Source organism: Pseudomonas sp. CJQ_9 (genome assembly GCF_043106615.1).
In the GTDB taxonomy this organism is placed as follows: domain Bacteria; phylum Pseudomonadota; class Gammaproteobacteria; order Pseudomonadales; family Pseudomonadaceae; genus Aquipseudomonas; species Aquipseudomonas juntendi.
Genome location: NZ_JBICMS010000083.1, coordinates 1 through 114,710, shown reverse-complemented (window position 1 = coordinate 114,710; position 114,710 = coordinate 1). Strand labels below are relative to the sequence as shown.

Genomic DNA, 114,710 nt, shown 5'->3' with positions numbered 1-114,710 from the left:
GACCGAGGGAAGGCATCCGCCATCAGTTTGTGGGTCAGGTCATCAGCAGGCGGCATCGGCAAGCCTCCCGTGCACCAGGGCGAAGCGATCGCGCCATTGCGGGTACAGTTCGCAGGCCAGTGCGCGCATGGTGTCCAAAGCTGCAGGCGCTTGTCGGCCAGAGGGGCGCCGGTGCTCGAGTCGGTGTACGGGCAAGGCCGCTGTGGCAGCACGGGGATAGGCCTCGATGGCCGGCACGCAGGTGTCGAGCACGCTGACGCCGGGTTCGCCGGCGAGAACTTCCCGCAGTGCCATCTGCACGGCGCGAGCATTGCTCGACACCGGATGGACACGGTTGATCAGCAAGCGCATTGGCGGTGGCTCGATACCCAGATGCCGGTAGGGGGCCAGGTCCCGGACCAATTGCAGCGTGCCCCGACGCAGCTCACGGGCTGCCAGAATTTCTGGGGTGACCGGCGACAGCAGCAGGTCGGAGGCCAGGATGGCCATCTCCAGCAGCACGCTGCGGGCGCCTTGGGTGTCGATCAACAGCAGGTCGTAGTGGGGACGGAACAGCGGCAGCAGATTACGCAGTCGCAACCGCCCATCGGGTGCATGCAGGAGCAGGGTGTTCAACTGGCCTTGCGCGTCATTCGACACCACCAGGTCCAGGCCCTTGATGGTGGTCTGGCAGATCAGCTGGGAGGGCCGGCATTCGTTGTAAGCCAGCAGCTCATAACAACCGGCCGGCGCCCGAACGGGTAGGGCGTAATAGCTGGACAAGGTAGGCTGCACATCCAGGTCCAGCATCAGAACCCGCAACCCGGCGTCGGCAGCCAGCCCCCCGAGGTTGGCGGCGGTGGTGGTCTTGCCCACCCCGCCTTTGGTCGAGACGATCGCAGTCACGTGCATGACAGCGGCCCTCAGTCGCGTGGCGAAACGCGGTCGATCAGCCAGCGCTCGACTTCCAGCGAGTCCCAGCCGACGGCACGCACGCCGAGCTTGATGGGCTTGGGGAACTTACCCTGGGCAATCAGCGCATAGATGTGCGCACGCTTGAAGCCGGTTTTGCGCTCCACGTCGGGGCGGCGAAGGATGCGGTGCTCGGTGTCGAGTACCAGTGCTTGGATGGGCTGGGTCATCATTGATGCTCCTGGACGTCCGTTGACGTCGATTGAGGATGTGCCCGCATTCAGCGCCTGCCGCAGCCACTGCGCAGCAAACAATGCGGAACACGCACTCACCGGATTGATGACCGCGCCGTGCTCACAAGACGTTAAGCAGAAATCCCCTACAACTTATCCCGTTGTCTTCTGGCAGAGGCCGTCGCAATCCAGCGACGAAGGCCTATCCAGCGCCGGGTCCGAAATCGCGGCAAGACAAAAACGGATTGGTCGATACCGTGCGCCGCGTCGGTGCGGAGATCAGACGCAATGTGTCTGAAGCAGACGCAAACCATCTGAACCGCAAAGCCCCGCATTTGAAAGGCGCACCTCAAGAATCCATGCACGGATGTCGCAAGCGGTTTCATCCTGCATGCTGTATGGGTCTGTTTCAGACCGATCCTGTCCGGCCATCGCAACAACTCAGTGCGGCGCAGCCGCTATCCGCAGCGCCCGATGGATAAAGCGCGACAGCGGAGTATCGGGTTCGTACGCCGCATAGAGCAGGTGCGTTGATAACCGAACAGGCTCTCCCGCCAGCGGGCGCAGCACGATGTCTTCGGTGTCGTGCGCTTTCAGCTGAGCCGCGCAGCTCAGGCCTACGGCGTACCCCGCAGCCACCAGGGAAATCAGCATTTCCTGGCTACTGGCCTGTGCGGCCACGGTGATAGACGACTCGGTACCTGGCAGCAACGACATGACCTGCTGATGCAACCCGGATTGCAGTTCGGGATGGAACAGCACCAGAGGGCACGCTGCCAGCTCGGTCACGGGCACATGCTTGTGAACCAGCAGCGGATGCCGGGGCGGGAGGGCAACCACCAGTTCGGTCTGCCACAGCGTTTCGCTGCACAGACCATGGGGCTTGCCAGGGACACAGGCAAAGCCGACATCGAACAGGTTGTGCTGCAGGCCTTTGAGCTGTTCGGCCAGGGGGACTTCGCACAGCTGCAGGTTGATATCGGGCTCTTCTTCGCGACAGCAGGCCAAGAGCGCCGCCAAGCGCTTGGGCAGGATGCCGTCGGAGAGGGCGATACGCAGCGTCGCACGCGAACCGGCTGCAGCGGCCAATGTGCTGCTGCGTGCTTGATTGACCAGGGTGAAAATGCGCGGGGCGAATTCCGCCAGTGCTTTACCCGCGGGCGTCAGGCGTGTGCCGATGCCGGCGCCGCGTTCGAACAACGTGACGCCCAGATCGTGCTCCAGGTCGCGGATGGTACGGGAGAGCGGGGATTGTTCGATATGCAGGCGATCAGCGGCGCGGGTGAAGTGACGTTCTTCGGCGACGGCGAGGAAGCATTGCAACTGGCGCAGGTTCATCGTGTGCCTCCAGAAAACGGTAGCCACTGGAGAGGGCGGACGCGGCTTGGTCGGGCCTTGTGGGAACGGTTTCTGAGAGGGGCCTTAATAGGCGGTCTGACTACGAACATGTTGCTCCGGCTGCGATCAGTACAGGCGGATGGCTGCCTGCGGCACAGAGCATGGCATTGCGGAGCGGATGCGCTCAACGTCTCGGAGGGGCAAGAAGGATGACGATCGGCGGACCTAGGCTCGAAAAGCGAAGGTGCTGATATCTGTGTATTCGGCAGGTAGGCGGTGGTGAAGATGGCGGATCTTGGCGGCGGCCAGTTCTAAGCTGGAAGCGCACTGTAGGACCATACTCTTCTGTTTGAAGCCCATCGCCGTACCGCCTTTCATCGGCACACGAGTACTGACGTAACGACGTACAGGCCAATCAGGCTTTGATCGTAGGTCGGAGCGGCGGCAACAGACATACTGCTGGGATGTCTGTTGTTCGCCTACTCCACTTACCGAGTTGGCTCAGCTATGGACGCTGCCGTGTGAGGCGCTGGCTATCAAGCTTGCAAAGGCAACGTGGTTTTCTGTCCTCTATGCAAGGGTGAGTTCCCCATCATAGAGGGCAGTGAAAGCTACCGCGTCAACGGTGTACCCGTCGCGCTCGACGGCATGAAAACCGCTTGCGGGGCAAGCCATTGCCCATGACCATCTTGGCTGGGTGTATTTGGCTATAGCAACGCTCAGTAAAATGGAAGTTAGGTGTTGTCTGACAAACCCTGTCTCATAAAAATAACCCTTGAAATGTATAGATTTCAGATCGGCCATTTCTCTAGAGTGGCGGGCTTCCAGGTTGTACTTAACGTTATTGTCATTGTTATTGTTATTTTTGAGTTTTGCTAAACTGAATTTTCCGGCCGTGGAATGTAATTCCGATTTCAAATGCTTTGGCAATGGCGGACTTTATACTTTCTATGATGTATTCCCTTAAGTCGTCGTACCGTAGATATTCAGGTGTGATGGTGTGTGCCTTTTTTTCATCAATAGGGAAAAAGAATCCTGAGTTTTTGGGAGGAAGCCCGTATGGTGCTTGTTCTTCGTTGGGTACGGGTATAGAGATCGAAAGTTCGAGCTCCTTGTCTGATGGATATCGCCGTGTATGCTTGAAAACTCCTATGGTATTGGTGTTTCTGATTGTGACTAGTATTAGGATATTCCAGTCATTGAGATCTTCGGTGTTGATTTTTTGAAGTTCGTGTGTGATATGGTTGTTGATGGTGTGCATAATTTCAAATAAATCAATGGCGTTTTTTGTTTTTGGTGATTCATTGTGGATGGCGCATCTGATTGAAGGGTGCATGGATTTTTCTCGTAAAGTGTATTGGGGTATTATGGGCATGACTTGTGATGATATCTTTGGTCTCGCTCTCTATTGTGTGGTAGCGCTACTCCTTGGCTTCGGAGTGTTCGGACCCGCTCGGCTTCAATTTCTTTCATCTCGCCTTTTGTAATGTTAAAATGCTCGCTGACAATTTCTGCGATTGCCCCCCTAAAGTTGGGGTCTTTCTTAACTTTCCTTGCGCTGTTATGGGCTCGTCTATTTTCCCCATTAGCCATGACGTCTTCGGCTTTGCCAATCCCTGTCTTGGCATGGCCACTCTGCGGGTCGATTACATCATAGAGTACCCAGTCTCCGATAGCATCGTTACGATTTTTATGCCATCCCCAAGGGTCGATCCAAGTAATTGGATTCGGTGAGTATGTATATAGATTGGTGCCGCCCAGCAGTCCTATTGGATCGGTCTGTGTGAACCTCCCTATATCCGGATCGTAGAACCTGAAAGTGTTGTAGTGGAGCCCCGTCTCCCGGTCAAGGTATTGCCCTTGATACCGCAGATTCTGCTCTCTCTTTTGATTTCGGCTGTGCCACTCCTCCCATGTATTTCCCCAGCCCTGATAGTGGCTGCGCCACAGCGAGTTGCCTCCGGTGTCGGTAAGCTGCTCCGGTAACTCTGCCAGGTTGGTATGAAAGTGCTGAATCTCCTCCTGCCCAGGCATCCCGTCGATTCGCGCTAGCGGCTCATAGCTGTCCGGACTGGCATAGGTGTACAGGCTGTGCAACCCACTCTGTACCTCCTGCAGCAAGCGCATCCCCTGCCAGTGGAACAGCGTGCGGCAAATCGGTTCCGGATAGTCTTTCTTGTAGACTTCCTTACTAATCCGCCGGCCTAACGGGTCATAGCCGAACACAACCCGTTCGCGTTCGCCAAATCGCTCTTGTTCAACACAAACCAATCGATGCTCAGCGTCGTACTCAAAACGCTGCACCCGACTGCTACCGATACGCTTTTCGCACAAGCGCCCAAAACGGTCATAGCGATACCGTTTGTCCTGATAGACCAGTACGCGGTTGTGCTTGATGAGGCCATTGAGCTTGGGTCCGTCAAACAGGTTGCCAGCCTTGTCGTACCTGTAATTCTCGACCGGTGTCGCCTGCCAGTCAGCGCGTGACTGCTGGACGGTCTGAAGTTGTTCGTTGGGATCGTATCCATATCGATTGCTGCCCGAATAGCTCCTGCCTGTGTGGGGCAGGTTGTGGAATCGTCCAATGATCTTTTCAAGGTCGGCATGTTCATCATTTGGAGCGTTAGACATACCTCGGCGCTGGGTTTGGGTCAGCACTTCTGCGATGAGGTTGTCGCTGGCGTCATAGCGGTAGGACTTTTCCAGTAAGGGCAGCACGTCGGCAGGCGCGTCGCGGTAATGGATGGCCTTGCTGCTCAACCGGCCGTTTTTGTCGTAGCGCGTGCGGGTAACCAGGCTGCCTTGGGTGCGCAGCACTTCGTCATGCAGGGCATCGCGCTCGAAGTCGCTGATGACGCGGCCGTCCAGGTTGATCTGGTGCAGGTGTCCGCTGCCGTAATAGAGGTAGTTGAGTTCGCGTTGGTCGGGGAGGTTGAGGGTCTGCAGATTTCCCAACTCGTCGTAGCAGTATTGCAACAACCCGGCGCTGTTGGTTTCGCTCAACAATTGCCCTGCCGGGTCGTATCTGTAGTCAAGCTGCCGCTGTTCACCCTGGTTGTCGGTGAAGGTGATGGACACCAGGTTGCCGGCGGCATCGTAGCGGTAGTCGGTGGTGCCATCCTCGGTGAGCTTGCTCAGCAGGCGGCCTATGGCATCGCGTTTGAAGTCATGGCGAATGGCTTCTGTGCGTGTCGGCGGGGCGTCTTCCGTCAGGGGCGGCTGCTCCTCTGGGGATGGCACATGGGTCAGGCCGGTGACTTCGTCCAGGGCGTCGTATTCATAAAGCCTGCCACTGCCATCCAGGTCTTTCTGGGCGATCAGCCGGTTCAGTGGGTCCCAGCCGAACTGGTAGGACTCATCGTTTTCGTTGGTTAGTCGCAGCAGCCGACCGTAGGCGTCGTAAGAGAATTTGACGCTATGGCCCATGGCATCCATCCGTTCGACCATGCGTCCGCTGCGGTCGTAGCGAAACTGCAGGGTCTTTTGTGCTGGATCGATGTAGCGCGTCAGTTGGCCGGCGAGGTCGACCTCGTAGCGGTGGATGCGGCCATCGGGGCGTTCGCTTTCCAGCAGATAGCCGCGGGCGTCATAGCGCAGGTGGTTATGTTCGCCACGGGCATTGACGATTTCCGCCAGGCGGCCATGGCGGTCGTAGTGATACAGCGTCTGCTGGTTGCTGCAGTCGCGGTGGCTGAGCAACTGGCCACGGGTGTTCCAGCTCAGGTGCCGGGTCTTTTCGAGGGCGTCAGTAACCCGGGTGACGCGACCTTCGGGGTTGTATTGATACTGGGTGCGGCGGCCCAGCGGGTCCTGTTCCCACAGCATATTGCCATGAGTATCGTAGCCGTAGCGTTGGGTGCGCCCAGCCGTGCTTGTGATCTGGACCGGCAAGGCCCAGTGACGCAGATACTGGATTTGTTCGCTGCGACCCAGGGGGTCACATGTTTCAATCAAACGGCCAATGTCGTCGTAGCTATAACGCCACTCACCGCCTTGTGGGTCAATGCTCCTGATCAGTTGGCCAGCGATGATCTCCTCCTGCCAGCACTGCCCCAGGGAGTCGACGTGTTTGTATACCTCGTAGAGCGGGCCCCAATAGTAGTGATCTTCACGTCCAAGGCCGTCTGTAACGATGGTTTCGCCGTCTTCGAGGTTGTACTCGAATCGGTACTCCTCGCCGTCGCTTCCCCAGTGGCGGACCACTCTCCATTCGTGATCGGGTTGTGGTTCCAGTAAGGGCGGCAACCTGTAAGGCGTGCCGTCAGCACGTTGAGGGATGGGGCGCTTGGTGGGGACGAGAAATTTTGTCCACTCGTATTGACGAACTGAGCCGCTGGCAAGTTGATGGCTATTCAGATAGCCCTCAGCGGTGTAGGTGAAGCGGCGTACTGGCTGGCCTGTCGCGTCCAGCACTTCGTGTAACTGTCCGCTTTCAGTGTATAGGTAGCTGACCAGTAACTCGCTGCGTTCGATGGACGGTGTTTCGCCGCCCTTCAGAAATACCTGCGAAATTTTGCAGACGCGGCGAGGGTGCCTGGCTTCATAGTGCAGCTGCACCACCGTGTTGCCATATTTGTCGTAAATTAGCTGCAGTCTGCCGCGGTCGTCGTATATCAAGTCGATGACGTTGAGATTGCGGTCACCCAAGCGGATCAGTCTTGAACGAGTAGGGTTGAGCGGGTCGACATCAAAAACTTTGTAGCGCCCCTCGTGCGTATCCTCGACAACCGTCTGGCCATCTTCTAACTGGAAGAACGCCAAGCCGTCCACGACACTGACAAACGCATCGCCGGCGCTCAGGCGGCCTAGTTCCAGCCGATTGCTTTCCTCATCGACATAGACTGACAACTCGCCGCCGTCAGGATGAGGAACACGTACAAGCTCCGCTTCATAAGGAACACTCCAACCCATTCCGAAGAGGCCATTGGGACGTATGTCGTTGCTATCGTAGCCTCTCGCCCAATCAATGCCGATCAAGCCTGGCAGATTGAAATCAACATCTTCAGGGCCAAAGAGTATTTTGCTGCCAGCGGATACAAGTACCGGATTGCCCTTGAGCGAGCACGTTTGCGATTTGGGTTTCGGTATTGCTGCGCTGGTAGGGCGCCGTCGCGGTACCTTGATCCGTCTTGACAGTAGGATGCCCGCGATGATCCCCGTAAACATCGCAATCTTGCTCTTGCCATTGCGAATATCGCGTACCGTCGCTGTGCCGCCACCAATGCGTACGTTCGGTGAGACGTTTTCATTCACATCAATCTTGGCATCGCAGGTGGTTTTGTCACCTGATCGCGCAGCGGGCTGGCTGTTGATGAATACCTTGTCCGACCCTTGCGCAATATAGTTTTTGGGCGCCGGTGGATGGCGGCTGCATGAGATCTCATCCTCGCTCTTGTCTTGCGCACCGGGGTCCTTGGGTGTGGTGATGGCTGGATTGAAGACATCGCGGATCGCCATGGCCAAGCCCACCACAGATATCAGCATGGACGTCGCCGTCATGGCCATGGAACCCACATTTTCCATGATCGACGGTTCTGCCTGCTCGGTATCGGTAGCGCCTCCGCCAGGTGGTCCGGTGATTCCAGCCGCCCGGGCCGCGGGCTTGCTGTTGATAAATACCTTATCTGATCCGCTTTCGATTTTTCCGTACGGCGTGGGCCCTTGCACGCTGTTGCCCAGGTTGTCGCAGAAGCTGGATATCGCATCGCCGATGGTCTGGTTCTCACCAACCGAGAGGGTGCTCATCGCACCGACTGCCGCCCCTGCGACAATTCCGATTACGATGCCTGCTGCGCCACCAGTCGCAACGGTACCCACAACCGCCAGGCTTATGGCGGCCGCCACTGCTACTGTGGCTGCGGCATAGATGGCAGCTTCGGCGACTGCACTGACCATTTCGGCCAAGAGTGAAGGGTGTAGTATTTCATCGCCCTTTCGGGCGGCATGAGCAATCTGGGCCATAGATGTCCAATCCATGCTGTTGAAAGAGAGTTGTTTGGGGAGTTAGAGGTGTTAAGTAAATCGAAGCTCTTGTTTGATCGCCCGCCAGTGCTTGATGTCACCGCTGTTCAAAGGTTTCGGTTTACTGTAATTGAGCACCAACAAACGTTGCTGGCCTGGAATCAGGCAGGCTGCCTGAAGTTGAAAGTTAGGCTTGTCAGCGGCGACGAACTCGATTGCCATTTCGCGGGCGTCTACCGACTGTTCACCGCTACCCAGGCGTGTAACTTCTGTGGGGGTGATCGATATCATCTCGGTCCTGTTGCGCAATATCTGGAGCTGCTCTTCGATTGCCTTGTCTAGAGACTTACCTTTAGCGACCGCGCTGCGAGCGACAACTAGCGTGGTGTCCCGAGAGCGAAAGCGAAGCATGTTCAGCGTCAGATCTTCAGGTAGTTCTTCGCCCAGGTTGAGGATCAGGTCGTGAGTCAAGTATTCAGTCATTGCGCAGGGCTCTTTCAGGAGTCAATTGGGTACGTTTTAAGCGTGGGCATTTATTCAAAATGTCCATCTACATCGGCCTTGAGTGCACCGCTGTCGCGTCCATTCGCTGCGGCGCCCGCAGCCCCACCCTCCGGGTTCAGATCGAGCTTCCCGACGGATGTGTTGATCTGCCCGCTTTGCTGGCCGGTGAGGTTGAAGGTTTCGCAGGTGATGTTGAGCGTGCCGTTGGCGTGCATCTCGATCAGGGTCTTGCCGCACTTCAGGCGCAAGGTGTTGCCGGCTTCTATCTCGTAGTCGCCGGCCACGAGGTCATTCTTGCCGCCGCCGACTTTGAGCGTGTCGTTGGCCTTCACGACTCGCAGGCGATTGCGGCCAATGGCAATGGTCTCGTCCTGGCCAACCTGTTGGGTGCGATCCACACCAACCGAGAGGGACTGATTGTTGTTGACCTTGGTGTTCTGGTCCTTCTGGGCATGGATGAACACTTCCTCTTTGCCCAGCTCATCCTCGAAGCGCAGCTCGTTGAAGCCATCTCCCTTGTGGGTCTGGCTCTTGATGGTCATGCGGGTCTTGTGGTCGGGCAGGTCGTACGGCGGCAGCTGATTGCCACAGTAAGTGCGCCCGGTGATCATCGGCTGGTCGGGATCACCATTGACGTACTGGATGATCACGTCCTGGCCGATCCGCGGAATCGCCATCGCACCCCAGCTGCCCCCGGCCCATCCCTGAGAGACGCGCACCCAGCAGGAGCTGAACTCGTTGTTCTGGCTTTCACGGTCCCACGGAAAGCTGACTTTCACCCGGCCCCATTCATCGCAATAGATCTCTTCTCCCTTCGGGCCGACAACGGTGGCCATATGCGGCCCGTCAACCTGTGGCTTTTCCAGTGGAGCAGGGCGCCACTCAGTCCGGCCGGGTACCAGCACTGCGGTCTGCTCGTAGCGGGTGCTTTGATCGACGCCAACGGCTTCTTCTTGCAGACTGGTGAGCTGGCTACCCTTATGCGTGACCGATTTCACTCGCCAATGGGTGTTGAGATCGTCACGCGGATGACCTGTCAGATTGAAACTGAGGCCCGGTTGCAGGCGCACGTCATCACCCTGAACTTCCGCCAGCCGCACATCGTGGCGCAGTGCGGTAATGCGGTTTTCGGTGAACGGTTTGCCCACGGCATCGCGCTTGTAGCGGCCGGGATAATCGAAATATTCGTACTCTTTGGACTGATGTTCCAGGAAGGGTCCGGCGGCTCTATGCTCCTGGCGGTAGGCGGGGTTGGTAAAGGTGTAGTCGCGCTGAACCTGGCGAGCGGTGCGCACCTGTTCGCTGTAGCGCAAGCGCCGAAGGCAGGGTTTGGCTTGATCGCCACCGCTGTTGGCTTGGTACAGCACGCTGTTAGGGTCTACAGGCTCGCCGTCATCGTAGAAATCCTCGTCTTCATCTTCGGCCTTGATGGCGCCATGACTGATCAACCCCAGTGATTGCAGCCGATCGGTGATGATCAGCTTGTGCAGCTTTTCACTGTGCGCAAAGCGGTAGACGAAGCCTTCTTCAGCAGCCAGGCGGGCGATGAACGCCAGGTCCGTCTCACCGGCCTGAACGCAGAACTCGCGGACCTGATGATCCATGCTGGCGCGCAGTTCGTACTGGGTGATGCCCTGACGCTGGAGCATCAGCTCGAGAATTTGCGGGACAGTCTTTTGCTGAAAGATGCGCCAGTTCGAGCGCAGGTCGGCCCGGGCCAGTTGCGGCTCGACCAGCGCGTCATAGTAGGTGCGGTGAAAGCCACTTTCAGCCTGGCTGAAACGGCTGACCAGACCGTGCACGTAGCGCACCGGGCGTTCGCCGTCCCAGAGGGTGAAGAGCACGGGCTTGTCGAGCAGGTGGCCGAAGTCGACATCGTTCTCGAAGCTGATCAATTTCAGCTCCAACTTGAAGGGCATGCTGACGCCCTCGCGGAGTTCGAACGACACCACTTCGAATTCAGCTTTGCCAACCAGTGGCTGGAAGCTGTAACGCAAATCAGATTGGCTAGGCATAAGCAATCCTTGTCCGCCGTCTGAGTTGACACAAAGTCCGGGCAGGCAAACCCGCCCGGAGCATTCGTAACTATCAGGCGGCTGGTGCGCGCCAGTCATCGGAGCCAGCGGTACCGGCTACACCGTGTTCCCACATGATTTTCCTGTAGGCCAGTGCTACCTCGATCAGTTGTGTGTAGTTCTCGTTCTCCTTGTCTTGAGCGTGGGGCAGGACGGTATTGATGCTGACGATGGTGGCGTCTTCGAGCTTGGTGGTGAAGAAGTGCTCTTGTTTGCCCTCCGTCGAGGTGCGATACCAATTGACTTCGACGGTTGGCAGCATTTCGCCGGTGGCCAGCGCTTGATACATCAGTGGCGTGGCTTTGTTGAGCGAACTAGTGAACTTGAACGGCTTGTGTACACGCTGACCGCTGGGTTGGCCGCTTTGTGGATCAGTGGGAGTAGTGACCTCATGATTGATTTCCTGAACCAGGATTTCGTCTTCATGGCCTTGCTGGTAAACATTGCCGACGGAGTCAGCGGTGAATGCACCAGCAGTGATATTGCCTTGGGTTTGGCCTGTGATCTTGATGTAAGCGGGTGTTGGCATGGCAGTCTCTCCTGCGTCCATGTGGATAAAGCACGCGCACTCAGGGTGGCGTGGCCATCGGGAACGATGGGCTTTTCAACGAAGCAATCGCCTCGTCAATTCGTTGAAGTCAGTTGCGTCGGTTTCTGCCTTTCTACTGCTGCAAAATGCCGTTGAGTGACTCCAGCACTTCAGTGGTTATCAGGTGAAGGCGGTAGCTGTAGATGCCGTAGGCCACCGCCATGGCGAGGGCAGAAATCACCAGCGGGCTCCACCACGGCCACTGCCGGTTCATGCGGAAGTTGCGAGGGGCCACGTTGGTATAGGGATCGCCGACCGATTCCGGCACTGGGCCGCGCAGTTCACGGATGATCCCGTGAAGCTGGTGAATAAGCCCATTCAGTGACTCTTCGCCTTTCGGCGCGATGGCGTACTTGCCCTTCAGGCCCAGGCACAGCGCGAAGTACATGAACTCCAGCACGTCCTGGTAGCGCTCGGGTTCCTGCATAAGGCGCGAGAGCACAGTGAAGATCTTCTCTCCCCCCCAGGTTTCGTCGTGGAAGATGCTCAGCAGGGGTTCTTGGCTCCAGCAACTGGCCTTGCCCCAAGGTCGCTCCATGACCGCTTCATCGATGTACAGGCACAGACCGTATGAGTAGGCCAATAACTGCGTGGACTCGTAGCCGTGCTGGCGCATCTCCTCCCTGATGTTCTCGACCTGATTGCGCACCTGCCGGTGCACGTCTTGGATGTTGGGCAGTTCATCCAAGGTACGCAGGCGCATGACCAGGCCGAACAAGGGGGCTGCAGCATCCAGCATCAGGTTTTCGTAACCACCGCGCAGCTGGAAGTCCGGGTCAGCTGCATAGCCTTCATAAACAGGCTCTGGCTTGGGCTTTTGTTCGGAACCTTCAGCTTCTGTGGGTGAGTCGCCGGACAAAGACTCGTCAATCATCGTCTGCAGTCTTTTACTTTCAACCGGTGCAGCATCAGTGGGGGATGTGTTGTTTTCTTCCACGTCATTCACTCCTGATCGCCCAGAACTGCAGTTCAAGCCCCGGGAACTCCCCCGCGACATGGATACCGAAGCCACTGGATGCCTCCATGCCCGCCCAAGCCGGGGAACAACGGTCCAGCTCGAAGTAGGTGAAGCCTGCATGGAAGGGCAGATCCCGAGGTGCCACGGGCAGCGGCACCAGTGGAATACCTGGAAGCTGCAGCGGCACCACCTCGTTCAACGACTCCAGCGAGACGACCTTTGCCTTCTGCACGAACATCCGACGCAATGTCTGAGGCGGCATGTGGGCTTGCACCGCCAGAACGAAATCGGCCTCGTCGATCAGGCGGCGATCCTCCATCGTGGTTTTCAGCAAGCCGTATTTCAGGGTCTCCAGCGGCAGCGAAACGGCGCGCGGTTGCAGGACGGTGCTCAGTGCCCGGCGCAACGTTTCCTCCAACGGCTTGAAGGAGGTGCGCAGCGCGGTATGGTGATAGGCGGGGTATTCCTGCGGCAGGCGGGTCTCGTCGGTGAAGGTGACAAACTCACCACAGGCCTGGCTCATGCACAGGTACAGCTGCTCGGGGTGGGTCTGGCCTTGCCTGGCCAGGTGCTGGAAGCACGGCCACCAGCGGTTCATGGCCTGGAGCAGGTTGAAGTCGCGGATGTCAGCGATACCGGACTGACCCGAGGTGCCGATGCGCGCGGCAAGGTTGCGCGCCCGCTCGCGCAGGGAGTTGGTGATCTCCTCTAGAAAACGTTGCAGCGCCGGCACGGCACGCACCGACACGCTGGTGGGATAAAATCCTTCGTCCAGCTGCAGGCTGCCATCGGGGCGGCGCTCCAATATGCGTGCCAAGGCCAGGCGGGTGTAGGCGCTGCTATCGTCGGCCTTGCGTTTGAGCTGCAGATTGGGCACCGCCAGGTCGACTTGAACCAGGTCACCGTCGGCGCTATGGGTGTCCTTGATTTCCTCGGCCTGGGCGCTGTAACGGAAGTTGGCAGCATTGTCGGGCCAGCTCACCTCTCGGCCACCTTCGGTGCGCAGCGGTAGGCACAGGTAGATCTCGCTGTCTTTCGCGCCGTCGTCTTCGATTTCCAGCGGTGGAGGTGGCGGCAGGTCAGCCGGAATATCGAACACCGTACCGTCCGGCATGATGCCTCGTGCGCGGGTGATGGCGATTTTGCCCAGGCTCAGGTACTCGTCGTTCAACTGCAGTTCGCTGAAACCATAAAAGGCTGCATTTAGGCTACCGAGGCGTTGGTGCAGGGCTGCTTCGCTGGCTCTGGCTGCTTGTTGGAAATGCTGCGGTTTGACGAACAGGCCTTCAGGCCACAAAACGGGATTACGTGAACTCATGAGCGCTCCGTGTCAGCGTGAGTAAGTGAGAAGGACTGGGTTGCCATCAGTCTTCTTCCTTGAGCAGGACCTGCGTGTCATTGAGCAACACCGACAGGATGATCTGGTGGCCGCGAGGCGGTATGCGCAGCACCTGGCTCCAGGTGGCGTTTTCCTGGTTGCGGTAGTCGGCGATCACCGCGACGAAGCGCGTTTCGGGCTCGATGGGCGCAAAGGGGATGAACTTGAACTGGCCGGGCCGTAGCAGGTAGTCGTCATCACGGATGTAGGTGCTGCGCAGCGCCTTCGCCGGGTCCTGGTCCAGCAGTTCATAGACGCTGTTGCGAAGCAGGGAGTCGTCGCGCAGCTGCAGGATCTTGATGGCCATGGGTGTCGCGACAGGCTCAGCGGCTACGGTGGCGGTACGGGGTAGGGTCAACACCACGGTCGGGTCTTCGTAGCGGCCGGGCGTGCTTTCCTCCATGGGAGAACGCGCCAGATCAGTGTCCTCGTCCACTGGCATCGGGACGGGCGACATTGCCGGGAACTGATCCTGGAGGTATTCGAGCAGCGTCCCGACTTTCTCGGTCAAAGCGTAAGGGTCGCCAGCGCTCAAGCTGACGGCGTAGGGACTGGGTTCCAGAACGCCAGGCTGCTCAACTGGCACTTCGACGCTGTGAGGGTTGCCGTTGAGCGTCGGGCTGGCGTTGATGCTGAACGCGACTTGGGTGGGATGCTCTTTGGTCGCCCCGACGGGCACCGAGGGATCCCTGATCACTTGGCCGATTTTACTAAGAGCAGTGCAGCCCGAAAGTCCGATCAGTGCCGTCAGTAGAACGACCTCGAATGAATGACGCATCATGGGCGTTCTCCTGCAATCAGCTGTTCCAGCGGATCTTCCTGGGCAGGTCCTGTCATTGTGTTCAGTGCCGCCAAGGGATCGTTGCCGATACCTGGCGCGAAGGCCGAGCAGATGTCTGCGACAACCTGCGTGGCGCCTGAAGTCGGTTGCCGGGCGTTGGCTGGAACCTCTACTAGCCAGTGATCAAGGGTTCGCTGTTCAGGACTGAACAGGTCCTCCAGAGAGCGTGCATCGGCCTGCGCAAGTTGAACCTGTAGTCGATAGGCGCCAACGCGCAGTTGGTCACCCTCCAGCAGACGCCTGGGGGCGAGCGCTCCCAAGCTGTCGTGGCTGTCGTTCAGGTAGGTCCGCTGACAGCGGTCAATGACGCAGAAGCTGCCCTCGATCCAGCGAATCTCGCAGTGAATCGGTGCAACGGTCTGCTCCCGATCGATGATCCGCCAAGTGGCGCTGGCGCTGCCGATGGTGCCGCCTGTGCAATCGAACCGGTGTCGGCCAGTGACGTTGTGTTGCAACTGATCAAGGTTGGTGATGCTCAAGGTCAATGTGCTCATGAGCGCCCCCGGAATCGCACGACAGGGCTGATCTGGCCGTGGCGATCATCGACAAAGCTGGTCCAGCCCAAGTAGGCGCCTTTGGTAGGGTGCAGGCAGAAGGGCGACAATGCGTTCTGCTTCAGGCGCAGTTCCAGGTCGTAGGCCAGGCCATCACGCAACAGAAAGTCGATCAGTGCACGCAAGCGATTGAAGTTGATGCCGCTGGGCAACAGGTCACGCAACTGTTCCTGATCAAGCTCGCTGATCACGATGGTGAACTTGCTGCTACGGGTTCGCGTGCGGCTGCCGACCATGAAGGAGCTGCCCAGCTGGCCATTGCTGCGGCCAAGGCTCACCAGTTGCTTGGCCGTGGTGGGAACCGAGCGGGTCTCGAACTCGCGGATCTGCACCTGCTTCAAGTCGAAGCAGTGGGCAATGATGCCGGCGACCGTTCCCGGCGCACGGCTGCGGCTGGCAATCACTCCGGCGAAGCTGAGCAGGCGGCTCCAAGGCAGTGGGGTGTCGCCGCGCAGCTGTTTGTCATTCAGTCCGAGCAGGGCAAAGATGTACTGCGAGAAGCCGTCGGTCGCACCCGGCTGGAAGCGGATGTAATAGCGGTACTTGCGCCAGATGCGGTGCAACAGGCTCAGCAGGTAGTGATTGAAGAAGTCGAAGAAGGCCGGCCGCACACCGATGCCATGGGCATGCTCGTACGACACTTCCTCCAGGTAGTAGGTTGGCAAGGGCGAATCGGTGCCGTGCAGCCCCATGAACGTGGTGCACACGCGATAGCGGTCTTCTGTTTCAGGCATGCGTTCGGCCTTGTACACGTCTGAAACGGGAAAGGTCAGGCGCGGGTCGCTGGCAAGCCGCACGCGCAGCCGTGTGGCCGGGGCAGGCCAGCGTGGTTCCAGGTCATCCCCGTGCAAGCCGTGCAGGCGCTCCAGCAACTGGAAAAAGTTGTACTGGTGTGCCTCGGCGAGCAGCTTGTCGGCTAGATCAGCGGTTGTTTGCCGGTCTGGATGGGCCATGTGTAGTGCTCGTTGTTGGTGGTGTTGATCACTTCCAGTTGGTGGAAGGAATTGATGCTGGCGTACAGGGCAAAGAAGTGCGCGAGCACGCAACCGAACAGGTACAGGTCGCCTTCGCAGAGAAAAGCGCTTTGATCCAGCTTCAGCCGCGTGCGCAAGCCGCGTATGGGCTGGCCCTTGATCAGCCAATCCAGGGGCTCGGTTTGAACATCCCGTATGCCGTCTAGGCGCTTGCGGGTGGTGCGGGTTTGCTGGATGTCATGCAGGGCGGCGAAGTCATAGGCATTGATGACCGCTTTCAGCGGCTCCGCCGAGAGCAGCGACAGGTAATTGAGCGACATGTTGGAGATCAGGGCCCACTGCAACTGGCCGTCCAGTACCGGCCGGTAGGGGCGGGTGGGAGGACAGAGGTTGGTGTAGGTGGCCAAGGGTGGCGTGACCTCGGAAGTCACATTGATATCATCGACGGTTAACGCCAGCGGCAGGTCGCGGTTAGTACAGGTCAGGTCGATCGATGCTGTTTCCAGTTCGCCGATGTAGGCATTGGCGTCGGCACGGACAAATGCGATGCGGTGCGTGACGCCATCGCCCCGCAATGAGTCTTCGATGCTGTAGCGGTAGTACAGCGCGGTGCGACCTTGCACATGCTCGATTTCATGGGCGAACGACTCGAAGGGGCGGAAGGTTCGCAGGTGCTCGCCGGTGCTGCCGTCGGTCGTGGTGCGGGTACTGATGACCTGATCGACGCTGAAGATTTCATAGGCGTGCGGCTGCTCGCCTCGGGGCGTAAGCTCGGCCTGGGCGGGCCGGTCGGACAGGTCGATAGGCTCGGCGCTGTGGCTGAACAGGTTCACCGCCGGGGTGCAGAACAGGCTGAAGTCGGCCCTGCCGACACGCAGCGAATCCGGCAACTGGCGCGTGAAGTGAAATTCGAGGCCGACCTGCTGAGTCGCCTGGTCGGGCCAGACTTTCTCCAGCCCGGTGACATTGAAGAAGTGGAAACGCTCGGGAAATATGAAGTACTCCTGCAGAATCCGGTAGCCGTCGAAGACGTTCTGTGGGTAGGGCAACAGCGCTTCGTCCGGGCTGAAGCCTGGGAACACCACACTGCTGGCTGGCAGGCGGCGGACTTCACCATTGATCGTCACTGCGACATGCTTGAGGTACTGAGCGAGCCACAGGTACAGCGTGCGGGCCGTCTGGGTATCACCGCTCAGATGCACATCGAGGCTCGCGCAGCCCAGCGTGTTCAATGGCCGCTCGACCAAGGTTCGCAAGTCGAGCCGAACCACCGAACTGTCAAGTGTCTGGGTGGCGCTCACCGCGTCGATCTCGAACGGATGTATGTCCACCGCCGTGCAGGTGCGAAATTCGCAAGGCACTCCGTCTACGGGTTTGGAAAAGAGCCGTGATCCCCTGGGGATACGGTGCGACTGGCTGAGCGCCTGCTTGCGCGGCGTAAACTGAATGATCGTGGCGCTTGGCAGGGGCCGCAGGTAGTTGGGCCACAACAGCTGCAGCATCGGATGCGTCAGCTCCGGCAGGTCGTCTTCCAGCTTGAGCCGCAGCTTGGCCGTGAGGAAGGCAAAGGCTTCCATCAGGCGTTCGACATCCGGGTCGCTGCCACCCTTGCCAAGCAGCCGGGCAAGTTGTGGGTTGTCTTGGGCGAAGTCGTTCCCCAGTTCATGCAGGTAGCGCAACTCTTCGCTGAATCGGTCCTTGAGTGACATGGGTCACCTCACGCGGGTGTGGCGGTTATGGCCGTTGACCAGCAGCTCCAGTTGCAGCTGCTCCGTGTGGTTGTTGACCTGCACGAGGCAGTCCAGCCTGAAATGCAGCTCCAGGGGGGCATGACAATCGGGCATGGCTTTGAGTGTTCGCACGTGTACACGCGGCTCAAAGCGCTGAAGGGTGCGGCGGATGTCCGCGCCCACTTGCTTCAGGAGGTCGCCACTGCTGACGTCGTGCCCGTTGAAGTCACGCAGGCCCAGCTCAGGGCTGCTTTTTGAGCAACCCTGGCGAGCGTTGAGCAACGTTTCGAGGTGGCACTTGATGGCGGTGAACTTCTGGGAAGCGTTCTCCTGCAGGGAGGGTTCGCGGCTAGCTGACTGATCCACCTTCAAACGACTGAAAAGACCACTCATTGCGTGTCGAGCCGTCCGACCAGGGAGATCTCGAAGTTCGCGCCCATGTATTTGAAGTGCGGGCGCACGGCGAGCGAAACCTGGTACCAGCCTGGATCACCGGCAACGTCCGACACCTCGACCTTTGCAGCACGCAGCGGGCGGCGGCTACGCACATCGGCTGAGGGATTTTCCTGGTCGGCGACGTACTGCTTGATCCATTTGTTCAGTTCGGACTCAAGGTCCTTGCGCTCCTTCCAGCTACCGATCTGCTCACGCTGCAGCACCTTGATGTAGTGGGCCAGCCGGTTGACGATGAACAGGTAGGGCAGCTGTGTGCCGAGCTTGTAGTTGGTTTGCGCTTGCAGGCCTTCCGGGGTCTTGGGGAAGTTCTTCGGCTTCTGTACCGAGTTGGCCGAGAAGAACGCGGCGTTGTCGCTGTCCTTGCGCATGGTCAGGGCGATGAAGCCCTCTTCGGCCAGCTCGAACTCCTTGCGGTCGGAGATCAGGACTTCGGTCGGAATCTTGGCCTGCAACTGACCCAGGGACTCGTACAGGTGCACCGGCAGGTCCTCGACGGCACCACCCGACTGCGGGCCAATGATGTTCGGGCACCAGCGGTAGCGGGCGAAGCTTTCATTGATGCAGCTGGCCAGCAGGAAGGCGGAGTTGCCCCACAGGTAGTTTTCGTGCCGTCCGGCAATGTCCTCGGCGTAGTGATAGCTCTGAACGGGATTTTCTTGCGGATGATAGGCAGAGCGGAGCATGAAGCGCGGCCCGGTAAGCGCAGCGTGGCGCGAATCCTCACTTTCGCGGAACGCACGCCACTTGGCGTGCCGTGGGCCGGCGAAGATGTCCTTGATCTCCTTCAGGTTGGGCAGCTCCTCGAAGCTGCTCAAGTTGAAGAACTCCGGGGACGGAGCCGAGAGGAAGGGGGCATGTGACATGGCACCGACGGAAGCCATGTAACTCAGCAGTTTGATATCGGGGGATGAGGGACCGAAGTTGTAGTTGCCAACCATGGCCGCAACCGGCTCGCCGCCAAACTGACCGTAACCTGCGGTGTAAACGTGTTTGTACATGCCACTGCACGTGATGTCGGCCGCATTCTCAAAATCATCAAGCAAGTCCTCCTTGCTGACATGCAGGACCTCAAGCTTGATGTTCTCGCGGAAGTCCGTACGGTCGACAAGCAGTTTGAGGCTGCGCCAGGCTGACTCAAGTTGCTGGAACTCGGGTTGATGCAGGATGGCATCCATCTGCTTGCTGAGTACTCGATCCAGCTCCGCAATCATTTGATCGACGCGGTGTTTGTTGATTAATTGATCTGGGTCATGACTTTTAAGGATTTCGGCAATAAAGGCAGATACACCCTGGCGGGCGACTTGATAGCCCTCTTGAGTGGGCACCAGCCTGGTTTCTGCCATGATCTGATCGAGCAGGGTGGCGTTGCTCAGTGTCTCGGTTGTTGTTTCAACCGCGACGGTCGTGCTGTTTTGCTTTGGCATGGGACGCTCCGTTGTCTCAGTCTTCTTTTGGCGCTTCAAGCACGAGGTCGAGTTCTTCGGCGAGTTGTTTGCGTGCTTGCTCGTTATTGAGCAGGTGCTGCAACTGCTTGCGGAACGTGGGCACGTTGCCCAGCGGGCCTTTGAGGGCGACCAGCGCTTCGCGAAGCTCCAGTAGCTTGTTCAGCTCCGGGACCTGACGGGCGATGCTGTCTGGCCCGAAATCGTTGATGGACTTGAACTGCAGGTTGACTGCGAGCTCTGCGTCGGGGGCAGTGCTGAGCACGGAGGGCACGGACATGGCCAGGTTGACATTGGCATCGTTCAACACATTGTTGAAGGTGTGTTTATCGATGCGCATGACTGAGCGATCTTCCAAAGCGCGGGTATCATCAAGGCCAAAATCACCCAGTACCAACATCTTATGCGGCAGCTCTATTTCGGCTTGTTCATCGCCTGTGGCGGGTACGTACTTGATGTTTATACGCTCTTTAGGCGCAACGGAGCCGGATGATTTGCTCATGGTTATATATCCTCGCTTATGCGTGGCTTATATGTAGGACGCATCCTACAGCTAGGCATCTGTTATTAAACACGGAATAAACACGAGTTCGAATTTTGAATGTCGTGTCGCTAAAAAACCATGCGCTCAAAATTTGCCCTCAGTCGAGCTTGAATGTGTAACAAAATAAATTCTTGTATATTTCTGTCTCTGTGTACTAGCCTCTTTTCGCTGTTTGGGGAGTGGCCGGGTGGTTGCTAGTGCATGTGTGCTATTGAGTAAAAGAGTTGAGATGGGATGATTGCTCGCTATCCAAATGGAGTTTGGCTCCTATTGCTGTTTTGTTGGACGCCTGCCCTGGCAGTCGAGTCGCGGGACTGTCCGCGAATCGTGTCTAACATCGAGCGTTTGGCATGTTTTGATCAGGCAGCGGGCACGCCGGCGCACACGATAAGTCGACAGTGGTCAGCGCAAGAGCAAGATGCACCTACCTTGCGTCGCGTGTTGGCTCAAGAGGTGGGGCGTGCGCCACAGGACCTGATGTTTCGTCTCAGTTCCGGGGGCGACGGAATCGTGATTTCGGCGCCTGCAATCGCCTCGGTCGCACCGCAGCCCTACTTGGTGATCAGTTGTGTGCAGAACATCTCCAGGCTGCAGCTGATCACCGCGCACCCCATCGATAGCAGCCGCGTGAAGGTACGCCTGCGCGGGGAGCGCGGCGCCACCACTACCAGGCCATGGCAGGTGATGGAGAACGGCCAAGTGCTCGATGCCGGGCGAGGCCTGCCGGGCATCGAGCAGATCAAGCAACTGATCGGGGCTCATCGCATTCACGTAGGAAGTGACAACCCAGCCGTTCACGGCCTGGTTTTTGACGCTCAGGGGCTGGACCCACTCATCGATGAGGCGCGCAAAGCATGTCGCTGGTAGCAGAGGTCACCGCACAGGAAATTGCCCGGTTGCTTGCCCCCATCGACGCGCAGACCCCTGCTGGATTGTTCGACGTGGAGGACGAAACCTACCAGGCCATTGACCAGGAGATGGTCAAGCTGGGTGGGCTGCAGGAGGCTTCCATCGACTGGGCCTACATCGAAGAAGCGTCTCGTCAGTACCTGAGCGAGCAGTGCAAACATCTACGCATCGCCGCGCATCTGAGTGCCGCCTGGCTGCGCAGCCGATGCTGGGGACAATGGGGTTTTACCCTGTCAATGCTCGCCGGACTGATCGATCAGTATTGGGAAGGCTCGTATCCGAAACCTGGCCCTAAAGGCTTCCTGGGTAAACGCAAGTTGGTTGCCCTGATACTCAATCGTCTTATCGAAGCGCTACCACGGTTGGACCGCTTCACGTACAACCCCGCGCATGCGGCGGCAGCACAGGACGCGTTGCAACGTCTGCTACAGCAGCAAGCTGCTGCGCAGTTGGATGAAGCCGTTCTGGGCGAACTGAAGCGCCTGCTTGGCAAACACACAGAGCTTGCCAATGGCGCGGCTGAGTCGGCCACGGCAAAGGCCACTGCAAACGGTATCAAATCTGCGCCATTGGCCGAGGTCATCGCCACACCAATGCCCCGTGGGTCGTTGGGCAGCGAGCGTGAATCCCGAAGGGCCATGCTCACCATGGCCGAGCTGATCAACCAGCAGGATCCCTACGATCCGACCGGCTACCAGTTGCGTCGGTTCGGCTTGTGGGCGCATATCCAGACGGCGCCTCAAACCAAGCAAGGCAACCGCACCGAGCTGATGGCCGTGCCTCAGGATATTGCCGGTGATTATGAAGAGGCCATTGCGGGGACCGCGATTGACGCGGCCTTGCTCCTGCGGATCGAAAAGAGCGTGACGGCTTGTCCCTACTGGATACGCGGCAGTTTCCTCGCGGCCACCGCCGCCACGCGGCTGGCCATGGGCGAGGTGGCTGAAGCCATTCGTGCTGCGACCGCGCGGTTCGTGCAGCGCATGCCGGCACTGCAGCAGTTGTGCTTCAGCGACGGCCGGGTATTTGTCGATGACCAATGCCTGGCGTGGCTCAAGGGTACACAAGGTGCATCCGATCAGGGGGCGGCCACCCATGAGTTTGTCAGCCTGCGTGAGGAATTGGTCAACCAGTTGGAAGTGGGCGGTGTGGAGCCGGTTTTGCTCAGGCTACAGGGGATGCAGGCGGAGCTCCACGCCCCCCGTGAGCGTTGCCATACCACCGTCATCGCCGCTGACCTGTTGGCCGCTCGGGGCGTGTCCTGGCTGGCCCAGGACCTATGTGCAGGTGTAGCCAGAACGATGCAGGAAACCACCGCCAGCGCCTGGGAGCCGGAGGTCTTTCAACGCCTTCAGCAGTATGCGGCACCGCAAATGCAGACTGATCGGAACAAGGAACTGGAGTCACGATGAACCCACTATGGAAGCACCTCAAACGCTGGGGCTTGCCCTGGGTGACCCGTATCGGTTTGGCCATGCCGCTGCTGCTGGTACTGGGCGCTGTACTGATGCTGGTTGCCATCTGGTGGCTCGGTCCGCAATGGACGTGGCGCGAGCAGCAGCCGTTGGCCAGCATGGCCCATCGAGGGCTGGCAAGTCTGGTGCTCGTGCTGGTGCCCCTGCTGTGCTGGCTGGTTGTGTTGCGCAGGCGTAATCACCGCCTGCAGGCAGAACGCAATCAGGCGGTGGCCGCCGAGGTGGACCGCACGTTGCCGTTCGTTCAAGCGCAAGAGAAGGCATTGGACCAAGGGCTTTCGCGATTTCTGCACAATGCGGGTGGGCGACGCGCCTTGTACCGATTGCCCTGGTACCTGGTGTTGGGCGACCAGCACGCCGGCAAGACCAGCTTCATCGACCGTACCGAACAGAATTTCTCGCTGACCCGCATCGACAAGGCACAAGCACGGGGCCGACAAGCGCGAGGGCTGGCCTACCCGATCGGTTGGTGGGTCAGCAACGAAGCGGTGATCATCGATCCACCGGGCGCCTTCATCAGTCAAGCATCGCGGCCAGTTTCGCCAGCCGAGGAAACCGATGCCAATGAAGTTCCTCCCGACACTGCGGCCAGGTTGTGGCAACACTTGCTGGGTTGGTTGGTGCGCAACCGCAGCCAAAGAGCGCTCAACGGCGTGCTGCTGGCTGTCGACCTCCCTGCGCTGCTGCACGGCACACCTGAGCAGCGCGTTGCGCTGGCACATGTCTTGCGCACGCGACTGTACGAGCTGAGCAGTCAGTTGGGCTCTCGCCTGCCGCTGTATGTAGTGCTGACCAAGTTCGATCTGCTGGATGGTTTTGACCAGTTTTACGCCGGGCTTCCTGCTGGCTCGCGGGAAAAGATGCTGGGCTTCACGTTCAAGCTGGATGCGGTGGGGACGTTCGACGCCTGGCTGGAAGAGTATGGCGATCACTACGACCGATTGATTAGGCAGACGTTTGAGCAGGTGGTGGACCGTCTCGATACGTTGGGTGGTGCGCCACTGCGAGCGCGTCTTTTCTCATTGCATGCCCAGTTGGTCGGGTTGCGCCCGATACTGCTGGGCTTTCTGAAAGAAACGCTGGCAAGCGACCGTTTCACCACGCCTGCCTTGGTGCGTGGCGTGTACTGGTCTTCGGTCATGCAGCAGGGTGACATGCTCAATGCGTTCGTGCGTGAGGCGGCACAGCCTTACAAGACGAAGCTTCCGTTGCTTGAGGGCAAGGCGCAAGGCAAGGCGCTGGCCTATTTCATCCAGCACGCATTCAGACGGGTCATCTACCAGGAAGCCGGCCTTGCCGGGGACAACATCAAGGTGGCACGCAGCAAGCGCCAGTTGCTCTGGGTAGGCTCCGGTGTGGGCGCCTTGGCGGTCTGTGTCGCCATTGCCAGCTGGCAGCGCTACTTTGATATCAATAGTGCCAAAGCCGCCAACGTGCTCGCCAAGAGCAGGGAGTACAGCCATCACGAAGTGGATCAGCGGTTGGATCCGAGCGGACGCAATCTGCTGGAGCCGCTGGACCAGATCCGTGATGCCGTGTCGGTGTTTGGCGACTATCGCGCCGCGTGGCCGGGTGTTGCAGATCTAGGTCTGTATCAGGGGCGAGCCATCGGACCTACGGTCGATGAGGCCTACCTGAGCTTGCTCTCCAAACGATTCCTGCCAGCCTTGGCCAGCGGTGTGATCGATGCCATGAACGCGGCGTCCCCAGGCAGTGAGCAGCAAATGGCTGCACTCAGGGTTTACCGCATGCTGGAGGACCGCCAGAACCGCCGCCCCGAATGGGTCGAGGACTGGATGGCACGTCAGTGGCAACGGCAGTTTCCCGGACAGGGCCAACTGCAACGCGACCTGATGCGGCACCTGAAGTACGCCTTGGCCTATGCTGATACCGATCTTCCGCAGTACAGCCAGCGTATCGCCGAGGTACAGCAGGCATTGCGCAGGGTACCGCTGCCAGAGCGAGTGTATGCGAGCTTGAAACAGCAGGCTGGGGAGCAGTTGCACACCGGCTTGGACCTGCGTCATCAGGTGGGGCCAGCCTTTGATGTGGTGTATCAGTCATCTGGCAGTTCCAGGAAGGGCGATGATGTCCTTCTGGCACCGATGCTCACCGCCAAAGGCTTCAAGGAGTACTTCGAGCCGCGCAGTCAGCGGTTTGCCGACATGGCGATGATCGACCAGTGGGCGCTGGGTGAGCGCGGCCAGCTTGATTATTCGGACGCAGATCGTGAGGCGCTGAGTGAGCGGCTGCGCAACTTGTACAGCGCGGACTACATCGACAGTTGGCGGCGCGCCTTGAACGCCATTTCGGTGGCTGACTTCCGTGATCTGGATCATGGGGTTGCGATCCTGCAGCAGTTCACCGGGCCCGCGGCCCCCATGCATCGGTTGTTGGATACGGTGAGAGATAACACTTCACTGTCTTCACCTGTGGGCGTCGAGTCACCCGGAGAGACCGAAGCACTGCAACCGAAAAGCAGCAACCCCGAGCAACAGCAGGCGTGGGCTATTCAGCGGGCTTTTGCCGGGCTGAGCGGCATGCTGCGGGCGACGGGCGAGAAGCCCAGCTACTACGATGAAACCCTTGGTGCCATTGCGGCTGTTCATGATTACGCCAAGGCGGTGCAGGACAGTCCGGACAGAGGCAAAGCTGCACTCCAGGCCGTGCATCAACGTTTCTCGATGACGGGGCAGGATCCAATTGGCACCTTGCAGCGAGTCGCCACCGGCTTGCCAGAGCCAATCAACCACCAAGTCAGGAAAGTGGCGGATCAAACGGCACAAGTGCTGAATGTCGAAGCCCTGCGCGAGCTGGAGCGGCGCTGGGATGCCGAGGTGTACAGCTTCTTCCAGCAGCGCCTGGCAGGGCGCTACCCCTTCATGGTACGGGCGCCCGATGCCTCCCTGGACGACTTTGAAGCGTTCTTCGGGCCGAAGGGACGGTTGCAGCAGTTCCATGATCAATACCTGAAAGTCTTCCTGAAGGATAACCTCGAAGCCCTGCAGGCCGGCCAGCAGGGGCAATCACTGATCCGCAGCGATGTGATCGAACAGCTGGAGCGGGCAGACCGTATCCGTGAGACCTTTTTTGATCAGCGTGGCAACCTGAGTGTGCAGTTCAGCATCGAGCCGTTGGGGTTGAGCGCCAACCAGCGCACAAGCTTGTTGGACCTGGACGGCCAACTGATTTCCTATACCCATGGCCCGAGTCAGATCACCGGTATCGTCTGGCCTAATACCTTGGGGCAGCAGGTGCGCAGCAACCTGACCTTGCTCAGGCAGAACGGCAATAGCAGCAGCCTTGAATACCGTGGCCCCTGGTCGATGTTCCGCTTGCTCAGCCGTGGCGCGCTCAACGGGCGTACGGCGACCAGCGTAGACCTGAGCTTCAGGACCGGCGATGGCGTGATGCGTTACAGGCTCAACGCGGAGAAGGCCTTCAACCCTATCACGCAAGAACCTTTCAAAGGCTTCAAGTTACCGCGTGGGTTGTTGCAGCAATTGCCCAGACTGACGCCAACCACGCAGGCCGGGTTATAAGCGATTCAAGGAGTAGCGCATGCAAACGGAAGAGCGAGTGAAACCGCTGAATTACTGTACACAGGCCATCGAACAACTGGAGTCAGGCATGCGTACCGTGCGTAAGGACATGCCCGGCATCCTGCATGCCCATCATGTCTTGGTGCGGCTGTTGCGTGAAAGCGTGAAGTTTATCTTACCCAACTGCGCTGAGTTGGTGGATATGGGCGAAATCCGCCAGGCACATCTGGACTTGGCAAGACTGCCCTTTCCTGTGGTTGCGCTGGAATCACCTTGGGTGTTCGTCGGCAACGAAGGCGAGGACAAGCCCGGATGTCACCGGTCAACCAAGCGAATCGCCCTGTGCATCACCATGGGGCCTGAGCTGGCTGAAATGCTACCTGATACAGAGCGATTCCTTACAGAGGAACAGGGGGGCGTGGTGGTGTACTCGCTGTACTGGAATGACGCCACGAGTCGCTGGACGCTGCCTATAGGCGGGGTGTTCATTCCACATCAGAATGAGGTGGCGGACTATGTTCCCGAGGAAGCGACATTGGTGGAGCGGTTAGCGGGTGACTGGATGCTGGAGGTCGATCCAACGTATTCCAAACCACGTAAATTCAACATCGCGCCTACGATTCTGATGCCCGAGAAGTTCGACCATTACTGCGAAGAACTTGGCTATGAGCGAACCTTAGCCTGCATCATTAATGAAACTCGCGATGAAACCGGAGCCTTCCTGCAAGCCAGTGTGATGCTGAATTGCGCCAATGTGCGGGTGGGCGACGTTGCTGCTCCCAGTCTGTTGAACAAGAAGCGCAAGACTAAAGGCAAGCCACCGTTCTTCAACTACCACGTGCTGCAAGTTGAGGCGCCTCGAAGTGGTTCGGACGGTGTGGGAGGTCATCACGCCTCTCCCAGGGGGCATCTGCGGCGCGGGCACATTCGGCGCTTGCAGGATCGGATGGTGTGGGTGAGGCCTGCTTTTGTGAACCCAAGCGCTACAGGGGAGATGATCCACAAGGACTATTCGCTCAGCCGGCCTCGGGAGGTCAAGCGATGACGAATGGCGACTTGAGGAATGTGATAGATCGGCTGGCAGAAAATCTGCACCAGCGCGGCTGCCGAGTGACTGAAATGCTCAGCAGGGAAGCCACCTTGGTCTCCGAAATTGCCTCCATGCGGGCACAAGTCAAGTTGGCTCGACAGGAGGCTTATGCCGGGCGTAAGGAGCTGGACACCCAGTGGCTGAGAAGAATCAACTACGCGATCATCATGACCAAGAAGGAACTGGCTGGCGTTCGGGTTGATCGCGGCGTGGCTCAACACGAGCAGAAAGAGGAGCGGCGCAAGTTGATGTTGATGACCCAGCTCTCCGAGCAGGCGCAATTCATGCGCCATGCCAAGCGTCTGCTTTCCAAGAAGGTCTACGAGGAAGTTCGCACGGCGGCTCGAAGTGAGGTGTCGGTGGTGATTCCGCTGATGCCTGAGCTTGTGCTCGATAATTGCACGTAAGGAGGCCTCGGGGGCTTCAGCCTACACGCCCGACAGTGCTCAACCCAGGAGGCGAGGCTGCGGCGCCAAAATTCTATGCCGTCAGCCCTGCGCCTCAGCATGGATGATGCTGGCTGAGGCGCTGACCAGCTGCCCGTGGACGCTGATGGAGCACAGTGGAAAATTTAGGCTTGCCATGCTCAGACAACTAGTCCATAATCTCGTCCACTGCAGCGGGGTAGGGCTGAAAAAGCCTAGCCTTTTCAAAGGGATAGATGCTTAGTTGGCGTCTCGTTTCCCGCTCCAAATATAGATCTACAGAATTTCATGGAAGTCTGTAGGTTGTTGAAAAAAGGGCCTCAGGGCCCTTTTTTCGTTCCGGCGATCACCACCGAAAACCGGCAGCCACCGTCCATTTCAAGTCCAAAATTGAAATGCCCCATGCGCCTTTCCGGTAGGGCTAGGCGGAGCACGAGATGAGCATTTATCCATCGCGCTCACTCTTTATACATTGAGTCCGTCCGCTACTATCCGGTCTGTGTCGTAAATAACACAATGCAACAGGCGCCGCCGCTCAGTCTCGCCGGCGAGCACAAGCCTCAACGCCACATGCTTGGCGATACCCATCACTGATCAGGTGCAGAGAAACATGCTTTCTGATGCTGTGCTTGTCTCGCCGTTAGTTACCGCTTACGCCCTATGCTGTGTCTTCGTGGCTGCGGTAGCACGGGGTTTCTCGGGCTTCGGCTTTACCCTGCTGGCCATCATGTCACTTTCGTTCGTGTTGCCGTTATCGACGATCGTTCCTGCCATGTTTGTTCTGGAAATTGCTGCCGGCCTGAGACTCTTGCCGTCTTTATGGGGGCATGTGCATTGGCGATCTATTCGTGTGCTGGTCATCAGCTCGATCATGGCGACGCCGGTGGGCGCTTATCTGCTTGTCAACATACCCGCTGAGTATGTCAAGTTTGTGCTCGCGATCCTGATAATCGCTTGCTGTCTGGTCATGATTACGGGCTACAAGCTACAGCACATGCCTACGACCATGCAGACCGCTGCAACAGGGGCGGGGGCAGGGGTGCTCAATGGTTCGCTGGGCTTGGGTGGTCCACCCGTCATTGTCTTTTTCCTGGGGTCTCCGCTGGCCTTGGAAGCGGGGCGTGCGTCGATCGTTGCAGCGTTTCTGGCAATGGATGTGGCAGCGCTTCCCGCTTTCTGGGCGCTTGGTCTGTTCGGGCGTGAGTCGTTACACCTCGGACTGATGAGCTTGCCGGTGCTGGTGTCAGGCGTCTGGCTGGGCGCGCGGCTTGCCCAGCGTGTAAAGGAAGCGGTAGCGCGAAATGTCATTCTCGTGCTGCTGATACTGCTTGCCTTGGGTAGCTTTGTCTAACGGGCCAGTACCCTTGGCCAGCAAGCTGCTGGTGTTCGCTTCGTCTGATGTGCTTGTTGTAAAAAGGCCAGCCCTGATTAACCAAGGCTGGCCTTTTTGTAGCTGCGCCGATTCAAAAGTGGCGTTTGTACGGTATCACCATGAGTCATTCCACTGCGGGAGCGACTCATATGCGCCATGTTCAGCTAAGCGCAGCAGCCTGCTGCAGGCTCATGGAGCGTGTTTCCGGGGCCATTATCCAGCTGACCCCCAGGCCGACGAAGGTGATGGCTGCTGCCGCGTACATAGTCAATTCAATTCCGTAACCTTGAAGAGAGATCGGCACGAGATAAGTGCCCAAGGCTGCCCCGATTCTTGAGAGCGAAGTACCAAGGCCGACCGCCTGCGTACGAATTTCAGTAGGAAAGATTTCATTGGGATATACGAGCGCGAGCACTTGCGCGCCGCCTATGGATACTGCATAGAGGCCGAAAAGCAGCAGGATTCCCACAGGGCCGCTCGCGTGCATGATTCCCAGGCCAAGCAGGGATACGCCGGAAAGGAAAAGGCTGAGCAATAACAGGTTCCGCCGGCCCAATGTATTGATCAGCTTGGCCGCCACGGCGCATCCGCCGATGAAGAGTAAGGTGATGCCGAACGAGGCGCTGGAAGCGAGGTCACCTTCCAGATTCAATGACGACATGACTTTGGGGGCGAATGCGTAAACGCCAAACAACGGGATGATCGAGCATGTCCAGAATGCGCTCACGAAAAACATTCGCCTCCCGTAACCCGCGCGGAGCAACGACCAGGTGGAGAGCGATTGCGTTTGCGGCTCTTCCGGAAGGTTTTCCAGTGAAAATGCGGGGCCATAGACGGCTTTGATGATTTGCTCGGCTTCTTTCGGGCGGCCTTTGCTCAAAAGCCAGCGCGGCGATTCGGGTGAGCCTACGCGAACCCATATCAACGCCAGGCCGAACACAGCGCCACTTGCCAATACCAGGCGCCAGGCATCAGCACCCCCTATGCGCAAAATCAGCTCACCCAGCCCATAGGCCACGGCGGCGCCCGCAAACCAGATGATCATGAACCAGGCAAGGCGCGGGCCTCGATATTTTTTTGGCATGAATTCGACAAGCATTGCGGTGGCGACCGGATACTCGATGCCTACCGCTATCCCCAATATCAGCCTAAGAACAAACAAGGTGAGGGGGTCGCTGACCCAATATTGAGCCAGTGACGCGACGACAAATATGATTGGGCCAATAAAGTAGACCCGTTTACGGCCCAGGCGCTGGGTCAGGGAGCCGCCGAGAAAACCGCCAAAGAAAATGCCTATCAGGGCGGATGCCGCGATCATCCCCTCCCAGAAGCTGCTCAGATTGAGTGCGGCAGAGGTGGGCATCAATGCGATGCCAATAATGCTGAGTATGTAACCGTCGACGAAGGAGCCGCCAGCGGAGCGCAAGGTGAGTAGCCGATGAAATCGGGTGAGTGCAACATCTTCGATCGAACGAGTTGGACGAGTCATGGGGTCTCCAAGTACGGCTGATCTTTTATTTTTTGTTGGCGGCATGACACTGTTAAGAAACATGCGACACATGATCAGCTTACGAATTAGCCATGGCGCGGCTTGTCAGGCCACAGGCGTTAGAAGGACGGTTGATTTGAACCTTTGATGAAGGGTTTCCAAAAAACGGGCGCTAAGCGCCCGCGTCCCAAGAAGGACTAGTTACCACAAGAGTTCAGGTGACTGGATGGATCGTCTCTCCTCACACAGCCGCGCTACGCTCGCGCAGGTTTATATTCAGGATGCGATCGTTTTCGCTGTAGTCCACCGGGCAGTCGATCACGTGCACACCGGGGTTGGAAACACAGTGGTCCAGCAGGGGCAGTAAGGCATCCGCGCTTTCGACCCGATAACCATTGGCACCGTACGCTTCGGCGTACTTCACGAAATCCGGGTTACCGTAGTCCAGGCCGAAATCAGTGAAGCCCATGTTGGCCTGCTTCCAGCGGATCATGCCGTAACCGTCGTCACGCAGGATCACCACGGTGATGTGCATGCCCAGACGCACTGCGGTTTCCAGCTCCTGACTGTTCATCATGAAGCCGCCGTCACCGCACACCGAGATCACCGGGCGGTCCGGGTGCACCAGGTGCGCCGCCATGGCCGACGGCAGGCCGGCGCCCATGGTTGCCAGGGCGTTGTCCAGCAGCACGGTGTTCGGCTTGTGCGCCTTGTAGTTGCGGGCGAACCAGATCTTGTAGATACCGTTGTCCAGGGCGACGATGCCTTCGGACGGAAGTACGCGACGGATGTCAGCGACCAGGCGCTGCGGATACACCGGGAAACGGTCATCGTCGCCACCTTCTACGATTTGCGCTTCGTTCGCCTCACGAATGGTCATCAGGCGGGTGAAGTCCCAGTGTGCGGTCTTGTTCAGTGCTTCGCTGATCTGCCACACGGCGTTGGCGATGTCACCGATCACCTCCACCTGCGGGAAGTACACAGCATCGACTTCGGCAGAGCGGAAGCTGATGTGGATGACTTCGGTGCCGCCACGGACCATGAAGAACGGCGGCTTCTCAATCACGTCGTGGCCGATGTTGATGATCAGGTCGGCCGCTTCGATGGCGCGGTGGACGAAGTCACCGGACGATAGCGCAGCGTCACCCAGGAAGCGCGGGTGACGCTCGTCGACCACACCTTTACCCATCTGCGTGGTGATGAACGGGATACCGGTCTTGTCGATCAGCTGCTTGAGGACCTTGGCAGTCATCTTGCGGTTGGCGCCGGCGCCGATCACCAGGATTGGGCTGCGGGCGGCCTGCAGTTTCGCCACGGCAGCTTCGATGGCCTTGTGCTCTGCCAGTGGACGGCGGTGCAGGCTTGGCGGAATTGGCAGCGAGTCGGTTTGCTCGGCAGCGATGTCTTCTGGCAGCTCCAAGTGCACGGCACCCGGCTTCTCTTCTTCAGCCAGGCGGAAGGCTTCGCGCATGCGGGCCGGGATGTTGTCGGCCGAGGCGAACTGGTGGGTGTACTTGGTGATGGGGTCCATCATGCCGCATACGTCGATGATCTGGAAGCGGCCCTGCTTGGACTTCTTGATCGGCTTCTGGCCGGTGATCATCAGCATCGGCATGCCGCCCAGGTACGCGTAGGCACTGGCGGTGACCAGGTTAGTGGCACCCGGGCCGAGGGTCGACAGGCTGACGCCGGTCTTGCCGGTCAGGCGACCGTAGGTGGCAGCCATGAAACCTGCAGACTGCTCGTGACGGGTCAGTACCAGCTTGATTTTCGACTTGCGCAGGGACTCCAGCAGGTCGAGGTTCTCCTCACCAGGAATGCCGAATACATATTCGACACCTTCGTTCTCCAGGCATTGCACTACGACATCGGCGGCCTTGGCCATCTTGCTCATTACCTCAAATTTATAATTGTTCGTACACCAGGTTTCACGAGACCGACTCCAGCGTCGATCTCGCGATGAACAGCTTGCGTTTGGATAGGCGACGTCAGGCCAGCTGGTAGGTCGTCTTGACGCGAGTGAAGAATTGACGGGCGTGGGTGCCTTGCTCGCGAGAGCCCAGGCTTGATGCACCGTTACCACCGAACGGCACGTGATAATCCACACCAGCGGTTGGCAGGTTGACCATTACCATGCCCGCCGTGCTGTAGCGCTTGAAATGTTCGGCGTGGCGCAGCGAGGTGGTGACAATACCCGCCGAAAGACCGAAAGCGGTGTCCTCTGCCGCCGCGAAGGCTTCTTCGTAATCCCGTACCTTCAACACGCTCAGCACCGGCCCAAAGATCTCTTCGCGATAGATGCGCATGTCCGGCGTCACCTCGGTGAACAGCGCTGGCGTGAAGAGATGGGCGCCAGCCTGGTTTTCAATGCGTTCACCGCCACAAACCAGCCTGGCACCCTGTTCACAGCCGCTGGCCACATAGGATAGGTTCTGCTCCAGCTGCCGACCATCCACCACTGGGCCGATATCGGTAGAGGCTTGCAATGCATCGCCCACTGTCAGTGCTTGCGTACGCTCGGCCAGGCGCGCTACGAACTTGTCGTGAATACCCTCGGTGACGATAACGCGAGAGCTGGCCGTGCAACGCTGGCCGGTGCTGAAGAACGAGCCATTGAGCGCCACATCCACCGCCTGTTCCAGGTCGGCATCATCCAACACAATCAGCGGGTTCTTGCCGCCCATCTCCAGCTGCACTTTCTTCATGCCTTCAGCAGCCAGCCTGGCGATCTGGCGACCGGTGTTTTCCGAGCCGGTGAAGCTGATGCCGTCCACCTCTGGCGAGCGAATAATGGTATCGCCCACGCTGCGACCTGGGCCGATGAGCATGTTGAACACGCCGGCAGGCAGACCCGAGCGGCTGATGATTTCAGCCAAGGCCCAAGCTGAAGAGGGGACCAGTTCGGCAGGTTTGAATACTACGCAGTTGCCGAAGCACAGTGCTGGCGCGATCTTCCAGGCGGGGATGGCAATCGGGAAGTTCCACGGCGCAATGATGCCAATCACTCCCAGTGGTTGTGTGAATACGTCAATTCCGACGTCCTGGCGCACCGATTGGTATTTCTCGCCCTCGGCGCGCAGCGCCTCCTGGGCATAGAACTTGAACGAGCGCCCGGCGCGGTCAACTTCACCCAGCGCTTCGCGAACGATCTTGCCTTCCTCACGGGCGAGCAGGGTGGCCAGCTCTTCACGGCGTGCAAGAATCTCGGTGCCGATAAAATCCAGCGCATCGGCACGCTGCTGTGGGTTGCTGCGCGCCCATGCCGGCTGGGCGCGGCGTGCGGCGGCGATTGCCTGCTCGGTCAGCAGCTGGTCAGCACGCACGAAGCGCTCTACCACTTCACCTGGGTTGGAAGGGTTGCGGTTTTCGAGGATATCGGTGCTGCTGTCCAGGGCTACGAAAGCGCCATCGACGAAGCTGCTTTTGGTGGCAATGGTCATGCGGTGCAAGTCCTTTCTTGAATATTGTGGCGGGCTACGAAATCAGTGATGTTATCGACGGCGCGATCCATCAACTGCTGCATGGCATCCTCGCTGCTCCAGGCGATGTGCGGGTTGAGGATGAAATCGTCGCGATCGATGAGCTGGAACAGCGGGTTGCTCGGGTGCAGCGGTTCAACTTCGACTACGTCGAGTGCAACGCCACCCAGGCGACCATTTTGCAGAGCGTCGATCAGCGCTGCCTCGTTGACGATGCCGCCGCGACCGGTGTTGATGACCAAAGCATCGCTTTTCATAAGCGCAAGCTTCTGGGCATCGATCATGTTGTAGGTTTCAGGCGTCAAGGGCGCGTTGATCGACAGCACATCGCAACTCTTGAGCAGGCTGTCCAGCGGGCGGTTGTCTGGCCCCGGGCGTTTTCCGCCCCGGTCTTCGAACAACACTTCCATACCGAAGGCGCGAGCGAGCGCGGCCAGGCGGATGGCGATCGGGCCGCTGCCGATGATCGCCATCTGCTTGCCCCGCACATCACGGATACGGTGGTCGAAGTAAATGTTCTTGTACTCAGCCTGGCCGGCATGCACCTTGCGCATCAGGCGGCTGAAAGCGGCCGGGCGACGGAACAGCTCGAGCATCATCGCCATGCTGTGTTCGGCGACAGTGTTCGCGGCATAGCCCGGTACGCTGGAAACTTCGATGCCGTGAGCATCGCAGTAGTCGACGTCAACAATGTCGCGACCGGTCAAGGCCAGGGAAATCATCTTCAGTTTTGGCAACTGACGCAGGTGCTCTTCACGCAGCGGCACGCTGCACGTCAGTGCCACGGTGGCGTCCTTCAGGTGCTCAAGCACCTGGTCGGGATGGGTGTAGGCAAACTGCTGCCAGCTGTGCTCGCAGTCAGGGCGCTTGAGGCGCGTCGATGCGGCAAGGCCGTCATCGTCGAGGAAAACAATATGCTCACTCATGATCCTGATCCTGATACTTATTTCTTCTGGGCAGGGACATAGCCGGCTGGCGCCATGGAAACCAGCTGTCGGGTGATGAAGCCTGCGTCCTGGTCGTGGTCTTCAAGGGACTCTTTACGCACCAGTGCATCGCGCACCATGTGCGCGCCGAAGAAACGGAAGGGCTCTGGCGGCAGCAGTTTCATTTTCTGATTGACCAGGCCGCAGTTGGCCCACTCATCGTTGGCATGGGTCGCCAGCGACTTGATGATGCGGCTGGCAAAGACGGTGGTGGCCACACCGTTACCCGAGAAGCCAATGCCGTAGCTGACGGTCCCATGATGGTCGAGATAGCCGAAGTTCGGCAGGCCTTTCATGGCACGGTCGATCGGGCCGGTCCAGCTGCTCACTACTGGCACGTCTTGCAACTGTGGATACAGACGACGCAGTTCGGCAGCGACCTTGTCAGCAGCCGGCGATGGTTTTTCGTAAAGATTGCCGATGCGTCCGGCATAGGCGAACTGGCCCAGCGGCTTGCCGAACACGACGCGGCCATCCGGGGTGTTGCGCCAGTAGTTGAGCACGGTGCGCGAGTCGGTCATGCACTCGCCGCCACTGAAGCCGATGGCATCGAGCTTGGCTTTGACCGGCGCGGTGGCCACCATATCGCTGGACATGATGGCAATCATGCGACGCAGCTCGGGGAACTGTGCACCCCAGGCGTTGAGTGCAAGCACAACATGATGGGCCTTCACACGCCCCATCGCCGTGTGCACCACGGGATTCTTGCCGCGCTCAAGGTGGGTGAATGGCGATTTTTCGAATATCTTCACCCCGAGCTTCAGGGCGACGCGGCGCAGGCCACGCGCCAGCATGGCAGGCTGCACGGTGGCGGCGTTAGGGTCGTAGATACCGCCCAGAACCAGCGGCGAGCCCACGCGGCCGCGAATGGTCTCACGGTCCAGCTCCTGGAACGGATTGACATCGAGCTTCTGCAAGCCGTCGGTCAGTACCTTCCAGGAACCCATCTGCCGCTGGTTGGTGGCAGTCCACAACCAACCGTCTTTACGGTACTGGGCATCGATACCGTGCTCCTGGCAGAAGCTGCCAATTTCGTCGATGGCCGATTCAGCGGCTTCACAGATGCGTCGGGCTTCGACGTCACCGCAGATGGTACGCACCGACAGGTACTTGCCCCACCAGTTCGTGGCGACCCCACCGTTACGCCCGCTGGCACCAGAACCGCAACGATCGCGCTCGACGATAACGATGGTTTTTTCCGGGTGCGCCTGCTTCAGGCGGATGGCCGACCAAAGGCCAAGGAAGCCGCCGCCGACAATGCAGACATCCGCTTGAATTGCATCCTGCAGAGCAGGGGCCAGATCGCTGTCCAGGTCGAGTGCCTGGGCATACCAGAATCCACGGTACATAGTGAGTGCCTTTGAGCATGTTGGTTTTTGTCAACATGATGCTCAGTAAACGGCCGCCTAGATATTACGCGCATGACAATTGATCGTACGCTTGTGCCTATTCGCAATGAATGTCCTAAACTTCCCATTAGCTGAGATTGATATGATATGTAGGACCGCGGGGGTGCTTTAGAATTGAGCAGTCCAACACGCCGAGGTGATTCGCAGTGGTCCGGGAATCCGAAGAACAAAGCAGCGTTCCTGCCTCCATCAAGCCAGAGTTGAGGGTCGGCTTTGTCTTGATGAATCACTTCACCTTGGTGCCCGTTGCTGGGCTGGTGGATTCCTTGCGTTTCGCGGCGGACAAGTCCTTCCGCAGCCAGCAGGTGTTTTGTCAGTGGGACTGGATGACGCTGAATGACCAGCCCATTGTGGCCAGTTGCGGCATGCCTGTCTCACCGACCAAGCCCCTGAACCTCTGGGCCCAGTATGACTACATCGTGATTGCCGGCGGACTGCTCGGAGAGACGCGCAACCCGCCTGACTGGCTGCTCGACGCGCTACGGGATGTGCATGCTGCCAATATTCCGATCATCGCTCTGTGCTCCGGTTCTTTCGTGCTGGGCAAGGCGGGGCTGCTGGATGGCAGGCGCTGTGCGCTGCATTTCACCCTGCGGGAAGAATTCAAGGAGCGCTTCCCGCTTTCCACTGCGGTAATCGACAAGAACTATGTTGATGATCGGGGGATCATCACCTGTCCCGGTGGCACCGCTATTGACCTGGCAGCCAGCCTGATACGCCGCCACTGCGGAGCCGTCCGGGCACAAAAAGGCCTGGAATACCTGTTGGTCGAGGAGCGAAACGAAGAGGCGGCGACCCAACCGCAAGAGGGCGTGTATCAAAACGACCGGGTGCAACGAGCCATCGCTTTCATGCGCGAGAATCTGGGGTCGTCCCTTACCATCCAGGCGGTTGCCAGTGCGGTCGGTACCCATCCTCGACAGTTGCACCGCGAGTTCGTAGCCAATACGCAAGAACCTCCAGCCAACTATTGGCGCAAGCTGCGTCTCGATCACGCCAGGCGTTTGCTGGTCAATACCAGTCAGAACATCACGACCATTGCGCTGGCCTGCGGTTTCTCGGACGCGTCCCATTTCATACTCTGGTTCCGCAAGCAGTACGGCGAAACGCCCTACAGCTTTCGCAAGCGCCGACACGAGGTTGAACGCTTTGAATGGAGCAACGAACGGGTCGGGCTGGATCCTGAGCTATAAGTTCAGCGCAAAAAAACGCCGCAGTTTGTGGCTGCGGCGATTGGCGAGCGAACAGGCCAACGTTACGGCATCTCGCCGAAAGCCTGAATCTCGATGAGGTACTCAGGCGCGGCCAGTTGCGCGCCTACGCACGCACGTACCGGTGGCTCATCGCCTACCCACGCATCGTAGACTGCGTTCATGGCGCCGAAGTCGTCCATGTTGGCCAGCCAGATCTGAATACGTGAGATGTTTTTCTTGCTCGCGCCTACTTCTGAAAGCCAACGCTCGAGCTGGGCCAGCACGCATTGGGTCTGCTCGCTGATGCTACCCTGGGGTGCTTCGGCCACGATGCCAGAGGTTTCAATGCGGCCATTGATGAGCACCATCTGGCTGGCGCGGGCGCCAGGCTTGATCCTTTCGATCATGACCCCTCCTTAGAACAACACGTAGGTTTTGCGCAGTGGCTCGCGTATGTCCCAGACGCCTTCACAGTTCTCGGGGAACAGCACGGCATCACCCGCGCGCAGCTCTACAGGCTCGCCACCGTCTGGGGTAAACGTGCACCAGCCGCTAACGATGTGGCTGAATTCGCGGTTCTTCAGATGGCGACGGAAAACGCCAACGCTGCTTTCCCAGACGCCGATGCTGGCGCCGACCGCTTCATCGGTCTGTGCCTGGCCGGTGGCCGCCACGGCGACGATGTCGCCGATTGGCAGTTTGGCTGGGGAGGTTTCACCCAGTGCCGACTCGGCAGCGTTTCGTACAACGGTAAGAACTTGGGTCATCAGGTACTCCTTGGTGTCTCGGTCGTTCAGGTTGGTTAGTAACTGCCTGCTTTGGCGTGAGTTAGTGAAGAAGCCTGCTGCAGGTCAAGCTTGCTCGTCTCTGGGGCCAGCCACCAGGAGATGAGTGCGCCAAAAAGCGAAATCGCAGCCGCTGCGAACATGGTGTTGGCAATGCCCAACGACGCGAGTGAAATAGGCACCAGATAAGTGCCGACCGCTGCGCCAATGCGCGAGAGCGATGTTGCAAGCCCCACCGCGGACGCGCGGATCTCGGTCGGGAAGAGTTCATTGGGGTATACATATTCCAGTACCTGAGCGCCGCCGATCATGACCGCATACCCGCCAAAAAGGATCAATACGAGGGTAGGGGAGGCGTCCGGGAACATGCCAAGCAGCAGGAGGGACAAGCCTGACCACAGGAAGCTGTGAATCAGCATCTTGCGCCGGCCCATGCGGTTGATCAGCTTGGTCGCCAGGAGGCAGCCCAAGGTAAACAGGAACGTGATGGCGATGGAGCCGTAGCTGGCCCAGTCACCGGTCAGTTTCAATGCTTGCAGGACTTTGGGGGCAAACGCATAGATTGCGAACAGAGGAACAATGGCGCAGGTCCAGAACAGCGTGATGAATGCCATGCGCTTGCCATAGCCGGAGTGGAACAGCGACCACACGGACGTTGGCTTTTCGCTTACCGCTTCTGGCAGATCACTGATGGAATACGAGGGCCCGTATACCTTCTTGATCACCGCATCTGCTTCAGCCACGCGCCCTTTGTTCAGCAGCCAGCGTGGCGACTCCGGGGTGCCAGAGCGGGCGATCAGGAACAGTGCGCCAGGTACCACCGCACTGGCCAAGACCCAGCGCCAGCCGTCATCACCCATGGCGCGGAGCAAGAGTTCACCTACCAGGTAGGCGACTGCGGCGCCTGCGAACCACATGAGCACCATTGCAGCCAGCAAGGGGCCCCTGTGCTTGCGGGGCAAGAATTCGGCCAGCAGGGATGTGGCGATCGGGTAGTCAGCGCCGACAGCGATACCGATCAGCAAGCGCCAGGCAAACAGGGCCCACGCTGACTCCACCCAGAACTGCGCGACCGAAAAACCTACGATGGCGATCAAATCAACCAGGTACAGGATTTTTCGGCCGTACTTGTCAGTGAACCACCCGCCTAAAAATCCACCTAGAAAGACACCAATCAAGGCGGACGCTGCAATCAGGCCTTCCCAAAAAGCACTAAGGGAAAGGGCGCCTGAAATCTGAACCATGGCAACGCCGATAATGCTTAATACATAGCCGTCAAGAAACGGCCCCCCCGACGAATAGACCGCTAGTTTGCGGTGAAACGCATTGAGTGGAGCATCCTCGACGGAACGTTTTGAAACTGACATTTACTACCTCTTGTTTTTATTGCGCGCACAGTCACCGGCCCGATGGCGGGTCAACTATGCGGGTTATAACTAGCGGGGGAGGCGCCTTGTCCAATGGGTGACTTGCGCACCTTGGCATCCTGCCGTGCGTCACTATGGCATCGATTGTTAACAGGCCATATAACGCACAGGACAAGTCATAACAGTAATCGGGCTTTTCGATTCTTTACTGCGGTGGTCGAGTTCGGGTAAGAAGTGCGTCCAGTACAACTTCACAGGCAGCTCCCCAGTTGGCGCTTACCGGTTGGTGCATCAACACGGACAGCCCTTCGGCAGAGAAAGTCCCCGGAGTTGCAATTGCCCAGCCCAGTGACTGGAGACTTTTGTCGGGGTTGGATTCCGCAGAGCCTACACAGTCCTTGATATTGCCAAGCACCAAGGCGCGGGCCTGGTCAGCGGGCAATCCTTTTTCACTCAACCATTGCTCAAGATCGTGCAGCAAGAAGTAAAACCAGCTGTTCATGCACGCTGCGACGGTTGCAAGCTCGAACGAATCTTCGTCTTTCAAGGTGACCAGCTGGCCCAACGTTTCGAGCAGGTTCGCCGTCGCCGCATCAGGCGGGCAGACGACAACCGTCGAGCGGTTGAGCTTGGCTGCGCATGAGAGCATTGCCCGCACGCAGTCGGCTTGCGGGAATGCGGTGCGCAGTTGCTTCAGGCTTATGCCTGCCGCAAGCGAGATCAGCTTTTGGCCGGGCTTCAGGTGAACTTCATTTGCCACGCTTGTGATATGTTCTGGCCGGACGCCGAGCAGCACGATTTCGCTGCAATCAACGACCGCCTGATTGTCTTGCAGAACCTGGCATGCGCATTCTGCAGCCAGGGTCTGGGCGCGTTCCGCGTTTCGCGGAGACAGGATGATCACGCCGGTAAACCCGCCTCTGCGCAATCCGCGAACGATGCTTTCAGTCAGTTCACCTACACCGATAATGCCCAGGCTCTGCATGTCGTCCTCTTAGCTTTCCATTCCGGCGCGGTGCTGACCCCAGCGCAGATTCAAGTTCACGCCAACGCTCAGAAACGGTTCGGGAGGGTTGCGATTCGGCCCTTCGGCACTCAACAGGAAATCAATCAGCTCATCGCGTTCGCCGGCGAGCCAGTTGGCCAGCAAAGTGCCGGTCACGGTGCCGCGGGTGATGCCCAGGCCATTGCAACACAGCGCGCCATGTACATTGCGCGCGAGTGAGCCGAAGTGCGACATGTGGTTGCGCGACAAGCACATGGAACCGCCCCAGGTGTACTCGAACGGCAAGCCTGAAAGCATCGGAAAGCGTCGTTCGAACGAGTCCCTGTGCTGGCGCCCGGCACGATCCAGATAACGCTGGTGGGCACGACCATCGGCATTGAAGCTGAAACTGTTGCGCACGAGCAGGCGTTGATCGGGGGTACGACGTAATGTGCTACCGAACGGATCTGCGGGGATCACGCCCCAGGTTTCCTTGCCGCCGAGTCGCTGCTGTTCCTCTGCCGTCAGGGGGCGAGTCATGCTCGCGTAGGTGAAGATAGGCAGGAGACGGCCCGGCAGGAAGCCGAAGTGCGAAGCAAAGGCGTTATTGGTGAGCAGCAACTGGTCGGCGATGATCTCGCCAGCGTCGTGCCTCAGCGTGACGCGGTCGCCCTGTTCGATAGAGGTGATGACCGTGCCCTCGTAGAGGGTAACGTTGGCCGGCAGCGTCTCTGCGAGCCCTTTGGCCAGTGCCGCTGGCTGTAGCAGTTTGGTACCGGGGGTATACAACGCCTTTTTGTAGAACGATGTACCCAGATGATCTGGAAGATCTTGTGCATCGATCATTTCATAGGGTTGGTCAAGCTTTTCGAGGCCACTGCGATATGCCTCCAACACCGCAAGCCCCTTGGCTTCCACGGCAGCTTGATATTTGCCATCTGGCCTTATCTGGCAGTCGATGCCGTGCTCTTTGATCAATTGCTCAAGGATGCCCTGCGCCCGCAGATTGAGCTTCAGATTCATCCGGGCAGTCGGCAGCGGGCCAATATAGTCCGCAGCACCAATGTCATGAGGCAGGTCGATGGCGAAGCCTGAGTTGCGCCCGGATGCGCCAAACCCCACGACTTGGGCCTCGATCAGAATGATTTCATCTGCTGGAAAATGGAAGGCGAGCTGGCGTGCCGCAGCGAGGCCGGTGAAGCCTGCGCCCAATACAACCCAGCGTGCCGAGCTGCGGCCCTTGTGACCAGGTTTTGGAGTGCGGGCCGGGCTCAGGTGGAACCAGCCACAGCCGTTGTCATCCGCAGGGGTGGAAGTGCTTCTGTACATGCGAATCTACTTTTAGGTGTTGTTTGAGTCACTATCGCACCCATCGCTGCGTGAAAATATAACGGCCGGGACGACTCATGGAAGGTTCTGGCTGCGCCTTGAAAGACATACGCCGCGGTCCGATCGGAGCCGCGGCGTACGCTTTTTTCAATGGGACTGAAGGCTGGTATCAGGCCCAGATGTCGCCGATGGTGAAACCTTCGGTGAATGGATCGTCATGATCCAGCACGAACGTGTTCAAACCATAAATCCAGCTTTTGCCGGTAATGGTCGGTACCACCGCCTTATGGCTGCCGATGGTGGTTTCGTCGATCAGGCGGCCGGTATAGATGTTGCCGACGATGCCCTGGTGCCGGAAGTCTTTGTTCAGCGGCAGCTCGCCTTTGGCGTGCAGTGTCGCCATCTTCGCGCTCGTGCCGGTTCCGCATGGGCAGCGATCGAGGGCGCCTGTCCAGGTGGCAGGGTCATCCCAGGAGAAATCGCCCGAAGCCATGGTCACGACATTCTTCCAATCGGCTTTAGGGTCATCGGTAGGCCCCGACAGCTGCGAGATCGTGATGCCGACACCTGGATAGTCGGGATGCGCCACCGGCAATTGCTCGATGGCCGCTTCCCGGATCATCGAAGAAATACGCGCGATCTCGCCGCCGTGCTGGGGAATCAGCTCAAGACCCTTGAACTGACGTACATCCGCGATCACGTAGAACATGCCACCCCAGCCGACATCGACTTTGACTTTGCCCAGGTGCGGCACTTCGATGACGGCGTCCAGGTGCGCGGCGAAGGCCGGCACATTCTGGAAAGTAACGCCTTTGACCTTGCCATCCTTGCACTCTGCCTTGATACGGATCAGCCCAGCTGGGGCTTCGAGCACCAGTTCGGTCAACGGTTCTTTCATGGGCAGCAAGCCCATTTCCAGCAATACGGTAACGACAGAAATGGTGTTGCCGCCAGACATCACCGGGTACTCGATCTGCTCCATGATCACATAGCCGGCGTCGGCTTCCGGGTGGCAAGGTGGAACGATGATGTTGCAGCAGTGCGCAGGGTAGCCACGAGGCTCACGCAACATCAGTTTGCGCAGCTGGTCGTCATTTTCCTCCAGCCACTTCATCTTTGCATACACGGTGTCGCCGGGCACATGAGGTACGCCGCCGGTGATCACCCGCATCGGAGTGCCGGCGTGGGTGTCTACTGCGTGGATCGTGCGCTTGAAAGACATGATGAGTATTCCTTGTTACTGGCTAACGCGTTCCGGGGAAGGGTGACGGTGGGTCTCGACAACTGTGGGGGCGTCGATCACGTCCTTGTTCGAGAGCAGGCTGCGGCAGAGGGTATAGGCGGTCAGCAGCATGTACACAGCGATAGGCAGGCCGACCACGATGCTGGCCATTTGAATGGCCAGAAGCCCGCCCGCGATGATCAGGCTGCCCGCGATAGCACCTTCGAGTACGCACCACATGATTCGTATCCACTTGGGTGGGTGTAGCGACCCAGAGGAGTTCAGCGTCGATATCACCTGTGTCCCGGCATCGGCAGCGGTAACGAAGTGCACGGCAAGCAGCAGGCATACGACCAGGCTCAGGATGCCGCCGACGGTCGGGCCGTCCAGCCTGCCGAGGAAGGTGAACATTGCAGTGGTGGTTTCGCGACGGGTTTCCTCAAGAATCGGGCCGCCTTTGAACGCACCGGCTGCGGACTGCTCCGCCACTGGCAGGTTGGCGTAGGCATGGCGCACCTGTTGTTCATCTTTCAGGGCGGTGCCACCGAACACCGACATCCAGATCAAGGTGACGATGGTGGGCACCAGCAGCGCGCCGAAAACCAATTCCCTGACAGTGCGGCCTCGCGAAATCTTGGCGATGAACAGCCCTACGAATGGCCCCCAGGTCATCCACCATGGCCAGTAGAACGCGGTCCAGGTCTTCTGCCATTCGCTACCCGCTTGGGCGTCCGTCCAGAAGCTCATGCCCACGATGTTCTGCAGATAATCACCGGTCGTTTCGAACAACAGGTTCATGATGAAGTTGGTTGGCCCCAGCGCCAGCACCACGGCTACCAGCCCCAGAGAGATCCACATGTTCAATGTGCAGAGACGTTTCATCCCTTTGGACACACCGGCGAGCAGAGATAGGGAGGCGATAATCGTGACCACGACGATAATCGAAAGCTTGAAAGTCAGGCTGACGGGAAAGCCGAAGACGTGGTGCAGCCCCATGTTGATTTGCTCGACACCGAGGCCGAGTGCCTGGGAAACGCCGAAAGCGGTGACGACCGCGCCAACGATATCGACCGTGTGACCAATCGGGCCGTAGATCCGGTTTCCGATCAGCGGATAGAGAATCGAGCGCAGCGCCAGCGGCAGGCCTTCGCGATAGGCAAAATAGGCCAGGCCCAAGCCGATGAGGGTGAAGATTGACCACGGGTGCAGGCCCCAGTGCAGCATGGTGATGCGCATCGCCATGCTGGCGGATTCATCCGTGAACCCCGGAGTGAACGGGTTGCTTGCGTAATGCAGCACAGGTTCGGCAACCGACCAGAAGATCAGGCCCACGCCCATGCCGGCACTGAACAACATGGAGATCCATGCTGCGAAGCTATATTCGGGTTTTTCGTCCGGTCGCCCGAGGCGCAGGGTGCCATATCGGCTCATGGCCAGCACCGCCAGCACCAGCAAGACGCCGCTCACCAGGGAGATATAGAACCATTTGAAGTTGTCGAGAATGGCGTCCGAGGCGAGTTTGAAAACGCCCGTGGCTGATTCTCCATAGATGCCGCAGAAAATGACGAAGGCCATGACCAGGGCAAGTGACCAGACGGTCACGGTGGGGTTCAGGCCCTTTAGAAGGCCTTGCTTTGCACGCATCGGCTATATCCTTTTTATTCTTGAAAGCTGCAAATCAGCTCGGCATATCGATGATCGAAACGTAACGAAAAAAAGCTGGTGCGCGGCGCTAGCCGCGCACCAGCCAACCCAGGTATCCACCTGGAAGGGTGATGTTCAGATTCTCCAGAGAGGGGCCCGCTCCATGGGAGTAGCGCACCAGGTCGATGTCAGAGGTCGACAACCAGGTTGGATGTCGGTCGGCTGCAGCAGAGCAAGCGCAGGCCTTTGTCAATTTCGCGTTGGCGGATGCCGCCGTTGTGGTGCATTTCCACAGTGCCTTCCAGTACGGCGGTCTTGCACGTGCCGCATACGCCCTGACTGCATGACGACGGCACTACTGCACCCGCTTTTTTCGCAGCAGCGAGTACGGTCTGGTCGGCGGTCATGGTGAATTCCTTGCCTGACCGTGCCAGGCGCACCGTGAAAGTGTCCGCCCCGGGCGCTGTTTCGACCGACGCAGGCGTTTCGACTTCCACCACGACTTCAGCGTTGATATCGAAGCTTTCCTGATGGTAGTGGCTCATGTCGAAGCCGCCGGCCTGCAGCAGGGCTTTCACTGCGTCCATGTAGCCTTTCGGGCCGCAGGTGAAGACTTCCCGCTCGAGGAAGTCCGGGACCAGCTGCTGAAGCTGCTCGACAGACAACCGGCCGGTTGGCCCCTGCCAGTCTGGTTCGTCCCCGTTGCTCTCGCAGAAGAAGAAGGTCTTCAGGCGTGGCATGGAGCGTTCGAGGCGCGACAACTCATCGCGGAAAATGATGTCTTTCGGGGTGCGGGCGCTGTGCACGAACACGATGTCGAGGTCGGCGTGCAGATCCGCAGCGGCGCGAGTCATGGCCATCACCGGCGTTACCCCCGAGCCCGCCGAGAGGTAGAGCAACTTTTTGGCCGGTGCGGCTACGGGTGTGAAGATGCCGGCCGGGCCGGAAGCCACGAGCGCATCACCGGCACGCAGGTTGTCGTGCAGCCAGTTGGAAACGACGCCGCCCGGCACCCGCTTCACCGTGATGCTGAAGGTGAATGGGCGCGTCGGCGTCGACGACAGGGTATAGCACCGGGAGATGCTTTCGCCGTTCACCACCGGCGATACGGTGAGGAACTGCCCGGGTTCGTATGCCAGCGCGTGATAATCAGGGCAATGGAAGACGAATGTCTTGACGTCGTGCGTTTCGTTCACGACGGTCAGGCATTCGATTCGCTTGGTTTCGCCGCTCGCCCACTGCACGCCAAAAGCCGCCCAGTGGTCGGTGTCGGCGAAGCGCTGATCAGCCCGCAGGCTGGCAATAGTCTCGATCATGCCCATCACCATCAAATCCCGTGTGCTGCGAGGCGAGTGGAGTACCAGCGTGCAAACTGATCAACATACGGCTCGGTGAATTGAGAGTAAGGCCCAGGTACGAATGCTGGATCTTGAGTGCCGCTGTGCGTGATCGCGACGAGGTTTGCGTCCTGCTGGGTTGTAGCGACCCACACTTCCGTCAGGCGCTGCAGATCGTAATCGACGCCTTCGACCGCATCCTGGTGAACCAGCCATTTGGTGCGCACCAAGGTCTTGTCCGGCGACAGCGGGAAGATCCAGCTGATCATGGCGTGGTCGCTCATCACATGCGTCCAGCTGTTGTTGCCCCACATATGGGTGTCGCCCAAATCTTTGCGGGTGAGGTTGCCGAGCAGCTTGGTGCAGGCCACCTTGGTGTCGAGGGTTTGCGATTCGCCCGAACCCGCGATGATCATGCGTTGAGTGCGGAATTGGGTAGGGGCATCGTCTGCCAGATGTTCTACCGTGGTATAGAGCAGCCTGTCGCTTTCCCAACTGGCTTCGATGCCTGCTTTACGAATCTGATAGGCGTCGTAGGACGCCCGCTGCTCTTCGGTCATTTCCTCCAGGCTTACACCTAGGTCTTCCGACTGGTAGGAGACGATCAGCTCAGGGTGAGTACCTTCACAGTGATAGCATTCCCGGTTGTTCTCCATGACCAGTTTCCAGTTGCCGTTCTCGACATAGTCGAGCTCGTAGGCAATCTTGGTCTTGGTCAGGTCAAACGGTTCGAAGCGAGGGCGCATGGTGTCGGCCAGGACTTTGATGTCCTCTGGCGGTGTATCGCTCAGGCAAACGAATACGTGGGTGCCAATCACTTCGCAGTTGACCGGGATCAGGCTGCGGCATGAAGGATCGAAATCGGTGCCCATGTGCTTGGCGTGCTTGAGGCTGCCGTCCAGGTCATAGGTCCACTGGTGATAAGGGCAGACCAGCATGCCGACTGTAGATTTGCCAGCCTCTTTCAGGCGTGCGCCGCGGTGGCGGCAAACGTTGCGATATGCCCGGACCTGTTCGTCGTCATCACGCACTACAATGATCGACGCTTTGCCGATATCGACCGTGTAGACATCGCCAGGCTCAGCGATGTCAGCTGTAACGGCAACCAGAATCCAGTGCTTGTGGAAGAAGACTTCAAGATCTTTTTCGAATACGTCCTGGCGACTATAGAGTTCGCCAGGCATACCGAAACCAGGCTTGCGCGAGTCCAGCAACTCACGGTGCGTTTTGATAGGGGAAGTGCTCATTGTAATCCTCACGGGCTCTTATTTTTTAGTTCGCCATGAACGCCAGTGAATTATTTGAGCAGTCCCAAATCTCGTCAACGCACCAATTATTACGCTTGCATAACCCTAAGTTATTCAGTGACGATTTTCTTGGTGGGTGGCACCGCTTTACTCTGCAGCCACTGCACCACGGCGGTCGCGTTCGCTGTTACGGGACGACCTTTTGGCACGATGAGGTAATACGATTTTTTGGGCCTGACGACGAAAGGTTCAAGTTTTACCAGTTCACCGCTGTCGATCAGGTGATCGACCATCCTCCCCCACCCCAGTGCGATGCCGTAACCGTTGACTGCAGCTTGAATAGCATCGGTGTAAAGGCTGCAACGCAGGTTGATGGTCAGCTTTGAGTAGCTGGCGCCTAGCTCTTTGAACCAGGCCGGCCAGGTGATCCAGCCCTCCGACGTGGCTTCGGCGTCCAACAGCCCAGCGGTGGTCAGATCTTCAAGGGTTGATGGCATGGGGTTGCGAGCCAGCCAGGCCGGAGCGCACACCGGAAAGACTTCTTCTTCGAACAAAAGGATGGCTTCACCGTCATCCCAGTGACCGTTGCCGAAACGGATGTCCATGTCGAAATCCGGCGCCTTGAGGTCCCCCAGAAACATCTGGGTCGACAGCCTGAGCCTGACGTGGGGTAGGGCATCTACCAGCGTATTCAGGCGCGGCATTATCCGGAACTGGGACACGGGCGCGGTGGAGGACAGGACGATTTCCTCCTTTTCATTACCTTCCAGGATCTGATCGAACCCGCTGGCAATTTTCTGCAACGCCTCCGAAATGATAGCGAACAGCGTCTGCCCTGCTTCGGTCAGGTAGATATTGCGGTGCATGCGCTGAAACAATTGGGTACCGACATTTTCTTCCAGAAGCCTGATTTGCTTGCTCACAGCGGCTTGTGAAACGCCCAGCTCCGACCCGGCGAGCGTGAAGCTGTTAAGGCGCGCGACAGCCTCGAACTGTAGCAATGCGGTCATGGACGGAATGATGCGCCGATAGCCTTTATGATTGTTATTCGTCTCGTGGTTTTTCATACAGGTTCCGAACGAGGTGCTGAAAAGGAGCTTAGTCCAGCGGTATGACTAAGTAGGGCATAGCTTAGCGGCACAGCCCACCCGAACACGTCTAGGCTTGGTAATGTGCGCAGAACAGATTAAGGCGCCGTACAGCGCGTCGCTACAGAAAAGTTCAACCTTGGTGCCGGGTTATGGTTGGGTGATCTGAAGTTATGCATAGCGCTTTGCGCGCATGTTTAATCGCGTCTGCCTGGAAATTACATTTTTTGACTGAAGCATACAATGAGGCCCGCGCCGTCTGGCCTAAAGTGTGGTTATGTCGAGATGAAAATGGATTGCAAGCTAAGTAATTTATTCACGGAAGTCCGGTGCATCACCGCCCCCTGCTCGCCGAGCAGGGCACCTCGTCTAGTATCGCTCGCACCTGCAGAGCGACCTGCCAGTTGTGCGGCGACTCGTGTAACGAGTCGGCGAATTGGTCACAAATATAATAAAGAGGGTCGTATGAGTGAAGGCAACGAAATCCTTTCGGTAAAGAATATTTTCAAGGTATTCGGGCCGCGTCCTGAATTGGCCATGGATATGCTGAGAAAGGGCGCGCACAAAGATGAGATTTTCAAAAGCACAGGGCATGTGGTGGGTGTGTTTGACGCCAGTTTTTCCGTCAAGCGCGGTGAGATTTTCGTCATCATGGGTTTGTCCGGATCAGGCAAGTCGACCATGGTGCGGCTGTTCAATCGTCTGATTGAGCCTACCTCCGGCAGCATCCACCTCAACGGCAAGGAAATTACCGGGCTCTCCGACAAAGCCTTGCTCGATGTTCGGCGCAAGGAAATGGGCATGGTGTTCCAGTCCTTTGCGTTGATGCCGCACATGAGCGTGCTTGAAAACACCGCCTTCGGCCTGGAGATTGCCGGCGTGCCGGAAGGCGAACGCCACAGCCGCGCCCGAGAAGCCTTGGGCCAGGTTGGCCTGGCCGGCCACGAGCACAGTTACCCACACCAGCTGTCCGGCGGCATGCAGCAGCGCGTGGGCCTGGCCCGGGCGCTGGCCAACGACCCGGCCATCCTGTTGATGGACGAAGCGTTCTCGGCACTCGACCCGTTGATCCGCAGCGAGATGCAGGGCGAGTTGATCCGCCTGCAGGCCGAGCAGCAGCGCACCATCATCTTTATTTCCCACGACATCGAGGAAGCCATACGCATCGGTCATCGCATCGCCATCATGGAAGGCGGCCGCGTGGTGCAGATCGGCACCCCGCAAGAGCTTATCAACCAGCCGGCCAACGACTACGTGCGCACCTTCTTCAAGAGCTTCGACAGCTCGCGGGTGCTCAAGGCCGGCGATGTGGCCCGCTTCGACCCGGCGGTGGTGTGCAAGGTCAATGGCAAGGCGCCGAGCTTCCAGGCCGGTGTGCCATTCGGTTACCTGGTCGACGACCGCGGGCAATTGCTGGGTGTGGTCGATACCGACGCCAACGGCGCTACCGCCAGTGACCGCTATAGCCTGCACGAGCAGCGTCCGGTGTACACCGACACGCCGCTGCATGAAGTGCTGGGCATTGCGGCCAACCTGCCGTACCCGGTGCCGGTACTCGACCGCCAGGGTGCCTTCAAGGGCACCTTGTCGAAGAACGAGCTGCTACAGACCCTGAGCCGCAACTAAGCCACCAAGAGGTAAGCCCTCATGTCCGAATTCAGCCTTCTCGACCCGTTCCAGGCGGCCACCCTCCCGCTGGGCGACTGGGTCACTGCGACGCTCAACTTCCTGGTGCACAACTTCCGTGAGGTGTTTCGCGCCATTCGCTGGCCGATCGACCAGGTGCTCAATGGCATCGAGTTCACCCTGCAGAGCATCCCGCCCACCATCGGCATCATCCTCTCGTCGTTGCTGGGCTGGCAGCTGGCCGGCAAGCGCATGGCGCTGTTGTGCTTCATCACCCTGACCTTGCTCGGCCTGATCGGCGTGTGGTCGGAGTCGATGACCACCCTGGCGCTGGTGCTGACCTCGGTGTTTTTCTGCGCGGTTATTGGTATTCCGCTGGGCATCGTCTGCGCCCGCAGCAACCGCCTGGAAAGCATTATCCGGCCTCTGCTCGACGCCATGCAGACCCTGCCTGCGTTCGTCTACCTGGTACCGGTGGTGATGCTGTTCGGCATCGGCAACGTGCCCGGCGTGCTGGTGACCATCGTCTTCGCCCTGCCGCCGCTGGTGCGTCTGACCAACCTGGGCATCCGCCAGGTGCCGGAAGACAAGATCGAAGCGGCCCGCGCCTTTGGCTGCACGCCACGGCAAATGCTGACCCGCGTGCAACTGCCGCTGGCCACCTCGACCATCATGGCCGGCCTGAACCAGACCCTGATGCTGTCGCTGTCGATGGTGGTGATCGCGTCGATGATTTCGGTCGGTGGCCTGGGCCAGATGGTGCTGCGCGGCATCGGCCGCCTGGACATGGGCCTGGCCACGGTCGGTGGGGTCGGGCTGGTTCTGCTGGCGATTTTCCTCGACCGCCTGACTCAGGCCATGGGCGCCCGCACAAGTGCTGACCCGAGCCGGCGTTGGTACCACACCGGCCCTACTGGCCTTGTCCTTCGCTTGTTCAACAAAAACCCGCCACGCGTTCGGCGTGAGACCGCCTGAGCTGCTCTGTTCTATCTGCCGCAGTCCATCCAACAATCCTAAAAAGGTACGCGAAGATGTTCGAGTCCAAATTTGCCCGTCAGTTCTTTCACGGCACCTGCGCCGTGGCGTTGAGCTTGTTCTGCCTGGGGGCCAACGCTTCAGCGGATAAGCCAGGGGAGGGCGTGAAAATCACCCCAGCGTTTCCTACCGTCGATGAGGAGCGTTTCCGCGGAGAAGTTGCCCTGGCGGGTTTGCGCGAGCTTGGCTACAAAGTTCAACAGCCCAAGGAGACTGAGTACGCCACCATGGTGCTGGCGGTCGGTTATGGTGATGCCGACTTTACCGTGAATGCGTGGGACAAATTGCACGCTGCGTTCTACGAGAAAGCCGGTGGCGACGCCAATATGATCAAGGTTGGCAACATCCTGCCTGGAATTTTGCAGGGTTACTTGATCGACAAAAAAACAGCCGATCAATACAACATCAAGTACCTCACCGACCTGAAAAAACCTGAAATCGCGAAGCTCTTCGATGCGGATGGCGACGGTAAAGCGGATATGACCGGCTGCAATCCCGGTTGGGGTTGCGAGCTTGTCATCGCCCATCAGATGAAGGCCTATGATCTGGAGAAAACGGTTCATGTCAATCAGGGCTCATACTTCGCCCTGATGGCGGACACGATTTCTCGCTTCAAGGAAGGTAAGCCGGTGCTCTACTACACCTGGGTTCCGCAATGGGTTGCAGGTGTGTTGGTGGAAGGGCGAGATGTCGTCTGGCTGCAGGTGCCCAAAACTGACCTGCCCGGCGGCGATAACACGGTCAACACGGTCTATGAGGGTAAGAACCTCGGCTTCGCGCTGGACAAGGTGCAGGCGTTGGTCAATCGCGATTTCGCCGAGAAAAACCCTGCAGCAGTCAAGTTTCTTTCCGTGATGCAGATCCCGGCTGCTGACGAAAGCGCGCAGAACCTGAAAATGCAGCAGGGGGAGAAATCCGTGGCCGATATCCAGCGTCACACCAAAGAATGGATTGCCGCCCATCAACAGGAATTTGATGGCTGGTTGCAAGCGGCCCGCGCCGCTGCTGCCCAGGCAAGCAACTGACCGAACCCCTGCCCACACCGAACGGCACCAACCGCGTCGCCTGGGGACAATAATCCAGGCGGTCGCGCAGCGGGTGCCAAGGTGAAATGACAAGAACATCAGGACAACCGTGAGCTATGGGAAGTACACCATTTTCCATTTCTGCCAATAGCCGACGTATCGATCCTTCCCGGCATCGTCCGGACGGCTCTTCAGCAAACAACGACCGTACTGAAATCGGCCCAACGCCATTGGCTTTCGCTGAATGGGCAGCATTATCGCTGGCGGTGCCCCATCTCCCGACGATGCGCGAGTATCGTCTGGGACGCCTGGTCCAGCAGCTCCAGGCCCGTGACGTTGCGGGCATTCTGTTGTTCGACCCGCTTAACATTCGCTACGCCACTGATACGACGAACATGCAGCTGTGGACCACTCACAACCCGGCCAGGGCCTGCTTTGTTTCTGCCAGTGGGCATGTGGTGCTGTGGGATTTCCATGGTTGCGACCACCTCTCGGCCCATTTACCCCTGGTCAGCGAGCTGCGTAGCGGAGCCTCGTTCTTCTTCTTCGAAACGGGCGATCGCACGGATCAGCATGCCAAGCGTTTTGCTGGGCAAGTGGATGAACTCCTACGCACGCACGGGGGCGCCAATCGTAGGCTGGCTGTCGATCGCATCGAGGTAGCCGGCCTTCGAGCACTTGATGCTCTCGGCGTGGAGGTTTGCAGCGGCCAAGAGGTAACCGAGTATGCGCGGGTCATCAAAGGGCCCGATGAGATCAAGGCCATGCGCTGTGCTGTGGCCGCCTGCGAAGCATCCATTCGCGAGATGCGCGAAACGATGCATGCGGGTGCGACGGAGAACGACGTCTGGGCAGCACTTCACGCAGGCAATATCCGTCGTGGCGGCGAGTGGATCGAAACGCGCATCTTGAGTTCTGGACCGCGCACCAACCCTTGGTATCAAGAGTCGGGGCCTAGGGTCTTGAGTGACGGAGACCTGGTGTCCTTCGATACCGATCTGATCGGTGTCTATGGCATGTGTGTAGATATGTCGCGTAGCTGGATCTGCGGGGATTTGCAGCCTACTGCAGAACAGAAACGGCTTTATCAGATCGCCTTCGAACACATTCATCACAACACCGAGTTGGTTCGTCCAGGTGTTGGATTCACTGAACTGACCAAGCTCGGTCATCGTCTGCCCGAATCATGCCGCGCTCAACGTTATGGCGTGATGTTCCACGGGGTCGGCCTGTGCGATGAGTATCCGTGCATCCGTTATCCCGAGGATGTCGAATCGTACGGCTATGAAGGCGTACTGGAGCCGGGCATGGCATTGTGCGTGGAGGCTTATGTCGGTGAGGTCGGGGGGCGGGACGGCATCAAGCTTGAAAACCAGTTGTTGGTCACGGATGACGGCTGTGAGGTACTCACGCGGTATCCATTCGAAGATCGATTTTTGCAGTGAACGAGTTTTACCAAAAAGAGAGGTAGTAGATGAGTGCAAATAACAGAGGTGTGGTGTACCTGGGCGCAGGGAAGGTCGAGGTGCAGCACATTGACTACCCGAAAATGCAGGACCCGCGCGGCAAGAAGATCGAGCACGGCGTCATTCTGAAAGTGGTCTCGACCAACATTTGCGGCTCCGACCAGCACATGGTTCGCGGTCGCACCACTGCCCAGGTCGGCCTGGTGCTGGGGCACGAGATTACCGGTGAAATCGTCGAAAAGGGCAGCGATGTCGAGCGCATGCAAATCGGCGATCTGGTGTCGGTGCCGTTCAACGTAGCCTGCGGCCGTTGCCGTTCCTGCAAAGAAATGCATACCGGTGTCTGCCTTACCGTCAACCCGGATCGCCCGGGTGGGGCTTATGGCTACGTCGACATGGGCGACTGGACGGGCGGCCAGGCGGAGTATGTGCTGGTGCCGTACGCCGACTTCAACCTGCTGAAATTGCCAGAGCGCGACAAGGCCATGGAAAAGATCCGTGACCTGACCTGCCTGTCCGACATTCTGCCGACCGGCTACCACGGCGCCGTTACCGCGGGCGTGGGCCCAGGCAGCACTGTCTACGTTGCCGGAGCCGGCCCGGTCGGCTTGGCTGCCGCCGCATCGGCCCGTCTGCTGGGCGCTGCCTGTGTGATCGTTGGCGATCTGAATCCGCTGCGCCTGGCGCATGCCAAGGCTCAAGGATTCGAAGTGGTCGATCTGACCAAGGACACCCCGCTTCACGAACAGATCGCCGATATTCTGGGCGAACCAGAGGTGGACTGCGCGATCGACGCAGTAGGTTTCGAAGCTCGCGGCCACGGCCACGAAGGCGCTAAACAGGAAGCGCCAGCAACCGTGCTCAACTCGCTCATGCAGGTTACCCGTGTAGCCGGCAAGATTGGTATTCCTGGCCTATACGTGACAGAAGACCCGGGCGCGCACGATGCTGCTGCAAAAATGGGGGCGTTGAGCATCCGCTTCGGCTTGGGCTGGGCGAAATCGCACAGCTTCCACACTGGCCAGACCCCCACGATGAAGTACAACCGTCAGTTGATGCAGGCGATCATGTGGGACCGAATCAACATTGCCGAAGTAGTCGGTGTGCAGGTGATCAGCCTGGATCAAGCTCCGGAAGGATACGGTGAGTTCGATGCTGGTGTGCCCAAGAAATTTGTTATCGACCCACACAAGATGTTCAGCGCGGCTTGATCGGGCAGGTTAGCTGACCGCAGCGTGAACACTGTGTGTCGCAGCGAGCCCCGCCTTCTTATACGGCCGGTGCATTGCAACAAATGAGCGCCGGGGCCACTGGGCCGCGGCGTTTACATTTGTGCATTCGCCAAATTGGCTTATCGGATTGATGGTAAAGCCAGGGCTTCAGTAAATTTGCAGCAGCACGGCACTTCACGCTCCGCATGTTTCTAACGGCCGCCGCATTCGCGCTTGGAGCGCAGCAAGGTGCGCAAGGCCGGCCCATGCCCGCGTTCAGCCAGGCTTGCCTCCCGGGCGGCGGCCAGGTGCAGGCGCTCTCCCAGCCACATGACCCACGCGGCTTTTTCGTAATGCTCAGTGATCGACACGCTGACGTGAGGGCGCAGCAGCGTCAGGCTGCTGTGGCCGTTACCGTCGTGTAGCGGCTGGATCCAGCCGTGACGTAGGCCCAGTGCATAAGCCGTCGCCCATGAGCCTGGGGCAGACTGGAATGCGTTTTCGCTCCACATCACGGGCATGTTCGAGTATTGGCGAGTGTCTGGTCGCAAGTCCAGAGCTGCCTGGACCAATTGCATACCCTGTGGCGGGAGGTTGCCTGCGCTGAGTTGATGGGTCTGGCTGCTAAAGGTGAAGCTGTAGAAGGGGAACGCCAGTTCTGCAGCGAGGTTAGGTAGCTGTTCAAGCAGCGCCGGCAGGTCTTGCAGGCGCTGCCAGTCAGCCGCTGTTCGGTTAATCATCGCACCTCCGTTCAAGGCCGTCCCGACGTGATCTGGAGGTGTTGTATCCAGGACGAAACTAGCCGTACAACGAGTATGAGCGTTAAATCCTACTCAATTGGTCAACTGTAGCGCCACAGCCGCGATCAAGCAAAGCGCCAGAATGTTGAACAGGGGCACATAACGCTGAGGTCGCGGAGTATGCGTGGGGAGGCGGTTTTTGCCTCGAAGTGCTTTGATCGGTGCCAGGGGCTTTCTCCTGCAAGCTGATGAACTGGCTGCCCTTGTGAACGATACGGCTCACGCGCCGATGATTCTGGGCCAATTGAAACGCTGGCTGTACAACGTTGCGGAGTGTGCGATCGAGCCATTTGTCATCGGGCGCAGAGCACGGCTGTTCATCGCTGCGCCCAAGGCCGCCAAGGTCAACGGCCAGGAGCTGTATGCGGCTACACTACCTACCTGAGCGCCTGCCTTATGCGTCGTTGGTCGCTGACTATGCCCTTCTGCCTGGAACTGGATTACGTCCTGGCCGATACGCGGGATGGCCATCGCTCCCCAATTGCCACCGGCCCAACCCTGGGATACCCGCACCCAGCAAGAGCTGAGTTTGTTGTTTGTTGCTTTCCCGGTCCTAGGGGAAGCTGACCATGACCCGGCCCCATTCATCGCAATAGATCTCCTCACCAGGCGGCCCGACGACGGTCGTCATGTGCGGGCCGTCCACACGGGGCTTTTCGAGCGGAGGGGGTACCACTCGGTTTTGCCGGGAACAAGTTGGGCGGTTTACTCATAGCGCGTGCCTTAATGGACGCCAGGTCCCTGAGCACTGCAGGGTGCCCCGGCTCAGTCCGCGGGCCGCGAGGATTTCCGGCGTAACCGGCGACAGCACCAGGTCGGACGCCAGAATCGCCATCTCCCGCAGTACGCTGCGTGCGCCCTGGGTGTCGATCAACAACAGGTCGTAGTGTGGCTGGAACAATGACAACAGGTTACGCTGCCGCAGGCGGCCATCCGGTGCATGCAAAAGCAGGGTGTTCAACTGGCCTTGCGCGTCATTCGACACCAACAGGTCCAGGCCCTCGATGGCGGTACGGCAGATCAGTTGCGAGCGGCTGGATTCGTTGTAGGCCAGCAGTTCGTAACACCCAGCCGGGGCCCGATGGGGTAGGGTGTAGTAGCTGGACAGGGTAGGCTGCACATCCACGTCCAACAGCAGCACTCGCAACCCGGCATCGGCGGCCAAGCCGCCCAGGTTGGCAGCGGTGGTGGTCTTACCCACCCCGCCTTTGGTCGAGGCGATCGCGGTCACATGCATGACAGGCCCCTCAGTCGCGTGGCGAAACGCGGTCGATCAGCCAGCGCTCGACCTCCAGGGAGTTCCAGCCGACCGTACGTACGCCAAGCTTGATGGGCTTGGGGAACTTGCCCTGGGCGATCAGCGCGTAGATGTGTGCACGCTTGAAGCCGGTTTTGCGCTCCACGTCGGGTCGGCGGAGGATGCGGTGTTCAGTGTCGAGCATCAAGGCCTGGATGGGCTGGGTCATCTTTGACTCTCCTGGGCGACCGTTGACGTCGATTGAGGATGTGCCCGCATTCAGCGCTTGCCGCAGCCACTGCGCAGCAAACAATGCGGAGCACGCACTCACCGGATAGATGACCGCGCCGCGCTCACAAGACGTTAAGCAGAAATCCCCTACGACTTATCCCGTTGTCTTCTGGCATCGATGCGCCGCTATCCAGCGACGAATGCCCTATCCAGCGCCCGCAGCCATATCGCGGCAAGACAAAAGGCGTTTGCCTGATGTTTGTGGGTATGGGTAACGTTCGCCTGTAGCGAGAATAGTTAGTCGGTTGTACCGCACATTATCTATCCGGTCACCTTTTTTTCCTAATGGCAATGTAAGTGTGTAGGGAGTATCAACTTGTCGTCATCGGGCGACAAGTTGAATGAGGAGTATTTCTCTACTCTGGCTTGTTACGCAGGCTAGTGATAATTCGGTTCCAGTACCGCACAGCCTCAAAGTGCTGCTGTCTCGTTAACCAGGTTTTGTTTTCAGGGTTTATCGGATCACCACCAACGATAGCGGGTTTAATCTCGAAGAGCTCCATGCCTTTAGGTCGTGAGTGCTTATTCTTGTCAATCATTTTAGTCCGCCAATTGAGCAAATAGATCGGGAAGGTCACTCGCTACCGAGATGGCATACTGACGATCCATTCCTATAAAGGGAATCCGAACTATCGGCAGTGCTGCATTCAATGTGTCAAATCCATAACCTTCCCCTCCGCCGTTAGAGGCGAACAAAAATATACCTGGCGCATAAGTCTCGACCTCATATTCGCGATTGAAGTCGACTACTTCTTCTGCCTTCCAGAAAATTATGTAATTGTCGCCAATGAATCCTTCGCCACCATCGTGCTTTCTAAGGAATTCAATATAACTCTCGGGTAGTGTCGCTGCCAAGTTTTTTGATAGATTGTCAATGGTCGAGATTTCAGCTGGACCATTGAGTTGTCCCTCTGTTAGGTCGTATTTCATGGTTTTTCTCCTAAGTCTTTCTGCAATTGATTCCACCAAGGAGTTACCTGCTGCCGATGAACATCCCGAGGTAGGATAACTTTATTGGCCGGGTCCGCTGGACTTCCCCCAAATTTTACTGGATTTATTTCATGCACGTCCACAGGCTTACCTACGAGGCCTTGTTCTCGGCGAAGAGCTCTATTGGCCTTATTGGCAGCCTCTCTGGCGGAATTGTACTCCGCGCCCTCCAGTAATCTGAATGGCCCTTGCGGTACGGGGACGCCCGTTGGATAGCCTGTCCAATCTGAAATTGAAAAACTTCCGTCCGGTGTATCGTTAGAAAAACGAGGCGAGGCATCTTCAGCAGCACTGGTAGCAGTAGCTTTTGCACCATCCTTGCTATTGGATGCCACGCCATCTGCGCGTTTTATAGCATGCTCGGAGCCTTCCTTAGCTGTCTTTTCAGCGGCTTCCTTAGCGGATCGGTTTGCCATTTCATTGGCGGCCTTGGCCGACGCTTCCGCAGCCGCTTTCGTGCCATATCGTCCGACTTTGCCTGCCGTACCCACGTAACCCACGAACGGAATAGCTGAAAGCAATGACAAGGCTGCGCCCGCATAATCCCCCCGAGAAAGGCTGATGCCCGCGTTGGCAACATCGGCAAACTCACCTATCACTGGAATCAGGCCAACAATATCCAGCCCCAGCTGAAGGCCGTCCAGCATCTGCGCGCCCGTTATGCCTTCTTCCGGTGTCTGGATCTCCACGTCAGCATTTGAGTCATCAGCAGTTTTACCCATCGCGGGCGTTTCCCCGTTTACGCGCCCCAGCGTGTTGCCGTTGGGCGACGTGATGGCGCCACTGTTGCCTGCGAATGGGTAAAGTTCAGTGTAGGTCGGTATGTCCTGTAAGTCTGCCAGTTCTCTGTGAAACGCCTCCTGGCGCAACGCTTCGTATTCTTCCTCGTTGAGTTCTAGGGCTTTGCCCCACTCGTTGGCCCCATCGGCAAAGTCCACCAGCACTTTGCCGGCGCCATCAGTCTGCACAAACATCCTGTCTGGGCCGTTTGGCAGCTTACGTAGCGATACTTCCTGTACCTGGACATGCAGCGTGTCCAGTTGAATGGGTTGCTCACTCATGGCATCAACTTCCATTCATCCAGAACAGGTCCCCATGGCGAACCAAGTGACAGCCTTCCGCACGCACTGAACTGCTGTGCTCCAACGGGTGGCATTTGCCTTCGACGGTATCGCTCTTGACGCCTTTGGCTTGGCCAGCGGCGTCACCGATGGTCTTGGGAGTGAAACTGCGCTTGTAGACAACCACCGGATGGCCATTAGCACGCACGCTTTTCGCCACACCGGTGCTGGTATTCAGCTCTGCCGTGACCGGATAAGGCACGGGTGGAACGCTGCTGCCCATCGGTGTTTTGCAAACGTCTGGCGCGATGCTGATGACCGTCCATTTAGTCTGCTGCCGAGCCATTACGTTATCGGCCATATCAGACGTGCTCCCCGCTGCGGTGTGGGGCGCGCCGAATGATGGGAGCGTCGGGATTGGTTTCAAAACGCGCTTCGAGCACGCGAATATCAAGCGAATTGGACAGGCTGATGCGGTGCGTCATCGACAGGGTCATGGCATCGGTGTCAATGCGCAATGTGTCGGTGAGCATTGGCAGCGGCAGCATTCCGCCGTTGGTCATGCGCATGAGCACGAAGGGGCGGTGACCTGGGAGCTGGACTTCACAGTGCCCATCCTGGCTCAGGGATGGATCAATCAGGTTGAATAGGGCAACGCGTGCATCTGGTGTAGGAAAAGCAACTTGCTGGTCAGCCGGGGCTCCGTTCCAATAGCCAAAATCGAAGTCCTGTGGCAGTCCCGGCCAGTGGTTGTCTTCCCAACTTTCGTCATAAGTGCCAGCAAGTGCCAAGCGCGGTGCCCAGGCGCGACCAACGATGCCGAAGCCGGCCGGCCTGCAGCCATAAGAGGCCGCCACCTCCGCCATGGCAGTGGCATTTAGCGGGCCAGCTGGATGCTGCGAGCGCAACAGGCGCTCGATGGGGGCGTCCAAATGCTCGATCTGGGGCGCCGACAGGCTGGCGAGCTTTTCGCCGGTCTGCTCGTAATGCAGCTTTTCATGGCGATGCTCCAGCCAGCCACAGCCCAGCGGATTACTGAAGCACACTTCGTTGAGCAGGAGCTCCGAGGCGTTGGAGTTATGCCTATATTCGGGATTGGCGAACTGGCTGGTGCCTCCAAAAGCATGTTCCCAGCGCAGAGGAACGCGCGTGGCAAGTTCTGGATCGGTGAGATGCCAGCCGAAGAAGTTATGATGAAACTCTCGTGGACCGTTGAAACGCAGGGTCTTGTCCAGTAACACGATTGGCGTGAGCTGTTCTCTGTTGCGACGGCGAACTTCCAGCACTTCTGCCTGGTGCGCCTGCAATTCATCGGCGGTCAGATAAACATTCGGCGCGCGCTTCGGGGAGGGCGGATCAGGGATTACTTGTTTGGGACGGGTCGATGTAACACGGACACCGGCTTCCCACGAAGTTGCAGGTTGTCCTGCCGGTGCATGCGAATGGCCGACGACGATGACATCGCAGCGGGGCTTGAATGGCGCCAGGTCGCTCTCTTCGAATACAGAACTGCTGCCGATTTCTGCATAGTAGGTATCGGCCATGCAAAGCGGCACGGGTTCGTCATCAATGACGATGGCTCGGAGTTTGCCAGGACAGCCCTCAAACGGTTCAAGTCGATAACCGACCTTCATGGCTATGACAGGATGTTCCTGACCGTCGGGCGCGAGCGCACTGAAGCACATGACGTCAAACGGCGTCAGGTTGCGAAAATCCATCTTGGGTTATCCCTTCAGTTGAGGTCGACATCCTTGCCGTTGATTTGCACAGGCCCTGTGGCACTGAAGTCAAAGTTGCTGCCATTGATCAGCACGGTTCCGTCGGACTTCATGACCAACGAGGCCTTTCCTACCGTGATGCTGAGTTCGTCGCCTGCTGTGATGTTGAAGCGGTTGCCAACGATTACGGACTTGTGGATGCCTACCTGTTCGCTTTGGCTAAGACCAACTGTCGTGTTCATTGCCGCACCGACACTGACCTGGTAGCCCGCGCCAATGGTCAATGCCTTGGTCAATGCGATGGTCTCGGTCTTATGTGGATAAAGCCTGCTTTTCAGGAGTGAGGTCGTGCTGTTAATCGGGCGCCTACAGTGAGTAATGTTGTAATGTGGTTTGGTATTGTGAAATTATGGTGGTATTTGTACGTACTGCCAGTGCATAGTGATGCCTCTGCACTGGCTTGAAAGATAAGGTTAGTTGTTGTCAATGTGATTAATCAACTTCCAGGTGGTTCCATCGTATCTAATTAATTTTTTAGATCCTAATGCCCAAAGTGTTCCATTCTTTGTCTCTATTGAGTCGATCTCAATGATTTTCTCGGGCAGATTGACCTTTAGTATTTTGCCATAACGCATGTTGTATAACCCGTCGCTTGCGCCAATGTAATATTCATTCTCAAGATTTGCTATAGAATAAAAGTCACAGTCAAGCGTCTTTCGGTAAATTGCTTGAAAGCCATTTATGGCGTTCCCTTTTAGAATGGTGCCATTTGATCCGGCAACCCAGACCTCGCTCTCCGACTGAATAAATATGCCGTACAGGCATGCCCTGGTTACGGGGGGGAGTATTGACCAACTGATTCCGTTGTAGTGAGCAATGAAACCTTCGCTTCCAACAATGTATATATCAGATTGGTGCAGTCCGTGAATATCAATCAAGTCTAAGGGAGTAGCGATGGCAGTGAGGGAGCTGGGGCTTTTGTCTCTGATTCCGGCATCAAAGCGCTCCCACTTTTCTTTTTGCCTCTTGTATACCTGCCCGGCATACCCGCATGCGTATAGCGCATCTCCTATATGTCTAATGCGAGTCATATAGCCTCGGCTCTCCTCTATGTGACCGAGGCCGGCACCTTTGATTTTTTCTATTCTGATTCCTGCGGAGCTATAGAGTTCGACATCACCCTGCTCGCTTAGCGAACAAACGTGCCGGGGAGTTGTGGGATTCGCAGGAACTAAACAGGTAGATATCACTGCCCAACCCGGTAGGTCGTGATGGAACCATTGATTGGAGGGTGTCGCACTATCGTCATAAATAAACATTCTTGTGAAAATTATGTCGCTGGCTAGATTGTCTAGCGTGCCAGTCATGTAATATATGGTTTCGCTTATCGCGGTCCCGGCCAGCATCGTGATGCTGGAATTGTTTGTTTTTTTCATTCAAAGTGGTCCTGTGCCTGAATTGGATTTTGAGCCAACTGACTCTACAGGAATGGTTTTAGTAATATGTCCATATGGGTCGGCTCTGCCTATGAAGTCAAGCTGCAATCCTTTGGATTGGTGATAGCCTCTAAGCTGCGCTAATAGGTTGGCTTCATTGCATTTTGTTACTCTGCTGACTGCTCTGGCGCCGATTTCTTCTAATATAAGCAGTGGGGCGGTACCCCTCGGTGAGTTGAGTAGACCCACAGCCTGTTCTTCCGGATCGTAAATTCGATGAATTCTACCATGCTCACCTGTCCGATCTTTGCCCTGAACGCATATCACTAACCCATCATTTTTGGAAATCCCACCAGGAATTCGCGTCCTTGAGCCTAATCGAAAAACACGGTCTGGGACGACATGGTGGCCGGTCAGGGGCGGGGGACATGTCGGTCTTCCTTTAATTTTATATGGGCGGAGTATGCAGCGCGGGTCTATAACACGCTTGCCTTTTCCTCCATCTCGTAACCTAGCCGTTATTTTGCTGAATTTTCCGCCAGTTTTTCCAATGAGTACTCCACCTTTAATGAGTCCCCCAGCAAACGGAATCATTGCTGCGGCAGATGCCATTGCTTCAGTGTAATTCCCCCGTCCTATGCTCATGGCAGCGTTAGTGCCCCCAGCAATTGTTCCGATCCCAGGGATAATGCTTAACAAGTCAAGACTCAGTTGTATATTGTTGAGTGTGTTGTCTTCAGAGTTGAGCTCAGGATCTAATTCTTCATCGATAGGGGGGTTGTAGTCGCTGTTTTTCTTGTTGGATAAGTCGACTAAGCCTATGACTCGACCTACAGTGTTTCCATTGGGGGTTGTTCCTATATGCTCATCTTTCGTTGTTCTCGGCGGTGCGTAGTCGGGCAATCCATATTCTGGGACGTCTGCGCGAAATTTTGTATATTCTTCGTAAGACAGGTGCTCTCTGGTTGTTAGTATTTTTCCGTTCCAGAATTGAACGACTACGGCATTACCTTCTTGATAGGTGGCGATACTGTGCGTATCGCTTATGTATTGTTGGAACTTACTGATTTTAATTTCTAAAGGTTCGTCCATGACTACGACCCATTCATCCAAAATAGATCATTGTGGCGGACGACCAATTTCCCCTCGGCGCGCACTGTGCTGCTCTTTTCTTGCGGATAACATTTGCCACCAACGGTATTGCTCACGATCCCTTTCGCCGCACCTGCCTGATCCCCCTCAGTTTTAGGTACGAAGCTCATGTCATATACGACAATTGATTTGCCGTTGACACGCACGGATTTCGCTACGCCAGTTGCTATCTTCAGCTCAGCAGTGACGGGATAGGGAACAGGCGGGGTCGCGCCACCCATGGGAGTTTTACAAACATCGGGGGCGATGCTGACGACTCTCCAGTTTTCTTGTTTACGAGCAAGTATATTCTCTGCCATCAGCCTCTCACCCCTTCAGTTAGTTTTGTGGGGCGGGCGCGTTTTATGAGTGGGGCTGTGGGGTCGATCTCGAACCTGGCTTCCAGTGCACGGATAGGTTCGGTAGAGGGAAGACTGATTCGATGAGTCAACGACAAACTCATTTCGTCTGTGTCGATAACCAGGGTGTCTGTGAGTAAAGGAATGGGAATCAGCGCACCGTTGTGAAGCCGTGCCAGCAGAAATGGACGATGACCTGGTAATTCAATGACCAGACGACCGTTGTGGCCGTTTTCATGTGAGGTCAGGTTGAACAATTCGATCTGTACATCAGGCCTCAAGAAGGCTGTTTGCTGATCTTCAGGAGCACAGTTCCAATAGCCAAACTCAAAGTCGGCAGGGAGGCCAGGCCAGCGAGTGTCCCGCCATTCATCATCATAGGTGCCCGCGAGGGCAAGGCGTGGCGCCCAAGCGCGCCCGACTACTCCAAACCCTGCTGGCTGGTGAGTGAGCGCTCTGGATATCTCGGCCATCTCTTTAGCCGTGACATCACCATCGGGCTGATGGCTACTTGCAAGTTTGGTAATGGGGTCATTGATTTGTTCAATCTGAGGAGCCAGCAAGGCCTCTATCGGCTGCTCAATTGAGTTCGCGAACTCTAAGTGACGAGGGTCGACCCATCCCTGGCCCAGTGGATTGCTATAGCAAACCTGATTAATGATATGAGGCTCAGAGGCACGATCAGGAAATTGAGGGTTATGCAAAATGCTTGAACCGCCAAAAGCGTATTCCCATTGCAGTGGTACGCGCTCGGCAAGTTCTGCTTCAGTCACATGCCACCCTGTAAACAGGCCTGGCTTGAAGATCCGAGGCCCGGTGAAGCGGAGCCGCTTGTTCAACAAGATATTGCGAGTTGGGGCATTAGCGCGGCGCAGTGTTGCCTCCGCTTGTGCATCCCGCCATGCATATAACTGTTGCTCGGTCGGAGGTCCGTCAGCAGTGGACGATTTTGGTGATGCAATATTTATCTCTACTGGCGCCGCAGGTTCGCTCAAGCGAATACCAGCAGTCCACGAGCGCGCAGCTTCCATGCCTGGTGCATAGGTATGTCCATTGACAATAACATCACAGCGAGGTTTGAAAGGTGCTAAATCACTCTCTTCCTTGACGCTACTGCGCCCTTCCTCGCCATAGTATTTATCGGCTAGGCAAAGTGGAACAGGGTCATCATCGATTACTTCAGCGGAAAAGCTCCCTGGTTTCTTGGCAATGGGTTGTAGTCGATAGCCAACTTTCATCACAATCACTGGGTGCTCTATATCCAGTTTGCTGAGCGCACTGAAGCACATGACGTCAAACGGCGTCAGGTTGCGAAATTCCATCCTGGGTTACCCCTTCAGTTGAGATCGACATCCTTGCCGTTGATTTGCACAGGCCCTGTGGCACTGAAGTCAAAGTTGCTGCCGTTGATCAGCACGGTTCCGTCGGACTTCATGACCAACGACGCTTTGCCAACCGTGATGCTGAGTTCGTCGCCTGCTGTGATGTTGAAGCGATTGCCAACGATTACGGACTTGTGAATACCCACCTGTTCGCTTTGGCTAAGACCAACTGTCGTGTTCATTGCCGCACCGACACTGACCTGGTAGCCCGCGCCAATGGTCACTGCCTTGGCCAATGCGATGATCTCGGTCTTGTTGGCACCGATGGTCACGCTACGGTTGGCGCCAATGCTGATGGTTTCGTTCTTGCCAACGTCTTCGGTGCGGTGGTCGCCGATGGAGACGGTTTCGTTATGGTCCACCCGCTCGCTGCGGTCATTGCCGACGAAGGTGGTTTCGTTGTGTTTGACGACGTTGTTCTGGTCCTTCTCCGCATGGATAAATACTTCCTGCCGACCCAGCTCGTCCTCGAACCGCAGCTCGTTGAAGCCATCGCCCTTGTGGGTCTGGCTCTTGATGGTCATGCGTGTTTTGTGGTCGGGCAGGTCGTAGGGCGGCAGTTGGTTACCGCAATACGTACGCCCGGTAATCATCGGCTGGTCGGGGTCGCCGTTGACGTACTGGATGACCACGTCTTGGCCGATGCGCGGGATGGCCATCGAGCCCCAACTGCCACCTGCCCACCCTTGGGATACCCGCACCCAGCAGGAGCTGAACTCGTCGTTGTTGCTCTCCCGGTCCCAGGGGAAGCTGACCTTGACCCGGCCCCATTCGTCGCAGTAGATCTCCTCGCCCGCAGGGCCGACCACGGTTGCCATGTGCGGGCCGTCCACGCGGGGTTTTTCGAGCGGAGCAGGGCGCCATTCGGTTCTGCCGGGTACCAGCTGGGCGGTTTGCTCATAGCGCGTGCTTTGATCTACGCCGCCTGCTTCTTCCTGGAGGCTGGTGAACTGGCTGCCCTTGTGAACCACGCTGTTCACACGCCAATGCACATTTAGGTCGTCGCGAGTGTGGCCTGTGAGTGTGAAGCTCAGGCCAGGCTGCAGCCTGACGTCATCGCCCTGCACCTGCGCGATGCGCACATCATGGCGCAGGGCGGTGATACGGTTTTCGGTGAACGGCTTGCCCACGGCATCGCGCTTGTAGCGGCCGGGGTAGTCGAAGCGCTCGTAGTCGCTGGACTGGTGTTCCAGGAAAGCGCCTGAAGCACGGTGTTCCTGGCGATACGCCGGGTTGGTGAAGGTGTAGTCGCGTTGTACCTGTCGCGAGGTTCTGACGTGCTCGCTGTAGCAAAAGCGCCGCAGGCAAGGCCTGGCCTGATCGCCACCACTGTCGGGCTGATACAGCACGGTATCGGGGTCGATAACGTCTTCGCCGTCGAAGAAGCCTTCGTCACCGTTGTCGGTCTTGAGCGCCCCATGGCTGATCAGCCCCAGGGATAGCAGCTGATCCGTGATGATCAGCTTATGCAGGGTTTCACTGTGCTCGAAGCGATAGACGAAGCCTTCTTCGGCCGCCAGGCGGGCGATGAAGGCAAGGTCAGTCTCGCCCGCTTGTACACAGAACTCGCGCACTTGGTGATCCATGCCCGAGCGAAGCTCGTATTGATCGATGCCCTGACGCTTGAGCATCAGCTCAAGAATCTGCGGGACGGTCTTTTGCTGAAAGATCCGCCAGTTTGAGCGAAGCCCGGCGCGCGCCAGGATGGGCTCTACCAAGGCGTGATAGTAGGTACGGTAGAAGCCGCTTTCGCCCTGGCTGAATCGGCTGACCAAGCCGTGCACGTAACGCACCGGTCGATCTATATCCCAAATAGTGAGCAGCACCGGTTTGTCGAGCAGGTGGCCGAAGTCGATATCGTTTTCAAAGCTGATCAATGTCAGCTCCAGTTCGAAAAGCGTGCTGATCCCCTCCCTGAGTTCAAATGACACCACTTCAAATTCAGCTTTGCCAACCAGAGGTTGGAAGCTGTAACGCAAATCAGATTGGTAGGACATGGGCATTCTAATCCGCAGTTCGAAGTTCTAAAAACCGGGCAGTATTACTGCCCGGCTTTCGCCTATTCAGGTCAAGCGGCGGATTCAATGGGTTTGCGCCAGTCGTCAATAGCCGACGTCCCGGCTACTTTGTGCTCCCAACTGATCTTGCGGTAACTGATCGATACCTCGATGAGCTGCGTGTAATTAGCGTTATCCGGATTCTGTGCATGCGGCAGCACGGAGTTAATGTCTACGATGACGCCGTCAACCAACTCGGTAGTGAAAAAGTGCTCCTGCTTTCCCTCACTCGATGTGCGATACCAACGAATGGTGGTTATTGGTAAAACCTCGCCCGTTACCAGTGCTTGATACAGCAACGGGACCGCCTTGTTCAGTGCGCATGTGAATTTGAACGGTTTGTGAACGCGCTGCCCGGCAGGCTGCCCACTTTGAGGGTCTGTCGGCACGGTTACTCTGTGATTTATTTCTTGAGCTAGAATTTCGTTCTCGTGGCCCTCCACGTAGACGTTTCCGACTGAGTCTGGTGTGAACGCTTTGGCAGTGATAAGGCCTTGAGTGGTGCCTTCAATTACGATGTAAGCGGGTGTTGGCATGGCAGTTTTCTCCTGCGTCCATGTGGAAAAGCACGCGCACAAGCGGCTGCGTGGCCATCGGAATCGATGGGCTTTTTCAACGGGGCAAATGCCCCATCAATTCATTGAATTCGCGTGTGCCGCTTGTTTACTGCTGCAAGATGCCGTTGAGTGACTGCAGCACCTCATGGGTGATCAGGTGCAGGCGGTAGCTGTAGATGCCGTAGGCCGTGGCCATCGCAAGGGCTGAAAGCACCAGAGGGCCCCACCAAGGCCATTGCCGGTTCATGCGGAAGTTGCGCGGGGCAACGTTGGTGTAAGGGTCGCAGACCGTTGTCGGGGTAGGCCCACGTAGCTCCCGGATGATTGCGTGGAGTTGGTGAATGAGGGTATTCAACGTTTCGTCGCCCTTGGGGGCGAGGGCATACTTGCCTTTAAGCCCCAGGCACAGAATGAAGTACATGAACTCCAGCACGTCCTGGTACCGCTGGGGTTCTTGCATCAGGCGCGAGATCACGGTGAAGATCTTTTCGCCGCCAAAGGTTTCGCTGTGGTAGATGCTGAGCAGGGGCTCCTGGCTCCAGAGGCTTGCCTGGCCCCACGGCCTTTCCATCACGGCTTCATCGATGAACAGGCACAGGCCATAGGAATACGCCAAAAGTGGCGTGGTCTCGTAGCCATGCTGACGCAGCTCTTGCTGGATATTTTCGATCTGGTTGCGCACCTGCCGGTGCACCTGTTCGAGGTTGGGCAGTGTATCGAGCGTGCGGATGCGCATGACCAAGCCGAGCAAAGGGGCGGCGGCGTCCAGCATCACGTTGCTGTAGCCGCCTCGCAGTTGGAAATCCGGATCGGCTGGGTAGCCTTCACCCGCCGGATCGGGTTCTGCCGTGGGTGTCGAGCATCCTGCACCCTTGGTGGCTGCAGTTTTTTCAAGCATCCAGCGCAGCTGCTCAGCTTTCATAGGTGCGCGGCCATCACCTGGTTGGTCGTTCGCGTTGTTCGCGTGCATTTCACTCGCTCCTGATCGCCCAGAACTGCAATTCGAGCCCCGGGAATTCCCCGGCGATATGAATCCCGAAACCGCTGGCCGTGTTCATGCAGGCCCAGGCCGGGTCGCGGCGGTCGAGCCCGAAATAGCTGAAGCCTGCATGGAAGGGCAGCTCGCGCGGCGCGACCGGCAGCGGCTGTAGCGCAATACCGGGCAGTTGCTTGTGCACCAGGTCATTCAAGGTTTCCAGGGACGTGACCTTGGCCTTCTGCATGAACAGTTGGCGCAAGGTCGGCGGCGGCATGTCTGCACGCACGGCAAGGATGAAGTCCGCGTCATCGATCAGGCGGCGGTCTTCGAGCGTCGTCGTCATTACCCCGTAGTCCAGCGCGTTAAGGGGTAGAGAGACCGCCCGCGGTTGCAGGACCGTACCCAGGGCGCGGCGCAACGTGTCCTGCAGGGGTTTGAACGACGCACGCAATGCGCTGTGCTGGTAGGCGGGGTACTCAGCAGGCAGCCGGCTTTCGTCGGTGAAGGTCACGAACTCGCCGCAGGCCTGGCTCATGTGCAGGTACAGCTGCTCAGGGTGTGTCTGCCCCTGCCTGGCCAGGTGCTGGAAGCACGGCCACCAGCGGTTCATGGCTTGCAACAGGTTGAAGTCGCGGATATCGGCGATGCCGGATTGGCCAGCAGCACCGATTCGGCTGGCCAGGTTGCGTGAGCGCTCGCGCAGGGTGTTGGTGATTTCTTCGAGGTAACGCTGCAGTGCGGGCACAGCCCGTACCGAGACGCTGGTTGGGTAGAACCCTTCGTCGAGTTGCAGGCTGCCATCGGGTCGCCGCTCCAGAATACGTGCCAGTGCCAGGCGGGTGTAGGCGCTGCTGTCGTCAGCCTTGCGCTTGAGTTGCAGGTTGGGCACTGCCAGATCGACCTGGGCCAAATCGCCATCGGCGCTGTGGGTGTCCTTGATTTCCTGGGGCTGGGCGCTGTAGCGGAAATTGGCGGCGTTGTCGGGCCAACTCACCTCTCGACCGCCCTCGGTGCGCAGCGGCAGGCACAGGTAAACCTCGCTGTCCTTTGCGCCGTCGTCGTCGATTTCCAGCGGCGGCGGCGGCGGCAGGTCTGCCGGGATGTCGAACACCGTACCGTCCGGCATGATGCCGCGGGCGCGGGTGATCGCGACCTTGCCCAGGCTCAGGTATTCCTCGTTCAGTTGCAGCTCGCTGAAGCCATAAAAGGCCGCGTTCAGGCTGGCAAAACGTTGGTGCTGGGCTGCTTCAGCGGCGCGGGTAGCTTGCTGGAAATGCTGCGGTTTGACGAACAGGCCTTCAGGCCACAGGACGGGGTTACGTGAACTCATGAGCGCTCCGTGTCAGCGTGAGTGAGCGAGAAGGGCAGGGTTGCAGGCGCCATCAGTCTTCTTCCTTGAGCAAAACTTGCGTGTCGTTGAGCAACACCGACAGGATGATCTGGTGGCCACGCGGTGGAATGCGCAGTACCTGGCGCCAGGTGGCATCGTCCTGGTTGCGGTAATCGGCGATCACGGCAACGAAGCGGGTCTCGGGCTCGATGGCGGTAAAGGGAATGAACTTGAACTGCCCAGGGTGCAGCAGGTAATCGTCATCGCGAATGTAGGTACTGCGCAGCGCCCTGGCGGGGTCTTTGTCCAACAGCTCATAAAGGCTGTTGCGCAGCAATGAGTCGTCACGCAGTTGCAGGATCTTGATAGCCATGGGCGTAGCCACCGCTTCGGTGGCCGGCGTGGTGTTGCGCGGTAAGGTCAGCACCATGTTCGCGTCTTCGTAGCGGCCAGGTGTGCTGTGCTCGAAGGGCGAGCGAAGCGGGAGATCGGCCTCTTCCTCTGGTAACTCGACAGGCGAGGCCGCCGGGTACTGCTCCTGCAGAAACTCGAAAAGGGTGCCGACCTTCTCGGCCAAGGCGTAGGGGTCGCCCGCGCTCAAGGTGACTGCGTAGGGGCTGGGGGCCAGGCTGCTTTCTTGCTCGACCAGCACCTCCACACTGCTGGGGTTGCTGTTGAGTGTGGGGCTGGCGTTGATGCTGAAAGCAATTTCGGTAGGGTGATCCTTGGTCGGCCCTACGGGTATCGAAGGGTTCAGCGCCACCTGGCCCATTTTGCTCAGGGCGGTGCACCCCGTGAGCCCGATCAGTGTTGCCAGAAGCCCGGCCACCAGTGAATGACGCGTCATGGGCGTTCTCCTGCAACCAGGCGGTCCAGCGGGTTCTGCGCCGTGGCTTGCGTCACCGCGTCCAGTGCTGCCAAGGGATCGTTGCCTATACCTGGGGCGAATATCGAGCAAATCTCTGCGACCGGGGCCGCCGTGGGCTGGGCAAGCCAACGCTCTGCTGGGGCATCCTGGATGAATTGGTCGAGCACCCGTGAGTCGGGGTTGAATAACGTCTCCAGCGAACGGGCATCCGCTGGGGAGAGTTGGACCAACAGCCGATAAGCGCCGACCCGAAGCCGGTCGCCCTCAAGCAGCCGCCTGGCTGATCGCGTGCCCAGGCTGCCCAAGTTGTCGTTCAGGTAGGTGCGCCCGCAGCGGTCGATGACGCAGAAGCTGCCTTCCAGCCAGCGGATCTCGCAGTGGATCGGTGCCACGCTGTGTTCACCGTCATTGACCAGCCACGCGGCCCCCACGCTGCCGATGGTGCCGCCTACGCGATCGAATGTGTGCCGGGCCGTGACGTTGTGCTGCAACTGGTCGAGGTTGGTAATGTTCAAGGTCAATGTGCTCATGAGCGCCCCCGAAAGCGCACCACGGGGCTGATCTGGCCATGGCAGTCATCGGTGAAGCTGGTCCAGCCCAGGTGGGCGCCTTGGCTCGGGTGCAGGCAGAAGGGCGACAGCGCGTTCTGCTGCAGCCGCAATTCCAGGTCGTAGGCCAACCCATCGCGCAGCAGGAAGTCGATCAAGGCGCGCAAGCGATTGAAGTTGATGCCGCTGGGCAGCAAGCCACGCAGCTGGGTTTGGTCCAGCTCGCTGATCACGATGGTGAACTTGCTGCTGCGCGTTCGCGTGCGGCTGCCGACCAGAAACGAAGTGCCCAGCTCGCCGTTGCTGCAGCCAAGGCTTACCAGTTGCCGGGCTGTCGTAGGCACCGAGCGGGTCTCGAACTCCCTTATATGCACCTGTTTCAGGTCGAAGCAGTGGGCGATGATGCCCGCGACGGTGCCCGGTGCGCGGCTGCGGCTGGCGATGACACCGGCGAAGCTGAGCAGGCGGCTCCAGGGCAAAGGCGTGTCGCCGCGCAGTTGTTTGTCATTCAACCCCAGCAGGGCGAAGATGTACTGGGAGAAGCCATCGCTGGCACCTGGCTGGAAGCGAATGTAGTAGCGGTACTTGCGCCACACGCGGTGCAGCAGGCTGAGCAGGTAGTGGTTGAAGAAGTCGAAAAAGGCCGGCCGCACACCGATACCCTGCGCATGCTCGTAGGCCACCTGCTCCAGGTAGTAGGCAGGCAAGGGTGAGTCAGTGCCATGCAGGCCCATGAAGGTGGCGCACACGCGGTAGCGGTCTTCTGCCCCGGGCATGCGTTCGGCTTTATACACGTCGGAAACCGGAAAGGTCAGCCGTGGGTCACAGGCCAGCCGCACGCGCAGCCGGGTGGCCTGGTCCGGCCAGCGCGGTTCCAGGTCATCCCCGTGCAAGCCGTGCAGACGCTCCAGCAACTGGTAGAAGTTGTACTGGTGTGCCTCGGCGAGCAGCCTGTTGGCTAGATCAGCGGTTGTTTGCCGGTCTGGATGGGCCATGTGTAGTGCTCGTTGTTGGTGATGTTGATCACTTCCAGTTGATGGAAGGAATTGATGCTGGCGTACAGGGCGAAGAAGTGCGCGAGCACGCAGCCGAACAGGTACAGGTCGCCTTCACACAGGAAGGCGGCCTGGTCCAGCTTCAGCCGTGTGCGCAGCCCGCGAATGGGCTGGCCCTTGATCAGCCAATCCAAAGGCTCGGTCTGAACATCGCGAATACCTTCCAGGCGCTTGTGAGTGGTGCGCGTCTGCTGCAGGTCGTGCAAGGCCACGAAGTCATAGGCACGGATCACCGCCTTCAGCGGCTCGGCAGACAGCAGCGAGAGGTAGTTGAGCGACATGTTGGAAACCAGCGCCCACTGCAACTGGCCATCCAGCACTGGCCGGTAGGGGCGGGTGGGTTTGCAGATGTTGGTGTAGGTGGTCAGCGCTGGCGTGGCTTCGCAAACCACATCGATGTCGTCGACGCCCAACGCCAGGGGCAGATCGCGGTTGGTGCAGGTCAGATCGATGGACGCCGTTTCCAGCTCACCGGTGTAGGCGTTGGCATCGGCACGCACGAAGGCGATGCGGTGCGTGACGCCCTCACCGCGCAAGGACTCCTCGAGGGTGTAGCGGTAGTACAACGCCGTGCGCCCTTGAGCATGCTCGATTTCATGGGCGAACGATTCGAACGGGCGGAACGTGCGTAGGTGTTCGCCGTTGCTGCCGTCTGTCGTGGTGCGGGTGCTGACCACCTTGTCGACACTGAAAATCTCATACGCATGCCGCTCTTTCCCTCTGGGGGTCAGCTCGGCAGGGGCCTGCCGGTTGGAGAGGTCGATAGGTTCGGCGCTGTGGCTGAACAGGTTGACCGCCGGCGTGCAGAACAGGCGCAAATCCGCCATGCCGATACGCAACGAGGCAGGTAGCTGGCGGGTGAAGTGAAGTTCGATGCTCACCTGCCGAGTCGCTTGATCGGGCCAGACTTTCTGCAGTGCGCCAATGCGGAAGAAGTGGAAGCGCTTCGCGAACACGAAGTATTCCTGCAGGATCCGATAGCCGTCGAAGACGTTCTGCGGGTACGGCAGCAGCCCTTCATTCGCGCTGAAGCCCGGAAAAATGATGCTGCTGGCCGGCAACCGGCGCACCTGGCCATTGATCGTTACCGCCACATGCTTGAGGTATTGAGCGAGCCACAGGTAGAGCGTGCGGGCTGTTTTGTCATCACCGCTCAAGTGAAAATCCAGGCTGTCGCAGCCGAGCGTGTTCAAGGGGCGCTCGACCAAGGTGCGCAGTTCGATGCGTGCTACCGAACTGTCGAGCGTCTGGGTAGCGCTGACCGATTCGATCTCGAACGGGTGGATGTCCACGGCCGTGCACGTGCGAAATTCACAAGGCACGCCATCCACAGGCCTGGAGAACAACGGTGAGCCCTTGGGAATGCGGTGTGATTGGCTGAGCGCTTGCTTGAGTGGCGTGAACTGAATGATCGTGGCGCTCGGCAGGGGCCGCAGGTAATTGGGCCACAGCAACTGCAGCATGGGGTGCGTCAGCTCTGGCAGGTCATCCTCCAGCTTGAGGCGCAACTTGGCGGTGAGGAAGGCAAAAGCCTCCATCAGCCGTTCAACGTCCGGGTCGCTGCCACCTTTGCCCAGCAGCCGGGCAAGTTGTGGGTTGTCGGTAGCGAAGTCGTTGCCCAGTTCATGCAGGTAACGCAACTCTTCGCTGAATCGATCCTTGAGTGACATCGGTCACCTCACTCGGGTATGGCGGCTATGGCCGTTGACCAGCAGCTCCAGTTGCAGCTGCTCGTGGTGGTTGTTGACCTGCACCTGGCAGTCCAGCCTGAAATGCAGCTCCAGCGGGGCGTGACACGCGGGCATGGCCTTGAGCGCGCGCACGTGCACGCGCGGCTCGAAGCGCTGAATGGTGCGGCGTATGTCGGCACTCACTTGTTTCAACAGGTCGCCACTGCTTGTGGCATGCCCGTTGAAGTCATGCAGGCCCAGTTCAGGGCTGCTTTGTGAGCAGCCCTGACGTGCATTGAGTAGCGTTTCCAGGTGGCGCTTGATGGCGGCAATCTTTTCGGCAGCATTTTCTTGCCGGGAAGGCGTGCGGGTTGCAGACGGGTCCGTCACCAAGCGATTGAAAAACCCACTCATTCGCTATCAAGCCGGCCGACCAGCGAGATTTCGAAGTTTGCGCCCATGTATTTGAAGTGCGGGCGCACGGCGAGCGAGACCTGGTACCAGCCCGGATCCCCGGCAACGTCTGAAACCACGACCTTTGCGGCCCGCAATGGGCGACGGCTGCGCACATCGGCCGAAGGGTTCTCCTGGTCGGCGACGTACTGCCTGATCCATTTGTTCAGCTCGGCCTCAAGATCGCGGCGTTCCTTCCAGCTGCCGATCTGCTCGCGTTGCAGCACCTTGATGTAATGGGCCAGGCGATTGACGATGAACAAGTAGGGCAGTTGCGTGCCGAGCTTGTAGTTGGTTTGTGCCTGCAGGCCTTCCGGCGTCTTGGGGAACTGCTTCGGTTTCTGGACTGAATTGGCCGAGAAGAACGCGGCGTTGTCGCTGTCCTTGCGCATGGTCAAGGCGATGAAGCCTTCTTCGGCCAGCTCGAATTCCTTGCGGTCGGATATCAGCACCTCGGTTGGTATTTTCGCCTGCAACTGCCCCAGCGCCTCATACAGATGCACGGGCAGGTCCTCGACGGCGCCACCGGACTGCGGGCCAATGATGTTCGGGCACCACCGGTAGCGGGCAAAGCTGTCGTTGATGCAGCTGGCCAGCAGGAAAGCGGAGTTGCCCCACAGGTAGTTGTCGTGTCGGCCGTCGATGTTTTCTTCGTAGTTGAAGGTTTTGATCGGCTGTTCCTGCGGGTGGTAGGCCGAGCGGAGCATGAAACGCGGCCCGGTCAGTGCAACGTGCCGAGCGTCTTCGCTTTCGCGGAAGGCGCGCCACTTGGCATGCCGTGGGCCTGCGAAGATGTCTTTGATCTCTTTCAGGTTGGGCAGCTCTTCAAAGCTGCTCAAATTGAAGAAATCCGGTGAGGGGGCGGCAAGGAAGGGGGCGTGCGCCATGGCACCGACAGACGCCATGTAACTCAACAGTTTGATGTCTGCAGCAGCGGGGCCGAAAGGGTAGTTACCCAACATGGCCGCCACCGGCTCACCACCGAATTGCCCATACCCTGCGGTGTAAACGTGTTTGTACATACCGCTGCACGTTATATCGGCCGCATTCTCAAAGTCATCGAGCAGGTCTGCTTTGCTGACATGCAATACTTCAAGCTTGATGTTTTCGCGGAAGTCTGTGCGGTCGACCAGCAGTTTGAGGCTGCGCCATGAAGATTCAAGTTCCTGGAATGCCGGTTGATGGAGGATGGTATCCATCTGCTGGCTGAGCACCCGGTCCAGCTCTGCAATCATCTGGTCGACGCGGTGTTTGTTGATGAGTTGATCTGGATCATTGCTTTTGAGTATTTCGGCAATAAAGGCCGATACACCTTGGCGAGCAACTTGATAGCCCTCTTGTGCGGGCACCAGTTTGGTTTCGGCCATGATCTGGTCGAGCAACGTGGCGTTGCTCAATGTTTCGCCCGACCGTTCAGCGGCGAGGGAAGTGTTGGTTGACTTTGCCATGGGACGCTCCGTTGTCTCAGTCTTCTTTTGGCGCTTCAAGCACCAGGTTCAACTCTTCGGCCAGTTGCTTGCGGGCCTGCTCGTTGCTCAGCAGGTTTTGCAGTTGCTTGCGGAACGCGGGCACGTTGCCCAGCGGGCCTTTCAGGGCCACCAGTGCTTCGCGAAGCTCCAATAGCTTGCTCAGCTCCGGTACCTGGCGAGCGATACCGTCTGGTGCGAAGTCATTGAGCGACCTGAACTGCAGGCGGACTGCCAGCTCCGCATCGGCAGCCGTGGTGAGCATGGAGGGCACCGACATGGCCAGGCGGACGTCGGCGTCATTCAACACATTGTTGAAGGTGTGTTTATCGATGCGCATGACCGTTCGGTCTTCCAGCGCGCGGGCGTCATCCAGGCCGAAATCGCCCATCACCAGCATCTTGTGCGGCAGCTCTACTTCGGCCTGTTCATCACCTGTGGCGGGCACGTATCGGATGTTGATTCGTTCTTTGGGTGCAACCGATCCTGTGGGCTTTGCCATCGCAGAATCTCTCCTTGGTTTGTGTGGGAAGTCCCTGATAGTTGTTCATGAGTTCTGATTTAGTTTGTAGGAAATTTCCTTCAGACTTGATTACGATATAAATAAGAGCGGGGTAGTCATTGCCGCTTGCGTAAAAACCTTGCGCCTGAAATTGTTATTCGGTCGAGGGTCAAAGTGTAAAAAAATATTTGTTTGTATTCGCGATTTTTTATGAGCTAGGCTCTTGCCGTTCGCGGGTCGGAGTGCCCGTGAATGCGTTTAAGTATCAGCGGAGCTGATGCAGGGCAGATGTACTATCGAGAGGGAATTTAATTGCGATGCCTGGCGAAACATACCTCTGGCGCAGGTCTTTTTCTGATAATCAACTGCATGCCACTGCCAGTGCATGCCGATCAAAATTGCTCGCGCATCGTATCCAACGTTGAGCGCCTGGCCTGTTTCGATCAATCCGCCGGAACACCTGCGCACCGCGTGGTCGCGCAGTGGTCGGCACCGGAGCAGGACTCACCCACGGTGCGTCGTGTGCTGGCCTATGAAACAGGCCGAAAGGCCGACGACTTGACGTTCCGGCTCACGCGTGAAAACGAGGGGCTGACGATCTCTGCACCCGCAATCGCTTCGGCTGCACCGCACCCCTACCTGGTAATCAGCTGTTTGCAGAACATCTCCCGGTTGCAACTGATCGCCGCACACCCCGTGGATGCCAGCCGGCTAACGGTGCGCTTGCAGGGGGAGCACGGCGCCACCGCCGCGACGCCCTGGCAGGTAACGGAGAACGGTCAGGTGCTCGATGCCGGCCGCGGCCTGCCCGGAATCGAGCAGATCAGGCAGCTGATCGGGGCCCGGCGCATCCAGGTGCACAGCGAAAACCCTGCCGTTGGCGGGTTGGTCTTCGACGCTCAGGGGCTCGACCCGCTTATCGGCGAGGTGCGCAAGGCATGTCGCTGGTAGCCGAGGTCAATGCACAGGAAATCGCCCGGTTGCTCACAGCCATCGACGCGCAGGCACCGGCCGGCCTGTTCGATGTGGAGGATGAAACCTACCAGGCCATCGACCAGGAAATGGTCAAGCTGGGTGGTCTGCAGGAGGCCACTATCGATTGGGTCTACATCGAGGAAGCGTCGCGCCAGTACCTGGGGCAGCAGTGCAAGCATCTGCGCATCGTGGCGCACCTGGGTGCCGCATGGCTTCGCAGTGCGTGTTGGGAACGCTGGGCGCTCACGTTGACCTTGCTGGCCGGCATGGTCGAGCGCTATTGGGAGACGGCTTATCCCAAGCCAGGGCCCAAGGGTTACCTGGGTAAGCGCAAGCTGGTTGGCTTGGTGCTCAACCGTTTGAACGAGGCCCTGCCGCACCTAGACCGCTTCACCTATAGCCCTGCGCATGCGGCCGGGGCGCAACAGGCCCTGCTGCGGCTGCAACAGCTGCAAGCCGTGGCCCTGCTGGACGACGCCATGCTCGAAGATGTGGCGCGACGGCTACGCAAGCACTCGGAACTGGCGAGTGGCGCAGGCGAGCCTGTTGCGGCCAGGGCTTCGGCGCCCGTCATCAAGCCCGCGCCACTGGCCGAAGTCATCGCCACACCCATGCCCCGCGTGTCCCTGGGCAACGAGCGTGAATCACGAAGGGCGGTACTGAGCATGGCTGAGCTGATCAACCAGCAGGACCCTTACGATCCAACGGGTTATCAGTTGCGTCGGTTCGGGTTGTGGGCTCACATCCAGGCCGCGCCTCAAGCGGGGCAAGGTCACCGCACCGAGCTGATGGCGGTGCCGCTGGAGATCGCCAGCGATTATGAAGAGGCCATTGCCAGCAGCGCGTTCGACGCAGCGTTGCTGCAGCGGATCGAAAAAAGCGTGTCGGCTTGCCCCTTCTGGATACGCGGCAGCTTCCTTGCGGCCACCGCCGCCACCCGGTTGGCAATGGCTGAGGTGGCTGAAGCCATCCGCGCAGCGACTGCCCGGTTCGTACAGCGTATCCCCGCCCTGCAGCAGTTGTGCTTCAGCGACGGCACGGCGTTTCTGGACGACCAGTGCCTGGCCTGGCTCAAAGGCGCAGGCCAGCAACCGCAAGCTGAAACGGCGCAAGAATTCGTGGGCCTGCGCGAAGAACTTGTCAGCCAGCTGGAAAGCGGTGGGGTAGAGCCGGTTTTGCTCAGGCTCCAGGCCATGCAGGCAGATATTCGCGCGCCGCGTGAGCGCTGCCACACCACCGTGATCGCGGCCGATCTGCTGGCCGCGCGCGGCGTCTCGTGGCTGGCCCAGGACCTGTGCGCCAGCGTTGCCCGAACCATGCAGCAAACCATGGCCAGTGCCTGGGAACCGGAGGTGTTCAAACGCCTGCAACAGCATGCCGCGCCTGATGCGTTGGCCGACCAGAACAAGGACTAGGACCCGCCATGAATCAACGATGGACGCTATTGAAACGTTGGCTTTTGCCCCTGGCCACTCGAGTCGGCCTGGCCATGCCTGTGCTGCTCGTGCTGGGGAGCGTGCTGATGCTGGTCGCCATCTGGTGGCTTGGCCCTCAGTGGGCATGGCGCGAACAGCATCCGCTGGCCAGCATCGCGCACCGCAGTCTAGCCAGCCTGGTGCTTGTGCTGGTGCCGCTGCTGTGCTGGCTGTTGGTGCTGCGCAGGCGCTACGTGCGCCTTCAGGCAGAGCGCAACGAGGCGGCGGCCGCAGAGCTGGACAGCGTGTTGCCGTTGCTTCGGGCGCAGGAAAATGCCTTGGACCAAGGGCTGGCGCGATTGCTTGGCAGTGCCGGAGGGCGGCGTGCCCTGTACCGATTGCCCTGGTACCTGGTGATAGGCGACCAGCATGCGGGCAAGTCCAGTTTCATTGACCGTACGGAGCAAAGCTTTTCCCTGACCCGGATCGACACGGTGCAGGCGCGGGGTACACAGGCGCAGGCCCTGGCCTTCCCGATAGGCTGGTGGGTCAGCAACGAGGCGGTGATCATCGATCCGCCCGGGGCCTTTATCAGGCAGGACTCGCCGGTAGGCTCGCTCGCCGGGGCGCCAGGTGCCCCGCAAGTGCCACCGGCTACACCCGCCAGGCTCTGGCAGCACCTGCTGGGGTGGCTCGTACGCAATCGCAGCCAGCGGGCACTCAATGGCATGGTGCTGGTCGTGGACCTGCCTGCGTTATTGCAGGGTACGCCCGAGCAGCGTGTTGCCTTGGCCTACAGGCTGCGCACGCGGCTGTACGAAGTCAGCACCCAGTTGGGCTCGCGCCTGCCGTTGTATGTGGTACTGAGCAAATTCGACCTGCTGGACGGCTTTGACCAGCTCTATGCGGGCCTCCCCGTCGACCTGCGGGAAAACATGCTGGGCTTCACCTTCAAGCTCGATACGGTCGGCACCTTCGATGCCTGGCTGGAGGAGTATGGCGATCATTACCAGCAGTTGCTCAGCCGGCTGTTCGAGCAGGTGGTGGATCGACTCGATACCTTGGCCAGTGCGCCGCAGCGCGCGCGGCTGTTCTCGTTGCATGCCCAGTTGATCGGCTTGCGCCCGATACTGCTGGGTTTCCTGAAAGAAACGCTGGCGAGTGACCGCTACACCACACCCGCCCTGGTGCGGGGGGTGTACTGGTCTTCGGTCATTCAGCAAGGTGACGTGCTCAATGCCTTCGTGCGCGAGTCAGCCCAGCCCTACAACACAGCGCTTCCGTTGCTGGAGGGCAAGGCGCAAGGCAAAGCGTTTTCCTACTTCATCCAGCACGCGTTCGGGCGTGTCATCTACAAGGAGGCGGGGCTTGCCGGAGACAACATCAAGGTAGCGCGCAGCAAGCGCCAGTTGTTATGGGTCGGCTCGGGTGTAGGCGTACTGGCTTTCTGTGTTGCCATAGCCAGCTGGCAGCGCTTTTTCGACATCAATGGCGCCAAGGCCGCCAACGTGCTGGCCAAAAGCCGGGAGTACAGCCACCACCAGGTGGATCAGCGGCTGGACCCGACCGGGCGCAACCTGCTGGAGCCGCTGGACCAGATCCGCGATGCGGTTTCGGTGTTTGGCGACTACCGCGCCGCCTGGCCGGGTATCTCCGATCTAGGCCTCTACCAGGGGCGTATCATTGGCCCGCGTGTCGATGAGGCCTACCTCAGCTTGCTCTCCAGGCGATTCCTGCCGGCCTTGGCCAGTGGCGTGATCGACGCCATGGATGCCGCTACGCCAGGCAGTGAGCGGCAAATGGCTGCCCTGCGGGTTTACCGTATGCTGGAAGACCGCCAGAACCGGCGGCCTGAGTGGGTCGAGACGTGGATGGCCCGCCAGTGGCAGCAACAGTTTCCTGGCCAAGGGCAGCTGCAGCGCGACCTCATGCGCCACCTGAAGTACGCCTTGGCCTATGCCGACACCGAGTTGCCGCAGTACCGCCAGCGTATCGCCATGGTGCAGGCGGCGTTGCGCAAGGTGCCGTTACCGGAGCGGGTATATGCCGGCCTCAAGCAGCAGGCTCAGGAACACCTGCTCACGGGCCTGGATTTGCGTCAGCAGGTCGGCCCCGCGTTCGACGTGGTTTTCCAGCGCTCGGCTGGGGCCAGCGGCGAGGATGTGCGACTAGCGCCGATACACACCGCCAAGGGTTTCAAGGAGTACTTCGAGCCCCACAGCCAAGGCTTCGCCGACATGGCGATGATCGACCAGTGGGCGCTGGGTGAGCGCAGCCAGCTCGAGTACTCGGACGCTGACCGGGCGGTGTTGAACGAGCGTCTGCGCAACCTGTACAGCGCCGATTACATCAACAGCTGGCGGCGTGCATTGAATGCCGTTTCGGTGGCGGATTTTCACGACCTCGAACACGGCGTAATGGTCCTGCAGCAGCTGACCGGGCCCGCGGCGCCGTGGCATCGGCTGCTGGCTACGGTGAACGCCAACACTTCGCTGTCATCGGCTGAGGTACTCGACACGGGCAGCGCCAGCGACACGCTCATGCCCACAGGCAGCGAGCCCGAACGCCAGCAGGCCTGGGCCATCCAGCGGGCTTTTGCGGGGCTGAACGGGATGCTGCATGCAACGCAAGACAAGCCAAGCTACTACGATGAAGTGCTGGCGGCCATGGTGGCCGTGCACGATTACGCCAAGGCCGTGCAGGGCAGCCCAGACCGGGGTAAGGCCGCCCTGCAAGCGGTGCAGCAGCGTTTTGCGATGACCGGCCCGGACCCGATCGGCACCTTGCAACGGGTGGCCACCGGTTTGCCTGAACCGCTCAATCACCACGCCAGGAAAGTGGCCGATGAAACCGCCCGCGTGCTGCACATCGAAGCCCTGCGCGAGCTGGAGCGGCGCTGGGACACCGAGGTCTACAGCTTCTTCCAGCAGCGCCTTGCCGGGCGTTACCCTTTCGTGGCCAGGGCGCCGGATGCGTCGCTGGATGACTTCGAGGCGTTCTTCGGGCCGCAGGGGCGGTTGCAGCGCTTCAGTGATCAATACCTGAGGGCGTTCCTGCACGACAACCTCGAGGCGCTGCGCGCCGGCCCGCAAGGGCAGTCGCTGATTCGCAGCGATGTGATCGAGCAGCTGGCGCTGGCCAACCGCATTCGCGAAACCTTCTTCGACCAGCGTGGCAACCTAAGCGTGCAGTTCAGCATCGAGCCGCTGGGGCTCAGCGCTAACCAGCGCACCAGCCTGCTGGACCTTGACGGCCAGCTGATTGCCTACACCCATGGCCCGCGGCAGCTCACCGGCATCATCTGGCCGAACACGCTTGGCCGGCACGTGCGCAGTAACCTGACCCTGCTCAGGCAGAACGGCAGTAGCAGCCGCCTGGAGTACCGAGGCCCCTGGTCGATGTTCCGCTTGCTCAGCCGCGGTTCGCTCAATGGGCGAACCGCAACCAGCGTGGACCTGAGCTTCAGCACCGGTGATGGCGTGATGCGCTACCGGCTCAGCGCTGAAAAAGCGTTCAACCCCATTACCCAGGAACCGTTCAAGGGCTTCCAGTTACCCCGTGGGTTGCTGCAGCAGCCGCTTGAGGCCCGGCTGTAAGGCGGGGTTCGCAGGGGCGCAGGGATCGTTTGAAAAATGCCACGGCACCGGGCGGGGGCGCGACCCTGCCCGCCGAGCAGGCGGCGCGGTGCAGCACAGCGTCTGCGCCGCGGTTCCCGGGCAGGTTGAGGGTTGTCACTATCTTTCCGTTTTCTGTCCGATTGCCTGCTTACTCCACGTTACACCTAAACGGTTAAATCCCTGCCTGAACGTACACGGGATTTCACCATGAACACTTCCCTCTCCTTGGCGCCACAAGTTTCCACCGAGGCGCAGTTGCAATGGCTACAACGGGCTGACCGTACTGTTGCATTGGACATCATGAAGCTCATCAACAGCACGGTTGAGGATGGCGGGGTGCTGGGCTACGAGCAGGCGATGTCGGTCGACCAAGGTGTCGATTTCGCCGCGGCGTTGCAGGCGCGTATCGAGGGCGGGCATACCTACGCTTTGCTCGGCCGTGCACCTGCCGGCCCGGCGTGCCTGGTCATTCTGTCCCGTAGCAGCATGCCCAACTGCCGCCACATCGCTGACCTGAGCAAAGGCGTGGTACACCCAGACTACCGGGGCTCCGGGCTGGTGGCCCGGGCCTTCGCGGAAATCGTGCGGCTGTGCCAGGCGAAGGGTATCGAACTGCTGACCCTGGACGTACGCGAAGGCACCCGTGCCCACCGCCTATGGCAACGCTTCGGGTTTCAGACCTACGGCGTGCTCGACGACTACGCGCGGGTCAACGGTGAGAAGCACCGCGGCCACTACATGGCCCAGTCAGTACAAAGCCTGGCCCAGCGACTCAACCTGAGCTGAAGCGCCCTCAATCGTTCGCCTGCGGCCATCGCCGCCAAGGGCCCCCCTTTTTCATCATTCAAGGAACGCCACCATGGCCTTGTCGACTGCCGCCTTTCGCGATCAGCTGGAGCAGAAACTGCACCACCATCTGACGCTGTCTCACCCGATCTTCGAAGCACTGCTTTCACCTGAAGGCAACAAGCCGCTGCTGCGCAAGGTTGCGCTGCAAGGTTACCAACTCACCAAGTACTTCCTGACTTATGTGGAGCACCTGTTCTTCCATTGCCCGCTGCCTGCCCACAAGCGCGCGCTGATCACCAACTGCTTCGAGGAGGAGACCGGGCGGCTCTCGCGCACCGATAACCATGTGGTGCTCATGCAGAATTTCTTGCGTGCACTGGGCATCAGCGATGCCGAGCGCGATGCCGAGCAACCGCTGCCGGCCACCTGGGAGCTGATCGACTACCGCCTGCAGGCGGTACGTGACCCGGCGCGCTACCACGTGGGGGCGGCCGCGGTGATGATCGCCAGCGAAGGGCAAAACCTCGAGACCGTTGCCGGTGATGCACGTCACGTGCTGCTCGGCCGGGCGTACGGCCTGACCGAGCACGACTTGCTGTTCTTCTCCGTGCACCAGAAGGAAGACGTTGGCCACGTCAACGAAGGCCTGGATCTGGTTTCGCAGCTGTGCACCACGGCCCAGATGCAACAAGAGGCATTGCAAGCGGTCGATCACACCTGCCAGCTGTTCTACGCGATGTACGAAAACATGTACCAGGTGTATTGCCGGGCTCCCCAGGCCGAAGCGGTGTAATACCCCGCGCAGAGGATTGGCCATGAAACAGAAATTCAGCTCAACCCTGATCGTCTCGGTGCTGGTAGTCGGCTTCGTGGTGATGTTCCTGTCCAGCGCCCTGAAAGGGCTGTATCAAGTGTACTTCGTCGACCTGGCCACGCATTTCGGTGGCGGGCGTGCAGCCTTGGCCACGGCAGGTTCTTTGTTCGTGCTGACCATTGGCCTGGTGTCGCCGGTGGTGGGTTGGCTGAGCGACCGGGTTGGGCCGCTGAGCACGGTTGCCCTGGGCAGCGTAAGTGCAGGGGTGGTGCTGCTGGGGGTGACCTTGGTCGGCAGCCAGCTGATGCTGTTCACCCTGTTGTATGGCCTGCTGGGTGCCTTCGCCCTTGCCGCCATGACTTACGTACCCATGGGCATTCTGGTCGATCGCCTGGTCGCAGAGCGTTTCAAGGCCTTCGCCTTCGCTTTCGTGACCAATGGTACGTCGATCGGCTTCATCGTGCTTTCGCCGCTGTGGATCATGCTGCAGCAGCGCGTGGGCTGGCAGCCGGTGTTCTCCTGGGTCGGCCTGATCTTCCTGGTGCCGTTGAGCCTGGCGCTGTACTGGGTGGCGCGCACCGTTGCGCTCAAGCCCGACCCGCAGGCGGCGCTGGTCAAGCACTCGGTCGCGTTTCTGTTGCGTGATTCGCGGTTCTTCGTATTGGCCCTCAGCTTCGCCAGCTGTGGGGCCACCATGGCGTTCATCGACGTGCACCTGGTGTCGTTCTGGCAGGGCGAGGGGCTGCCTAGCTCGGTACAGGCCAGCGGCCTGAGCTTGCTGGGTGTGCTGGAACTGGTCAGTGGCCTGATGGCAGGGTGGCTGGCTACCCGTTACAACAAAGGGCTGCTGCTGATGATGTTCTACCTGCTGCGTACGGCGGCGGTGATCGTCCTGCTGACCACGCCCGGGCCGCTGGGTACGTACCTGTTTGCTGTGCTGTTCGGTGCCAGTTACCTGGGTACGGTGGTGCTCACGTCAGCATTCTGCTTTGCCCTGTATGGCGCCGAAATCAAAGGCAAGGTGTTTGGCCTGCTGTTCCTCGTACACCAGCTGGGTGCGTTGCTGGCCACACAGCTCGGCGCCCTGGATTTCGACCGGCATCAAAGCTACCAGTTGACCCTGGTTGGCCTGGCGACGGCCACCGTGATGGCTGCACTGGCCTCCCTGTGGCTGGTTTCGGCACGTGTAGTCGCAGAAGCCTCGGCCCCGCCAGTGGCTGAAGCGGAATAGCCCCGATCAACTGCGCATTGTTCAATGCAAACTAGGAGATGCACCATGCAATCGTCTGCGATTGGCCTGGACGGCTTTGACGCAACTTCGGCGCTGCACAGCAATCGGGTCAGCGATTTGTCCGATGTTTTCTGCGAGCCATTGGCCATGACGTCTGCTTATACCTTTGCGTCGGCGCAAGAGGCTGCAGAACGTTTCAGCGGGCAACAGCAGGGTAATGTGTACAGCCGCTTCACCAACCCCACGGTGCAAGCCTTCGAAGGCCGCGTGGCGGCGCTCGAACAAGCGGAAGACGCGGTGGCGTTCGCTTCCGGGATGGGCGCGTTCACCGCGCTGTGCCATGGGTTCCTGCAGCAGGGTGACAACATTGTCTGCAGCCGCGATGTGTTCGGTACCACCGCCAGTGCCTTCAGCGTTTACATGGCGCGGTTCGGCATCGAGGCGCGGTTCGTCGACCTTACCGACCTGGGCCAGTGGCAGCAGGCGATCGACGACAAGACCCGCCTGGCGGTGCTGGAGTCTCCCTCCAACCCGCTGCTGAAAATTGGTGACATCCGTGCCATCAGCCTTCTGGCGCACGCCAAGGATGCGCTGGTCGTGGTGGACAACACCCTGTTGACGCCGGTGCTCCAGCGCCCGCACAGCCTGGGTGCGGACTTGGTCATCCATTCGGCGGGCAAGTACATGGACGGCCAGGGGCGTGCGCTAGCCGGTGTAGTGACCGGTTCCAAAAGCCTGATGCAGGTGTTGAGGGGCGTGTTGCGCACGTTGGGTATTTCCTGCAGCCCGTTCAATGCCTGGTTGTTGCTCAAAAGCCTGGAAACCCTGGAAATCCGCATGCTGCGCGTGCAACAGGGCGCCCTGGAGCTGGCCCAGTGGCTTGGCGAACAACCCCTGGTCAGCGCTGTGCATTACACCGGCCTGGCGCAACACCCTCAGCATGCCTTGGCGTGCAGGCAACAGGACGGCCATGGCGGCTTGCTGAGTTTCGAGATCTGCGGCGGCCAGGCAGCGGCCTGGCAATGGATCGATCAACTGCAGTGCGTGGCGCGCTGCACCAATATTGGTGATACCCGCAGCATGGTCACGCACCCGGCCAGCACCACCCATGGCCGCCTGGATGCGCAAGCGCGGCGCCACGCCGGCATTTCCGACGGGTTGATCAGGCTGTGCGTCGGCCTGGAGCGGGTGAGCGATATCAAGGCCGACCTGCAACAGGCCTTCGATGCCGTGGCCTACCAACCCACGGTACAGGCAGCGCCGGGCCGCCCCCGCAGTGTGGTGGCCAATGGCTGAACTGCTCGCTTCCGGGTTCTCCATCGGGGTGTTTGCCGTGGGCATGCAATTGCTCGCCCTGGTCGCGGTGTATGGCGCGTGCACCGTCCGGCAAGTGCGCGGTTATGCCGTGGCGTTCGGCTTGGGGTGCTGTGTGCTGATCGCAATGGTGGTGCTGGACCCGATGGCGCTTGGCCGCTGGCCCGTAGAGGGTGTGGCCGCGATGACGATGTGCGGCTGAGACGGGCGTCCGTTCTTTGTGAAACAGCAGCAATAAGAGCCCGTAGGGGCATTCAGGAGTCGTGAAATGTATAAAAAATTGGCCATCAGCCTGTTGTTGGGGTGTGCGCTGCCGTTTGCAGCGGCCCAGGCTGAGGTTGCATCCAACGCTGGCGAGACTGTGGCCAGCGTCAGCAAACGGCTGGTTTCGTTCTACAGCCAGCCCCTGCCTTCTGCCGGCAAACTGAAACCGATCAGGGTGCCAGCGGTACTGTCTATGCCGGCCAACCAAGCCGGGCCAGCACCGGCTGTGGTGATATTGCACGGCTCGGCGGGGATGGACTCACGCGGGCCGTTGCACGCGGCCGACCTCAATGCCCGCGGCATCGCCACGCTGGAACTGGACATGTGGGGCGCGCGCCGGCTGGCTGGCGGCGCACAGGGGCGGCCGCCCCGGGTTCACGATACCTTGCCGGACCTGGCGGGCGCCTTGTCTTACCTGGCCAATCAGCCAGGGGTCGATAGCGAGCGGGTAGGGGTGCTTGGGTTTTCATGGGGTGGCGCCCAGGCCATGCTCGCGGCGTCTGCGTCCATCGACGATGAGCTGCAACAGGCCTCTGGGGTACGCCCCGTAGCCTTGGCAGCATTCTATCCCGTGTGCTGGGGATACAACCGTGTGCCCGGCTATGACTTGAAGCACCTGGCGCCGGCCCGCCTGCTGGTGCTGGTCGGTGAAAAGGACCAGTACGATGATGACCCTAAGGCTTGTACCAAACTGGTTGCAAGCCTGCCTGCCGAAGACCAGGCACGGGCAAAGGTGCTGGTCTACCCCGGTGCCGAGCATGGTTTCAACGGCCTGGAAGCCGCGCAGGAATACAAGGACCCGTTCCTGCACCGTGGCCAGGGCGGCTTGGGGCGTTCGGCACCGGACCCAGCAGCCCGGGAGGCGTCGCGCAAGGCTGTGGTAGCGTTTTTCACAGACAGTTTCGCCACCCCCACCGTGAGTGGTCGCTGATACTAGGTGTTGTCCTGGGTGATCACGCTGCGAAACTGCAGTGGCGGTTGCGGCATTTCCCGCCGCCAGGCCAGGCGAAAGGCATGGCTGCTGCCGTAACCGCAACGTTCGGCGATTTGTTCCACATTCAGGCGGCTCCCGCGTAAGAGGTCACGGGCCAGGTCGATGCGTTGGGCGCGCAGGTAGTCCTGCAGGGTTTGCCCCGTGTTCTCGCGAAACAGGCGTGCCAGGTGCCGGTAGCTGACATTGAACTGGCTGGCCAGTTGTTCAAAGCTGAAACTGCTGCCCAGGTGCGTATCGATATAGTCCTGGGCCGCGTGTACCAGCGGGTGGATGTGGTTGCGTGCCAGGTCTGCCGCGCGCAGTTGCACATCTTCGCCGGCACGGCGACGGTAGATCACCAGTTCCTGGGCCACCTGGTTGGCCACGGCTTTGCCGAAGTGCAGCGACACGATATGCAAGGCCAGGTCGGTGCCGCTGGACACGCCCGCCGAGGTGAACACACCGTCGTCCTCCACGAAAAGGCGATTTTCCAGCACCCTGGCTTTTGGGTAGCGTGCCTGCAGCAATCCGACATAGCGATGATGGGTGGTGCATTCACGGCCGTTCAGCAGCCCGGCTTCGCCCAGCAGGAACGCGCCGGTGCAGATGGAACACAGTTGCACGGTTGGTGTTTGCCCCATCACGTTCGCCAGCCACTGAGCGGTTGCGGCCAAGGTCGCAGCATCGCTGGGGCTGGTAGACAGCTTGTTGCCGACCACGAACAGCAAATCTTCGGGCGAAAGCTGCTCGGGCAGGGGATGCAAGCCGCTCAAGGTCACACCTTGATAGCTGCTCATCTGTTGTCTGGCTGCGATGCAACGGACGCTGACCGGCGCCAACCGGAGCTCTTCCAGGCTGGCCATGATCTGCAACGGCCCGCCGAGGTCCAGAATGTGTGTGCCCGGGAGTAACAAGAACCAAATGGTGCGCATGACGGTATTCCTTTGATGTTCAAGCGCCTGACGTAAAGCGGCACCTCAGCAAAATAGCGTCAAAAGGCCATGCAGTGAAAGCCTGCCCCGATCGGATGCAGGCAATAGGGAAACGCCGTGAATAGCTGCTATTAATTCCGCATTCGCAACAATTGCTTCGATATTTGCATTTGATTGATTTATGTGACCCTGTCACGCTCTCGCGCTGCCTCAAATATCGCCTGAGCCCGGCCCGGTCCGCTTTATCGCCTGGACGGCGCGCCCAGCTGCCCATTCGCATTCATTTCATTGCGACCGCCTACCGGGCCTCGCTGGACACTCACCGCGCGGCGTTGATCCGCATCGACACCCTGCTCAAGGACATCCAGAAGCAGGGTGATGCATTGCTGCAGACCAGCCAGGAGCTGTACGACCAGCAGATGCAGATGCGCCAGGACGATACCCGTGATGCGGCGTGGACGCTGATCAGTTGCCTGGTGCTGGCGCTGCTGCTGGGCGGGCTGGCAGCAGTGTTGATCACGCGGCAGATCGTGCCACCCCTGCGCGAAGCGTTGGCCCGGGTGCGGCGCATTGCCGAGGGCGACCTGAGCGTCTTCGCCACGGGCTCGCGCAAAGACGAAATCGGCGAGTTGCAAGATGGCTTGCAGCACATGACCGGCAGCTTGCGACAACTGGTTGGGCATATCGGTGATGGTGCGACGCAGATCGCCAGCGCCAGCGAAGAGCTGTCGGCGATTACCCGGCAGACGCAGGCAGGCGCTACCGAGCAGATGCAGGAAACCGAGCAGGTGGCTGCGGCCATGCACGAAATGACCACCTCGGTGCAGGATGTGGCCCGCAACGCGGTCGAAACCGCGCGCTCGGTCAACCAGGCGGCGCAGGATGCTGTCAGTGGCGGCGACATCGCCAAAAGCGCGATTGCGCGCTTCGAGAACCTGTCTGCCGAGGTGGAGCTGACCAGCGCAGCGGTGAGTACACTGGCTGAAGAAAGCGGGCGCATTGGCAGCATGCTCGACGTGATCAAGGCGGTGGCCGAACAAACCAACCTGCTGGCATTGAACGCGGCGATCGAGGCCGCGCGTGCAGGCGAGGCCGGGCGTGGCTTCGCTGTAGTCGCGGACGAGGTGCGTGCCTTGGCGCAGCGCACCCAGCGCTCAACCGAAGACATCGAGCAACTGATCGCAGCCCTGCGCGCGGGCACGCTGCAAGCCGTTCAGCGCATGGAAACCAGCTGCGGCCTGACCGACGAGAGCGTGCAACTGGCCCGCGATGCAGGCATTGCGCTGGACAACATCACCCACAGCATCGGCGGCATTCAGGGCATGACCCAGCAGATCGCGGCGGCTGCCGAACAGCAGGGTGCTGTCGCCGAAGAAATCAATCGCCATGTGCTGAATGTGCGCGACATCACCGAACAGGCAGACCGCCAGCGAACAGACCAGCAAGGCCAGCCTCGAGTTGGCCGGTTTGGGCAATTCACTGCAGGGGCAGCTGCGCCGGTTTCAGCTCTGACCAGGCCTGGTAAAGCTGCGGAAAACCACGGGCTCGGCGGCTGCAAGATGGCTGGGTGTCAGGCCGCAAATACCACACCGGTACGGGCAGCCGCATTGCGGATATGCTCTTGCATGGCACGCTGTGCACCGGCCTGGTTGCCACGGGCCAGCTGGCGCAGGATCTTGCGGTGTTCTTGCCAGGTTTCCATGGCCCGCTCTGGGCGAATGAAGGGCAGTTTCTGGCTTTCCAGGAAAATGTCCTGGCTGGCGGTGATCACCTGCAGCATCGCCAGGTTGCCGCTGGCTTCCAGCAGGCGCCGATGGAAGGCGTAGTCGAGGCGGGCGGCGGCGTCGAAACGGCCGGCACGCAGCTCCTGGCGCATCGCCTCGACATTCGCCTCCAGCGCATCGATATCCGCACCGGTCAGGTACAGGGCCGCCAGGCCTGCAGCGAACCCTTCCAAGGCATAGCGCAACTGGAAGGTATCGACCGCCGATACCTGTTCGGCGTATGGCCAGGAAAACGTGGCCGCCGGGGGTGCCGAGGGCGCCTGGACGAAAACGCCCTTGCCCGGTTGCACGCTCACCACCCCCAGCGCACTCAATGACGACAGCGCTTCGCGCAGCGACGCACGGCTGATACCCAACTGCTCGGCCAGGTCGCGTTGCGAGGGTAGGGCATCGCCGGGTTGATAGTCGCCTGCCTCGATCAGCTTGCGAATGGCCTGCAAGGCTATTTCCGGAACGGCGCGGGGGAGCGTGTCGAGCATCTGTTCAGACCAGTTGGTAAGCGGTCTGCGCTTTGTAAAGGCTTTACCGGGTGTCTGGCAAGCCTCGCTCCGTGCTGGCGCAAGGGCAGGGCAGGCTGCACGAAAGCGGGGCACGGCCAGGGCTGATGGGCTGACTGTTCAGACCAGTAAGACCGCGAGCAGCCGCATGCCCAGGGCTTTTCCGGGGCCAGGCGCCAATGCTGGCACGGGCTGTGCAATTTCAGCGCTAACGACCTTCTGCATCCCCCGAGGCTTTCCCATGAAAAACATCCGCTCCCTGTTGCTGGCGACGCTGCTGTGTGGTGGCGCGCTGGGCGCTGCCCAGGCCCAGGCCGACGCCCTGGCCGACATCACCGCCCGTGGCGTGCTCAAAGTGGCCGTGCCCCAGGACTTTCCACCGTTCGGCTCGGTTGGCCCCGACCTCAAGCCCCGCGGCCTGGACATCGACACGGCGCAGTTGTTGGCGGACAAGCTGGGCGTCAAGCTGGCCCTCACGCCCGTCAACAGCACCAACCGCATTCCGTTCCTCACCACGGGCAAGGTCGACCTGGTGATCTCCAGCCTGGGCAAGAATGCCGAGCGCGAAGCCGTGATCGATTTCTCCCGCCCTTATGCGCCGTTCTACCTGGCCGTGTTCGGCCCGGAGCAGACCTCGATCAGCGACATCGGTGCCATTGCCGGCAAGACCATCAGTGTGACCCGCGGCTCGATCGAGGACATGGAACTGACAGCGGTTGCCCCCAAAGGCGCGGTCATCAAGCGGTTCGAGGACAATAACTCCACCATCGCAGCGTACCTGTCTGGCCAGGTCGAACTGATTGCCAGCGGCAGCGTGGTGATGGCTGTCATCGCCGAGAAGAACCCGGCCAAGGTGCCGGTGATGAAGGTCAAGCTCAAGGACTCGCCCGTGTACGTCGGGCTGGCCAAGCAGGAGCCTGCCTTGCTGGCCAAGGTCAATGCCACCCTCGATGCCGCCAAGGCAGACGGCAGCCTCAACCGCAATGCTGAAAAATGGTTGAAGCAACCATTGCCGGCCGACCTCTGAACTGCCTCTGGATTCGCTGACTGATGGCCTACCAATTCGATTTCGCGCCCGTGTTGGCCCAAGGCGACCTGCTGCTCAAGGGGGCGTTGTTCACCCTCCAGCTGACCGCAGTGGGCACCCTGTTCGGGGTGGCCCTGGGCGTACTTGGCGCTGTGGCGCGTGCCTGGCGGCTCAAACCGTTCGATGTGCTGTTCGGCGTGTACGTGGAGCTGATCCGTAACACGCCCTTCATCGTGCAACTGTTTTTCATCTTCTTTGGCTTGCCCGCGCTGGGGGTGCGCCTGACAGAATGGCAAGCCGCGGTGCTGGCCATGGTGATCAACCTGGGGGCTTATTCCACCGAGATCATCCGCGCCGGTATCCAGGCCATTCCCAAAGGGCAACTGGAGGCGGCGGCGGCACTGGCCATGAGACGCGCCGAGGCGTTTCGCCATGTGGTCCTGCAACCGGCGCTGGCCAAAGTCTGGCCGGCCCTGTCGAGCCAGATCGTGATCGTCATGCTGGGCTCGGCGGTTTGTTCGCAGATCGCCACCGAAGAGTTGTCGTTTGCAGCCAACTTCATTCAGTCGCGCAATTTCCGGGCGTTCGAGACTTACCTGCTGACCACGGGCCTGTACCTGATCATGGCCATGGCGGTACGCCAGGTGCTGCTGTGGTTCGGGCAGCGCTTTCTGATGGGGAGGCGATGAATGGAGTTCACCTTATGGGACATCGTCCGCAACTTGCTGGTCGGCATGCAGTGGACCCTGCTGCTGTCGCTGGTGGCGTTCATCTGCGGTGGCGTCGCCGGCCTGCTCGTGCTGCTGGCGCGCCTCTCTGACAACTTCGTGCTGCGCGGGGCCGCCAAGGGCTATATCGAGCTGTTTCAGGGCACGCCACTGCTGATGCAGTTGTTCATGGTGTTTTTCGGCATTGCCCTGTTCGGCGTCGATATTTCGGCCTGGATGGCGGCGGCCATCGCCTTGACGTTGTTCACCAGTGCCTTTCTCGCCGAAACCTGGCGCGGCTGCGTCGAGGCCATTCCACGTGGCCAATGGGAAGCCTCCGGCAGCCTGGCCATGACCCGGCTGGAGCAGATGCGTTACGTGATCCTGCCCCAGGCGCTGCGGATTGCCGTGGCACCCACCGTTGGCTTCTCGGTGCAGGTGGTCAAAGGCACGGCGGTCACTTCGATCATCGGCTTTACCGAGCTGACCAAGACCGGCGGCATGCTCGCCAACGCCACCTTCGAGCCCTTCCTGATCTACGGCTTGGTAGCCGTGGGTTATTTCATGCTCTGCTACCCGCTCTCGCTGAGCGCCCGTTACCTGGAAAGGAGGCTGCATGCCCCTGCTTAGAGTGTCTGCGTTGCACAAGTACTATGGCGACAACCACGTGCTCAAGGGCGTAGACCTGAGCATCGAAGAGGGTGAAGTGGTCGCCCTCATTGGCCGTAGCGGTTCCGGCAAAAGTACCTTTCTGCGTACGCTCAACGGCCTGGAGTCGATCAGTGACGGCGTGATCGAAGTGGATGGCGAGTACCTGGATGCCGCGCGCGCCGACCTGCGCACACTGCGGCAGAAAGTCGGCATGGTGTTCCAGCAGTTCAACCTGTTCCCGCACCTGACGGTAGGCGAGAACGTCATGCTCGCGCCGCAGGTGGTGAAGAAGACCAGCAAGGCCCAGGCCCGCCAACTGGCTGAGCAAATGCTGGCCAGGGTTGGCCTGGGCGACAAGTTCGACGCCTACCCGGACCGCCTTTCTGGCGGGCAGCAGCAACGGGTGGCTATCGCCCGCGCCCTGGCGATGTCGCCCAAGGTTTTGCTGTGCGACGAGATCACCTCGGCGCTCGACCCGGAACTGGTCAACGAAGTGCTCGGCGTTGTGCGGCAATTGGCCAAGGAAGGCATGACCTTGATCATGGTGACCCATGAAATGCGCTTTGCCCGGGAAGTGGGTGACAAGCTGGTGTTCATGCACCACGGCAAGGTTCACGAAACCGGTCACCCACGTGATGTATTCGCCGCGCCGCGTACGGCGGAGCTGGCGAATTTCATTGGCAGCGTAATGGGCTGAGGGGGCAGGCTTCAGAGGGGCTGCAGTTGGCGGGCCTGAAGTGAACCGGCAGCGGGCATCAGCTGCACCATGCCCACACCAGTAACGCCGCCAGCCCAGCCCCGACCGCCACCGAGCAGCCGCCTAGCGACAGCGCCGCCCGGCCTTGCCGGTACCAACCCTCCTGGCCAAGCTGGCGTGCCGGCCCCAGCAGGCTGCGCCAGCGTAATTCCGTTTGGTGAAACGCCTGCAAGTTCGCGGCATCTGCGTCCAGCCAGCGGCGGAAGTCGATGCGCTCGCATGCGGTCACCTGGGGGCTCTGCAAGCGCACGTACCATTGGCTGGCCACGCTTGCCAGCACATCCCGGCGCGGGCGCCCGGCCATCAGGGCCTGGTCCATGTTGCGTTCGACAGTGGCCAGTGGCATGTCTAGGCGGGTGGCAATGCTGGCGAAGTCCAGCTGGTCGAGGCGGCTCAGCAGCATCACTTGCTGCACCCGGCGTGGCAGCCGCTTCAGCGCGTGCAGCAGGGCATTGTCGGCACCAGGGCCATTGACCGCGGTGGGATGTTCGAGGGGCAGCAGCAGACGGGTCATGACCGGCTCCTTGCGCTACAAAGGGGAAGGGGGGCATCTTCCGTGATGCGTGAGCAGCGTAGGCGAAACGAGATTGATTCTCAAGTGCTGATTGCGCAAAGTTTTGTAATGAGCGTTCACGCCCTGAAACACATTTGCTACCATGCGCGCCATCACGATCTTCATTAGCCTGAAGAGCCAAAAAAAAGACCCGGCAAAAAGCCGGGTCAAAAACCGTGATTAGCCTGATGAGGAGATAATCTGAAAGCGACCTAAGCTTTCAGGTTATCCAGCAGATCTCGCGATCAGCTGAGTGCAATAATAATCGTTATCATTTGCCAGTCAAATGAATTTTCATCATCCCGGTAAAAAAGTTTTACCGGTGCGCTTCCTTGTCCCGGCAATCGGGGCCTTTGCCGTTACGCGGCCATCACGTGCTCTCCCTTCCGTTTACCTACAAACCCCGGTCTTCACGTTGCTTGTGCTCCAGCAGCGCACGTGCCATGTCCATCATGTGCATCAGCGCGAAGGTCAGCTCGCGCTGGCTGCCGTGCTGGTGCGTGGCGGTTTCCTGTGCGGTGGCCGCAGCGCAGCGCAGCAGGGCGATGGCGTGTTCCTCGGCCTGCTCGCTGGTCACGCCTTCGTGCAGGGTCCAGATCTTGTTGTCCAGCGTAGGGCGCGGCGGGTTGGGGTTGAGGTAGTAGTCGAGGGCGCGGCGGGCTGCTTCGCTGTCGAGATCTGTTTCGTCGTTTTTCGGTAGTTTCATTGCGACACCTTCTGATTTCCCTTCAAGCACACTGGAATCACAGGATAGGTCAATCTGTACTATTCTTTGTCGAATAAATAATTCAATTTGTGTATTGCTGCGGCTAATACAGTCCGTATTGTTGCCGCTCATGGAAAACTGGAACGCATTTCTCAAGCGCTATAAGCGCGAACACAACCTCAGCCAACTGAAGCTGGCCGAACGTCTGGGCATGACTCAGGGCGGCGTGGGTCATTGGTTGCGGGGCACGCGGCGGCCAACGTTGGAGACGATAAACGAGAAACTCGAGAAACTTGGGCTGGTGTTTCTGGAAGCACAAGTCATGGTTGTTGAGCGTGACATCGTTCGTGAAGCGCCTGGTCGCTATGCGGCCCAGCAGCCAGTGTCGGCCGAAGCGCTGCGCTATGCGAGCTTTCGCTTCCCGGTGCTGAGTTGGTCCGACTTGCACGGGCCTTTGCCTGAAACCAGCGAGATGCACGAGCAGACGGACTACATGCCCTCAGGTAATGCGTTCTGGCTAGTGGTTGAAAATGACTCGATGAATGCAACCAGCGGCAAGAGCGTGCCTGAAGGGATGCGTGTGCTGGTGGATACTGGCTTGCCGGCAGAGCCTGGCCGGCTGGTGATTGCGCGTCAGCCCGGGCGGCCAGCAGTGTTACGGCAGTTGGTCGAGGAGGGCGGAGACAAGATGCTCAAGCCGCTGAATACTCGATACCCAACGGTTCTGTGTGAAGACGGTTGTGAATTTCTGGGGGTGGTTGTGCGGGCGCACGGCTCCTTCTAGCTGTTTTTAGGTTGTTGTGAGGCTGGTGGGTGTAGGGCTTGGGTAGTGGGGCGCCTGTGAGATCGAGCGCCGCCCGCGCGGCGCTTCGCGGGTAAACCCGCTCCTACGTTTGTTTCGGGCCAGTATTGCCTGTGACAGGCGCGCGCGACCGCCTTGTTCGTACGACGCGATATCGTGGTGGGCGCCAAGGCGTTCGCGCGCAAATCCCACAGGCGTAACTGGCCCGAAACAGATGTGGGAGCCGGCTTGCCGGCGATGCGCCGCGCGGGCGGCGCTCGATCTCACAGGCGCTGCAAAGGGTATGGCGAACACCTGGCAGCCCCACCCCGGCGCCCCATCAACCAGCCAACCCCCGCTAGACAACTCACTCCGCCAATTCGACCAGCACCGTCCCTTCGCTGACCATATCCCCTTCCTGGCAGAACAACGCGTTCACCGTACCGCCATGAGGCGCGCGAATGCTGTGCTCCATTTTCATGGCCTCCAGCACCACCAGCGCGGTACCGGCCTCCACCGCCTGCCCCGGCGCCACCAGCACCCGCACGATACTGCCGTTCATGGGGGCACCCAAGCCGCCCTGGTGACCGTGGCTGGCCTCGGCCTCGGCGATCGGGTCGAAGGCTTCGATGGCATGCATCTCGCCGCCCCACTGCAAGTACAACGTAGCCCCGCGGCGCACCGCCAGGTGCTGGCGACGCACGCCGTCGTGGTCATGCACCAACTGCTCGCCCAGTAACTGCCAGGTGGGCGCCGCACTGTGCTCCAGGCCCACAGCCTGGTCCTGGCCAGCACTGACCAAGTGCAGGCTACAGCGCGCTGGCAGGCCCAGGCGCAGGCCGTTACGCTCGGCCCATGGCGAACCGGGGTCATCTTCGCGCTGCTGCCCGGCCTGGCCCTGCCGCCAGGCTTCGGCTGCGGCCTCCCAGAAGTTGACCGGCAGCGGCTGTGGTGCCGGCAGCAAAGCGGCCTGGTGCCGCGCAATAAAGCCGGTATCCAGCTCCGCCGCGGCGAACGCCGGGTGCGCCAGAATGCGGCGCAGGAACGCGAGGTTGGTTTTCACGCCACCAATGGCGAATTCATCGAGCATCGCCAGCAAGCGCAGGCGTGCCTGCTCGCGGTTTTCGCCCCAGGCAATCAGCTTGCCCAGCATCGGGTCGTAGAACGGCGACACCGCATCGCCTTCGCTCACGCCACTGTCCACCCGCCGGCCTTCGCCCGCTGCCGATTCACGGTACAGCGCCAGCATGCCGGTCGCCGGCAGAAACTCGTTGGCCGGGTCCTCGGCGTACAGGCGAACTTCAATGGCATGGCCGATCAGCGGCACCTGCTCCTGGGTGATCGGCAGGGCCTCGCCGCACGCCACACGAATTTGCCAGGCCACCAGATCCAGGCCGGTAATGGCCTCGGTGACCGGGTGCTCCACTTGCAGGCGGGTATTCATTTCCATGAAGAAGAACGCGCCACGGGCGTCGAGCAGGAATTCCACCGTACCGGCACCGACATAGCCAATCGCTTGCGCCGCCCGTACCGCCGCCTCGCCCATGGCTTGGCGCAGTTCGGCCGACAGGCCGGGGGCGGGGGCTTCTTCGACCACTTTCTGGTGGCGGCGCTGGATCGAGCAATCGCGCTCGTTGAGGTACAGGCAATGGCCGTGCTGGTCGGCGAACACCTGGATTTCCACATGGCGCGGCTTGAGCACGTACTTCTCCACCAGCATGCGCGCATCGCCGAACGACGCCTGCGCCTCACGCTGGGCCGACGCCAGGGCATCGGCCAGCTGGCTTTCCTCTTCAACGACCTTCATGCCCTTGCCCCCACCGCCAGCGCTGGCCTTCAGCAGCACCGGGTAGCCGATGCGCCTGGCCGCGTCGCGGAAGGTGTCGAGGTCCTGGGCTTCGCCGTGGTAACCGGGCACCAGGGGGACCCCGGCGGCCTCCATCAACGCCTTGGCCGCCGACTTGCTGCCCATGGCGTCGATGGCGCTGGCCGGTGGGCCGAGGAAAACCAGCCCCGCCTGCTCGATGGCGCGGGCGAAGCCTGCGTTCTCGGAGAGGAAACCGTAACCTGGGTGAATGGCCTGGGCCCCGCTGGCCTTGGCAGCAGCCAGCAGCTTGTCGACCAGCAGGTAGCTGTCGGCGGCCTTGGTGCCGCCCAGGTCCACGCGGATATCCGCTTCGCGGCTATGCCGCGCGTCACGGTCGATGGCGCTGTGCACGGCGACGGTGGTCAGGCCCATGGCCTTGGCGGTGCGCATCACCCGGCAGGCGATTTCGCCGCGGTTGGCGACCAGCAGGGTGGTCAAAGCGGGGCGGCTCATGGGCGCGGCTCCTTGGTCTCAGCGGTTTGCCAGGCGGGTGGGCGTTTCTCCAGAAAGGCGCGCAGGCCCTCCTGGCCTTCGGCGCTGACGCGGATACGGGCGATGGTGTTCTCGCAGTAGCGGCGCAGCGCCGGGCTGAGTTCGCCGTCGTCCACTTCACGCAGCAGCTCTTTGGTGGCACGCAGGGCCAGCGGAGCGTTCTGCAGCAAGTTGTTCACCCATAGCGCCACCTGTGCGTCCAGCTCAGTGGCGGGGTATACCTCGGCCAGCAGGCCCAGTTCGCGGGCCCGTGTACCGCTGAAGCGCTCGGCAGTCAGGGCATAGCGGCGCGCGGCACGCTCGCCGATGGCCTTGACCACGAACGGGCTGATCACCGCCGGGGCCAGGCCGATGCGCACTTCCGACAGGCACAACTGGGCGTCTTCTGCGCCAATGGCCATGTCACAGCAACTGATCAGGCCCAGTGCCCCGCCAAACGCCGCACCTTGGACCACGGCCAGGGTCGGTACCTTCAGCCGGTGCAAGGCGTACATCAGTTCGCCCAGTTCATGGGCGTCATCCAGGTTGGTGTTGAAATCCAGCTGCGCCGACTGCTGCATCCAGGCCAGGTCGGCACCGGCGCTGAAGTGCCGGCCACGCCCGCGCAGCAGTACAAAGCGCAAGCCGGTATCGTCGGCCAGCCGATCGATGGCGACGATCAGCTCGCGGATCATCTGCGCGTTGAACGCGTTGTTCTTGTCCTCGCGGCTAAGCCACAGGGTGGCGAAGCCGCGCGGGTCGCGAATCACTTCGAGGGTGCTGAAATCGCTCATAGGTCACATCCGGAAAATGCCGAAGCGGCTCGCTTCGATCGGCGCGTTCAGCGCAGCGGACAGTGCCAGGCCCAGTATGTCGCGGGTTTGCGCCGGGTCGATGACGCCGTCGTCCCACAGCCGGGCACTGGAGTAGTAGGGGTGGCCCTGCTGTTCGTACTGGTCGAGAATCGGCTGCTTGAGCCTGGCTTCGTCTTCGGCACTGAACGGCTGGCCACTGCGCTCGCTTTGCTCGCGCTTGACCTGGGCCAGCACACCGGCGGCCTGCTCGGCGCCCATCACACCGATCCGCGCGTTCGGCCACATCCACAAAAAGCGTGGGTCGTAGGCACGGCCGCACATGCCATAGTTGCCGGCACCGAAGCTGCCGCCGATGATCACCGTGAATTTCGGCACCTGGGCGCAGGCCACCGCGGTCACCAGCTTGGCGCCATGCTTGGCGATACCGCCTTCCTCATACTTCTTGCCCACCATGAACCCGGTGATGTTCTGCAGGAACAACAGTGGGATGCCCCGCTGGCAGGCCAGCTCGATGAAGTGCGCGCCTTTTTGCGCCGCTTCGGCGAACAGGATGCCGTTGTTGGCCAGGATCGCCATCGGGTAGCCATGCAGGTGGGCAAAGCCGCAGACCAGGGTGGTACCGAACAACGCCTTGAATTCGTCGAACAGCGAGCCGTCGACCAGCCGGGCGATCACTTCGCGCACATCGAACGGCTGCTTGGCATCGGCGGGCACCACGCCATACAGCTCGTCGGCGGCGTACAGCGGTGCCACCGGGGCCAGGCGTTGCAGCTTGCCCAGCTTGTGCCAGTTGAGGTTGGCCACGCAGCGCCGGGCAATGGCCAGGGCGTGTTCGTCGTTGTCGGCGTAATGGTCGGCCACGCCGCTGGTGCGGCAGTGCACATCGGCCCCGCCCAGGTCCTCGGCACTGACCACTTCGCCCGTGGCGGCTTTGACCAGCGGCGGCCCTGCGAGGAAAATGGTCGCCTGCTGGCGCACCATGATCGCTTCGTCGGCCATCGCCGGCACGTAGGCACCACCGGCAGTGCACGAGCCCATCACCACGGCGATCTGCGGGATGCCCTGGGCGCTCATGTTGGCCTGGTTGAAGAAGATCCGACCGAAGTGCTCGCGGTCAGGGAACACCTCGTCCTGGCGGGGCAGGTTGGCACCCCCCGAGTCCACCAGGTAGATGCACGGCAAGCGGTTTTGCTGGGCGATGACCTGCGCACGCAGGTGCTTTTTCACCGTCAGCGGGTAGTACGAGCCACCTTTGACCGTGGCGTCGTTGGCCACGATCATGCATTCCACGCCTTCTACGCGGCCGATGCCGGCGATCACCCCGGCAGCCGGCACGTCCTCGCCGTACACCTCGTGGGCCGCCAGCTGGCCGATCTCGAGGAACGGCGAGCCCGGGTCCAGCAGGCGGTCGATGCGCTCGCGTGGCAGCAGTTTGCCGCGGGAGGTGTGTCGTTCCTGAGCCTTGGGCCCGCCGCCCTGGGCGACCTGGGCCAGCAGGCCGCGCAGGGCCTGGACCTGGGCGGCCATGGCGGCATGGCTATGGGCATAATCCGCCGCCTTGGTATTGAGCTGTGACTTGAGAATCATCATGACCTCTGGCGCAGATCAGCGCGTCTCGTTGAACAGTTCGCGGCCGATCAGCATCCGACGGATTTCGCTGGTGCCGGCACCGATCTCGTAGAGCTTGGCATCGCGCAGCAGGCGGCCAGCCGGGAATTCATTGATATAGCCGTTGCCGCCAAGGATCTGGATGGCTTCCAGGGCCATTTGCGTAGCACGCTCGGCGGTGTACAGGATGACCCCGGCAGCGTCCTTGCGGGTGGTCTCGCCACGGTCACAGGCCTGGGCCACGGCATACAGGTAGGCGCGGCTGGCATTGAGCTGGGTGTACATGTCGGCGATCTTGCCCTGAATCAGCTGGAACTCGCCGATGCTCTGGCCGAACTGCTTGCGGTCGTGAATGTACGGCACCACCAGGTCCATGCAGCTTTGCATGATGCCGGTCGGCCCGCCCGACAACACCACGCGCTCGTAGTCCAGGCCGCTCATCAACACGCGTACGCCGCCGTTCAGCTGGCCGAGAATGTTTTCTTCCGGTACCTCGACGTTGTCGAAGAACAGCTCGCAGGTGTTGGAACCGCGCATGCCCAGCTTGTCGAACTTGTTGCTGCGGCTGAAGCCTGGCCAGTCGCGCTCGACGATGAACGCGGTGATGCCGTGGGCACCCTTGTCCAGGTCGGTCTTGGCATAGATCACATAGGTATTGGCGTCCGGGCCGTTGGTGATCCAGGTCTTGCTGCCGTTGAGTACGTAGCGGTCGCCGCGCTTTTCTGCGCGCAGCTTCATCGACACCACGTCGGAGCCGGCATTGGGCTCGCTCATGGCCAGTGCGCCGATGTGCTCGCCGCTGATCAGCTTGGGTAGGTACTTGAGTTTCTGTGCGTGGCTGCCGTTGCGGTTGATCTGGTTGACGCACAGGTTGGAGTGGGCACCGTACGACAGTGCCACCGACGCCGAGGCCCGGCTGATTTCCTCCATGGACACCACGTGGGCCAAATAGCCGAGGCCGGCGCCGCCATATTCTTCCGAAACGGTGATGCCCAACAGGCCCATGTCGCCGAACTTGCGCCACATATCGGCAGGGAACAGGTTGTCGTGGTCGATTTGCGCGGCACGCGGGGCCAGCTCGGCGGCGACGAAGGTGCGCACCTGGTCACGGAGCATGTCGATGGTTTCGCCCAGGGCGAAGTTCAGGGTGGGGTAATGCATGCTGGGGCACCTTGTTGTTCTTGAAATGGGTTACACCGTAGCTCATGGAGCTGTCGGACCCTGTGGGAGCGGGCGCGACCGCGAATGCATCAGCAGGGCCGCCGTCATTTCCTGAATGATCGCATTCGCGGGCGCGCCCGCTCCCACGGGGTTCGGCTTCATGCGTGAGATCGGTATTGTTCATTACCTTTACGTTAACGTAAACCTGAGTGCAGTGGCTGTCAATCCAATCGTCACCTTTACGTAAACGTAAATCTACGCCAGAGTATCTCCGCTTGCTTCAGCCGTGCCCAGAACAACCACAAGAAGGGACACCCATGAGTCAACCAAGCTATACCCGCGGCCGCCAGGACCAACCGTTGCTGACCCAGACTATCGGCCAGGCCTTTGACGCCACCGTGGCGCGTTGCGCCGGTGGCGAAGCCCTGGTTTCGCGCCACCAGGGCGTGCGCTACAGCTGGCGGCAACTGGCCGAACAGGTCGACGCGTGTGCCCGCGCCTTGATGGCGCTGGGCCTGAACCGCGGCGACCGGTTGGGCATTTGGTCACCCAACTGCGCCGAATGGTGCGTGTTGCAACTGGCCAGCGCCAAGGTCGGGGCGATTCTGGTCAACATCAACCCGGCCTACCGGGTGGGTGAGTTGGAATACGTGTTGCGCCAGGCCGGGTGCGGCTGGCTGGTCTGCGCCGATGCTTTCAAGAGCTCCGATTATCACGCCATGGTTCAGGCGCTGGTGCCAGAGCTGGCGAGCGCCCCCGCGGGCGCACTGGCCAGCCAGCGCCTACCCGAGCTGCGCGGGGTCATCAGCCTGGCAGCCCGCCCCCCGGCCGGTTTCCTGGCATGGCAAGCCCTGGCCGGGCTGGCCGGGCAAACCTCGAGCGAAGCCTACCTGGCCCGCCAAAGCGGGCTGCAGTTCGACCAACCGGTGAATATCCAGTACACCTCCGGCACTACCGGTGCACCCAAGGGCGCCACGCTGAGCCACTACAACATCCTCAACAACGGCTTCATGGTCGGCGAAAGCTTGGGCCTGGGCGAGCGCGACCGCATGGTGATCCCGGTGCCCCTGTACCACTGCTTTGGCATGGTCATGGCCAACCTGGGTTGCATCACCCACGGCAGCACCATGATCTACCCCAATGATGCCTTCGATGCCGAACTCACCCTGCGTGCGGTGGCCGAGGAGCGTGCCAGCATTCTCTATGGCGTGCCTACCATGTTCATCGCCATGCTCGACCACCCGCTACGCGCCCAGGTGGACCTTTCCAGCCTGCGCAGCGGCATCATGGCGGGGGCGACTTGCCCGATCGAGGTGATGCGCCGGGTGATCGACCAGTTGCACATGGCCGAGGTGCAAATCGCCTATGGCATGACCGAAACCAGCCCGGTTTCGCTGCAAACCGGGCCGGAGGATGAGCTGGAGCTGCGTGTTACCACCGTTGGCCGTACGCAGCCACAGCTGGAAAACAAGCTGGTAGACGCTGACGGCTGTATCGTTTCGCGCGGCGAGATCGGCGAACTATGTACCCGCGGCTACAGCGTGATGCTCGGCTATTGGGACAACCCCGAAGGTACCGCGGCAGCCATCGACCCAGCCGGCTGGATGCACTCGGGTGACCTGGCGGTGATGGACGAGCACGGCTACGTGCGGATCGTGGGGCGCAACAAGGACATGATCATTCGCGGTGGCGAGAACATCTACCCGCGCGAGCTGGAAGAATTCTTCTATACCCACCCGGCAGTGGCGGACGCCCAGGTGATCGGTATCCCGTGCAGCCGTTATGGCGAGCAGATTGTCGCATGGGTCAAGTTGCACCCTGGCCACACGGCCACCGCCGAAGAGCTGCAATGCTGGTGCAAGGCCCGCATAGCCCACTACAAGGTGCCGCGGCATATCCGTTTTGTAGACGAATACCCGATGACAGTAACCGGTAAGGTGCAGAAGTTTCGCATGCGCGAGATCAGCATCGCCGAACTCTGCGCCGATGGCGCGAGTTGACTGACCGGGCTGTCCGGTTCGCCCGCACCCGCGGCTGCGCGCCCGTACCGACCTTGCAGGCGGCAAGGTCGGTAAGCTGGTCTACCCTTAGGCTTTCACCGGTGGTTCCTGGTTCGGCGGGTCGCCCACCGTCGGCGGTTCGGTTGGCTTGAGCGGCAGCTCGTCCGGTTCTTGTTCCGGCACGGGCGGCGGCAAGCTCGGGTCGTCGATGTTCGGATCGGGGGTTTCCGGTGGCGTTGGAATGTTCATGGCCTGACCTCGCGTGGGTGGTTTGAAGAGGTACTGCAGGCTTGGACTTCGGCCAGCTGCGATTCGCTCAGTTTTTTTGAACCCTCACGCCCGCGCCCGGCTCTGAACCCTTACCGCCACCAGCCTGAGGGAGCAAGGTCGATGTCACGAAACGAGCTTTTTGAAAGCGTGCCAATGGCCAACGATCATCCTGACCAGGCCATCAGCCTGGCCCAGGCGCTGCTGGCCCCACGCATCGTGATCGAGGACACCCAGCCGGTGCTCGACGCCGGCACCTTCGCCGCCAAGGCGATCAGTGGTCAACCGGTTGCCGTCAGCAGTAAGGTCTACAGCGATGGCCACGACCGCCTGGCCGTGGTGCTCAACTGGCGCCTGGCGCACAGCCAGCGCTGGCACTCGGTGCCGATGCAGTCGGCGGGCAACGACCTGTGGCTGGCCGAGTTCACCCCCACCGAGCTGGGGCCGCACCTGTTCGGCATCCAGGCCTGGATCGACCCGTTCGCCACGTACTGCCACGACCTGGAAAAAAAGTACCATGCCGGCGTCGAGGTCAGGCTGGAGCTGGAAGAGGGGCGGCTGATGCTCGGCCAGGGCATTGCCCTGTGCGATGGCGCCGTGCGCAACGAGCTTGAGGCCGTGCTGCAGCGCCTGGCGCAGGTGGGCAGTGACGATCAGGTGGCGCTGCTGCTGGACCCGCGCACCGCCCGGCTGATGGCCGAGGCCGAGCACCGCAGCTACCTGGCCCGCAGTTGCGAATTCCCGCTCGATGTGGACCGCCCGGCAGCGCAGTTCGCCAGTTGGTACGAACTGTTCCCGCGCTCGATCACCGACGACCCGCAGCGCCATGGCACCTTCAACGATGTGCACCAGCGGTTGCCGATGATCCGTGACATGGGCTTCGACGTGCTGTACTTCCCGCCCATTCACCCTATTGGCCTGCAGCACCGCAAGGGGCGCAACAATGCGCTCACGGCCGAACCGGGTGACCCGGGTAGCCCGTATGCCATCGGCAGTGCAGAGGGTGGCCACGAAGCGATTCACCCGCAGTTGGGCAGCCGCGAAGACTTCCGCCGCCTGGTGGCGGCCGCTGCCGAGCACGGCCTGGAAATCGCCCTCGACTTCGCCATCCAGTGCTCCCAGGACCACCCCTGGCTGAAACAGCACCCGGGCTGGTTCAGTTGGCGCCCGGACGGCACCATCCGCTATGCCGAGAACCCGCCAAAAAAATACCAGGACATCGTCAACGTCGACTTCTATGCCCCCGACGCAGTACCCAGCCTTTGGTTGGCGCTGCGCGATGTGGTGGTGGGCTGGGTCGAGGAGGGCGTGAAGACGTTCCGCGTCGACAACCCGCACACCAAGCCGCTGCCGTTCTGGCAATGGCTGATCGCCAATGTGCGCAGCCAGTACCCGGAGGTCATCTTCCTCGCTGAGGCGTTCACCAAGCCCGCCATGATGGCGCGCCTGGGCAAGGTCGGCTATGCGCAAAGCTACACCTACTTCACCTGGCGCAACACCAAGCAAGAGCTGCGCGAATTTTTCGAGCAACTCAACCAGCCGCCATGGAGCCAGTGCTACCGCCCCAATTTCTTCGTCAATACCCCCGACATCAACCCGTTCTTCCTGCACACCTCCGGGCGTGCCGGTTTCCTCATTCGTGCAGCATTGGCGACCATGGGCTCAGGGTTGTGGGGCATGTATTCCGGTTTCGAACTGTGCGAAAGCGCCGCGTTGCCAGGCAAGGAGGAATACCTGGACTCGGAGAAATACCAGCTGCGCCCGCGCGACTTCAGCCAGCCCGGCAACATCATTGCCGAGATCGCCCAGCTCAATCGCATCCGCCGGCAGAACCCGGCCTTGCAAACCCACCTCGGCGTCGCGTTCTTCAACTGCTGGAACGACAACATCCTGTACTTCGCCAAGCGTACGCCCGAGCGCGACAACTACATCCTCGTGGCAATCAGCCTAGACCCGCACAACGCTCAGGAGGCGCACTTCGAGCTGCCGCTGTGGGAGCTGGGGCTCGATGACAACGCCCAAACCCATGGTGAAGACCTGATGAATGGTCACCGCTGGTCGTGGTACGGCAAGACCCAGTTCATGCGCATTGAACCTTGGCACCAACCATTCGGCATCTGGCGTATCGAAAAGGCCGGTTAGGGCATATGTACCGGGCCGCCTTGCGGCCTATCGCGGCAAATAGGCTGCACGGCAGCCGCAACGCCAGCCAACACGGTCCACAGACATGCAAGGAGTCACTCATGGCCAAGCGTTCCCGCCCGGCAGCCTTCATCGACGACCCGCTGTGGTACAAGGACGCTGTCATCTATCAGTTGCACATCAAGTCGTTCTTCGACTCGAACAACGATGGCATCGGTGATTTCGCCGGCCTGATCAGCAAGCTGGACTACATTGCCGAGCTGGGCGTCAACACCCTGTGGTTGCTGCCGTTCTATCCTTCGCCGCGGCGCGACGACGGCTATGACATCGCCGAGTACAAGGCCGTGCACCCGGACTACGGCAGCATGGCCGATGCCCGTCGCTTCATCGCCGAGGCGCACAAGCGTGGTTTGCGGGTCATCACCGAACTGGTCATCAACCACACCAGCGACCAGCACCCTTGGTTCCAGCGCGCCCGCCACGCTAAACGCGGCAGCAAGGCGCGCGACTTTTACGTATGGTCCGATGACGACCAGAAGTACGATGGCACCCGCATCATTTTCCTCGACACCGAAAAGTCCAACTGGACCTGGGACCCGGTGGCAGGCCAGTATTTCTGGCACCGCTTCTACTCGCACCAGCCAGACCTCAACTTCGACAACCCGCAGGTGCTCAAGGCGGTGATCGCGGTGATGCGCTTCTGGCTCGACCTGGGCGTGGACGGGCTGCGCCTGGACGCCATTCCTTACCTGATCGAGCGCGACGGCACCAACAACGAGAACCTCACCGAAACCCACGGGGTGCTCAAGGCCATTCGCGCCGAGATCGATGCCAACTACCCAGACCGCATGCTGCTTGCCGAAGCCAACCAGTGGCCGGAAGACACCCGCCCGTACTTCGGCGAAGGCGACGGCGACGAATGCCACATGGCCTTTCATTTCCCGCTGATGCCGCGCATGTACATGGCCCTGGCCATGGAGGACCGTTTCCCGATCACCGACATCCTGCGCCAGACTCCGGAGATCCCGGCCAACTGCCAATGGGCGATCTTTCTGCGCAACCACGATGAGCTGACCCTGGAAATGGTCACCGACCGCGAGCGCGACTACCTGTGGAACTACTACGCAGAAGACCGCCGCGCGCGCATCAACCTGGGCATTCGTAGGCGCCTGGCGCCCTTGCTGCAGCGTGACCGCCGGCGCATCGAACTGCTCACCAGCCTGCTGCTGTCGATGCCCGGCACGCCCACGCTGTACTACGGTGACGAACTGGGCATGGGCGACAACATCTACCTGGGCGACCGCGATGGCGTGCGCACCCCCATGCAATGGTCGCCGGACCGCAATGGCGGTTTTTCCCGCGCCGACCCACAGCGCCTGGTGCTGCCCCCGGTGATGGACCCGTTGTACGGCTACCAGACGGTCAACGTCGAGGCACAAAGCCATGACCCGCACTCGCTGCTCAACTGGACCCGGCGCATGCTGGCGGTGCGCAAGCAGCAGAAAGCCTTCGGCCGTGGCACGCTGCGCACGCTGAGCCCCAGTAACCGGCGCATCCTGGCCTACATTCGCGAATACACCGATGCCGATGGCAACACCGAGGTCATCCTGTGCGTGGCCAACGTTTCCCGCGCCGCCCAGGCGGCAGAACTGGAATTGTCACAGTACGCCGACAAAGTACCGGTGGAGATGCTCGGCGGCAGTGCCTTTCCGCCGATCGGTCAGCTGCCGTTCCTGCTGACTTTGCCACCTTATGGCTTTTACTGGTTCCTGCTGGCATCGCACGACCGTATGCCCAGCTGGCACGCCCAGCCCACCGAGGGGTTACCCGAATTGATTACGCTGGTATTGCGCAAACGCATGGAAGAACTGCTGGCGGCGCCTGCCAGCGACACTCTGCAAACCAACATCCTGCCCCAGTACCTGCCGAAACGGCGCTGGTTCGCGGGCAAGGAAGGGCCCATAGACCAGGTACGGCTGTGTTATGGCGTGCGTTTCGGCACCGCCCCTACACCGGTATTGCTCAGTGAGCTCGAAGTGCTCAGCGACGGCGTGGCCACCCGTTATCAATTGCCGTTCGGGCTGCTGCCCGAGGAGCAGATCAACAGTGCGCTGCCGCAGCAACTGGCGTTGTCCCGGGTGCGCCGGGCCCATCAGGTGGGTCTGATTACCGATGCGTTCGTGCTCGAGCCGTTCATCCGCGCCGTCTTGCGTGCGTGCCAGGAACGCACGCGGCTGGCGTGCGGCGACGCTGATGGCGAGCTGCGTTTCGACTGCACCGAGCAACTGGCCGGCCTGGGGCTGAATGAAGAAAGCGAGGTGCGCTACCTCAGCGCCGAACAGTCCAACAGCTCGGTAGTCATCGGCGACCGCGTGGTGCTCAAGTTGATCCGCCGGGTCAATCCGGGCATTCACCCGGAGCTGGAAATGAGCGCCTACCTGACCGCCGCCGGCTTTACCAATATCTCGCCACTGCTGGCCTGGGTCAGCCGCGTGGATGCGCAGGCAGCCCCGCACCTGCTGATGATCGCCCAAGGCTACCTGAGCAACCAGGGCGATGCCTGGGCCTGGACCCAGAACACCCTGGAGCGCGCCATCCGTGACCAGATGGAGCCCACCCGGTCGGATGCCGAAGTACATACCGACGCCCTGGCCGAACTCACAGCCTTCGCCGCCTTGTTCGGCCAGCGCCTGGGCGAGATGCACGTGTTGCTGGCAGCACCCACCGATGACCCGGCCTTCCAGCCGCGGCCCAGCGATGCCCAGGACCGCGAACGCTGGGTGACCCAGATCAGTGCCGAGTTGACCCATGCCCTTGACCTGCTGGCGCAGCACCGCGATCACCTGGACCGCGACAGCCAGGCGCTGGTCGATGATCTGCAGCAACAGCGTGATGGCCTGGTCGAGCATGTTCGCCAGCTGGCCGAGCAGGCCGAGGGCGGCTTGCTGATGCGTGTGCACGGTGACTTGCACCTGGGCCAGGTGCTGGTGGTGCAGGGTGATGCCTACCTGATCGACTTCGAGGGTGAGCCGGCCCGGCCCCTGGAAGAACGCAGGGCCAAACACAGCCCCTACAAAGATGTCAGCGGCGTACTGCGGTCGTTCGACTATGCTGCTGCGATGATCTTGCGCAGCGCGTCTACGGTGGACCTTTCCGAGGCGGCACGGCAGGCCCGGCAACGGGTGGCCCGGCAGTACCTGCACCAGTCGCGGCATGCCTTTATCGAGGCGTACGGCCTGGCCACCGCTGCCATGCCCCACGCCTGGCAGCAGGCGGAAGGCGAGCGCGCTGCGCTGGAGCTTTTCTGCCTGGAAAAGGCGGCCTACGAAATTACTTATGAAGCCGAGAACCGGCCGAGTTGGCTGGCCGTGCCTTTGCATGGCTTGCATGGACTGATCAGTACCTGGGGAGAGTCAGAATGAACGTAACAACGCGTGAAAACGGTGGCCTTCGGCAACGGGACCTCGACGCCCTGGCCCGCGCCGAACACGCCGATCCATTTGCGGTACTCGGCCCCCATGACGACGGCGCTGGCGGGCAGGTGGTCAACGCCTTCCTGCCCAGCGCCCTGAATGTGCGCATTCTTGCCCGCGAAGACGGGCGCATCCTCACCGAAATGGCGCAAGGCAGCCTGCCGGGCTTGTTCACCGCGCACCTCGATACAGCACAGCCTTACCTGCTGCAGATCGGCTGGGCCGGTGGCGAGCAGGTGACCGAGGACCCGTACAGCTTCGGTCCGCAATTGGGCGAAATGGATCTGCACCTGTTTGCTGAGGGCAACCACCGCGACCTGTCCGGGCGTTTCGGCGCGCAGCCGGTGCAGGTCGAGGGGGTCGACGGGGTGTGCTTTTCGGTGTGGGCCCCCAACGCCCGGCGGGTATCGGTGGTGGGGGACTTCAACAACTGGGATGGGCGCCGCCACCTGATGCGTTTGCGTCATGGTGCCGGGGTGTGGGAGCTGTTCATCCCACGGCTGGGCGTGGGGGAAACCTACAAGTTCGAAGTGCTCGGCAAGGACGGCATCCTGCCGTTGAAGGCCGACCCCCTGGCCCGCGCCACCGAATTGCCGCCCAGCACGGCGTCCAAGGTAGCGGGTGAGCTGGGCCATGCTTGGCAAGACCACGACTGGATGGCGCAACGGGCGCAGCGCCATGCGTACAACGCGCCATTGTCGATCTATGAGCTGCACCCCGGCTCCTGGCGCTGCGAAATGGACGAGGCCGGCGAGGTCGGGCGCTACTACAACTGGCGGGAACTGGCCGAGCGCCTGGTGCCGTATGTGCAGGCGCTGGGCTTCACCCATATTGAACTGCTGCCGATCATGGAACACCCGTTCGGCGGTTCCTGGGGCTACCAGCCACTGTCGATGTTCGCCCCCACCTCGCGCTACGGCAGTGCCGAGGACTTCGCCGCCTTCATCGATGCCTGCCACCAGGGCGGCATCGGGGTATTGCTGGACTGGGTACCGGCGCACTTCCCGACAGACGAACATGGCCTGGCGCGCTTCGACGGCACGGCCCTGTACGAGTACGACAACCCGCTGGAAGGCTACCACCAGGACTGGAACACGCTGATCTACAACCTGGGCCGCAATGAGGTGCGCGGGTTCATGATGGCCTCTGCGCTGCATTGGTTGAAGCATTTCCACATCGACGGGCTGCGCGTCGATGCGGTGGCCTCGATGCTGTACCGGGACTATTCGCGCAAGGCCGGCGAGTGGGTGCCCAACCGCCACGGCGGGCGCGAAAACCTCGAGGCCATCGACTTCATTCGCCACCTCAACGGTGTGGCGGCCCATGAGGCGCCGGGGGCGTTGATCATCGCCGAGGAGTCCACCGCCTGGCCCGGGGTCAGCCAGCCGATCGAGCAGGGCGGGCTGGGCTTTGCCTACAAATGGAACATGGGCTGGATGCACGACACCCTGCACTATATCCAGAACGACCCGGTCCACCGTGCGCACCACCACAACGAGATGAGCTTTGGTCTGGTGTATGCTTACTCCGAGCATTTCATCCTGCCCATTTCCCACGACGAAGTGGTACACGGCAAGCACTCGCTGATCGACAAGATGCCCGGCGACCGCTGGCAGAAGTTCGCCAACCTGCGCGCTTACCTGGCCTTCATGTGGACCCACCCCGGCAAGAAGCTGCTGTTCATGGGCTGCGAATTTGGCCAGTGGCGGGAGTGGAACCACGATAGCCAGCTGGACTGGTACCTGCTGCAGTACCCTGAGCACCAAGGCGTGCAACGCCTGGTGAGTGACCTCAACCGGCTGTACCGCGAAGTCCCGGCGTTGCATGAGCAGGACTGCCAGCCACAGGGCTTCCAGTGGCTGATCGGTGACGATGCGCAGAACAGCGTGTTTGCCTGGCTGCGCTGGAGCAGCAGTGGCGAACCCGTGCTGGTGGTCGCCAACTTCACTCCGGTTCCGCGTGAGGGTTACCGCATTGGCGTGCCGTTCGGCGAGCGCTGGCAGGAGCTGTTGAACAGCGATGCCGAGATGTACGCCGGCTCCAATGTCGGCAACCTTGGGCTGGTGCACAGCGAAGACATCGCCAGCCACGGCCAGCCGCAGTCGCTGGCCCTGAACCTGCCCCCGCTGGGTGTGCTGGTGATGAAGCCCGTCTGATGCATCTGCTGTGCTGGCCCCGCCGCTGGTTTGCCGGCGCCAGGGCCAGCGCAGGCTACCATCGCATGCGCACCCCAAGGCTGCCAATCAGCCCATTGAGGTCATTGCCATCCACATCGCTGCTGTAGTCGGCACTGACGAACATGGCCACCGAGGGCGTTACCCGCGCCACCAGCCCCAGGCCCAGTTCCACCGTTGTCGAAAAGCGCGAACTGGAGATCTTGTCGACCTGTTCCAGCTTCACTTCGTCAGGGTTGCTGAAGTCATACCACACGTTGGTCCGCACATAAGGCTCCAGGGGCATGCCGCGCATTTCATAGCGCCCGGACAATGTGGCGCCGACTCGGCCGCTCCAGCTGGGCTGGCTGTCGTAGGCCTGCCGGGTTGCGTGCTGCCCTTGGCTACCGGGGAAGAACTGCTGGTTCATCAATTGCGCCTGGGGTTCGATCACCCAACTGCCAGCCAGGGGGATCGGATAGCCGCCCTCCACCGAGAAAGTCATCGCGTGGCCGCTGTCGCCCGGCCGTTGGCCGGTGTCACCCCCGCCATCCACCTCGATGCGCGAACCCACGGCCACGGCATCCAGGTGCCAGCCCTGTGCGTGGGCCATGCTCCAGTACATGCCCAGGCTTTCCCCGCTCAGTTGCGTAGCATTGCGCGGCTTGTCGCCCAGCAGCGGGCGCATGCCATTGAAGCTGCCTTGCAGGTTGTTATGGCCGACCACCCTCCCGGCGCGTTGCACCTCGCCTGCTGGCGTTGCACGCACGAACAGCTCGGGGCCGGTCATCAGCTGCTGGTCGGGCGCTGCGAGCGGTTCGGGCGCTTGTGTGCCGTTGCGGGGTAGGGGCGGATAAAGCTGTGACCACTCATACGCGAACGTTTCCACCGGGGTTGCCAGAAGCAGCGACGTGGAAACCGCGTAGAAAAGACGGTCGATGCGCACGGGGCTCGAAGTGGTTTTCATGGCGGGTCTCCTTTGCTCTTGTGAAGTACAGCTTGAGGACCTGGTCTGTTGTCACAGGCTGTACGGCAAAACAGAGGGCGACCCAAACCAGCACGCCCGCTTCGTCACACGCGCCCAAAGGCGCGCGCTAGAGGCTCGGCGCGAGATTTTTACTGCTCGGTAATCTTCAGCTAAGGAGAGGGGAGGGCCTGCGTCAAGAAAACGTGAAAGGCCCGTTCACCTTTTGTGGGGGTGACCAAAGCGCTGATTCAAAAGAAAAACTGTGCGGCTATAGCGGCGTTCGCTATTTCCCGCGAGGGCGCTATGAAGAATGATTGCTAGCGCCACGCTCGGGCAGTGGCGGCGTGTTTGCCGCAGCATATGCGGCGGTTGTGAGATCGAGCGCCGCCCGCGCGGCGCTTCGCGGCTAAAGCCGCTCGTCGGGCGGGGTACACCGCCCAATGTAGGAGTGGCTTTAGCCACGAATACAGTGGTGGCGGCAACGGTGAATACCCAGAAGACATTGGCCAGCAGGCCCGGCCCCTTCGCGGGTGAACCCGCTCCTACATCGGGCGGGGTACACCGCCCCATGTAGGAGTGGCTTTAGCCACGAATACGGTGGTGGCTGCAACGGTAAATACCCAGAAGACATTGGCCAGCAGGCCCGGCCCCTTCGCGGAAACCCGCTCCTACATCGGGCGGGGTACACCGCCTCATGTAGGAGTGGCTTTAGCCACGAATACGGTGGTGGCTGCAACGGTAAATACCCAGAAGACATTGGCCAGCAGGCCCGGCCCCTTCGCGGGTGAACCCGCTCCTACATCGGGCGGGGCACCACCGTTCAATGTAGGAGTGGCTTTAGCCACGAATACGGTGGTGGCGGCAACGGTGAATACCCAGGAGATATTGGCCAGCAGGCTCGGCCC

The 114,710-nt window shown here is 59.9% G+C and carries 96 protein-coding genes and 6 pseudogenes (1 of these 102 running past the window's edge); 34 read left to right on the top strand and 68 right to left on the bottom strand.

Going from position 1 to position 114,710, the window contains the following annotated elements; all coding sequences use genetic code 11:
- The 4 genes from ACF8SD_RS16620 to ACF8SD_RS16605 all read right to left on the bottom strand — a co-directional run.
- Window positions 1–56 carry the beginning of a ParB family protein gene (locus tag ACF8SD_RS16620; protein WP_392484740.1) on the bottom strand. Its footprint begins 1,345 nt before the window's first position, so only the first 56 of its 1,401 coding nucleotides appear in the window; the start codon lies at window positions 54–56; its stop codon lies off the left edge, out of view.
- Complete coding sequence (locus ACF8SD_RS16615; protein ID WP_392484739.1) at window positions 43–891, bottom strand: ParA family protein; 849 nt, start codon at window positions 889–891, stop codon at window positions 43–45. The genes ACF8SD_RS16620 and ACF8SD_RS16615 overlap by 14 nt, the downstream gene beginning before the upstream one ends.
- A gap of 11 nt (window positions 892–902) precedes the next feature.
- Window positions 903–1,121, bottom strand: coding sequence for an AlpA family transcriptional regulator (locus ACF8SD_RS16610; protein WP_128610366.1), 219 nt, complete (start codon window positions 1,119–1,121; stop codon window positions 903–905).
- Between the two features lie 444 nt (window positions 1,122–1,565).
- Window positions 1,566–2,462, bottom strand: a complete 897-nt coding sequence (locus tag ACF8SD_RS16605) for a LysR family transcriptional regulator (RefSeq protein WP_392484738.1) — start codon at window positions 2,460–2,462, stop codon at window positions 1,566–1,568.
- A 549-nt stretch (window positions 2,463–3,011) separates the two neighbouring features.
- Here ACF8SD_RS16605 and ACF8SD_RS16600 point away from each other — a divergent pair.
- Window positions 3,012–3,146: pseudogene (locus ACF8SD_RS16600) on the top strand (PAAR domain-containing protein); the annotation flags it as partial.
- 175 nt (window positions 3,147–3,321) lie between these two features.
- Here the strand turns inward: ACF8SD_RS16600 and imm9 are convergent.
- The 14 genes from imm9 to tssB (ACF8SD_RS16530) all read right to left on the bottom strand — a co-directional run bounded on the left by imm9 (window position 3,322) and on the right by tssB (ACF8SD_RS16530) (window position 20,426).
- A complete protein-coding gene (gene imm9 / locus ACF8SD_RS16595; RefSeq protein ID WP_392484737.1) occupies window positions 3,322–3,798 on the bottom strand; it encodes an Imm9 family immunity protein in 477 nt (158 codons plus the stop codon).
- A 29-nt stretch (window positions 3,799–3,827) separates the two neighbouring features.
- Window positions 3,828–8,423: an RHS repeat-associated core domain-containing protein gene (locus ACF8SD_RS16590; protein ID WP_392484736.1), complete on the bottom strand. Its 4,596-nt coding sequence runs from the start codon at window positions 8,421–8,423 to the stop codon at window positions 3,828–3,830.
- A gap of 51 nt (window positions 8,424–8,474) precedes the next feature.
- A complete protein-coding gene (locus ACF8SD_RS16585; protein ID WP_392484735.1) occupies window positions 8,475–8,906 on the bottom strand; it encodes a DcrB-related protein in 432 nt (143 codons plus the stop codon).
- A 50-nt stretch (window positions 8,907–8,956) separates the two neighbouring features.
- Window positions 8,957–10,942: a type VI secretion system Vgr family protein gene (locus ACF8SD_RS16580; protein ID WP_392484824.1), complete on the bottom strand. Its 1,986-nt coding sequence runs from the start codon at window positions 10,940–10,942 to the stop codon at window positions 8,957–8,959.
- Window positions 10,943–11,015: 73 nt separating this feature from the next.
- Window positions 11,016–11,531 (bottom strand): Hcp family type VI secretion system effector, encoded by a 516-nt coding sequence (locus tag ACF8SD_RS16575; RefSeq protein ID WP_233686936.1) that lies wholly within the window; start codon window positions 11,529–11,531, stop codon window positions 11,016–11,018.
- Between the two features lie 133 nt (window positions 11,532–11,664).
- Window positions 11,665–12,465: a type IVB secretion system protein IcmH/DotU gene (gene icmH / locus ACF8SD_RS16570; protein WP_392484823.1), complete on the bottom strand. Its 801-nt coding sequence runs from the start codon at window positions 12,463–12,465 to the stop codon at window positions 11,665–11,667.
- A gap of 64 nt (window positions 12,466–12,529) precedes the next feature.
- Complete coding sequence (tssK, locus tag ACF8SD_RS16565) at window positions 12,530–13,867, bottom strand: type VI secretion system baseplate subunit TssK (protein WP_392484734.1); 1,338 nt, start codon at window positions 13,865–13,867, stop codon at window positions 12,530–12,532.
- Window positions 13,868–13,913: 46 nt separating this feature from the next.
- The gene (gene tssJ, locus ACF8SD_RS16560; protein ID WP_392484733.1) at window positions 13,914–14,708 is read right to left on the bottom strand and encodes a type VI secretion system lipoprotein TssJ; all 795 of its coding nucleotides are present in this window, start codon (window positions 14,706–14,708) and stop codon (window positions 13,914–13,916) included.
- Complete coding sequence (locus ACF8SD_RS16555) at window positions 14,705–15,262, bottom strand: FHA domain-containing protein (RefSeq protein ID WP_392484732.1); 558 nt, start codon at window positions 15,260–15,262, stop codon at window positions 14,705–14,707. The genes tssJ (ACF8SD_RS16560) and ACF8SD_RS16555 overlap by 4 nt, the downstream gene beginning before the upstream one ends.
- On the bottom strand, window positions 15,259–16,275 hold the full coding sequence (gene tssG / locus ACF8SD_RS16550; RefSeq protein ID WP_392484731.1) for a type VI secretion system baseplate subunit TssG: 1,017 nt from the start codon (window positions 16,273–16,275) through the stop codon (window positions 15,259–15,261). The genes ACF8SD_RS16555 and tssG (ACF8SD_RS16550) overlap by 4 nt, the downstream gene beginning before the upstream one ends.
- Window positions 16,239–18,005 carry a type VI secretion system baseplate subunit TssF gene (gene tssF / locus ACF8SD_RS16545; RefSeq protein ID WP_392484730.1) on the bottom strand — a complete coding sequence of 589 codons (1,767 nt, stop codon included), beginning with the start codon at window positions 18,003–18,005 and terminating at the stop codon, window positions 16,239–16,241. Before tssF (ACF8SD_RS16545) ends, tssG (ACF8SD_RS16550) begins: the two co-directional genes overlap by 37 nt.
- 3 nt (window positions 18,006–18,008) lie before the next feature.
- Entirely contained in the window at window positions 18,009–18,419 is a 411-nt protein-coding gene (gene tssE, locus ACF8SD_RS16540) for a type VI secretion system baseplate subunit TssE (RefSeq protein WP_392484729.1), read from the bottom strand.
- A complete protein-coding gene (gene tssC, locus ACF8SD_RS16535; protein ID WP_392484728.1) occupies window positions 18,416–19,906 on the bottom strand; it encodes a type VI secretion system contractile sheath large subunit in 1,491 nt (496 codons plus the stop codon). Before tssC (ACF8SD_RS16535) ends, tssE (ACF8SD_RS16540) begins: the two co-directional genes overlap by 4 nt.
- Before the next feature lie 16 nt (window positions 19,907–19,922).
- Entirely contained in the window at window positions 19,923–20,426 is a 504-nt protein-coding gene (gene tssB / locus ACF8SD_RS16530) for a type VI secretion system contractile sheath small subunit (RefSeq protein ID WP_392484727.1), read from the bottom strand.
- A gap of 276 nt (window positions 20,427–20,702) precedes the next feature.
- Between tssB (ACF8SD_RS16530) and vasI (ACF8SD_RS16525) the strand changes: the two genes are divergently transcribed.
- The 6 genes from vasI (ACF8SD_RS16525) to ACF8SD_RS16500 all read left to right on the top strand — a co-directional run bounded on the left by vasI (ACF8SD_RS16525) (window position 20,703) and on the right by ACF8SD_RS16500 (window position 29,260).
- Window positions 20,703–21,335 carry a type VI secretion system-associated protein VasI gene (gene vasI, locus ACF8SD_RS16525; protein WP_392484726.1) on the top strand — a complete coding sequence of 211 codons (633 nt, stop codon included), beginning with the start codon at window positions 20,703–20,705 and terminating at the stop codon, window positions 21,333–21,335.
- Window positions 21,323–22,789 (top strand): type VI secretion system protein TssA, encoded by a 1,467-nt coding sequence (gene tssA / locus ACF8SD_RS16520; RefSeq protein ID WP_392484725.1) that lies wholly within the window; start codon window positions 21,323–21,325, stop codon window positions 22,787–22,789. Before vasI (ACF8SD_RS16525) ends, tssA (ACF8SD_RS16520) begins: the two co-directional genes overlap by 13 nt.
- Window positions 22,786–26,394 carry a type VI secretion system membrane subunit TssM gene (gene tssM / locus ACF8SD_RS16515; protein WP_392484724.1) on the top strand — a complete coding sequence of 1,203 codons (3,609 nt, stop codon included), beginning with the start codon at window positions 22,786–22,788 and terminating at the stop codon, window positions 26,392–26,394. Before tssA (ACF8SD_RS16520) ends, tssM (ACF8SD_RS16515) begins: the two co-directional genes overlap by 4 nt.
- A 19-nt stretch (window positions 26,395–26,413) precedes the next feature.
- Window positions 26,414–27,439 carry a hypothetical protein gene (locus ACF8SD_RS16510; protein WP_392484723.1) on the top strand — a complete coding sequence of 342 codons (1,026 nt, stop codon included), beginning with the start codon at window positions 26,414–26,416 and terminating at the stop codon, window positions 27,437–27,439.
- A complete protein-coding gene (locus ACF8SD_RS16505) occupies window positions 27,436–27,891 on the top strand; it encodes a hypothetical protein (protein ID WP_392484722.1) in 456 nt (151 codons plus the stop codon). The genes ACF8SD_RS16510 and ACF8SD_RS16505 overlap by 4 nt, the downstream gene beginning before the upstream one ends.
- A gap of 628 nt (window positions 27,892–28,519) precedes the next feature.
- Entirely contained in the window at window positions 28,520–29,260 is a 741-nt protein-coding gene (locus ACF8SD_RS16500; RefSeq protein WP_392484721.1) for a sulfite exporter TauE/SafE family protein, read from the top strand.
- Between the two features lie 181 nt (window positions 29,261–29,441).
- Here ACF8SD_RS16500 and ACF8SD_RS16495 read toward each other — a convergent pair whose 3' ends face one another.
- From ACF8SD_RS16495 to ACF8SD_RS16475, 5 genes are all read right to left on the bottom strand, one after another.
- Window positions 29,442–30,770, bottom strand: coding sequence for an MFS transporter (locus tag ACF8SD_RS16495; RefSeq protein WP_392484720.1), 1,329 nt, complete (start codon window positions 30,768–30,770; stop codon window positions 29,442–29,444).
- Window positions 30,771–31,011: 241 nt separating this feature from the next.
- Window positions 31,012–32,655 (bottom strand): acetolactate synthase large subunit, encoded by a 1,644-nt coding sequence (locus ACF8SD_RS16490; protein ID WP_392484822.1) that lies wholly within the window; start codon window positions 32,653–32,655, stop codon window positions 31,012–31,014.
- Window positions 32,656–32,758: 103 nt separating this feature from the next.
- Entirely contained in the window at window positions 32,759–34,210 is a 1,452-nt protein-coding gene (locus ACF8SD_RS16485) for an aldehyde dehydrogenase family protein (RefSeq protein WP_392484719.1), read from the bottom strand.
- The gene (locus ACF8SD_RS16480; RefSeq protein ID WP_392484718.1) at window positions 34,207–35,175 is read right to left on the bottom strand and encodes an NAD(P)-dependent oxidoreductase; all 969 of its coding nucleotides are present in this window, start codon (window positions 35,173–35,175) and stop codon (window positions 34,207–34,209) included. The genes ACF8SD_RS16485 and ACF8SD_RS16480 overlap by 4 nt, the downstream gene beginning before the upstream one ends.
- A gap of 17 nt (window positions 35,176–35,192) precedes the next feature.
- A complete protein-coding gene (locus tag ACF8SD_RS16475; protein WP_392484717.1) occupies window positions 35,193–36,584 on the bottom strand; it encodes an NAD(P)/FAD-dependent oxidoreductase in 1,392 nt (463 codons plus the stop codon).
- Window positions 36,585–36,790: 206 nt separating this feature from the next.
- Between ACF8SD_RS16475 and ACF8SD_RS16470 the strand changes: the two genes are divergently transcribed.
- Window positions 36,791–37,837 (top strand): GlxA family transcriptional regulator, encoded by a 1,047-nt coding sequence (locus tag ACF8SD_RS16470; RefSeq protein WP_392484716.1) that lies wholly within the window; start codon window positions 36,791–36,793, stop codon window positions 37,835–37,837.
- A gap of 62 nt (window positions 37,838–37,899) precedes the next feature.
- Here the strand turns inward: ACF8SD_RS16470 and ACF8SD_RS16465 are convergent, their stop codons facing one another.
- The 10 genes from ACF8SD_RS16465 to ACF8SD_RS16420 form a co-directional block, all read right to left on the bottom strand.
- Window positions 37,900–38,244 carry a RidA family protein gene (locus ACF8SD_RS16465; protein ID WP_392484715.1) on the bottom strand — a complete coding sequence of 115 codons (345 nt, stop codon included), beginning with the start codon at window positions 38,242–38,244 and terminating at the stop codon, window positions 37,900–37,902.
- Between the two features lie 9 nt (window positions 38,245–38,253).
- Complete coding sequence (locus ACF8SD_RS16460; protein WP_102689153.1) at window positions 38,254–38,604, bottom strand: cupin domain-containing protein; 351 nt, start codon at window positions 38,602–38,604, stop codon at window positions 38,254–38,256.
- Between the two features lie 35 nt (window positions 38,605–38,639).
- Window positions 38,640–39,989 (bottom strand): MFS transporter, encoded by a 1,350-nt coding sequence (locus ACF8SD_RS16455; RefSeq protein WP_392484714.1) that lies wholly within the window; start codon window positions 39,987–39,989, stop codon window positions 38,640–38,642.
- Window positions 39,990–40,194: 205 nt separating this feature from the next.
- Window positions 40,195–40,974, bottom strand: a complete 780-nt coding sequence (locus ACF8SD_RS16450; RefSeq protein WP_392484713.1) for an NAD(P)-binding domain-containing protein — start codon at window positions 40,972–40,974, stop codon at window positions 40,195–40,197.
- A gap of 9 nt (window positions 40,975–40,983) precedes the next feature.
- The gene (locus ACF8SD_RS16445; protein ID WP_392484712.1) at window positions 40,984–42,303 is read right to left on the bottom strand and encodes an NAD(P)/FAD-dependent oxidoreductase; all 1,320 of its coding nucleotides are present in this window, start codon (window positions 42,301–42,303) and stop codon (window positions 40,984–40,986) included.
- A 169-nt stretch (window positions 42,304–42,472) separates the two neighbouring features.
- Window positions 42,473–43,525 carry a proline racemase family protein gene (locus tag ACF8SD_RS16440; protein ID WP_392484711.1) on the bottom strand — a complete coding sequence of 351 codons (1,053 nt, stop codon included), beginning with the start codon at window positions 43,523–43,525 and terminating at the stop codon, window positions 42,473–42,475.
- Between the two features lie 15 nt (window positions 43,526–43,540).
- Window positions 43,541–45,169, bottom strand: coding sequence for a BCCT family transporter (locus ACF8SD_RS16435; RefSeq protein ID WP_392484710.1), 1,629 nt, complete (start codon window positions 45,167–45,169; stop codon window positions 43,541–43,543).
- A gap of 188 nt (window positions 45,170–45,357) precedes the next feature.
- Window positions 45,358–46,491 carry an FAD-binding oxidoreductase gene (locus ACF8SD_RS16430; RefSeq protein WP_392484709.1) on the bottom strand — a complete coding sequence of 378 codons (1,134 nt, stop codon included), beginning with the start codon at window positions 46,489–46,491 and terminating at the stop codon, window positions 45,358–45,360.
- 5 nt (window positions 46,492–46,496) lie between these two features.
- Complete coding sequence (locus ACF8SD_RS16425) at window positions 46,497–47,753, bottom strand: SRPBCC family protein (RefSeq protein WP_392484708.1); 1,257 nt, start codon at window positions 47,751–47,753, stop codon at window positions 46,497–46,499.
- Between the two features lie 110 nt (window positions 47,754–47,863).
- On the bottom strand, window positions 47,864–48,820 hold the full coding sequence (locus tag ACF8SD_RS16420) for a LysR substrate-binding domain-containing protein (RefSeq protein ID WP_392484707.1): 957 nt from the start codon (window positions 48,818–48,820) through the stop codon (window positions 47,864–47,866).
- Between the two features lie 486 nt (window positions 48,821–49,306).
- Between ACF8SD_RS16420 and ACF8SD_RS16415 the strand changes: the two genes are divergently transcribed.
- The 5 genes from ACF8SD_RS16415 to fdhA all read left to right on the top strand — a co-directional run bounded on the left by ACF8SD_RS16415 (window position 49,307) and on the right by fdhA (window position 55,204).
- Window positions 49,307–50,467 carry a glycine betaine/L-proline ABC transporter ATP-binding protein gene (locus ACF8SD_RS16415; protein WP_392484706.1) on the top strand — a complete coding sequence of 387 codons (1,161 nt, stop codon included), beginning with the start codon at window positions 49,307–49,309 and terminating at the stop codon, window positions 50,465–50,467.
- 21 nt (window positions 50,468–50,488) lie between these two features.
- Window positions 50,489–51,442, top strand: a complete 954-nt coding sequence (gene proW / locus ACF8SD_RS16410; RefSeq protein ID WP_392503517.1) for a glycine betaine/L-proline ABC transporter permease ProW — start codon at window positions 50,489–50,491, stop codon at window positions 51,440–51,442.
- Between the two features lie 56 nt (window positions 51,443–51,498).
- Complete coding sequence (proX, locus tag ACF8SD_RS16405) at window positions 51,499–52,527, top strand: glycine betaine/L-proline ABC transporter substrate-binding protein ProX (RefSeq protein ID WP_392483819.1); 1,029 nt, start codon at window positions 51,499–51,501, stop codon at window positions 52,525–52,527.
- Between the two features lie 116 nt (window positions 52,528–52,643).
- The gene (gene dddP, locus ACF8SD_RS16400) at window positions 52,644–53,972 is read left to right on the top strand and encodes a dimethylsulfonioproprionate lyase DddP (protein ID WP_392483820.1); all 1,329 of its coding nucleotides are present in this window, start codon (window positions 52,644–52,646) and stop codon (window positions 53,970–53,972) included.
- 29 nt (window positions 53,973–54,001) lie between these two features.
- Window positions 54,002–55,204 (top strand): formaldehyde dehydrogenase, glutathione-independent, encoded by a 1,203-nt coding sequence (fdhA, locus tag ACF8SD_RS16395; RefSeq protein ID WP_392483821.1) that lies wholly within the window; start codon window positions 54,002–54,004, stop codon window positions 55,202–55,204.
- Window positions 55,205–55,416: 212 nt separating this feature from the next.
- On the opposite strand, the gene ACF8SD_RS16390 is transcribed toward fdhA, so the two are convergent.
- A complete protein-coding gene (locus tag ACF8SD_RS16390) occupies window positions 55,417–55,944 on the bottom strand; it encodes an autoinducer binding domain-containing protein (protein WP_392483822.1) in 528 nt (175 codons plus the stop codon).
- Between the two features lie 265 nt (window positions 55,945–56,209).
- Between ACF8SD_RS16390 and ACF8SD_RS16385 the strand changes: the two genes are divergently transcribed.
- Entirely contained in the window at window positions 56,210–56,389 is a 180-nt protein-coding gene (locus ACF8SD_RS16385) for a hypothetical protein (protein WP_392483823.1), read from the top strand.
- 53 nt (window positions 56,390–56,442) lie between these two features.
- Here the strand turns inward: ACF8SD_RS16385 and ACF8SD_RS16380 are convergent.
- The 23 genes and pseudogenes from ACF8SD_RS16380 to tssB (ACF8SD_RS16270) all read right to left on the bottom strand — a co-directional run.
- Window positions 56,443–56,706: pseudogene (locus ACF8SD_RS16380) on the bottom strand (phage baseplate assembly protein V); the annotation flags it as partial.
- Window positions 56,707–56,722: 16 nt separating this feature from the next.
- Window positions 56,723–57,241, bottom strand: a pseudogene (locus ACF8SD_RS16375) (ParA family protein); the annotation flags it as partial.
- A 10-nt stretch (window positions 57,242–57,251) separates the two neighbouring features.
- Window positions 57,252–57,470, bottom strand: a complete 219-nt coding sequence (locus ACF8SD_RS16370) for a helix-turn-helix transcriptional regulator (RefSeq protein WP_392483824.1) — start codon at window positions 57,468–57,470, stop codon at window positions 57,252–57,254.
- Between the two features lie 602 nt (window positions 57,471–58,072).
- Window positions 58,073–58,462: an SMI1/KNR4 family protein gene (locus ACF8SD_RS16365; protein WP_173890324.1), complete on the bottom strand. Its 390-nt coding sequence runs from the start codon at window positions 58,460–58,462 to the stop codon at window positions 58,073–58,075.
- Window positions 58,459–59,583: a hypothetical protein gene (locus tag ACF8SD_RS16360; RefSeq protein WP_173890322.1), complete on the bottom strand. Its 1,125-nt coding sequence runs from the start codon at window positions 59,581–59,583 to the stop codon at window positions 58,459–58,461. Before ACF8SD_RS16360 ends, ACF8SD_RS16365 begins: the two co-directional genes overlap by 4 nt.
- A 4-nt stretch (window positions 59,584–59,587) precedes the next feature.
- A complete protein-coding gene (locus ACF8SD_RS16355) occupies window positions 59,588–59,944 on the bottom strand; it encodes a DUF4150 domain-containing protein (RefSeq protein ID WP_173890320.1) in 357 nt (118 codons plus the stop codon).
- A gap of 1 nt (window position 59,945) precedes the next feature.
- On the bottom strand, window positions 59,946–61,301 hold the full coding sequence (locus ACF8SD_RS16350) for a DUF2169 domain-containing protein (protein WP_392483825.1): 1,356 nt from the start codon (window positions 61,299–61,301) through the stop codon (window positions 59,946–59,948).
- 14 nt (window positions 61,302–61,315) lie between these two features.
- Window positions 61,316–61,597, bottom strand: a complete 282-nt coding sequence (locus tag ACF8SD_RS16345) for a hypothetical protein (RefSeq protein WP_218581694.1) — start codon at window positions 61,595–61,597, stop codon at window positions 61,316–61,318.
- 177 nt (window positions 61,598–61,774) lie between these two features.
- Window positions 61,775–62,737: a hypothetical protein gene (locus ACF8SD_RS16340; RefSeq protein WP_173890317.1), complete on the bottom strand. Its 963-nt coding sequence runs from the start codon at window positions 62,735–62,737 to the stop codon at window positions 61,775–61,777.
- Window positions 62,738–63,829, bottom strand: a complete 1,092-nt coding sequence (locus tag ACF8SD_RS16335) for a hypothetical protein (RefSeq protein ID WP_173890315.1) — start codon at window positions 63,827–63,829, stop codon at window positions 62,738–62,740.
- Between the two features lie 2 nt (window positions 63,830–63,831).
- On the bottom strand, window positions 63,832–64,188 hold the full coding sequence (locus ACF8SD_RS16330) for a DUF4150 domain-containing protein (protein ID WP_392483826.1): 357 nt from the start codon (window positions 64,186–64,188) through the stop codon (window positions 63,832–63,834).
- Window positions 64,188–65,549, bottom strand: coding sequence for a DUF2169 domain-containing protein (locus ACF8SD_RS16325; RefSeq protein ID WP_392483827.1), 1,362 nt, complete (start codon window positions 65,547–65,549; stop codon window positions 64,188–64,190). The genes ACF8SD_RS16330 and ACF8SD_RS16325 overlap by 1 nt, the downstream gene beginning before the upstream one ends.
- 14 nt (window positions 65,550–65,563) lie before the next feature.
- Complete coding sequence (locus ACF8SD_RS16320; protein WP_392483828.1) at window positions 65,564–67,606, bottom strand: type VI secretion system Vgr family protein; 2,043 nt, start codon at window positions 67,604–67,606, stop codon at window positions 65,564–65,566.
- 71 nt (window positions 67,607–67,677) lie between these two features.
- Window positions 67,678–68,202 (bottom strand): Hcp family type VI secretion system effector, encoded by a 525-nt coding sequence (locus ACF8SD_RS16315; RefSeq protein WP_173890308.1) that lies wholly within the window; start codon window positions 68,200–68,202, stop codon window positions 67,678–67,680.
- Between the two features lie 127 nt (window positions 68,203–68,329).
- Window positions 68,330–69,193 carry a type IVB secretion system protein IcmH/DotU gene (gene icmH, locus ACF8SD_RS16310; RefSeq protein ID WP_173890306.1) on the bottom strand — a complete coding sequence of 288 codons (864 nt, stop codon included), beginning with the start codon at window positions 69,191–69,193 and terminating at the stop codon, window positions 68,330–68,332.
- Window position 69,194: 1 nt separating this feature from the next.
- Entirely contained in the window at window positions 69,195–70,532 is a 1,338-nt protein-coding gene (tssK, locus tag ACF8SD_RS16305) for a type VI secretion system baseplate subunit TssK (protein ID WP_392483829.1), read from the bottom strand.
- 52 nt (window positions 70,533–70,584) lie between these two features.
- Window positions 70,585–71,379: a type VI secretion system lipoprotein TssJ gene (tssJ, locus tag ACF8SD_RS16300; protein ID WP_392483830.1), complete on the bottom strand. Its 795-nt coding sequence runs from the start codon at window positions 71,377–71,379 to the stop codon at window positions 70,585–70,587.
- Window positions 71,376–71,930: an FHA domain-containing protein gene (locus ACF8SD_RS16295; protein WP_392483831.1), complete on the bottom strand. Its 555-nt coding sequence runs from the start codon at window positions 71,928–71,930 to the stop codon at window positions 71,376–71,378. The genes tssJ (ACF8SD_RS16300) and ACF8SD_RS16295 overlap by 4 nt, the downstream gene beginning before the upstream one ends.
- Complete coding sequence (gene tssG, locus ACF8SD_RS16290) at window positions 71,927–72,943, bottom strand: type VI secretion system baseplate subunit TssG (protein ID WP_392483832.1); 1,017 nt, start codon at window positions 72,941–72,943, stop codon at window positions 71,927–71,929. The genes ACF8SD_RS16295 and tssG (ACF8SD_RS16290) overlap by 4 nt, the downstream gene beginning before the upstream one ends.
- Entirely contained in the window at window positions 72,907–74,673 is a 1,767-nt protein-coding gene (gene tssF / locus ACF8SD_RS16285; protein WP_392483833.1) for a type VI secretion system baseplate subunit TssF, read from the bottom strand. The genes tssG (ACF8SD_RS16290) and tssF (ACF8SD_RS16285) overlap by 37 nt, the downstream gene beginning before the upstream one ends.
- A gap of 3 nt (window positions 74,674–74,676) precedes the next feature.
- Complete coding sequence (gene tssE, locus ACF8SD_RS16280) at window positions 74,677–75,087, bottom strand: type VI secretion system baseplate subunit TssE (protein ID WP_392483835.1); 411 nt, start codon at window positions 75,085–75,087, stop codon at window positions 74,677–74,679.
- Complete coding sequence (gene tssC, locus ACF8SD_RS16275) at window positions 75,084–76,574, bottom strand: type VI secretion system contractile sheath large subunit (protein ID WP_392483849.1); 1,491 nt, start codon at window positions 76,572–76,574, stop codon at window positions 75,084–75,086. The genes tssE (ACF8SD_RS16280) and tssC (ACF8SD_RS16275) overlap by 4 nt, the downstream gene beginning before the upstream one ends.
- Before the next feature lie 16 nt (window positions 76,575–76,590).
- The gene (gene tssB / locus ACF8SD_RS16270; protein ID WP_392483836.1) at window positions 76,591–77,094 is read right to left on the bottom strand and encodes a type VI secretion system contractile sheath small subunit; all 504 of its coding nucleotides are present in this window, start codon (window positions 77,092–77,094) and stop codon (window positions 76,591–76,593) included.
- 369 nt (window positions 77,095–77,463) lie between these two features.
- On the opposite strand from tssB (ACF8SD_RS16270), the gene vasI (ACF8SD_RS16265) reads away from it, so the two are divergent.
- From vasI (ACF8SD_RS16265) to ACF8SD_RS16225, 9 genes are all read left to right on the top strand, one after another.
- The gene (gene vasI, locus ACF8SD_RS16265; RefSeq protein WP_173890291.1) at window positions 77,464–78,045 is read left to right on the top strand and encodes a type VI secretion system-associated protein VasI; all 582 of its coding nucleotides are present in this window, start codon (window positions 77,464–77,466) and stop codon (window positions 78,043–78,045) included.
- The gene (tssA, locus tag ACF8SD_RS16260; protein ID WP_392483837.1) at window positions 78,033–79,484 is read left to right on the top strand and encodes a type VI secretion system protein TssA; all 1,452 of its coding nucleotides are present in this window, start codon (window positions 78,033–78,035) and stop codon (window positions 79,482–79,484) included. The genes vasI (ACF8SD_RS16265) and tssA (ACF8SD_RS16260) overlap by 13 nt, the downstream gene beginning before the upstream one ends.
- Before the next feature lie 8 nt (window positions 79,485–79,492).
- Window positions 79,493–83,080 carry a type VI secretion system membrane subunit TssM gene (gene tssM / locus ACF8SD_RS16255; RefSeq protein ID WP_392483838.1) on the top strand — a complete coding sequence of 1,196 codons (3,588 nt, stop codon included), beginning with the start codon at window positions 79,493–79,495 and terminating at the stop codon, window positions 83,078–83,080.
- Between the two features lie 228 nt (window positions 83,081–83,308).
- Complete coding sequence (locus ACF8SD_RS16250; RefSeq protein ID WP_173890285.1) at window positions 83,309–83,887, top strand: N-acetyltransferase; 579 nt, start codon at window positions 83,309–83,311, stop codon at window positions 83,885–83,887.
- Window positions 83,888–83,960: 73 nt separating this feature from the next.
- Window positions 83,961–84,683, top strand: a complete 723-nt coding sequence (locus ACF8SD_RS16245) for a TenA family transcriptional regulator (RefSeq protein WP_009686353.1) — start codon at window positions 83,961–83,963, stop codon at window positions 84,681–84,683.
- A gap of 22 nt (window positions 84,684–84,705) precedes the next feature.
- Window positions 84,706–85,935 (top strand): MFS transporter, encoded by a 1,230-nt coding sequence (locus ACF8SD_RS16240; RefSeq protein ID WP_173890284.1) that lies wholly within the window; start codon window positions 84,706–84,708, stop codon window positions 85,933–85,935.
- A gap of 45 nt (window positions 85,936–85,980) precedes the next feature.
- Entirely contained in the window at window positions 85,981–87,231 is a 1,251-nt protein-coding gene (locus ACF8SD_RS16235; RefSeq protein WP_173890282.1) for an aminotransferase class V-fold PLP-dependent enzyme, read from the top strand.
- Window positions 87,224–87,451, top strand: a complete 228-nt coding sequence (locus ACF8SD_RS16230) for a hypothetical protein (protein WP_392483839.1) — start codon at window positions 87,224–87,226, stop codon at window positions 87,449–87,451. Before ACF8SD_RS16235 ends, ACF8SD_RS16230 begins: the two co-directional genes overlap by 8 nt.
- Window positions 87,452–87,517: 66 nt before the next feature.
- Window positions 87,518–88,444 (top strand): dienelactone hydrolase family protein, encoded by a 927-nt coding sequence (locus ACF8SD_RS16225; RefSeq protein WP_173890279.1) that lies wholly within the window; start codon window positions 87,518–87,520, stop codon window positions 88,442–88,444.
- A gap of 2 nt (window positions 88,445–88,446) precedes the next feature.
- Here ACF8SD_RS16225 and ACF8SD_RS16220 read toward each other — a convergent pair whose 3' ends face one another.
- Window positions 88,447–89,418, bottom strand: coding sequence for a GlxA family transcriptional regulator (locus ACF8SD_RS16220; protein ID WP_173890277.1), 972 nt, complete (start codon window positions 89,416–89,418; stop codon window positions 88,447–88,449).
- Between the two features lie 152 nt (window positions 89,419–89,570).
- Between ACF8SD_RS16220 and ACF8SD_RS16215 the strand changes: the two are divergent.
- Window positions 89,571–90,029, top strand: a pseudogene (locus ACF8SD_RS16215) (methyl-accepting chemotaxis protein); the annotation flags it as partial.
- A 39-nt stretch (window positions 90,030–90,068) separates the two neighbouring features.
- Window positions 90,069–90,767 (top strand): annotated as a pseudogene (locus ACF8SD_RS16210) (methyl-accepting chemotaxis protein); the annotation flags it as partial.
- A gap of 221 nt (window positions 90,768–90,988) precedes the next feature.
- Here the strand turns inward: ACF8SD_RS16210 and ACF8SD_RS16205 are convergent.
- Window positions 90,989–91,681 (bottom strand): FadR/GntR family transcriptional regulator, encoded by a 693-nt coding sequence (locus ACF8SD_RS16205; RefSeq protein WP_173890275.1) that lies wholly within the window; start codon window positions 91,679–91,681, stop codon window positions 90,989–90,991.
- 259 nt (window positions 91,682–91,940) lie between these two features.
- Between ACF8SD_RS16205 and ACF8SD_RS16200 the strand changes: the two genes are divergently transcribed.
- The 4 genes from ACF8SD_RS16200 to ACF8SD_RS16185 are packed head-to-tail and all read left to right on the top strand — an operon-like array spanning window position 91,941 to window position 94,781.
- A complete protein-coding gene (locus tag ACF8SD_RS16200; RefSeq protein ID WP_009686363.1) occupies window positions 91,941–92,726 on the top strand; it encodes a transporter substrate-binding domain-containing protein in 786 nt (261 codons plus the stop codon).
- A gap of 23 nt (window positions 92,727–92,749) precedes the next feature.
- Window positions 92,750–93,415: an amino acid ABC transporter permease gene (locus ACF8SD_RS16195; protein WP_392483840.1), complete on the top strand. Its 666-nt coding sequence runs from the start codon at window positions 92,750–92,752 to the stop codon at window positions 93,413–93,415.
- On the top strand, window positions 93,416–94,063 hold the full coding sequence (locus ACF8SD_RS16190) for an amino acid ABC transporter permease (RefSeq protein ID WP_009686365.1): 648 nt from the start codon (window positions 93,416–93,418) through the stop codon (window positions 94,061–94,063).
- A complete protein-coding gene (locus ACF8SD_RS16185; protein ID WP_392483841.1) occupies window positions 94,050–94,781 on the top strand; it encodes an amino acid ABC transporter ATP-binding protein in 732 nt (243 codons plus the stop codon). Before ACF8SD_RS16190 ends, ACF8SD_RS16185 begins: the two co-directional genes overlap by 14 nt.
- A 58-nt stretch (window positions 94,782–94,839) precedes the next feature.
- Here ACF8SD_RS16185 and ACF8SD_RS16180 read toward each other — a convergent pair whose 3' ends face one another.
- Window positions 94,840–95,355: a DUF4880 domain-containing protein gene (locus tag ACF8SD_RS16180; RefSeq protein ID WP_392483842.1), complete on the bottom strand. Its 516-nt coding sequence runs from the start codon at window positions 95,353–95,355 to the stop codon at window positions 94,840–94,842.
- A gap of 433 nt (window positions 95,356–95,788) precedes the next feature.
- Complete coding sequence (locus tag ACF8SD_RS16175; protein ID WP_173890268.1) at window positions 95,789–96,100, bottom strand: DUF6124 family protein; 312 nt, start codon at window positions 96,098–96,100, stop codon at window positions 95,789–95,791.
- Between the two features lie 130 nt (window positions 96,101–96,230).
- Between ACF8SD_RS16175 and ACF8SD_RS16170 the strand changes: the two genes are divergently transcribed.
- Window positions 96,231–96,884, top strand: coding sequence for a LexA family protein (locus ACF8SD_RS16170; protein ID WP_392483843.1), 654 nt, complete (start codon window positions 96,231–96,233; stop codon window positions 96,882–96,884).
- A gap of 364 nt (window positions 96,885–97,248) precedes the next feature.
- Here ACF8SD_RS16170 and ACF8SD_RS16165 read toward each other — a convergent pair whose 3' ends face one another.
- The 4 genes from ACF8SD_RS16165 to ACF8SD_RS16150 are packed head-to-tail and all read right to left on the bottom strand — an operon-like array spanning window position 97,249 to window position 102,803.
- Window positions 97,249–99,201: an acetyl/propionyl/methylcrotonyl-CoA carboxylase subunit alpha gene (locus tag ACF8SD_RS16165; protein WP_392483844.1), complete on the bottom strand. Its 1,953-nt coding sequence runs from the start codon at window positions 99,199–99,201 to the stop codon at window positions 97,249–97,251.
- A complete protein-coding gene (locus tag ACF8SD_RS16160) occupies window positions 99,198–100,013 on the bottom strand; it encodes a gamma-carboxygeranoyl-CoA hydratase (RefSeq protein WP_054912216.1) in 816 nt (271 codons plus the stop codon). The genes ACF8SD_RS16165 and ACF8SD_RS16160 overlap by 4 nt, the downstream gene beginning before the upstream one ends.
- Before the next feature lie 3 nt (window positions 100,014–100,016).
- Window positions 100,017–101,624, bottom strand: a complete 1,608-nt coding sequence (locus ACF8SD_RS16155; protein WP_392483845.1) for a carboxyl transferase domain-containing protein — start codon at window positions 101,622–101,624, stop codon at window positions 100,017–100,019.
- A 15-nt stretch (window positions 101,625–101,639) separates the two neighbouring features.
- Window positions 101,640–102,803 (bottom strand): isovaleryl-CoA dehydrogenase, encoded by a 1,164-nt coding sequence (locus ACF8SD_RS16150; protein ID WP_029886664.1) that lies wholly within the window; start codon window positions 102,801–102,803, stop codon window positions 101,640–101,642.
- A 317-nt stretch (window positions 102,804–103,120) separates the two neighbouring features.
- Here ACF8SD_RS16150 and ACF8SD_RS16145 point away from each other — a divergent pair, with 317 nt between their 5' ends.
- Window positions 103,121–104,803 (top strand): AMP-binding protein, encoded by a 1,683-nt coding sequence (locus ACF8SD_RS16145; RefSeq protein WP_173890258.1) that lies wholly within the window; start codon window positions 103,121–103,123, stop codon window positions 104,801–104,803.
- A gap of 87 nt (window positions 104,804–104,890) precedes the next feature.
- Here the strand turns inward: ACF8SD_RS16145 and ACF8SD_RS16140 are convergent, their stop codons facing one another.
- Window positions 104,891–105,052, bottom strand: a complete 162-nt coding sequence (locus tag ACF8SD_RS16140; protein WP_392483846.1) for a hypothetical protein — start codon at window positions 105,050–105,052, stop codon at window positions 104,891–104,893.
- A gap of 141 nt (window positions 105,053–105,193) precedes the next feature.
- On the opposite strand from ACF8SD_RS16140, the gene ACF8SD_RS16135 reads away from it, so the two are divergent.
- From ACF8SD_RS16135 to glgB, 3 genes are all read left to right on the top strand, one after another.
- Entirely contained in the window at window positions 105,194–107,212 is a 2,019-nt protein-coding gene (locus ACF8SD_RS16135; protein ID WP_392483847.1) for an alpha-1,4-glucan--maltose-1-phosphate maltosyltransferase, read from the top strand.
- Window positions 107,213–107,313: 101 nt separating this feature from the next.
- Entirely contained in the window at window positions 107,314–110,634 is a 3,321-nt protein-coding gene (treS, locus tag ACF8SD_RS16130; protein ID WP_392483848.1) for a maltose alpha-D-glucosyltransferase, read from the top strand.
- The gene (glgB, locus tag ACF8SD_RS16125; protein ID WP_173890251.1) at window positions 110,631–112,841 is read left to right on the top strand and encodes a 1,4-alpha-glucan branching protein GlgB; all 2,211 of its coding nucleotides are present in this window, start codon (window positions 110,631–110,633) and stop codon (window positions 112,839–112,841) included. The genes treS and glgB overlap by 4 nt, the downstream gene beginning before the upstream one ends.
- A gap of 55 nt (window positions 112,842–112,896) precedes the next feature.
- Here the strand turns inward: glgB and ACF8SD_RS16120 are convergent, their stop codons facing one another.
- Both ACF8SD_RS16120 and ACF8SD_RS16115 read right to left on the bottom strand, forming a co-directional pair.
- Window positions 112,897–113,805, bottom strand: coding sequence for an autotransporter outer membrane beta-barrel domain-containing protein (locus ACF8SD_RS16120; protein WP_173890249.1), 909 nt, complete (start codon window positions 113,803–113,805; stop codon window positions 112,897–112,899).
- A 692-nt stretch (window positions 113,806–114,497) separates the two neighbouring features.
- Window positions 114,498–114,710, bottom strand: a pseudogene (locus tag ACF8SD_RS16115) (hypothetical protein); the annotation flags it as partial.

Excerpts from the sequence above, each read along its gene's own strand:
- ACF8SD_RS16615 (WP_392484739.1), bottom strand. The coding sequence starts at position 891 with ATGCACGTGACTGCGATCGTCTCGACCAAAGGCGGGGTGGGCAAGACC.
- ACF8SD_RS16610 (WP_128610366.1), bottom strand. The coding sequence starts at position 1,121 with ATGACCCAGCCCATCCAAGCACTGGTACTCGACACCGAGCACCGCATC.
- ACF8SD_RS16605 (WP_392484738.1), bottom strand. The coding sequence starts at position 2,462 with ATGAACCTGCGCCAGTTGCAATGCTTCCTCGCCGTCGCCGAAGAACGT.
- imm9 (WP_392484737.1), bottom strand. The coding sequence starts at position 3,798 with ATGCACCCTTCAATCAGATGCGCCATCCACAATGAATCACCAAAAACA.
- ACF8SD_RS16590 (WP_392484736.1), bottom strand. The coding sequence starts at position 8,423 with ATGGCCCAGATTGCTCATGCCGCCCGAAAGGGCGATGAAATACTACAC.
- ACF8SD_RS16585 (WP_392484735.1), bottom strand. The coding sequence starts at position 8,906 with ATGACTGAATACTTGACTCACGACCTGATCCTCAACCTGGGCGAAGAA.
- ACF8SD_RS16580 (WP_392484824.1), bottom strand. The coding sequence starts at position 10,942 with ATGCCTAGCCAATCTGATTTGCGTTACAGCTTCCAGCCACTGGTTGGC.
- ACF8SD_RS16575 (WP_233686936.1), bottom strand. The coding sequence starts at position 11,531 with ATGCCAACACCCGCTTACATCAAGATCACAGGCCAAACCCAAGGCAAT.
- icmH (WP_392484823.1), bottom strand. The coding sequence starts at position 12,465 with ATGATTGACGAGTCTTTGTCCGGCGACTCACCCACAGAAGCTGAAGGT.
- tssK (WP_392484734.1), bottom strand. The coding sequence starts at position 13,867 with ATGAGTTCACGTAATCCCGTTTTGTGGCCTGAAGGCCTGTTCGTCAAA.
- tssJ (WP_392484733.1), bottom strand. The coding sequence starts at position 14,708 with ATGATGCGTCATTCATTCGAGGTCGTTCTACTGACGGCACTGATCGGA.
- ACF8SD_RS16555 (WP_392484732.1), bottom strand. The coding sequence starts at position 15,262 with ATGAGCACATTGACCTTGAGCATCACCAACCTTGATCAGTTGCAACAC.
- tssG (WP_392484731.1), bottom strand. The coding sequence starts at position 16,275 with ATGGCCCATCCAGACCGGCAAACAACCGCTGATCTAGCCGACAAGCTG.
- tssF (WP_392484730.1), bottom strand. The coding sequence starts at position 18,005 with ATGTCACTCAAGGACCGATTCAGCGAAGAGTTGCGCTACCTGCATGAA.
- tssE (WP_392484729.1), bottom strand. The coding sequence starts at position 18,419 with ATGAGTGGTCTTTTCAGTCGTTTGAAGGTGGATCAGTCAGCTAGCCGC.
- tssC (WP_392484728.1), bottom strand. The coding sequence starts at position 19,906 with ATGCCAAAGCAAAACAGCACGACCGTCGCGGTTGAAACAACAACCGAG.
- tssB (WP_392484727.1), bottom strand. The coding sequence starts at position 20,426 with ATGAGCAAATCATCCGGCTCCGTTGCGCCTAAAGAGCGTATAAACATC.
- vasI (WP_392484726.1), top strand. The coding sequence starts at position 20,703 with ATGATTGCTCGCTATCCAAATGGAGTTTGGCTCCTATTGCTGTTTTGT.
- tssA (WP_392484725.1), top strand. The coding sequence starts at position 21,323 with ATGTCGCTGGTAGCAGAGGTCACCGCACAGGAAATTGCCCGGTTGCTT.
- tssM (WP_392484724.1), top strand. The coding sequence starts at position 22,786 with ATGAACCCACTATGGAAGCACCTCAAACGCTGGGGCTTGCCCTGGGTG.
- ACF8SD_RS16510 (WP_392484723.1), top strand. The coding sequence starts at position 26,414 with ATGCAAACGGAAGAGCGAGTGAAACCGCTGAATTACTGTACACAGGCC.
- ACF8SD_RS16505 (WP_392484722.1), top strand. The coding sequence starts at position 27,436 with ATGACGAATGGCGACTTGAGGAATGTGATAGATCGGCTGGCAGAAAAT.
- ACF8SD_RS16500 (WP_392484721.1), top strand. The coding sequence starts at position 28,520 with ATGCTTTCTGATGCTGTGCTTGTCTCGCCGTTAGTTACCGCTTACGCC.
- ACF8SD_RS16495 (WP_392484720.1), bottom strand. The coding sequence starts at position 30,770 with ATGACTCGTCCAACTCGTTCGATCGAAGATGTTGCACTCACCCGATTT.
- ACF8SD_RS16490 (WP_392484822.1), bottom strand. The coding sequence starts at position 32,655 with ATGGCCAAGGCCGCCGATGTCGTAGTGCAATGCCTGGAGAACGAAGGT.
- ACF8SD_RS16485 (WP_392484719.1), bottom strand. The coding sequence starts at position 34,210 with ATGACCATTGCCACCAAAAGCAGCTTCGTCGATGGCGCTTTCGTAGCC.
- ACF8SD_RS16480 (WP_392484718.1), bottom strand. The coding sequence starts at position 35,175 with ATGAGTGAGCATATTGTTTTCCTCGACGATGACGGCCTTGCCGCATCG.
- ACF8SD_RS16475 (WP_392484717.1), bottom strand. The coding sequence starts at position 36,584 with ATGTACCGTGGATTCTGGTATGCCCAGGCACTCGACCTGGACAGCGAT.
- ACF8SD_RS16465 (WP_392484715.1), bottom strand. The coding sequence starts at position 38,244 with ATGATCGAAAGGATCAAGCCTGGCGCCCGCGCCAGCCAGATGGTGCTC.
- ACF8SD_RS16460 (WP_102689153.1), bottom strand. The coding sequence starts at position 38,604 with ATGACCCAAGTTCTTACCGTTGTACGAAACGCTGCCGAGTCGGCACTG.
- ACF8SD_RS16455 (WP_392484714.1), bottom strand. The coding sequence starts at position 39,989 with ATGTCAGTTTCAAAACGTTCCGTCGAGGATGCTCCACTCAATGCGTTT.
- ACF8SD_RS16450 (WP_392484713.1), bottom strand. The coding sequence starts at position 40,974 with ATGCAGAGCCTGGGCATTATCGGTGTAGGTGAACTGACTGAAAGCATC.
- ACF8SD_RS16445 (WP_392484712.1), bottom strand. The coding sequence starts at position 42,303 with ATGTACAGAAGCACTTCCACCCCTGCGGATGACAACGGCTGTGGCTGG.
- ACF8SD_RS16440 (WP_392484711.1), bottom strand. The coding sequence starts at position 43,525 with ATGTCTTTCAAGCGCACGATCCACGCAGTAGACACCCACGCCGGCACT.
- ACF8SD_RS16435 (WP_392484710.1), bottom strand. The coding sequence starts at position 45,169 with ATGCGTGCAAAGCAAGGCCTTCTAAAGGGCCTGAACCCCACCGTGACC.
- ACF8SD_RS16430 (WP_392484709.1), bottom strand. The coding sequence starts at position 46,491 with ATGGGCATGATCGAGACTATTGCCAGCCTGCGGGCTGATCAGCGCTTC.
- ACF8SD_RS16425 (WP_392484708.1), bottom strand. The coding sequence starts at position 47,753 with ATGAGCACTTCCCCTATCAAAACGCACCGTGAGTTGCTGGACTCGCGC.
- ACF8SD_RS16420 (WP_392484707.1), bottom strand. The coding sequence starts at position 48,820 with ATGAAAAACCACGAGACGAATAACAATCATAAAGGCTATCGGCGCATC.
- ACF8SD_RS16415 (WP_392484706.1), top strand. The coding sequence starts at position 49,307 with ATGAGTGAAGGCAACGAAATCCTTTCGGTAAAGAATATTTTCAAGGTA.
- proW (WP_392503517.1), top strand. The coding sequence starts at position 50,489 with ATGTCCGAATTCAGCCTTCTCGACCCGTTCCAGGCGGCCACCCTCCCG.
- proX (WP_392483819.1), top strand. The coding sequence starts at position 51,499 with ATGTTCGAGTCCAAATTTGCCCGTCAGTTCTTTCACGGCACCTGCGCC.
- dddP (WP_392483820.1), top strand. The coding sequence starts at position 52,644 with ATGGGAAGTACACCATTTTCCATTTCTGCCAATAGCCGACGTATCGAT.
- fdhA (WP_392483821.1), top strand. The coding sequence starts at position 54,002 with ATGAGTGCAAATAACAGAGGTGTGGTGTACCTGGGCGCAGGGAAGGTC.
- ACF8SD_RS16390 (WP_392483822.1), bottom strand. The coding sequence starts at position 55,944 with ATGATTAACCGAACAGCGGCTGACTGGCAGCGCCTGCAAGACCTGCCG.
- ACF8SD_RS16370 (WP_392483824.1), bottom strand. The coding sequence starts at position 57,470 with ATGACCCAGCCCATCCAGGCCTTGATGCTCGACACTGAACACCGCATC.
- ACF8SD_RS16365 (WP_173890324.1), bottom strand. The coding sequence starts at position 58,462 with ATGAAATACGACCTAACAGAGGGACAACTCAATGGTCCAGCTGAAATC.
- ACF8SD_RS16360 (WP_173890322.1), bottom strand. The coding sequence starts at position 59,583 with ATGAGTGAGCAACCCATTCAACTGGACACGCTGCATGTCCAGGTACAG.
- ACF8SD_RS16355 (WP_173890320.1), bottom strand. The coding sequence starts at position 59,944 with ATGGCCGATAACGTAATGGCTCGGCAGCAGACTAAATGGACGGTCATC.
- ACF8SD_RS16350 (WP_392483825.1), bottom strand. The coding sequence starts at position 61,301 with ATGGATTTTCGCAACCTGACGCCGTTTGACGTCATGTGCTTCAGTGCG.
- ACF8SD_RS16340 (WP_173890317.1), bottom strand. The coding sequence starts at position 62,737 with ATGAAAAAAACAAACAATTCCAGCATCACGATGCTGGCCGGGACCGCG.
- ACF8SD_RS16335 (WP_173890315.1), bottom strand. The coding sequence starts at position 63,829 with ATGGACGAACCTTTAGAAATTAAAATCAGTAAGTTCCAACAATACATA.
- ACF8SD_RS16330 (WP_392483826.1), bottom strand. The coding sequence starts at position 64,188 with ATGGCAGAGAATATACTTGCTCGTAAACAAGAAAACTGGAGAGTCGTC.
- ACF8SD_RS16325 (WP_392483827.1), bottom strand. The coding sequence starts at position 65,549 with ATGGAATTTCGCAACCTGACGCCGTTTGACGTCATGTGCTTCAGTGCG.
- ACF8SD_RS16320 (WP_392483828.1), bottom strand. The coding sequence starts at position 67,606 with ATGTCCTACCAATCTGATTTGCGTTACAGCTTCCAACCTCTGGTTGGC.
- ACF8SD_RS16315 (WP_173890308.1), bottom strand. The coding sequence starts at position 68,202 with ATGCCAACACCCGCTTACATCGTAATTGAAGGCACCACTCAAGGCCTT.
- icmH (WP_173890306.1), bottom strand. The coding sequence starts at position 69,193 with ATGCACGCGAACAACGCGAACGACCAACCAGGTGATGGCCGCGCACCT.
- tssK (WP_392483829.1), bottom strand. The coding sequence starts at position 70,532 with ATGAGTTCACGTAACCCCGTCCTGTGGCCTGAAGGCCTGTTCGTCAAA.
- tssJ (WP_392483830.1), bottom strand. The coding sequence starts at position 71,379 with ATGACGCGTCATTCACTGGTGGCCGGGCTTCTGGCAACACTGATCGGG.
- ACF8SD_RS16295 (WP_392483831.1), bottom strand. The coding sequence starts at position 71,930 with ATGAGCACATTGACCTTGAACATTACCAACCTCGACCAGTTGCAGCAC.
- tssG (WP_392483832.1), bottom strand. The coding sequence starts at position 72,943 with ATGGCCCATCCAGACCGGCAAACAACCGCTGATCTAGCCAACAGGCTG.
- tssF (WP_392483833.1), bottom strand. The coding sequence starts at position 74,673 with ATGTCACTCAAGGATCGATTCAGCGAAGAGTTGCGTTACCTGCATGAA.
- tssE (WP_392483835.1), bottom strand. The coding sequence starts at position 75,087 with ATGAGTGGGTTTTTCAATCGCTTGGTGACGGACCCGTCTGCAACCCGC.
- tssC (WP_392483849.1), bottom strand. The coding sequence starts at position 76,574 with ATGGCAAAGTCAACCAACACTTCCCTCGCCGCTGAACGGTCGGGCGAA.
- tssB (WP_392483836.1), bottom strand. The coding sequence starts at position 77,094 with ATGGCAAAGCCCACAGGATCGGTTGCACCCAAAGAACGAATCAACATC.
- vasI (WP_173890291.1), top strand. The coding sequence starts at position 77,464 with ATGCCACTGCCAGTGCATGCCGATCAAAATTGCTCGCGCATCGTATCC.
- tssA (WP_392483837.1), top strand. The coding sequence starts at position 78,033 with ATGTCGCTGGTAGCCGAGGTCAATGCACAGGAAATCGCCCGGTTGCTC.
- tssM (WP_392483838.1), top strand. The coding sequence starts at position 79,493 with ATGAATCAACGATGGACGCTATTGAAACGTTGGCTTTTGCCCCTGGCC.
- ACF8SD_RS16250 (WP_173890285.1), top strand. The coding sequence starts at position 83,309 with ATGAACACTTCCCTCTCCTTGGCGCCACAAGTTTCCACCGAGGCGCAG.
- ACF8SD_RS16245 (WP_009686353.1), top strand. The coding sequence starts at position 83,961 with ATGGCCTTGTCGACTGCCGCCTTTCGCGATCAGCTGGAGCAGAAACTG.
- ACF8SD_RS16240 (WP_173890284.1), top strand. The coding sequence starts at position 84,706 with ATGAAACAGAAATTCAGCTCAACCCTGATCGTCTCGGTGCTGGTAGTC.
- ACF8SD_RS16235 (WP_173890282.1), top strand. The coding sequence starts at position 85,981 with ATGCAATCGTCTGCGATTGGCCTGGACGGCTTTGACGCAACTTCGGCG.
- ACF8SD_RS16230 (WP_392483839.1), top strand. The coding sequence starts at position 87,224 with ATGGCTGAACTGCTCGCTTCCGGGTTCTCCATCGGGGTGTTTGCCGTG.
- ACF8SD_RS16225 (WP_173890279.1), top strand. The coding sequence starts at position 87,518 with ATGTATAAAAAATTGGCCATCAGCCTGTTGTTGGGGTGTGCGCTGCCG.
- ACF8SD_RS16220 (WP_173890277.1), bottom strand. The coding sequence starts at position 89,418 with ATGCGCACCATTTGGTTCTTGTTACTCCCGGGCACACACATTCTGGAC.
- ACF8SD_RS16205 (WP_173890275.1), bottom strand. The coding sequence starts at position 91,681 with ATGCTCGACACGCTCCCCCGCGCCGTTCCGGAAATAGCCTTGCAGGCC.
- ACF8SD_RS16200 (WP_009686363.1), top strand. The coding sequence starts at position 91,941 with ATGAAAAACATCCGCTCCCTGTTGCTGGCGACGCTGCTGTGTGGTGGC.
- ACF8SD_RS16195 (WP_392483840.1), top strand. The coding sequence starts at position 92,750 with ATGGCCTACCAATTCGATTTCGCGCCCGTGTTGGCCCAAGGCGACCTG.
- ACF8SD_RS16190 (WP_009686365.1), top strand. The coding sequence starts at position 93,416 with ATGGAGTTCACCTTATGGGACATCGTCCGCAACTTGCTGGTCGGCATG.
- ACF8SD_RS16185 (WP_392483841.1), top strand. The coding sequence starts at position 94,050 with ATGCCCCTGCTTAGAGTGTCTGCGTTGCACAAGTACTATGGCGACAAC.
- ACF8SD_RS16180 (WP_392483842.1), bottom strand. The coding sequence starts at position 95,355 with ATGACCCGTCTGCTGCTGCCCCTCGAACATCCCACCGCGGTCAATGGC.
- ACF8SD_RS16175 (WP_173890268.1), bottom strand. The coding sequence starts at position 96,100 with ATGAAACTACCGAAAAACGACGAAACAGATCTCGACAGCGAAGCAGCC.
- ACF8SD_RS16170 (WP_392483843.1), top strand. The coding sequence starts at position 96,231 with ATGGAAAACTGGAACGCATTTCTCAAGCGCTATAAGCGCGAACACAAC.
- ACF8SD_RS16165 (WP_392483844.1), bottom strand. The coding sequence starts at position 99,201 with ATGAGCCGCCCCGCTTTGACCACCCTGCTGGTCGCCAACCGCGGCGAA.
- ACF8SD_RS16160 (WP_054912216.1), bottom strand. The coding sequence starts at position 100,013 with ATGAGCGATTTCAGCACCCTCGAAGTGATTCGCGACCCGCGCGGCTTC.
- ACF8SD_RS16155 (WP_392483845.1), bottom strand. The coding sequence starts at position 101,624 with ATGATGATTCTCAAGTCACAGCTCAATACCAAGGCGGCGGATTATGCC.
- ACF8SD_RS16150 (WP_029886664.1), bottom strand. The coding sequence starts at position 102,803 with ATGCATTACCCCACCCTGAACTTCGCCCTGGGCGAAACCATCGACATG.
- ACF8SD_RS16145 (WP_173890258.1), top strand. The coding sequence starts at position 103,121 with ATGAGTCAACCAAGCTATACCCGCGGCCGCCAGGACCAACCGTTGCTG.
- ACF8SD_RS16140 (WP_392483846.1), bottom strand. The coding sequence starts at position 105,052 with ATGAACATTCCAACGCCACCGGAAACCCCCGATCCGAACATCGACGAC.
- ACF8SD_RS16135 (WP_392483847.1), top strand. The coding sequence starts at position 105,194 with ATGTCACGAAACGAGCTTTTTGAAAGCGTGCCAATGGCCAACGATCAT.
- treS (WP_392483848.1), top strand. The coding sequence starts at position 107,314 with ATGGCCAAGCGTTCCCGCCCGGCAGCCTTCATCGACGACCCGCTGTGG.
- glgB (WP_173890251.1), top strand. The coding sequence starts at position 110,631 with ATGAACGTAACAACGCGTGAAAACGGTGGCCTTCGGCAACGGGACCTC.
- ACF8SD_RS16120 (WP_173890249.1), bottom strand. The coding sequence starts at position 113,805 with ATGAAAACCACTTCGAGCCCCGTGCGCATCGACCGTCTTTTCTACGCG.